The sequence below is a fragment of the Rhodoferax sp. ZS1R25 genome, from assembly GCF_056521335.1.
This window is the reverse complement of sequence record NZ_JBWMAZ010000001.1, coordinates 898,966-1,012,425: the sequence shown is the minus strand read 5'-3', so window position 1 is coordinate 1,012,425 and position 113,460 is coordinate 898,966. Positions and strand designations below refer to the sequence as shown.

Annotated in this window: 111 protein-coding genes and 1 pseudogene (1 of these 112 only partly in view); 40 read left to right on the top strand and 72 right to left on the bottom strand. The window is 60.2% G+C overall.

Annotated elements, in window-relative coordinates:
• Nucleotides 1-1,561, bottom strand: the 5' portion of a protein-coding gene (locus AC097R_RS04785; protein ID WP_479596468.1) for an ABCB family ABC transporter ATP-binding protein/permease. The gene continues 275 nt to the left of window position 1, outside the view; only the first 1,561 of its 1,836 coding nucleotides appear in the window; it begins with the start codon at nt 1,559-1,561; its stop codon lies off the left edge, out of view.
• 40 nt (nt 1,562-1,601) lie between these two features.
• On the opposite strand from AC097R_RS04785, the gene AC097R_RS04780 reads away from it, so the two are divergent.
• The 8 genes from AC097R_RS04780 to AC097R_RS04745 all read left to right on the top strand — a co-directional run bounded on the left by AC097R_RS04780 (nt 1,602) and on the right by AC097R_RS04745 (nt 9,658).
• On the top strand, nt 1,602-2,018 hold the full coding sequence (locus AC097R_RS04780) for an acyl-CoA thioesterase (protein WP_310340463.1): 417 nt from the start codon (nt 1,602-1,604) through the stop codon (nt 2,016-2,018).
• 176 nt (nt 2,019-2,194) lie between these two features.
• A complete protein-coding gene (locus AC097R_RS04775; RefSeq protein ID WP_479596467.1) occupies nt 2,195-3,091 on the top strand; it encodes a branched-chain amino acid ABC transporter permease in 897 nt (298 codons plus the stop codon).
• Nucleotides 3,092-3,095: 4 nt separating this feature from the next.
• Complete coding sequence (locus tag AC097R_RS04770; RefSeq protein ID WP_479596466.1) at nt 3,096-4,172, top strand: branched-chain amino acid ABC transporter permease; 1,077 nt, start codon at nt 3,096-3,098, stop codon at nt 4,170-4,172.
• Complete coding sequence (locus AC097R_RS04765) at nt 4,169-4,993, top strand: ABC transporter ATP-binding protein (protein ID WP_479596465.1); 825 nt, start codon at nt 4,169-4,171, stop codon at nt 4,991-4,993. Before AC097R_RS04770 ends, AC097R_RS04765 begins: the two co-directional genes overlap by 4 nt.
• Nucleotides 4,990-5,787 (top strand): ABC transporter ATP-binding protein, encoded by a 798-nt coding sequence (locus tag AC097R_RS04760; protein ID WP_479596464.1) that lies wholly within the window; start codon nt 4,990-4,992, stop codon nt 5,785-5,787. The genes AC097R_RS04765 and AC097R_RS04760 overlap by 4 nt, the downstream gene beginning before the upstream one ends.
• 4 nt (nt 5,788-5,791) lie before the next feature.
• Nucleotides 5,792-7,645 carry an AMP-dependent synthetase/ligase gene (locus tag AC097R_RS04755; RefSeq protein ID WP_479596463.1) on the top strand — a complete coding sequence of 618 codons (1,854 nt, stop codon included), beginning with the start codon at nt 5,792-5,794 and terminating at the stop codon, nt 7,643-7,645.
• A gap of 50 nt (nt 7,646-7,695) precedes the next feature.
• Entirely contained in the window at nt 7,696-8,871 is a 1,176-nt protein-coding gene (locus AC097R_RS04750) for an ABC transporter substrate-binding protein (RefSeq protein ID WP_479598093.1), read from the top strand.
• Nucleotides 8,872-9,097: 226 nt separating this feature from the next.
• Nucleotides 9,098-9,658: a PEP-CTERM sorting domain-containing protein gene (locus tag AC097R_RS04745; protein WP_479596462.1), complete on the top strand. Its 561-nt coding sequence runs from the start codon at nt 9,098-9,100 to the stop codon at nt 9,656-9,658.
• A 64-nt stretch (nt 9,659-9,722) separates the two neighbouring features.
• Here the strand turns inward: AC097R_RS04745 and AC097R_RS04740 are convergent, their stop codons facing one another.
• The 48 genes and pseudogenes from AC097R_RS04740 to AC097R_RS04505 form a co-directional block, all read right to left on the bottom strand.
• Entirely contained in the window at nt 9,723-9,983 is a 261-nt protein-coding gene (locus tag AC097R_RS04740) for a hypothetical protein (protein ID WP_479596461.1), read from the bottom strand.
• Between the two features lie 72 nt (nt 9,984-10,055).
• Nucleotides 10,056-10,565 carry a thioesterase family protein gene (locus tag AC097R_RS04735; protein WP_479596460.1) on the bottom strand — a complete coding sequence of 170 codons (510 nt, stop codon included), beginning with the start codon at nt 10,563-10,565 and terminating at the stop codon, nt 10,056-10,058.
• Between the two features lie 9 nt (nt 10,566-10,574).
• Nucleotides 10,575-11,759 (bottom strand): acyl-CoA dehydrogenase family protein, encoded by a 1,185-nt coding sequence (locus AC097R_RS04730; protein ID WP_479596459.1) that lies wholly within the window; start codon nt 11,757-11,759, stop codon nt 10,575-10,577.
• Nucleotides 11,760-11,761: 2 nt separating this feature from the next.
• Nucleotides 11,762-12,649 (bottom strand): SDR family oxidoreductase, encoded by an 888-nt coding sequence (locus AC097R_RS04725; RefSeq protein WP_479596458.1) that lies wholly within the window; start codon nt 12,647-12,649, stop codon nt 11,762-11,764.
• Nucleotides 12,649-13,308 carry a TetR/AcrR family transcriptional regulator gene (locus tag AC097R_RS04720; RefSeq protein WP_479596457.1) on the bottom strand — a complete coding sequence of 220 codons (660 nt, stop codon included), beginning with the start codon at nt 13,306-13,308 and terminating at the stop codon, nt 12,649-12,651. The genes AC097R_RS04725 and AC097R_RS04720 overlap by 1 nt, the downstream gene beginning before the upstream one ends.
• Nucleotides 13,309-13,371: 63 nt before the next feature.
• Nucleotides 13,372-14,136 carry an enoyl-CoA hydratase gene (locus AC097R_RS04715; protein WP_479596456.1) on the bottom strand — a complete coding sequence of 255 codons (765 nt, stop codon included), beginning with the start codon at nt 14,134-14,136 and terminating at the stop codon, nt 13,372-13,374.
• A gap of 34 nt (nt 14,137-14,170) precedes the next feature.
• A complete protein-coding gene (locus AC097R_RS04710; protein ID WP_479596455.1) occupies nt 14,171-14,977 on the bottom strand; it encodes an acyl-CoA thioesterase in 807 nt (268 codons plus the stop codon).
• Nucleotides 14,974-15,867: an alpha/beta hydrolase family protein gene (locus AC097R_RS04705; RefSeq protein ID WP_479596454.1), complete on the bottom strand. Its 894-nt coding sequence runs from the start codon at nt 15,865-15,867 to the stop codon at nt 14,974-14,976. Before AC097R_RS04705 ends, AC097R_RS04710 begins: the two co-directional genes overlap by 4 nt.
• Before the next feature lie 57 nt (nt 15,868-15,924).
• Nucleotides 15,925-17,118, bottom strand: coding sequence for an acetyl-CoA C-acyltransferase (locus AC097R_RS04700; RefSeq protein WP_479596453.1), 1,194 nt, complete (start codon nt 17,116-17,118; stop codon nt 15,925-15,927).
• A 38-nt stretch (nt 17,119-17,156) separates the two neighbouring features.
• Nucleotides 17,157-17,681 (bottom strand): DUF4442 domain-containing protein, encoded by a 525-nt coding sequence (locus tag AC097R_RS04695; RefSeq protein ID WP_479596452.1) that lies wholly within the window; start codon nt 17,679-17,681, stop codon nt 17,157-17,159.
• Nucleotide 17,682: 1 nt separating this feature from the next.
• Complete coding sequence (locus tag AC097R_RS04690) at nt 17,683-20,082, bottom strand: 3-hydroxyacyl-CoA dehydrogenase/enoyl-CoA hydratase family protein (protein WP_479596451.1); 2,400 nt, start codon at nt 20,080-20,082, stop codon at nt 17,683-17,685.
• Between the two features lie 18 nt (nt 20,083-20,100).
• The gene (locus AC097R_RS04685) at nt 20,101-20,535 is read right to left on the bottom strand and encodes a DUF2147 domain-containing protein (RefSeq protein WP_479596450.1); all 435 of its coding nucleotides are present in this window, start codon (nt 20,533-20,535) and stop codon (nt 20,101-20,103) included.
• 47 nt (nt 20,536-20,582) lie between these two features.
• Nucleotides 20,583-22,379: an acyl-CoA dehydrogenase C-terminal domain-containing protein gene (locus AC097R_RS04680; protein ID WP_479596449.1), complete on the bottom strand. Its 1,797-nt coding sequence runs from the start codon at nt 22,377-22,379 to the stop codon at nt 20,583-20,585.
• A 38-nt stretch (nt 22,380-22,417) separates the two neighbouring features.
• A complete protein-coding gene (locus tag AC097R_RS04675) occupies nt 22,418-23,092 on the bottom strand; it encodes a TetR/AcrR family transcriptional regulator (RefSeq protein WP_479596448.1) in 675 nt (224 codons plus the stop codon).
• Between the two features lie 108 nt (nt 23,093-23,200).
• Nucleotides 23,201-23,863 carry a nucleoid occlusion factor SlmA gene (gene slmA, locus AC097R_RS04670; RefSeq protein WP_479596447.1) on the bottom strand — a complete coding sequence of 221 codons (663 nt, stop codon included), beginning with the start codon at nt 23,861-23,863 and terminating at the stop codon, nt 23,201-23,203.
• 56 nt (nt 23,864-23,919) lie between these two features.
• The gene (locus AC097R_RS04665) at nt 23,920-25,350 is read right to left on the bottom strand and encodes an ATP-binding protein (protein WP_479598092.1); all 1,431 of its coding nucleotides are present in this window, start codon (nt 25,348-25,350) and stop codon (nt 23,920-23,922) included.
• 19 nt (nt 25,351-25,369) lie between these two features.
• Nucleotides 25,370-26,056, bottom strand: a complete 687-nt coding sequence (locus AC097R_RS04660; RefSeq protein WP_479596446.1) for a response regulator — start codon at nt 26,054-26,056, stop codon at nt 25,370-25,372.
• 61 nt (nt 26,057-26,117) lie between these two features.
• Nucleotides 26,118-27,017, bottom strand: a complete 900-nt coding sequence (argB, locus tag AC097R_RS04655; protein WP_479596445.1) for an acetylglutamate kinase — start codon at nt 27,015-27,017, stop codon at nt 26,118-26,120.
• Nucleotides 27,018-27,104: 87 nt separating this feature from the next.
• Nucleotides 27,105-28,964, bottom strand: coding sequence for a polysaccharide biosynthesis protein (locus AC097R_RS04650; protein ID WP_479596444.1), 1,860 nt, complete (start codon nt 28,962-28,964; stop codon nt 27,105-27,107).
• Nucleotides 28,957-29,313 carry an H-NS histone family protein gene (locus tag AC097R_RS04645; RefSeq protein ID WP_479596443.1) on the bottom strand — a complete coding sequence of 119 codons (357 nt, stop codon included), beginning with the start codon at nt 29,311-29,313 and terminating at the stop codon, nt 28,957-28,959. The genes AC097R_RS04650 and AC097R_RS04645 overlap by 8 nt, the downstream gene beginning before the upstream one ends.
• Nucleotides 29,314-29,337: 24 nt before the next feature.
• A complete protein-coding gene (locus AC097R_RS04640; protein WP_479596442.1) occupies nt 29,338-29,901 on the bottom strand; it encodes a sugar transferase in 564 nt (187 codons plus the stop codon).
• Between the two features lie 12 nt (nt 29,902-29,913).
• The gene (locus AC097R_RS04635; RefSeq protein WP_479596441.1) at nt 29,914-31,035 is read right to left on the bottom strand and encodes a glycosyltransferase family 4 protein; all 1,122 of its coding nucleotides are present in this window, start codon (nt 31,033-31,035) and stop codon (nt 29,914-29,916) included.
• Between the two features lie 60 nt (nt 31,036-31,095).
• Nucleotides 31,096-31,800, bottom strand: a complete 705-nt coding sequence (locus tag AC097R_RS04630; RefSeq protein ID WP_479596440.1) for a glycosyltransferase — start codon at nt 31,798-31,800, stop codon at nt 31,096-31,098.
• A gap of 80 nt (nt 31,801-31,880) precedes the next feature.
• On the bottom strand, nt 31,881-32,924 hold the full coding sequence (locus AC097R_RS04625) for a glycosyltransferase family 2 protein (RefSeq protein ID WP_479596439.1): 1,044 nt from the start codon (nt 32,922-32,924) through the stop codon (nt 31,881-31,883).
• Nucleotides 32,917-34,497: a CDP-glycerol glycerophosphotransferase family protein gene (locus AC097R_RS04620; protein ID WP_479596438.1), complete on the bottom strand. Its 1,581-nt coding sequence runs from the start codon at nt 34,495-34,497 to the stop codon at nt 32,917-32,919. The genes AC097R_RS04625 and AC097R_RS04620 overlap by 8 nt, the downstream gene beginning before the upstream one ends.
• A pseudogene (locus AC097R_RS04615) lies at nt 34,484-35,335 on the bottom strand (GDP-mannose 4,6-dehydratase). The gene AC097R_RS04620 and the pseudogene AC097R_RS04615 overlap by 14 nt, the downstream one beginning before the upstream one ends.
• A 17-nt stretch (nt 35,336-35,352) precedes the next feature.
• A complete protein-coding gene (locus AC097R_RS04610) occupies nt 35,353-36,297 on the bottom strand; it encodes a class I SAM-dependent methyltransferase (RefSeq protein WP_479596437.1) in 945 nt (314 codons plus the stop codon).
• An 83-nt stretch (nt 36,298-36,380) separates the two neighbouring features.
• Complete coding sequence (locus tag AC097R_RS04605; protein WP_479596436.1) at nt 36,381-37,490, bottom strand: FAD-dependent oxidoreductase; 1,110 nt, start codon at nt 37,488-37,490, stop codon at nt 36,381-36,383.
• A 48-nt stretch (nt 37,491-37,538) separates the two neighbouring features.
• Nucleotides 37,539-38,300 (bottom strand): oxidoreductase, encoded by a 762-nt coding sequence (locus tag AC097R_RS04600; protein ID WP_479596435.1) that lies wholly within the window; start codon nt 38,298-38,300, stop codon nt 37,539-37,541.
• Nucleotides 38,301-38,306: 6 nt separating this feature from the next.
• Entirely contained in the window at nt 38,307-39,245 is a 939-nt protein-coding gene (locus AC097R_RS04595; RefSeq protein WP_479596434.1) for a UDP-glucuronic acid decarboxylase family protein, read from the bottom strand.
• A 57-nt stretch (nt 39,246-39,302) separates the two neighbouring features.
• Nucleotides 39,303-40,202 carry a glycosyltransferase family 2 protein gene (locus AC097R_RS04590; RefSeq protein ID WP_479596433.1) on the bottom strand — a complete coding sequence of 300 codons (900 nt, stop codon included), beginning with the start codon at nt 40,200-40,202 and terminating at the stop codon, nt 39,303-39,305.
• On the bottom strand, nt 40,192-40,908 hold the full coding sequence (locus AC097R_RS04585; protein WP_479596432.1) for an SDR family NAD(P)-dependent oxidoreductase: 717 nt from the start codon (nt 40,906-40,908) through the stop codon (nt 40,192-40,194). The genes AC097R_RS04590 and AC097R_RS04585 overlap by 11 nt, the downstream gene beginning before the upstream one ends.
• A complete protein-coding gene (locus tag AC097R_RS04580) occupies nt 40,905-42,104 on the bottom strand; it encodes a methyltransferase domain-containing protein (RefSeq protein ID WP_479596431.1) in 1,200 nt (399 codons plus the stop codon). The genes AC097R_RS04585 and AC097R_RS04580 overlap by 4 nt, the downstream gene beginning before the upstream one ends.
• Nucleotides 42,101-42,796 (bottom strand): acylneuraminate cytidylyltransferase family protein, encoded by a 696-nt coding sequence (locus tag AC097R_RS04575; protein WP_479596430.1) that lies wholly within the window; start codon nt 42,794-42,796, stop codon nt 42,101-42,103. The genes AC097R_RS04580 and AC097R_RS04575 overlap by 4 nt, the downstream gene beginning before the upstream one ends.
• Nucleotides 42,797-42,802: 6 nt before the next feature.
• Entirely contained in the window at nt 42,803-43,828 is a 1,026-nt protein-coding gene (locus AC097R_RS04570) for a Gfo/Idh/MocA family protein (protein ID WP_479596429.1), read from the bottom strand.
• A 14-nt stretch (nt 43,829-43,842) separates the two neighbouring features.
• Nucleotides 43,843-44,652, bottom strand: coding sequence for a HisA/HisF-related TIM barrel protein (locus tag AC097R_RS04565; RefSeq protein ID WP_479596428.1), 810 nt, complete (start codon nt 44,650-44,652; stop codon nt 43,843-43,845).
• 3 nt (nt 44,653-44,655) lie between these two features.
• Nucleotides 44,656-45,267: an imidazole glycerol phosphate synthase subunit HisH gene (hisH, locus tag AC097R_RS04560; RefSeq protein WP_479596427.1), complete on the bottom strand. Its 612-nt coding sequence runs from the start codon at nt 45,265-45,267 to the stop codon at nt 44,656-44,658.
• Nucleotides 45,268-45,281: 14 nt separating this feature from the next.
• Nucleotides 45,282-46,406, bottom strand: a complete 1,125-nt coding sequence (locus tag AC097R_RS04555; RefSeq protein ID WP_479596426.1) for an N-acetyl sugar amidotransferase — start codon at nt 46,404-46,406, stop codon at nt 45,282-45,284.
• Nucleotides 46,407-46,416: 10 nt separating this feature from the next.
• Nucleotides 46,417-47,466, bottom strand: a complete 1,050-nt coding sequence (locus tag AC097R_RS04550) for a nucleotidyltransferase family protein (RefSeq protein ID WP_479596425.1) — start codon at nt 47,464-47,466, stop codon at nt 46,417-46,419.
• The gene (gene neuC / locus AC097R_RS04545; RefSeq protein WP_479596424.1) at nt 47,463-48,644 is read right to left on the bottom strand and encodes a UDP-N-acetylglucosamine 2-epimerase; all 1,182 of its coding nucleotides are present in this window, start codon (nt 48,642-48,644) and stop codon (nt 47,463-47,465) included. The genes AC097R_RS04550 and neuC overlap by 4 nt, the downstream gene beginning before the upstream one ends.
• Nucleotides 48,641-49,648: an N-acetylneuraminate synthase gene (gene neuB, locus AC097R_RS04540; protein WP_479596423.1), complete on the bottom strand. Its 1,008-nt coding sequence runs from the start codon at nt 49,646-49,648 to the stop codon at nt 48,641-48,643. The genes neuC and neuB overlap by 4 nt, the downstream gene beginning before the upstream one ends.
• Nucleotides 49,645-50,268 (bottom strand): acetyltransferase, encoded by a 624-nt coding sequence (locus tag AC097R_RS04535; RefSeq protein ID WP_479596422.1) that lies wholly within the window; start codon nt 50,266-50,268, stop codon nt 49,645-49,647. The genes neuB and AC097R_RS04535 overlap by 4 nt, the downstream gene beginning before the upstream one ends.
• Nucleotides 50,265-51,425, bottom strand: a complete 1,161-nt coding sequence (locus tag AC097R_RS04530) for a LegC family aminotransferase (protein ID WP_479596421.1) — start codon at nt 51,423-51,425, stop codon at nt 50,265-50,267. Before AC097R_RS04530 ends, AC097R_RS04535 begins: the two co-directional genes overlap by 4 nt.
• The gene (locus AC097R_RS04525; protein ID WP_479596420.1) at nt 51,422-52,417 is read right to left on the bottom strand and encodes an NAD-dependent 4,6-dehydratase LegB; all 996 of its coding nucleotides are present in this window, start codon (nt 52,415-52,417) and stop codon (nt 51,422-51,424) included. Before AC097R_RS04525 ends, AC097R_RS04530 begins: the two co-directional genes overlap by 4 nt.
• A gap of 57 nt (nt 52,418-52,474) precedes the next feature.
• Nucleotides 52,475-54,235 (bottom strand): ABC transporter ATP-binding protein, encoded by a 1,761-nt coding sequence (locus AC097R_RS04520; protein WP_479596419.1) that lies wholly within the window; start codon nt 54,233-54,235, stop codon nt 52,475-52,477.
• Nucleotides 54,236-54,347: 112 nt separating this feature from the next.
• The gene (locus tag AC097R_RS04515) at nt 54,348-55,586 is read right to left on the bottom strand and encodes a class I SAM-dependent methyltransferase (protein ID WP_479596418.1); all 1,239 of its coding nucleotides are present in this window, start codon (nt 55,584-55,586) and stop codon (nt 54,348-54,350) included.
• 135 nt (nt 55,587-55,721) lie between these two features.
• Nucleotides 55,722-56,888 (bottom strand): nucleotide sugar dehydrogenase, encoded by a 1,167-nt coding sequence (locus AC097R_RS04510; RefSeq protein ID WP_479596417.1) that lies wholly within the window; start codon nt 56,886-56,888, stop codon nt 55,722-55,724.
• A 975-nt stretch (nt 56,889-57,863) separates the two neighbouring features.
• Complete coding sequence (locus AC097R_RS04505; RefSeq protein WP_479596416.1) at nt 57,864-59,864, bottom strand: SDR family oxidoreductase; 2,001 nt, start codon at nt 59,862-59,864, stop codon at nt 57,864-57,866.
• A gap of 225 nt (nt 59,865-60,089) precedes the next feature.
• Here AC097R_RS04505 and AC097R_RS04500 point away from each other — a divergent pair, with 225 nt between their 5' ends.
• From AC097R_RS04500 to AC097R_RS04485, 4 genes are all read left to right on the top strand, one after another.
• A complete protein-coding gene (locus AC097R_RS04500) occupies nt 60,090-60,704 on the top strand; it encodes a phasin family protein (protein WP_479596415.1) in 615 nt (204 codons plus the stop codon).
• Between the two features lie 117 nt (nt 60,705-60,821).
• Nucleotides 60,822-62,069, top strand: a complete 1,248-nt coding sequence (locus AC097R_RS04495; protein ID WP_479596414.1) for a patatin-like phospholipase family protein — start codon at nt 60,822-60,824, stop codon at nt 62,067-62,069.
• Nucleotides 62,070-62,077: 8 nt separating this feature from the next.
• Complete coding sequence (locus tag AC097R_RS04490) at nt 62,078-62,734, top strand: TetR/AcrR family transcriptional regulator (protein WP_310340622.1); 657 nt, start codon at nt 62,078-62,080, stop codon at nt 62,732-62,734.
• Between the two features lie 10 nt (nt 62,735-62,744).
• Nucleotides 62,745-63,518 carry a hypothetical protein gene (locus AC097R_RS04485; RefSeq protein WP_479596413.1) on the top strand — a complete coding sequence of 258 codons (774 nt, stop codon included), beginning with the start codon at nt 62,745-62,747 and terminating at the stop codon, nt 63,516-63,518.
• 24 nt (nt 63,519-63,542) lie between these two features.
• Here the strand turns inward: AC097R_RS04485 and AC097R_RS04480 are convergent, their stop codons facing one another.
• On the bottom strand, nt 63,543-64,967 hold the full coding sequence (locus AC097R_RS04480) for a wax ester/triacylglycerol synthase family O-acyltransferase (protein WP_479598091.1): 1,425 nt from the start codon (nt 64,965-64,967) through the stop codon (nt 63,543-63,545).
• A 328-nt stretch (nt 64,968-65,295) separates the two neighbouring features.
• On the opposite strand from AC097R_RS04480, the gene AC097R_RS04475 reads away from it, so the two are divergent.
• The gene (locus AC097R_RS04475) at nt 65,296-65,550 is read left to right on the top strand and encodes an acyl-CoA-binding protein (protein WP_310340629.1); all 255 of its coding nucleotides are present in this window, start codon (nt 65,296-65,298) and stop codon (nt 65,548-65,550) included.
• A gap of 60 nt (nt 65,551-65,610) precedes the next feature.
• Here AC097R_RS04475 and AC097R_RS04470 read toward each other — a convergent pair whose 3' ends face one another.
• Nucleotides 65,611-65,937, bottom strand: a complete 327-nt coding sequence (locus AC097R_RS04470) for a polyhydroxyalkanoic acid system family protein (RefSeq protein WP_479596412.1) — start codon at nt 65,935-65,937, stop codon at nt 65,611-65,613.
• A 75-nt stretch (nt 65,938-66,012) separates the two neighbouring features.
• Here AC097R_RS04470 and AC097R_RS04465 point away from each other — a divergent pair, with 75 nt between their 5' ends.
• Nucleotides 66,013-66,345: a DUF1840 domain-containing protein gene (locus AC097R_RS04465; protein ID WP_479596411.1), complete on the top strand. Its 333-nt coding sequence runs from the start codon at nt 66,013-66,015 to the stop codon at nt 66,343-66,345.
• A 9-nt stretch (nt 66,346-66,354) separates the two neighbouring features.
• Here the strand turns inward: AC097R_RS04465 and AC097R_RS04460 are convergent, their stop codons facing one another.
• The 8 genes from AC097R_RS04460 to AC097R_RS04425 form a co-directional block, all read right to left on the bottom strand.
• Complete coding sequence (locus AC097R_RS04460) at nt 66,355-67,326, bottom strand: tripartite tricarboxylate transporter substrate-binding protein (protein ID WP_479596410.1); 972 nt, start codon at nt 67,324-67,326, stop codon at nt 66,355-66,357.
• Between the two features lie 91 nt (nt 67,327-67,417).
• A complete protein-coding gene (locus tag AC097R_RS04455; RefSeq protein ID WP_479596409.1) occupies nt 67,418-68,671 on the bottom strand; it encodes a phenylacetate--CoA ligase family protein in 1,254 nt (417 codons plus the stop codon).
• Nucleotides 68,672-68,682: 11 nt separating this feature from the next.
• Nucleotides 68,683-69,492: an ABC transporter ATP-binding protein gene (locus AC097R_RS04450; protein ID WP_479596408.1), complete on the bottom strand. Its 810-nt coding sequence runs from the start codon at nt 69,490-69,492 to the stop codon at nt 68,683-68,685.
• Nucleotides 69,493-69,571: 79 nt separating this feature from the next.
• Nucleotides 69,572-70,900: an ABC transporter substrate-binding protein gene (locus tag AC097R_RS04445; RefSeq protein WP_479596407.1), complete on the bottom strand. Its 1,329-nt coding sequence runs from the start codon at nt 70,898-70,900 to the stop codon at nt 69,572-69,574.
• A gap of 62 nt (nt 70,901-70,962) precedes the next feature.
• Nucleotides 70,963-72,039 (bottom strand): branched-chain amino acid ABC transporter permease, encoded by a 1,077-nt coding sequence (locus AC097R_RS04440; RefSeq protein WP_477888714.1) that lies wholly within the window; start codon nt 72,037-72,039, stop codon nt 70,963-70,965.
• A gap of 26 nt (nt 72,040-72,065) precedes the next feature.
• Nucleotides 72,066-72,995 (bottom strand): branched-chain amino acid ABC transporter permease, encoded by a 930-nt coding sequence (locus AC097R_RS04435; protein WP_479596406.1) that lies wholly within the window; start codon nt 72,993-72,995, stop codon nt 72,066-72,068.
• A gap of 12 nt (nt 72,996-73,007) precedes the next feature.
• Nucleotides 73,008-73,790, bottom strand: a complete 783-nt coding sequence (locus AC097R_RS04430) for an ABC transporter ATP-binding protein (protein WP_477888710.1) — start codon at nt 73,788-73,790, stop codon at nt 73,008-73,010.
• Entirely contained in the window at nt 73,787-75,739 is a 1,953-nt protein-coding gene (locus AC097R_RS04425) for an AMP-dependent synthetase/ligase (RefSeq protein ID WP_479596405.1), read from the bottom strand. Before AC097R_RS04425 ends, AC097R_RS04430 begins: the two co-directional genes overlap by 4 nt.
• A gap of 161 nt (nt 75,740-75,900) precedes the next feature.
• On the opposite strand from AC097R_RS04425, the gene AC097R_RS04420 reads away from it, so the two are divergent.
• The gene (locus AC097R_RS04420; protein WP_479596404.1) at nt 75,901-76,626 is read left to right on the top strand and encodes a Crp/Fnr family transcriptional regulator; all 726 of its coding nucleotides are present in this window, start codon (nt 75,901-75,903) and stop codon (nt 76,624-76,626) included.
• A 366-nt stretch (nt 76,627-76,992) separates the two neighbouring features.
• On the opposite strand, the gene AC097R_RS04415 is transcribed toward AC097R_RS04420, so the two are convergent.
• Complete coding sequence (locus AC097R_RS04415; RefSeq protein ID WP_479596403.1) at nt 76,993-77,514, bottom strand: DUF6988 family protein; 522 nt, start codon at nt 77,512-77,514, stop codon at nt 76,993-76,995.
• A 150-nt stretch (nt 77,515-77,664) separates the two neighbouring features.
• Entirely contained in the window at nt 77,665-78,927 is a 1,263-nt protein-coding gene (locus tag AC097R_RS04410) for a protein kinase domain-containing protein (RefSeq protein WP_479596402.1), read from the bottom strand.
• Nucleotides 78,928-79,089: 162 nt separating this feature from the next.
• On the opposite strand from AC097R_RS04410, the gene AC097R_RS04405 reads away from it, so the two are divergent.
• Entirely contained in the window at nt 79,090-80,661 is a 1,572-nt protein-coding gene (locus AC097R_RS04405; protein WP_479596401.1) for an EAL domain-containing protein, read from the top strand.
• A gap of 13 nt (nt 80,662-80,674) precedes the next feature.
• Here AC097R_RS04405 and AC097R_RS04400 read toward each other — a convergent pair whose 3' ends face one another.
• Nucleotides 80,675-82,018, bottom strand: a complete 1,344-nt coding sequence (locus AC097R_RS04400) for a dicarboxylate/amino acid:cation symporter (RefSeq protein ID WP_479596400.1) — start codon at nt 82,016-82,018, stop codon at nt 80,675-80,677.
• A 165-nt stretch (nt 82,019-82,183) separates the two neighbouring features.
• Between AC097R_RS04400 and AC097R_RS04395 the strand changes: the two genes are divergently transcribed.
• Nucleotides 82,184-82,813: an SPOR domain-containing protein gene (locus tag AC097R_RS04395; RefSeq protein ID WP_479596399.1), complete on the top strand. Its 630-nt coding sequence runs from the start codon at nt 82,184-82,186 to the stop codon at nt 82,811-82,813.
• Nucleotides 82,814-82,823: 10 nt separating this feature from the next.
• Here the strand turns inward: AC097R_RS04395 and AC097R_RS04390 are convergent, their stop codons facing one another.
• From AC097R_RS04390 to AC097R_RS04380, 3 genes are read right to left on the bottom strand one after another with little or no spacing between them, the layout of a single operon-like run.
• Nucleotides 82,824-83,165: a J domain-containing protein gene (locus AC097R_RS04390; protein WP_479596398.1), complete on the bottom strand. Its 342-nt coding sequence runs from the start codon at nt 83,163-83,165 to the stop codon at nt 82,824-82,826.
• Nucleotides 83,162-84,076 (bottom strand): transglutaminase-like domain-containing protein, encoded by a 915-nt coding sequence (locus tag AC097R_RS04385; RefSeq protein WP_479596397.1) that lies wholly within the window; start codon nt 84,074-84,076, stop codon nt 83,162-83,164. Before AC097R_RS04385 ends, AC097R_RS04390 begins: the two co-directional genes overlap by 4 nt.
• 45 nt (nt 84,077-84,121) lie before the next feature.
• Entirely contained in the window at nt 84,122-84,694 is a 573-nt protein-coding gene (locus tag AC097R_RS04380) for an NADPH-dependent FMN reductase (protein WP_479596396.1), read from the bottom strand.
• Between the two features lie 171 nt (nt 84,695-84,865).
• On the opposite strand from AC097R_RS04380, the gene AC097R_RS04375 reads away from it, so the two are divergent.
• Together AC097R_RS04375 and AC097R_RS04370 are read left to right on the top strand one after the other, a co-directional pair.
• On the top strand, nt 84,866-85,813 hold the full coding sequence (locus AC097R_RS04375; protein WP_479596395.1) for a pseudouridine synthase: 948 nt from the start codon (nt 84,866-84,868) through the stop codon (nt 85,811-85,813).
• Complete coding sequence (locus tag AC097R_RS04370; protein ID WP_479596394.1) at nt 85,813-87,081, top strand: esterase/lipase family protein; 1,269 nt, start codon at nt 85,813-85,815, stop codon at nt 87,079-87,081. Before AC097R_RS04375 ends, AC097R_RS04370 begins: the two co-directional genes overlap by 1 nt.
• Here the strand turns inward: AC097R_RS04370 and AC097R_RS04365 are convergent.
• Nucleotides 87,078-87,341, bottom strand: a complete 264-nt coding sequence (locus AC097R_RS04365) for a hypothetical protein (protein ID WP_479596393.1) — start codon at nt 87,339-87,341, stop codon at nt 87,078-87,080. The two genes, AC097R_RS04370 and AC097R_RS04365, sit on opposite strands and share 4 nt — an antisense overlap.
• 173 nt (nt 87,342-87,514) lie before the next feature.
• Here AC097R_RS04365 and htpG point away from each other — a divergent pair, with 173 nt between their 5' ends.
• From htpG to AC097R_RS04335, 6 genes are all read left to right on the top strand, one after another.
• Nucleotides 87,515-89,497 (top strand): molecular chaperone HtpG, encoded by a 1,983-nt coding sequence (htpG, locus tag AC097R_RS04360; protein ID WP_479596392.1) that lies wholly within the window; start codon nt 87,515-87,517, stop codon nt 89,495-89,497.
• 139 nt (nt 89,498-89,636) lie between these two features.
• Entirely contained in the window at nt 89,637-90,071 is a 435-nt protein-coding gene (locus AC097R_RS04355) for a hypothetical protein (RefSeq protein WP_479596391.1), read from the top strand.
• Between the two features lie 140 nt (nt 90,072-90,211).
• Nucleotides 90,212-91,237, top strand: coding sequence for an extracellular catalytic domain type 1 short-chain-length polyhydroxyalkanoate depolymerase (locus AC097R_RS04350; RefSeq protein WP_479596390.1), 1,026 nt, complete (start codon nt 90,212-90,214; stop codon nt 91,235-91,237).
• 109 nt (nt 91,238-91,346) lie between these two features.
• Nucleotides 91,347-92,501 carry an ABC transporter substrate-binding protein gene (locus tag AC097R_RS04345; RefSeq protein ID WP_479596389.1) on the top strand — a complete coding sequence of 385 codons (1,155 nt, stop codon included), beginning with the start codon at nt 91,347-91,349 and terminating at the stop codon, nt 92,499-92,501.
• A gap of 52 nt (nt 92,502-92,553) precedes the next feature.
• A complete protein-coding gene (locus tag AC097R_RS04340) occupies nt 92,554-92,997 on the top strand; it encodes an FKBP-type peptidyl-prolyl cis-trans isomerase (protein ID WP_479596388.1) in 444 nt (147 codons plus the stop codon).
• 119 nt (nt 92,998-93,116) lie between these two features.
• Nucleotides 93,117-93,644: a hypothetical protein gene (locus tag AC097R_RS04335; RefSeq protein WP_479596387.1), complete on the top strand. Its 528-nt coding sequence runs from the start codon at nt 93,117-93,119 to the stop codon at nt 93,642-93,644.
• Nucleotides 93,645-93,653: 9 nt separating this feature from the next.
• Here AC097R_RS04335 and AC097R_RS04330 read toward each other — a convergent pair whose 3' ends face one another.
• From AC097R_RS04330 to AC097R_RS04320, 3 genes are all read right to left on the bottom strand, one after another.
• Nucleotides 93,654-94,973, bottom strand: a complete 1,320-nt coding sequence (locus AC097R_RS04330; protein ID WP_479596386.1) for a PQQ-dependent sugar dehydrogenase — start codon at nt 94,971-94,973, stop codon at nt 93,654-93,656.
• Between the two features lie 23 nt (nt 94,974-94,996).
• Entirely contained in the window at nt 94,997-95,578 is a 582-nt protein-coding gene (locus tag AC097R_RS04325; protein ID WP_479596385.1) for a ferritin-like domain-containing protein, read from the bottom strand.
• A 97-nt stretch (nt 95,579-95,675) separates the two neighbouring features.
• The gene (locus AC097R_RS04320; protein ID WP_479596384.1) at nt 95,676-96,818 is read right to left on the bottom strand and encodes a M14 family metallopeptidase; all 1,143 of its coding nucleotides are present in this window, start codon (nt 96,816-96,818) and stop codon (nt 95,676-95,678) included.
• Between the two features lie 110 nt (nt 96,819-96,928).
• Here AC097R_RS04320 and AC097R_RS04315 point away from each other — a divergent pair, with 110 nt between their 5' ends.
• On the top strand, nt 96,929-97,132 hold the full coding sequence (locus AC097R_RS04315) for a putative motility protein (RefSeq protein WP_479596383.1): 204 nt from the start codon (nt 96,929-96,931) through the stop codon (nt 97,130-97,132).
• Nucleotides 97,133-97,138: 6 nt separating this feature from the next.
• Here AC097R_RS04315 and AC097R_RS04310 read toward each other — a convergent pair whose 3' ends face one another.
• Complete coding sequence (locus AC097R_RS04310) at nt 97,139-98,635, bottom strand: M48 family metalloprotease (RefSeq protein ID WP_479596382.1); 1,497 nt, start codon at nt 98,633-98,635, stop codon at nt 97,139-97,141.
• An 80-nt stretch (nt 98,636-98,715) separates the two neighbouring features.
• A complete protein-coding gene (locus tag AC097R_RS04305) occupies nt 98,716-99,606 on the bottom strand; it encodes a LysR family transcriptional regulator (RefSeq protein ID WP_479596381.1) in 891 nt (296 codons plus the stop codon).
• Nucleotides 99,607-99,715: 109 nt separating this feature from the next.
• Between AC097R_RS04305 and AC097R_RS04300 the strand changes: the two genes are divergently transcribed.
• The 14 genes from AC097R_RS04300 to AC097R_RS04235 all read left to right on the top strand — a co-directional run bounded on the left by AC097R_RS04300 (nt 99,716) and on the right by AC097R_RS04235 (nt 113,014).
• Nucleotides 99,716-100,360 (top strand): glutathione S-transferase family protein, encoded by a 645-nt coding sequence (locus AC097R_RS04300; RefSeq protein WP_479596380.1) that lies wholly within the window; start codon nt 99,716-99,718, stop codon nt 100,358-100,360.
• Nucleotide 100,361: 1 nt separating this feature from the next.
• A complete protein-coding gene (locus AC097R_RS04295) occupies nt 100,362-101,324 on the top strand; it encodes a pyridoxamine 5'-phosphate oxidase family protein (RefSeq protein ID WP_479596379.1) in 963 nt (320 codons plus the stop codon).
• A 298-nt stretch (nt 101,325-101,622) separates the two neighbouring features.
• Nucleotides 101,623-101,976, top strand: a complete 354-nt coding sequence (locus tag AC097R_RS04290; RefSeq protein ID WP_479596378.1) for a hypothetical protein — start codon at nt 101,623-101,625, stop codon at nt 101,974-101,976.
• Between the two features lie 87 nt (nt 101,977-102,063).
• Entirely contained in the window at nt 102,064-102,474 is a 411-nt protein-coding gene (locus AC097R_RS04285) for a DUF4288 domain-containing protein (protein ID WP_479596377.1), read from the top strand.
• A 398-nt stretch (nt 102,475-102,872) separates the two neighbouring features.
• Nucleotides 102,873-104,255 (top strand): ATP-dependent RNA helicase DbpA, encoded by a 1,383-nt coding sequence (gene dbpA / locus AC097R_RS04280; RefSeq protein WP_479596376.1) that lies wholly within the window; start codon nt 102,873-102,875, stop codon nt 104,253-104,255.
• Nucleotides 104,256-104,373: 118 nt separating this feature from the next.
• Nucleotides 104,374-104,610 (top strand): hypothetical protein, encoded by a 237-nt coding sequence (locus AC097R_RS04275; RefSeq protein ID WP_310340801.1) that lies wholly within the window; start codon nt 104,374-104,376, stop codon nt 104,608-104,610.
• Nucleotides 104,611-104,731: 121 nt separating this feature from the next.
• A complete protein-coding gene (locus AC097R_RS04270) occupies nt 104,732-105,928 on the top strand; it encodes an ABC transporter substrate-binding protein (RefSeq protein ID WP_479596375.1) in 1,197 nt (398 codons plus the stop codon).
• Nucleotides 105,929-105,950: 22 nt separating this feature from the next.
• Nucleotides 105,951-106,868, top strand: a complete 918-nt coding sequence (locus AC097R_RS04265; protein ID WP_479596374.1) for a branched-chain amino acid ABC transporter permease — start codon at nt 105,951-105,953, stop codon at nt 106,866-106,868.
• Nucleotides 106,861-107,832 (top strand): branched-chain amino acid ABC transporter permease, encoded by a 972-nt coding sequence (locus AC097R_RS04260; RefSeq protein ID WP_479596373.1) that lies wholly within the window; start codon nt 106,861-106,863, stop codon nt 107,830-107,832. The genes AC097R_RS04265 and AC097R_RS04260 overlap by 8 nt, the downstream gene beginning before the upstream one ends.
• The gene (locus AC097R_RS04255) at nt 107,829-108,593 is read left to right on the top strand and encodes an ABC transporter ATP-binding protein (RefSeq protein ID WP_479596372.1); all 765 of its coding nucleotides are present in this window, start codon (nt 107,829-107,831) and stop codon (nt 108,591-108,593) included. Before AC097R_RS04260 ends, AC097R_RS04255 begins: the two co-directional genes overlap by 4 nt.
• 10 nt (nt 108,594-108,603) lie before the next feature.
• Nucleotides 108,604-109,314, top strand: a complete 711-nt coding sequence (locus AC097R_RS04250; RefSeq protein WP_479596371.1) for an ABC transporter ATP-binding protein — start codon at nt 108,604-108,606, stop codon at nt 109,312-109,314.
• A gap of 15 nt (nt 109,315-109,329) precedes the next feature.
• Nucleotides 109,330-110,193: an alpha/beta hydrolase gene (locus tag AC097R_RS04245; RefSeq protein ID WP_479596370.1), complete on the top strand. Its 864-nt coding sequence runs from the start codon at nt 109,330-109,332 to the stop codon at nt 110,191-110,193.
• A gap of 70 nt (nt 110,194-110,263) precedes the next feature.
• Nucleotides 110,264-111,670 carry an MBL fold metallo-hydrolase gene (locus tag AC097R_RS04240; protein ID WP_479596369.1) on the top strand — a complete coding sequence of 469 codons (1,407 nt, stop codon included), beginning with the start codon at nt 110,264-110,266 and terminating at the stop codon, nt 111,668-111,670.
• Between the two features lie 147 nt (nt 111,671-111,817).
• Nucleotides 111,818-113,014 (top strand): glycerophosphodiester phosphodiesterase, encoded by a 1,197-nt coding sequence (locus tag AC097R_RS04235; protein WP_479596368.1) that lies wholly within the window; start codon nt 111,818-111,820, stop codon nt 113,012-113,014.
• A gap of 21 nt (nt 113,015-113,035) precedes the next feature.
• Here AC097R_RS04235 and AC097R_RS04230 read toward each other — a convergent pair.
• A partial coding sequence (locus tag AC097R_RS04230) for an EAL domain-containing protein (RefSeq protein WP_479596367.1) occupies nt 113,036-113,460 on the bottom strand: 425 nt, incomplete at its 5' end.

Sequence of the window (113,460 nt, the reverse complement as noted above, 5' to 3'; positions counted from 1 at the left end):
GGGCAATCGCCACGCGCTGTTTTTCGCCACCACTGAGCTTTAACCCGCGCTCGCCCACCATGGTGTCGTAGCCCTTCGCGGCGGCGTGGATGAAGCTGTGGATGTGGGCCGCCTTGGCCGCAGCTTCCACCTCGGTGCGCGTGGCACCGGGGCGGCCGTAGGCGATGTTGTACTCCACCGTGTCGTTGAACAGCACGGTGTCTTGCGGGACGATGCCCATGGCCTGACGCACGCTGCTTTGTGTCACCTGCTTGATGTCCTGCCCGGCGATGGTGATGCGGCCTTGCTGCACGTCGTAGAAGCGAAACAACAGGCGTGCCAGCGTGGACTTGCCCGAGCCGCTGGGGCCGACCACGGCCACGGTCTTGCCCGCAGGAATTTCGAAGCTGATGTGGTGCAGGATGGTGCGAGCGGGATCGTAGGCGAAGGTCACGTCCTCAAAACGCACCGTGGCATCGGCCCCATTGGCGGCCAGCTGCAAAGGTTGGGCGCCGGGCACGTCGGCAATCTCGCGCTCGCGCTCCATCAGCGTGAACATCTTTTCCAGGTCGGTCAGGCTCTGCTTGATCTCGCGGTAGATCACGCCCAAGAAGTTCAGCGGGATGTAGAGCTGGATCATGAAGGCGTTGACCATGACCAGGTCGCCCAGCGTCATGCGGCCGTCCACCACGCCCTGCGTGGCGCGCCACAGCATGGTGACCAGCGCGCTGGCGATAATGAGCTGCTGCCCGGTGTTGAGCAGGCTGAGCGTGGTCTGGCTCTTCACTGCGGCGCGGCGGTAGCGCTCCAGGTTTTCGTCGTAGCGCTGGGCCTCGAACTCTTCGTTGTTGAAGTACTTCACCGTTTCGTAGTTCAGCAGCGAGTCGATGGCGCGGCTGTGGGCCGTGCTGTCCATCTCGTTCATCTTTTTGCGGAACTGGGTGCGCCACTCGGTCACGGTGATGGTGAAAGCGATATAGACCACCAGCGCCACGATGGTGATCCAGGCAAACCACACGTCAAACTTGACGGCTAAAAGCGTCAGCACCAGCGTCACTTCGATCAGCGTGGGGATGATGCTGTACAGCGAATAGCTGATGAGCGAGTGCACGCCGCGGGTGCCGCGCTCGATGTCACGCGTCATGCCACCGGTCTGGCGCTCCAGGTGGAAGCGCAGGCTCATGGCATGCAGGTGGCGGAACACCTCCAAAGAGATGCTGCGCGCCGCGCCCTCGGTGGCCTTGGCGAACACCAGTTCGCGCAGTTCGGTGAACAGCGAGGTGGACAGGCGCAGCGCACCATAGCCCAGCAGCAGCGCCGCCGGTACCACCAGCAGCGCGGCGGGGTCGCCGGGCTTCAGCGTCATGGCGTCCACCAGGTTTTTCAGCAGCAACGGCACGCCCACGTTGGCCATCTTGGCGCCCACCATGAAGACCAGTGCGGCGATCACGCGCCATTTGTAAATCCACAGGTAGGGGAACAGGCGGCGCAGCGTGTCCCAGTCAGATTTGGCGGGCGTGTTGGGCCCCGGGGTGGCAACGGCGGCAAGGGGGGCGTGGGCGGGGATGCCGGAGGGGCGCATGGGGGACAATCCAGAGAAGAACCAAACAAGGATTGTGCCCATGTCTACCAATTCAAGCCCCGTACTTGTGCAATTACCCTCCGACGAGGAGCTGGTGCTCAAGGTCATCCCCATGCCGGGCGACTGCAATGCCAACGGCGACATCTTTGGCGGCTGGGTCATGGCCCAGGTGGACCTGGCCGGCTCGGTGGTACCCGCCCGCTACACCCAGGGCCGCATGGCCACCGTGGCGGTGAACGAGTTCGTCTTCAAGCAGCCCGTGCGCGTGGGCGACATCCTGAGCTTTTTCAGCAAGGTCAGCCGCATTGGCCGCACCTCCATCACCGTGAAGGTGGAGGTGTATGCCGAGCGCTTTGGCAGCCAGGGCCAGTACATCAAAGTCACCGAGGCGTCACTCACGTACGTGGCCATAGACGACAAGGGCCAGCCCCGTGAGATCCCCAAACGCGACCTGTAGTTGCTACCATTTGTATAGCTACTCGCGCACATTCCACGGGGGCTAGAGGCCTATTTCCCTTAAAGAAGCAGGCATTAAAGTACGCTTCCTATAGGGGTCTACGAGAATAGTGACAACCCTATCGGTGAATCAGGGGAGCACAGCTATAACCGAACTGCACAACACAGGGAGGCAAGGTGCAGTTCCTTCAATTGCTGATCAGCGGCGTGGCACAAGGGTGCATCTACGGCCTGATCGCGCTCGGCTTTGTGCTCATCTACAAGGCCACCGAGACGGTCAGCTTCGCCCAGGGTGAGCTGATGATGCTGGGCGCCTTTGGCGGCCTGGTCGGCATGACGCTGCTGGGCATGCCCTACTGGGCGGCCATGCTGGTGGCGGTGCTGGGCATGGCCATGTTTGGCATGCTGGTGGAACGCCTGGTGATCCGCCCCATCCTCGGCCAACCAGCCTTCTCCATCGTGATGCTGACCATCGGTATTGGCTACGTGGCGCGCGGGCTGATCACCATGATCCCCGGCATGGGCACGGACACCCAGGCCCTGCCCGTGCCCTACAAGGACGAAATCATCAAGATCGGCGGCAACGCCATGGGCATCGGTGCGCTGGTGCTGAACGTGGAACACATGGTGGTGATTGGTGCCACCGGCGTACTGTGCCTGCTGTTGTTTGCACTGTTCCGCTATAGCAAGCTGGGCATTGCCATGCAGGCCGCCTCACAAAACCAGCTGGCCGCGTACTACATGGGCATTCCGGTGCAGCGCTTGAACGGCCTGGCCTGGGGCCTGGCCGCCGCGGTGGCGGCCATTGCGGGCCTGCTGCTGGCCCCCATCACCTTTGTGCACGCCAACATGGGCTTCATCGGGCTCAAGGCTTTTCCCGCTGCCGTAGTGGGCGGCTTTGGCAGCCTGCCCGGCGCCATCGTAGGCGGGTTGGTGATTGGGCTGGTGGAGTCGTTCTCCGGCTTCTATTTGCCCGATGGGTTCAAGGACACGGCGGCCTACATCGTGGTGCTGGTCATGCTGATGGTCAAACCCAACGGCCTGTTTGGCGACACGCTGCGCAAAAAAGTCTAAAACCATGCGCTTCATCTTCAAAACCGATTACGCGCAAGACATCCGCCTGGCCAAGCATGGCGGGCATCTGTTCTGGTACAGCGCGCTGATGTTGCTGCTGGTGGCCGCACCCTGGTTGTTTGCCGAGTACTGGTTGGCGCAGCTGACCTTTGTGCTGATCTACTCCATCGCCGGGTTGGGCATCATGCTGCTGGCCGGGTTTACTGGGCTGTTCTCGCTGGGCCATGCGGCTTTTTTGGGGGTGGGCGCCTATGCACAGGCGGTGCTCACACACCACGGTATGCCGTTTCCCTTGGCGCTGGCCTGCGCGGCGGGGTTGTCCGCCGCCGTGGGCCTGGTCGTGGGGCTGCCGGCGCTGCGCGTCAAGGGCATCTACCTGGGCATGGCAACGCTGTCGTTTGGTTTCATCGTCGAAGAAGTGTTAGCGCGCTGGGAGTCGGTCACCGGCGGAAACGCAGGCATCCATATCGACAAGCCCCAACTGTTTGGCTGGGTGCTGGAGACCGGTGAGCAGTTCTACTTTCTCTGCCTCATCGTCACCGTTATCGCCACGCTGGGCATCCTGAACCTGTTGCGCTCACCCACGGGCCGCGCGTTTGTGGCCATCCGCGATTCCGAAATCTCGGCGCAGAGCATGGGCATCCACCTGGCCTATTACAAGACGCTGTCGTTTTCCCTGTCGGCCGCGCTGGCAGGTGTGGCAGGCGCGCTGTATGCGCACAAGCTGCAGTTCATCTCGCCCGACCAGTTCAACATCCTGCAGTCGATCGACCTGCTACTGATGATTGTGATTGGCGGCGTGGGCTCGGTGCATGGGGCATTTTTGGGTGCCATCTTCCTGATCACCATGCCGCAGGCGATCTCGCTGGTGAAGGACTACCTGCCCGAGGCTGTGGGCCAGGCGCCAGGCCTGCAGGGCGTGGTGTACGGCGCGGTGTTGATCGCCTTTGTGCTGTTTGAGCCCATGGGGCTGTACGGCCGCTGGCTCAAGGTGCGCACCTACCTGCAGATGTTTCCGTTCTACCGCAAGGGCATGTTCAAGCGGCAGAAGTCCTTCCAAAAGTCTGATCGCCTGAAATGAGCAACATGCTGCTTTCCGCCCAAAACCTCAGCGTGCGCTTTGGCGGCGTGCTGGCGGTGAACAACGTGAGTTTTGACGTGAAGCAGGGTGAGGTGTTCACGCTGATTGGCCCCAATGGCGCCGGCAAGACCACCGTGTTCAACCTGATCAGCCGCATCTACACGCCCACCACCGGCACCATTGACTATGCAGGCCCGCACGGCATGCTGACGCTGACCGAGCAGCCCCCGCAGGCCGTGGCCTCGCTGGGTATTGCACGCACCTTCCAGAACATCGAGCTGTTCGAGCACGCCAGTGTGCTGCACAACCTGCTGATTGGCCGCCACACCCACCGCAAGACCGGGCTTTGGCAAGACCTGTTCTTTACCCCCAAGGTGCGCGAGGCGGAGCTGCTGGCACGCGAGAAGGCCGAGGAGGTGATCGAGTTTCTGGACCTGCAGCACCACCGCGACTCGCTGGTGGCGGGCCTGCCCTACGGCGTGCGCAAGGTGGTGGAGATGGCGCGCGCGCTGTGCACCGAACCCAAGCTGCTGCTGCTGGACGAGCCCTCGAGCGGCCTGAATGTGGAAGAAACCGATGACATGGCGTTCTGGATCCAGGACATCAAGAACGAGCTGGGCATCACCGTGCTGATGGTGGAGCACGACATGAGCCTGGTGTCCAAAGTAAGCGACCGGGTGCTGGCGATGAACCAAGGCGAAGTGCTGGCCATGGGCACACCGCGCGAGGTGCAGGCCGACCCCGGTGTGATCGAGGCCTACCTGGGCTCGATCGACGATGTGTCATCACTGCGCCGCCAGACCACGCAGGAGGCCGCATGAGCACGCAGCCGCCGCCCATCAGCGACCAACCGGTGCTCAAACTGCTGAACGTGGAAAGCGCCTACGGCCCCATCAAGGCGATCCGCGGCGTGAGCCTGCAGGTGCGTCGCGGCGAGATTGCCACCGTGCTGGGCTCCAACGGCGCGGGCAAGACCACCATCCTCAAAACGATCTCCGGCATCATCGACCCGCGCAAGGGCTCGGTGGAGTTCAAGGGCGAAGACATCACGGCGCAAGACCCGTCCTACATCGTGCAAGAAGGCCTGAGCCATGTCCCCGAAGGGCGCGAGGTGTTCCCGCTGCTCAGCGTGCGCGACAACCTGTTGATGGGCGCCTTCACGCGCTCGGACCGCGACGGCGTGGCCAAGGACATGGAATCGGTCTACACCTACTTCCCCATCCTGAAAGAGCGTGCCACACAGGACGCCGGCTTGCTGTCGGGCGGGCAGCAGCAGATGCTGGCAATCAGCCGCGCACTCATGGCCAGCCCCGACCTGATTTTGCTGGACGAACCCAGCCTTGGCCTGAGCCCCAAGCTCACCAAAGAGATTTTCGAGATCGTGGTGCGCATCAACCGCGAGCGTGGCACCACCATCCTGCTGGTTGAGCAAAACGCCAACATGGCGCTCAACGCATCGGACTATGGCTATGTGCTGGAGAACGGCCGCATCGTCATGGAGGACACCTGCGCCCACCTGCGTGAGAAGGACGACATCAAGGAGTTCTACCTGGGCATGAAGGAAGACGGCGTGCGCGGCGAGCGACGCTGGAAAAAGAAAAAGACCTGGAGATAGCAGCATGGGACTCTGGGACACCTCACACATCCAACCGCGCAGTGACATCGTCATGGCGGGGGACACCATTCCCGCGATGTTCTGGAATGCAGTGGCGCAACGCGGCCCCAACGTCTGGATGCGCCAAAAGCACCTGGGCCTGTGGCGCAGCTGGACCTGGAACCAGACCGCGGACGCGGTGCGCGAAATTGCGGGCGGCCTGATCAGCCTGGGCTTTGCCAAGGGCGACACCGCCTCCATCCTGGCTAACACGGTGGTGGAGTGGGTGTGGGCCGACCTGGGCATTCTGTCGGCGGGCGGCGTGTCCAACGGCATCTACCCCACCGACGCGCCCAGCCAAGTGCAGTACCTGTGCGAAGACTCCTGCACCAGCGTGCTGTTTGTGGAAGACGATGAGCAACTGGACAAGGCGCTGGAAGTGCGCGAACACCTACCGCGGCTGCGCAAGATTGTGGTGTTTGACATGGAGGGCTTGCGGGGCCTGGACGACCCCGGCGTGATCAGCCTGGCGGCGCTGCGCGCGCTGGGCCGCGCGTACAACGCAGAATTTCCACAGGCGGTGCCACAGCGCGTGGCGGCCTGCCAACCGCAGGACCTGGCGATTCTGGTCTACACCTCAGGCACCACGGGCAAACCCAAGGGCGCCATGCACCTGCACCAGGGTCTGGTCTACACGGTGCGCGGCTTCAACACACTGATTGCGCAAACCGAGCAGGACGAGCGCATGTGTTTTCTGCCGCTGTGCCACATTGCCGAACGCATGGGCGGTGAGTACTTTGCGCTGTACACCGGCTCCAAGCTCAACTTTGTGGAAAACCCCGAGACCATCCCCGAGAACGTGCGCGAGATTGCACCGACGGTGTTCACCGCGGTGCCGCGCGTGTGGGAGAAGTTTTACTCCGGCGTGATGATCGCACTCAAGGAAGCGGGCTGGGTGCAGCAGGCCGCCTACGCCTGGGGCATTGGTGTGGGAACCAGCATTGCCAATCGCGTGCTGGCGGGTGAGCCGGTGAATGCCTGGCTCAAGTTCAAATTCAAGGTGGCCCAGGTACTGGCGCTGAACAATGTGCGCAAGCTCATCGGTATCCACCGCGCGCGCTACCTGGTCACCGGGGCCGCCCCCATCTCGCCCGACCTGGTGCGTTGGTACCTGGCATTGGGCGTTCCCATGCTGGAGGTGTGGGGCATGACGGAGACCGGTGGTGCCGCCACGGGCGTTCCGGCCCACAAGATCAAGCCTGGCACGATTGGGCCTGCGGCGGGCTTTAACGAGGTGAAGTTGGACCCGACCACCGGCGAGTTCCTGGTGCGCGGGAAAAACGTGTTTGCGGGTTACCTGAACCAGCCCGAGAAGACCACCGAGACCATTACCGCCGATGGCTGGCTGCACACGGGTGACGTGGGTGTGGTGGACGCCGACGGCTACTTCCGCATCACCGACCGCATGAAGGACATCATCATCACCGCGGGCGGCAAAAACATCACGCCCAGCGAGTTGGAGAACGACCTGAAGTTCTCACCCTACATCACCGACGCCGTGGTGATTGGCGACAGGCGCGCCTACCTCACGGTGATCGTGATGATCGACCAGGAGAACGTGGAGAAGTTTGCCCAGGATGCCGATGTTCCGTTCAGCAACTACACGTCGCTCACCCGCGCGCCCGAGGTGCAGGCATTGATCCAAGCCGAACTAGACCGGGTGAACCAGAAGTTCGCCCGCGTGGAACAGATCAAAAAATTCTTCTTGCTGGAAAACCAGTTGACCGCAGAAGATGAAGAACTCACGCCCACCATGAAGCTCAAACGCAAGCTGGTGGAGAAGAAATACGAAGCCCAGATAGAGGCCATGTACCTCTGAGCGGCGCACCGCCGCCCAGCATTTTTACCACCGAGGAGACTTTCACCATGATGACACTGCGCACCGCCGCCGCACTGGGCGCCCTGGCCCTGACGGCATCGCTGGCTTCGGCCCAGCAAGGCATCAGCAAAGACGAAATTTTGCTGGGCTCCATCCAGGATTTGTCCGGCCCCATCGCCGGCTTTGGCAAGCAGGCGCGCCTGGGCATGCTGCTGGCCGTGGACGAGATCAACGAGCAAGGCGGCATCAATGGCCGCAAGGTCAAGATCCTGGTCGAAGACTCGGCCTACGACCCCAAAAAGGCCGTGCTGGCCGCACAAAAACTGGTCAACCAGGACAAGATTTTCATGATGGTAGGCCACATCGGTACGGCGCAAAACATGGCCGCCATGCCCGTGCAGTTTGAGAAGAACGTGATCAACTTCTTCCCCATCACCGCCGCGCGCGAGATGTACGAGCCCTTCCACAAACTCAAGTACTCGTATGCCGCCCCTTACTACGACCAGATGCGCCTGGCGGTTCCGAAGCTGGTGAAAGAGAAAGGCGCCAAGAAGGTCTGCACCATGTACCAGGACGATGACTTTGGCCTGGAAGTGCTCAAGGGCGGCGAGGACGGCCTGAAGACCATCGGCATGGAGTTTGCCGAGAAGACCTCGTACAAGCGCGGCGCCACCGACTTCTCCTCGCAAGTGTCCAAGATGCAGGCCAGTGGCTGCGACTTCATTGTGCTGGGCACCATCATCCGCGAAACCATCGGCGCCATCGGCACGGCCCGCAAGCTGGGGTACAGCCCCACCTTCATCGGATCCAGCGCGGCCTACACCGACCTGATCCACAAGCTGGGCGGTCCCGCCATGAACGGCTTCTACGCCACCATGACGGTGCAAAACCCCTACACCGATGAACAGGCGCCGGCCATCCGCTTCTGGGCCAACAAGTACAAGACCAAGTTCAACGAAGACCCCACCGTGTTCTCGGTCTACGGCTACAACATCCTCAACACCTTTGCCACCGTGGCCGGCAAGGCCGGCAAGAACCTGAACACCGAGAGCTTCATCAAGGTGATGGACACACTGAGCATCCCGTCCGACATCTTCGGCAGCGCCCCCCAATCCTTCAGCGCCACCAAGCGCCTGGGCAGCAGCGCATCCCGCATCTCACAAATCACCGATGGCAAATGGAAGGTGGTGTCGGAGTACGTGGGTGACCCGGCATTGAAGAAGTAAGGCGCTTGCGCTTTCAAAAAAGCCACCGTGAGGTGGCTTTTTTTGTTGGGACGCTGAAAGTCAGGTGTGTGCCCGCGTGCGCCATGCCGTCAATTGTTACCACCTGTGTCCATGAAGGCTTTAAAGCTGCTTTTGAATCCAAACGGACTATTGCTCAGTTTTGGTGCGCAAAAACAGAATGCCCGCGAGGCAGGCATTCGCCGCCTCTCAACCAGTGGAGTCAACCATGAAACTAAAGAGACTTTTAACCGCAACCGGCATCGCCGCCGCCTTGCTGTTCGCATCGGCCGCACAGGCCAATACCAACACCTTTTCGGGTCTGACGGGCAGCATTACCGCTTTGGCCAGCTACACCGAAGACGGCATTACTGCGACACCAACCTCCGGAAGCTTTTGGGGCTGGCCTTCTGCGGGACAGTTGCACTTGGACCCCACCGGTTTTGCCGGCAACACGGTCAACTTCACCTTCGCGTCGGGCCTCTTTAACTTGAATAGCCTGGACATCAGCTACGCCAGCAGCGGCGCCGTGGGTGCACTGACCGCTTTCGACACGTCCAACAACGTTTTGTTCACAACCAACATCAATGCCAGCGCTACTGGCACTGTGAACTTTGGTACCTGGAACAACATTGCACGCCTGCAACTCGTCGACACCGGCAGCCACTTGAGTGTGGACAACCTGACGCTAACAGCGGCAGTACCTGAACCCGAAACCTACGCCCTGCTGCTGGCGGGTCTGGGTTGCATGGGTGCCATCGTGCGTCGACGCAAAGCCAAGCAAGCCTGATCGCTCATCGCGCACGCGAGCATGCGCAAGCAACCGGGGGCTTCGCCCCCCGTTTTCATGACTATCAGGGCTCGCGGTTCTGCGTGAAACCGGATACGGGCTTGCCGCCCGGGCCGGGAACCAGTTCTTCTCGTCGTTTGGCGTCCAACCCGGGCGTCACGTGCATATCGGTATCGACCTGTCCCGCATCCAGGTCGCGCTTGGCCTGGACTATGCGCGGATCGGGGGCTTGCCCTTGTTGGGATGCAGCTTCGTCGCGGTCGTGTGGCAACGCCAGACGCTTGCCATTGGGTGCCTTTGCACGCGGGCGCTTGGGGACGGTCATAGAAATCCTGACGTAGTGTGCCCTCTACCCTAGGCAAGCAGCCTCCCGCCGTATGTGCGGCGACACACCCAATCAGGAAACGATGTACGCCGCAGCCCCGCTGGACAGCAACTTGCCATCAGCACCCAGAAACTCCATGCGCGTGGAGGCCACGCGCGAGCCCAGGCGCATGACTTCAGCGCGCAGCTCAAAGCTCTCCCCAATGCCGGGGCGCAGGTAGTCCACCCGCAAGTCGATAGTGCCCAGCTTGGCAAAGCGGTGCAGGCGCTGCAGAGGCGCCTCGTCCATGTGGCGCGCACCGATGGCGGCCATCACGGCCAGACCGCCCATGGCGTCCAGCCCCGCGCTGATGACGCCCCCGTGGATGCGGTTGAAGCTGTAGTGGCCCACCAGCTCGGGTTTCATGGCGATGTGCGCCACCACGCACTGTGGCGTGATGCTGGCAATCTTCAGCCCCAGCACCTGGTTGAACGCGATGCTGTGCTCAAAGATGCGTCGCAGGCCCTCGATGAACTCGGCTTCAAACACTACCGCGGTATCTGGGCTGTCAACGGAAGTAACGGGCACAGGTGTTTTGGGCATGGGGCATTCTCACAGGCCGAGCTGACGGCTGGCCAACTCTTTCATGATCTCTTCGGCACCACCACCAATCATCATGACCTTGACCTCGCGGTAGATGCGTTCGCACGCAGTGCCACGCATAAAGCCCATGCCACCCAGAATCTGCACGCCCTGGTCGGCGCAAAACTGCATGGTTTGGGTAGCGTGGTTTTTCAGCAGGCACACCTGCGCAACCCACTCTGCGCCCTTGGCCGACTTGTCGCCGCGGTCACCGGCATCGGCACGCGCCGCCACGGCGTGCAGCCACGCGCGGGTGGATTCGATGCGCATCTTCATGTCCATGAGTTTGTGGCGAATCACCTGGTGGTCGATGAGTGCGGTACCAAAGGTCTTGCGCTGCTGCGCCCAGCCCAGTGCCTCGTCGTAACAACACTCTGCGAAACCCAGCGCCATGGCGGACATGGACAGGCGCTCGCCGTTGAAGTTGGTCAGGATGATCTTGAAGCCCGCGCCCTCCTCGCCCACCAGGTTGCTGGCAGGTACCCGCACGTTGTCAAAGCGCAGGTGCGCTGTGTCGGAGCACCACCAGCCCATCTTCTTCAAAGGGCTGCGCGACAACCCCACCGCATCGCCCGGAACCATGAGCATGGAGATGCCCATGGGGCCTTTGTTTTTCAGATCGGTGCGCACGGCCACCGTAAGCCAATCCGCGCGCATACCAGAGGTGATGAAGACTTTCTCGCCGTCCACCACGTAGTCGTTGCCGTCCAGCCGCGCCGTGGTTTTGAGGGCGGACACATCGGTGCCGCCGCCGGGCTCGGTAATGGCCAGTGCGGCAATCTTCTTACCGGCCAGCACGTCGGGCACCACCTGCTGCTGCAGGGCTGCAGAGCCATGGCGCAGCACCGGTGGCAGGCCAATGTTGTGGCTGAACAGGCTGGCCATGAGGCCACCGCTGCCACCCGTGCGGGCCAGGGCAATGGTCAGCGCGTTGCGCAGCGCCCAGGGCGCGGGCGTGCCCCCCAATGCCTCGGGGTAGCCCAGGCCCAGCCAGCCCATTTCGGCTGCGCGCTGGTACAGCGCACGCGGAAATTCACCTGCCTCTTCCCAGTCATTCAGGTGCGGCGCCACCTCACTGCGGATGAAACGGCGCGCGGTGTCTTCCACCGCGGAAATGTCTTCGGGCGCCATCACCGCAGGCGATTTGGCCTGCATCGTCAGCTACCGGAAAACACTTTGGGCGTGCTAGCCCGGTGAAACCCGTTGAAGGGCTTGATGGCGTCGCGCGTCTGGGCCTTCTCATCGGCCACACGCATGGGCCAGCCCATGCGCACCTGGGGCCGCGCGCCGTCGATGCGCAACGTGCTGCCGCTGATGAAGGCGGCTGCCGGGCTCAGCAAAAACACAATGCCGGCGGCCGTCTCGGCCTCGGTACCAAAGCGGCCCAGCGGCACGGTCTTGGCCATCTCGCGCAGCATGGGGCCCATCTCGGGCGGATAGTGGTCCATGCCGCTAGAGGCGATGTAGCCCGGGGCCACCGCATTCACGCGCACCCCACGGCCCGCCCATTCGGTGGCCGCGGTCTCGGTGAAGCTGACCATGCCCGCACGCGCCGCACCGCTGTGGCCCATTCCGGGCATGGAGCCCCACATGTCGGCCACGATGTTGACGATGGCCCCGCCATGCTTGGTCATGCTCTGGCTGAAACACTCGCGCGCCATCAAAAAGCCGCCGGTCAGGTTGGTGTTGATCACCGCCTCCCAGCCCTTGGCGCTGATCGCCTCCAGCGGGGTCATGTACTGGCCCCCTGCGTTGTTCACCAAGCCATCGATCTGGCCATGCTGCGCCACGATGGCGGCCACGGTCTGCTGCACCGCCTCTTCCTGGCGGATGTCACACACATGTTGGCTGGTCTTGCCACCGTCTTCAGCAATCTCAGCCGCCACCTTTTGAAGCTTTTCAGGTTTGCGGCCAATCAGCGCCACGGTGGCGCCCAGGGCCGCCAACTCATGCGCCACACAGCGGCCAATGCCCGAGCCGCCGCCTGTCACCACCACCACCTTGCCCGCGAACAAACCGGGCGCAAACACGGAACCGTAAGACATCAGGACTCCTTTAAAAACAAGGCCATGGCCGCGTCACCCAGCTCTTCGACGGACGCACCCTTCTTGGCATCAAACCACTGCACAGACCAGTTCAGCGCCCCCAGCATCAAGAGGCGCGCGAGCTTGACCGGCGCTTTGAGTTCGCCCCGGGCGTGCAGGGCTTCCAGCACAGGCATCCACAGGGCTTCGTAGTCGGCGATCAGCTGGGCCAGTAGCTTGCGCTGGCGGCTGTTGAGCGAGCGCCATTCGTACAACATGACCGGCACAAAGTCGTTGCCTGGCCCCAGCAGCACGGCAAAGTGCGCATGCACTAGCGCGGCCAGTTGCGCCGCCGGTGGCAGCTCGGCATAACCGGGCTGGCTGAAGGCCGCGTGCTGGTTGGCCAGCGCGTTGTGCATGCCCTCTTCCATCACGGCGAACAGCAGCGCATCCTTGCTTTTGAAGTGGTAGAACGGCGACCCGCTCTGCATGCCGGCGGCAGCGGCAATGTCACGCGTGGTGGTGGCCGCAAAGCCCTTTCGGCGAAACAGCTGGGCCGCGGCCTTGAGCAGTTCGTGGCGGCGATTGCCGTCATCGCGCTCGTCCACCGTCTTGCGTGGGCGGCCACGCGGGCGCTTGGGAACATCGATATCGTTGACAACAAGGTCGGGGGGCGTCATGCCCTCGACCTTACCAAGAGGTTATATTTTTAGCAAGCATTTGCTCGGCAAAAATAGCCCGCGTCACACCTTGCTGAAATCGGGCTTGCGCTTTTCCATGAAGGCGGAGAACGCTTCTTTGGCAGCGGGCGCCTGTAACAGGCGGCCGAAGCTCAGGGCCTCTTCGTCAATGCGTTCCAGCACCTGGGTCATCTGGCCCTTCTTGAGCAGACGCTTGGTCTCCACCAGCGAGGTCAGGGGTTTGGCGGCCAGCTTGCGCGCTTGCGCCTGGGCAATGCCATTGGCCTCGGTGGGCGGCACTATGCGGTTGGCCAGGCCCACTTCGAGCGCGGCCTCGGCCATAAAGGGTTCACCCATCAGCAGCGCTTCGGCAGCACGGTGGTAGCCCATCATCTGCGGCACCAGCAGGCTGGAAGCCGCCTCGGGGCACAGGCCCAGGTTCACAAAGGGCATGGAGAAAGCCGCGTTGTCACCGGCGTACACCAGGTCGCAGTGGAACAGCATGGTGGTGCCAATGCCCACCGCCGGGCCACACACGGCCGCCACGATGGGCTTGGGAAAGGCCGCCAGTGCGCGCAGAAAGCGGAACACGCGGGCGTCGTTGGACTTGGGCCCAGCGCTCAAAAAATCACCAATGTCATTGCCCGCGCTGAACACGGTCACATCGCCCTGGAACACCACCACGCGCACGGCCGCGTCGTCGCGCGCGGCTTCCAGCGCATCGGCGCAAGTGGCGTACATGGCCTGGGTGAAGGAGTTTTTCTTTTCCACCCGGTTCAGGGTGATGGTGGTGATGCCGTCGGCGGTGTCGATCAGGATGTCTTGCATGGTCGGTCTCTGTGGAAAGGAATACGCGATTGGATCACTGTTTGTAGTAAACGATCTGGTGCGTGGTCACCAGCAGCACACCGGCTTGGTTCCACAGCTGGCTGCTCTGGTCAAAAAAGCCGTTGCGAAACGCCTGCGCCCGCGCCTGACCCAGCAGGTAGCCGCTGCCGGTCTGCGCCAACTGCTCGGCGCTGGCATGGAAGTACACGGTCATGGACACCGTGCCCACCGGCACATGGGTGGAGCGGCGGATGAACACGCGCGGAAAAAAAATGTCGGAAATCGACGCCAGCGAGGCGAAGTCCAGTGGGCGGGGCGGTTGGTCGCGCACCCAGAGCTGCGACAGGCTGCTGTCACCGCTGCCATCCCACACCTCAGGCAGGCCGCCGGTAATGGGGCGTGACTCAAAGCGCCGCACAAACTCCATGGGCGCACGCACGGCGGGCAGCGGCACGTCTTCGGGCTCCGGGCAGGCGGGCATGGGCTCTTCGTCCAGGCTCCAGGTCTCGCGCCGCACGGCGGTCACGGCCGTGGCCGTGAGTACAGCCTGGCCATCCTGCTGCAGTTCGATCACCCAATGCTGGGTGGAGCGGTTGGTGCGCACCGCGCGTGCCTGCACCACGAAGTGGCCGTCGGCCACCGCCGCACAAAAGTTCACGGTGAGCGAAACCGGGTCGCCCAGGCGGTCCGGGTGGCGCAGCACGGCGCTCAAGGCCTGGGCTGCGGTAATGCCGCCGAACGGGCCCACCATGTTGGCGTAAGCCGGGTGGGTGTGGCCCAACCAGCTGCCGTCGGACTGGCGCTGCAGCGCCACGGCTTCGTCAAACGGGTGGATGTTCATACCGGTGTGGGAGTTGATGGGGTGGTGGCAAAGCCGCTGAGCCACTGTTCCAGACGCGGCCACAGCAGCGACTGGTGTTCGGCGCGGAACGGGCCAAAGTGGCCCAGGCGGCGCACGGACAGATCGGACGGCGCAATGCTGTGTACCTCGCGCGGCGCGTTGGCATACAAATCAATCAGGCTGTGGGTGCCGCGCAGGGTCATGAGCTCGTCGTCGGTGATGGACAACGCCACCACCGGAAAACTCACCTGGGCATAACTCTGCTGCGCAGCAGCGCCTTCGGCGCCCACGCTGTAACGCGGGTTCAGGCACCACTTGCGCCACTGCAAGATCACGCCCTTGGGCAGGTCACCCACTTTGCGCAAGCGCTTGCCGGGGAAGTAGCCAAACAGTTGGGTGGCCAGCGGCACCAGAAGGAACCAGAAGTACGGAACGATGCGCTTGAGCTGGGGCGCGTTCTCACGCCAGTAGCCACTGCCCGCGGCCACGCTGAGCAAGCCACTCACCTGGTGCGCGTTGCGCAGCAAGCCCGGCAGTTGCGCGCCCAGGCTATGGCCCAGCAGGTACAAGGGCAGCGTGGGCACGGCGGCCTTGGCGTGGGCGATGACGGCTTCGTAGTCGCGCGCCCAGTCATGCAGGTCGGCCTGAAAACCCTTGAGCCCGCCGGGCGGGAGCGAATCGCCCATGCCCCGGTAATCAAAGCTGGTGACTTGCCAGCCCTGGGCCGCCAGCCACTGGGCGAAGGGCGAGTAATAGTCTTGCCGCACGCCCATGGCACCACCAATGACCACGCTGCCGCGCAGCGTGCCCTCGGCCGCATAGGTGCGCAGGGACAGCGGGGTGCCATCGGCTGCCAACAGGGTTTGCGTTACAGAAGAAGTCGTGGCCATCGTGGTCTCCTGAAAGATTAAAAAAGGCCACCCGCGGTGGCCTTGTGGAGCAGCGTGTCAGACGCGTTCAAAAATCCCGGCAGCCCCTTGCCCGGTGCCCACGCACATCGTGACCATGCCGTACTTCAGGTTGTGGCGGTGCAGTGCGTGGATGACGGTCGCCGCACGGATGGCACCGGTGGCGCCCAGTGGGTGGCCCAGCGCAATGGCGCCGCCCATGGGGTTGACCTTGGACGCGTCCAGGCCCAGCGTGTTGATGACCGCAAGCGATTGAGCCGCGAAGGCTTCATTCAACTCGAACCAATCGATGTCCTGATGCTTCAAGCCAGCGTAGCGCAGTGCAGCGGGAATGGCTTCGATGGGGCCGATGCCCATGATCTCGGGTGGCACGCCGCGTGCGGCGAAGCTCACAAAGCGCGCCAGCGGCGTCAAGCCAAATTGCTTGACGGCCTTTTCGCTGGCCAGGATCAGTGCGCCGGCGCCATCGCTGGTCTGCGAGCTGTTGCCGGCAGTGACGCTACCGCGCGCGGCGAACACGGGCTTGAGCTTGGCCAGGCCTTCGAGCGAGGTGTCGGGGCGGGGGCCCTCGTCCAGGCTCACGGTGCGGGTCTTGGTGGAGACCTCGCCCGTGGCCAGGTTGGGCGTGCGCTCGATCACGTCGATGGGCGTGATCTCGTTGGAGAATTCACCGGCCTGCTGGGCCTTGATGGCGCGCAGGTGGGATTCGAGTGCGAACGCGTCCTGCATCTCGCGGCTGACCTTCCACTGCTGCGCCACCTTCTCGGCGGTCAGGCCCATGCCGTAGGCGATGCCGACGTTCTCGTCGCGCGCAAAGACTTCCGGGTTGAAGGAGGGCTTGTTGCCGCCCATGGGCACCATGCTCATGGACTCGGCGCCGCCAGCGATCAGCACATCGGCTTCGCCCACGCGGATGCGGTCGGCCGCCATCTGGATGGCGGAGATGCCGGAAGCGCAAAAGCGGTTGACGGTAATGCCGCCCACGGGGTGGTCAAAGGCCAGGCCCACGGCCACGCGGGCCATGTTCATGCCCTGCTCGCCTTCGGGGAAGGAGCAGCCAATGATGGCGTCTTCAATCGCCTTGGGGTCCAGCGTGGGGACCTGCAGCATGGCGCTGCGCAGAGCGGCGACCAGCAGTTCGTCGGGGCGGGTGTTGCGGAAGTAGCCGCGGCCGGAGCGCCCGATGGGCGTGCGCGTGGCGGCAACGATGTAGGCGTCTTGGACTTGTTTCATAAAAACTCCTGGTAGTCAGTTGGGGACAGAGCTTGCGGCTACGCCGCTGCGGTCTGTCCCGCAATGTCTTTTGGTTTCGGGGTGGGTATCCACGCCCAGATGAATTCACACTGGATGGGCTGTTCGCCCGATTCGTCGCTGACATGCACGGGCACGCTGACTTCGCCCTTGTCGCTTTGCTGCATCTGCAGGCGCTGCGCGTCGGACAGCGTGGCCACGGCGCGCAAGGCACCCTGGGCACGGCGTTTGAAGTCGATGCGCATGGTCTTGGCCAGCGGCAGGCAGTCATCACGCACGTTCATGCCCACCACCATGCCGGTGGCCGTTTCGGCCAGCAGCGCCATGGCAGCGGCATGCACACCCTGGATGTGGTTCTGCACGCGGCGCACATTGGCCACGGCAATCTCCACACGCTCGGGCGCCATGCGCGCAAAGTCCAGCCCGGCCGTGCCCGTGAAAGGCACAGCGCGGCCCATGACCTTGTTGCGTGCCCAGGGGCGCAGCAACGCAGGTACGCGGTCCAGCTTGGCGACCGAACGGGCAAGGCGGTTGGGCTGGGCCATCTTAGTTGCGCACCGGCTTGCCGGTGGACATCATGCCCATGATGCGTTCTTGCGTCTTGGGGTGGGTCAGCAGGCCGCAGAAGGCCTTGCGTTCCATGGCCATGAGGTATTCCTCGGTCACCAGGGTGCCCGCGTCGACCTGGCCGCCGCACACCACTTCGGCAATCAGTAGGCCGATATGGAAATCGTGCGCGCTGATGAAGCCGCCGTCACGCATGTTGACAAGTTGCGCACGGATGGTGGCGATGCCACTGCGGCCCGCCACGGGGAAGCTGCGCTTGTGCGGCGCGCGGTAGCCGCCGGTGAACAGGGCCTTGGCTTCGTTGATGGCGACGAACAACAGCTCGTCCTTGTGGGGCACCACGATGTCGCTGTCCAGCAGGTAGCCCAGCTTGCGGCTTTCCAGCGCGCTGGTGCCGACCTTGGCCATGGCCGCGGCGGTGAAGCCTTCCGTGAGGAAAGGCAGCACATCTTTAGAGGTGCTGAGTGCCATGTTTTCCGCCGCTCGGCGGGCGATGTAGGTCAGGCCGCCAGCGCCAGGCACCAGGCCCACCCCCACTTCGACCAGTCCGATATAGCTTTCCATGGCCGCCACGCGCTTGCTGGAGTACACGGCCAGCTCGCAGCCACCGCCCAGTGCCAAGCCACGAATGGCGGAGATCACCGGCACGTTGGAGTAGCGCAGCTTGAGCATGGCGTTTTGCAGCTCGGCCTCTGCACCTTCAATGGCCTTGGCACCGCCCATGATGAAGGCGGGCATCATGCCTTGCAGATCGGCACCGGCGGAGAACATCTCGTCGGGCGACCAGATCACCAGGCCTTTGTAATCCTTCTCGGCCAGCTCTTGCGCCTGCAGCAGGCCTTCGATGACACCGCCACCAATGGCGTGCATCTTGGTCTTGATGCTGGCGATCAGTACCTCGTCATCCAGCGTCCAGAGGCGGATGGATTCATCTTCGAACACGGTCTTGCCCGCAGTCTCGGCCTTGGGTGCGTTGGCCCCCAGCACGCTCTCGGGGAAGTGCTGGCGTTCGTACACGGGCAGCTCGCGCACAGGCGCAAACGTACCCGCCGTTGGGTTCCACGAACCTGCGGCTGTGTGCACGCCACCAGCATCGGCCACAGGGCCTTTGAACACCCAGTCAGGCAGCGGTGCTTTGCACAGCGCCTTGCCAGCATCGATGTCTTCCTGGATCATCTTGGCCACGTCGAGCCAGCCGGCTTCTTGCCACAGCTCGAACGGGCCCTGCTTCATGCCAAAACCCCAGCGCATGCAGAAGTCCACATCGCGGGCGTTGTCGGCAATGGACGCCAGATGCACGGCCGCGTAGTGGAAGCTGTTGCGCAGAATGGCCCAGAGGAATTGGCCTTGCTTGCCTTCGGCATTGCGCAACAGTTTCAGGCGCTCGGGGGCGGGCTTTTTGAGCATGCGGCCATAGACTTCGTCGGCCTTTTCGCCACCGGGCACGTACTCTTTGCTCTCACCGTCAAAACGCAGCACATCGCGGCCCACCTTTTTGAAGAAACCAGCCTTGGTCTTTTGGCCCAGGTTACCCATCTCCAGCAGCGTCTTCAGCACCGCGGGGGTGGCAAAGCTTTCGTAGAACGGGTCGGTCTCGATGCTCAGCGTGTCTTGCAACGTCTTGATCACGTGGCCCATGGTGTCCAGGCCCACCACATCCGCCGTGCGGAAGGTGCCGCTGGACGCACGGCCCAGCTTCTTGCCAGTCAGGTCATCGACCACGTCGTAGGTCAGACCGAAGTTTTCCACTTCCTTCATGGTGGCCAGCATGCCGGCGATGCCGACGCGGTTGGCGATGAAGTTCGGGGAGTCTTTGGCACGCACCACGCCCTTGCCCAGGTTGCTGGTGACAAAGCCTTCCAGCGCATCCAGGTACGACGCCTGGGTGGTGGGGGTGTTGATCAACTCCACCAACGCCATGTAGCGTGGGGGGTTGAAGAAGTGGATGCCGCAGAAACGGGGCTTGATCTCTTCGGGCAGCGCCTCGGACAGCTTGGTGATCGACAGGCCGGAGGTGTTGGACGCCACAATCGTGTTGGGGCCAATGAACGGGGCGATCTTCTTGTAGAGATCCAGCTTCCAATCCATGCGCTCGGCAATAGCCTCGATGATCAGGTCGCAGTCACGCAGTTGTTCCAGATGCTCTTCGTAGTTGGCCTGTCCAATCAGCGCGGCATCGTCAGCCACACCCAGCGGTGCGGGCTTGAGTTTCTTGAGGTTCTCGATGGCGCGGGTGACGATGCCGTTCTTGGGACCTTCCTTGGCAGGCAGGTCAAACAGCACCACAGGCACTTTGACATTGACGAGGTGGGCCGCGATTTGCGCACCCATCACGCCTGCGCCGAGCACGGCGACTTTTTTCACTTGAAAGCGGGACATAGAAATTCCTGAAAGGGGTTACTGGACGCGAATCCAGGTTTGGGTGCGGTAGAAGAAGGCGATGTAGCCGCGCATCTCGATCTTCTTGCCGCCTTCGATGGGCGTCATCGTCATGCGGTAGACCTTGCCGGTGGAGGGTTCCACAATCGTGCCGCCCTCCCACAGGTCTTTGCCTTCTGCCTTCTTCAAGCCGCGGATCAGCTCCAGACCGATGATGGGCTGGTCTTTGCGGTCATCTTTGCACTCGTTGCACGTGTCATCCGGCTTGGCCTTCGGGTTCAGGTCACGCTCGATCTTGCCGGAAATCACGCCATTGTTTTCGACGATGCGGATCTCGGACTTGGCCGTTCCGTCCTTGTCGTCAATCGTTCTCCACAAACCCACGGGGGTCATCTGGGCCATGGCCGATAAAGCGCTCAGTCCCAGAGCTGCCACCACGATTGTTCGAATCATTGTTGTCTCCTTGGTTTGCGGGCGGGGTGTTGCGAAGCGGATGCGGCTCAGGCGAACACAGCGTCGGTATCCATCAACACCTTGGAGCCGGCGCGCGCGGTGCGCATCAGCGTTGCGGTCTCGGGAAACAGTTTGGCGAAGTAGAAGCGCGCGGTTTGCAGCTTGGCCACGTAGAAGGGATCGGTGTTGCCAGCGGCGATTTCACGCAACGCTACTTGCGCCATGCGGGCGAAGAAATAGCCGAACACCAGGTGACCTGCCACACGCAGGTAGTCCACCGCAGCAGCGCCCACTTCGTCGGGGTTCTGGAAGCCCTTGAAACCGATTTCGGTGGTGAACTTGGTCATCTGCTCGCCCAGCACGGCGATGGGGGTGATGAACTCGGCCATCTTTTCGTTGACGCCCTCTTCTTCCACCAGCTTGCCGATCAGCTTGCCGAATTTCTTCAGCGTGGCGCCGTTGTTGCCCAGGATCTTGCGGCCCAGCAGGTCCAGCGACTGGATGGTGTTGGTGCCTTCGTAGATCATGTTGATGCGGTTGTCGCGCACAAACTGCTCCATGCCCCATTCCTTGATGAAGCCGTGGCCGCCGAACACCTGCATGCAGGCATTGGTGGAGATATGGCCGTTGTCCGTCAGGAAGGCCTTGGCGATGGGGGTCAGCATGGCCAGCAGTTCGCCGGAATCCTTGCGCACTTTCTCGTCGGGGTGGCCGTGCTCTTTCTCGAGCAGCATGCCGCAATAGGCTTGCAGCATGCGGCCGCCTTCGGCGTAGGCCTTGGCAGTCAGCAGCATCTTGCGCACGTCGGGGTGCACGATGATCGGATCGGCCGGCTTGTCCTTGGCTTTGGGTCCGGTCAAGGAGCGCATCTGGATGCGGTCTTTGGCGTAAGCCAGCGCGTTCTGGAAGGCCACTTCGGTCAGACCCAGGGACTGGTTGCCCACGCCCAGGCGGGCGGAGTTCATCATCACGAACATGCCTTGCATGCCCTTGTTGGGCTGGCCGATCATGGTGCCGATGGCGTCTTCCATGACGATCTGGGCGGTCGCGTTGGACTTGATGCCCATCTTATGTTCCAGGCCGCCGCAGTAGATACCGTTGCGCGAACCCAAGGACCCGTCCTTGTTCACATTGAACTTGGGCACCACAAACAGGCTGACACCCTTGATGCCGGGAGGCGCATCGGGCAGGCGGGCCAGCACCAAATGGATGATGTTGTCGGCCATGTCGTGTTCACCGGCGCTGATGAAGATCTTGTTGCCGGTGATCTTGTAGGTGCCGTCGGCTTGCGGTTCGGCCTTGGTGCGCATGAGACCCAGGTCCGTACCGCAATGGGGTTCGGTCAGGCACATGGTGCCGGTCCACTCACCGCTGGTCATCTTGTGCAGGTAGGTCTGCTGTTGCTCGGGCGTGCCGTAGGTGTGCAGTGCGTGGTAGGCGCCGTGTGTCAGGCCGGGGTACATGGTCCAGGCCTGGTTGGCGCTGTTGAGCATTTCGTAGAACATGCCGTTGACCACCAGGGGCAGGCCCTGGCCGCCAAACTCGGGGTCGCAACCCAGCGCCGCCCAGCCGCCTTCGATGTAGGTCTTGTAGGCTTCCTTGAAGCCCTTGGGGGTGGTGACCGCGTGGGTCTTGGTGTCCAGCGTGCAGCCTTCTGCGTCGCCCGAAATGTTCAACGGGAAAATGACTTCAGAGGCGAACTTGCCGCCCTCTTCGAGCACCGCATTGATGGTGTCGGCGTCCATGTCCGCATGCTTGGGGATCTGCTTCAGGTCGTCCACGACTTTGAGCACTTCGTGCATCACAAATTGCATGTCGCGCAGCGGGGGGGTGTAAGTTGGCATGGTGCGTTCTCCTGGGGTAACTGAAAGAAAGGGTGGGGTTAAACAGCGGGCGCGCCGTAGCGCGCGAGGATGTTGGCGAAGCCTTGGTTGGCGCGCTCAATGGAACCGGGGTTTTTCAGAAAACGGGCTTCGTAGTGCAGGGCCAAAATCAGGCCGTGGATCTCGAAGGCCATCTGGTGCTCGTCGGCGTTGGCGTGCAGGTGGCCGCATTGCTTGGCCAGCACCACGGCGCGGTACAAGGCACTGAGCCAGGTTTGCACCGAGGTAGCCAGCGCGTCGCGCACGGGGCCGGGCCGGTCGTCAAACTCGACCGCACCGCTGATGAAGATGCAGCCCGACTGGATTTCCACGGCCACGCGCTTCATCCAGTTGTGGAACAGGGCCTCTACCCGGGGCAGACCGCGTTCGGCATGCAGCGCGGGGTAGAACACTTCCTGCTCGAAGCGGCCAAAGTATTCGCGGATGACGGAAATCTGCAGTTCTTCACGCGAACCGAAGTGGGCGAACACGCCCGACTTGCTCATCTGCGTGACCTCGGCGAGCACACCGATGCTCAGGCCCTCCAGGCCGATTTGCGTGGACAGGCCCAGGGCCGCCTCGACGATGGCGGCTTTGGTTTGCTGCCCTTTTTGCATGGCACGTTTGGAGGGCGCACGCTTGGCTGGCGCGTCAGAGGCGCTGCGGGGCTTGCTGGAAACCGACACGGGAGACATGGATAAGCAGACCACAAAATAGAACGATCGTGCTATTTTGCAGCATTTCTACCATCGCCTCCCAGAACCCCCGTGTTCTAGAGGGCTTCTCCTAGCAAGACTACGGGTTTACCCCAGCATGACCTGCAGCGCGGGCTCCAGGTGCTCGGAGGGCAGGCGCTTGAAACCTGAGCGCGTATAGCGCTGCAGGCGACCCGCCACAAAGGCAGTGACGGCGGCGGCGCGCACCTGCGCGTCCACCGTGGGGGTGGCCGAGGCCTGGGCGGTGGCGCTATCGCGCAGGCACTGTTTGAGCGCGGCCTCTACCTTGTCAAACAACTGGTTCATGCGCTGTTGCAGGCGTTCGTTTTCCAGCACCAGCGCATCACCCACCATGACGCGGGCCATGCCGGGGTTCTTTTCGGCAAATTGCACCAGCATGGTGGCAATGCGCGCAGCCTGGCGTGCGCCAGGGTTGCCAGCATCCGAGGCCAGCGGTTCGCGCTCCACAATCTGGGTGATCAGTGAGAACACGGTGCTTTCAATGAAATCAATGAGCCCTTCGAACATCTGCGCCTTGCTGGCGAAGTGGCGGTACAGCGCTGCTTCGCTCACTTCCAGCCGCGCAGCCAGCGCAGCGGTGGTGATACGTTCGCCACCGGGTTGCTCCAGCATGGTGGCCAGGGTTTGCAAAATTTGCACCCGGCGTTCGCCCGGTTTGGGGCGTTTGCGGCCCGCGCTCTGGTGCTCGGAATCGGCAGCGTCGGCAGAGGGGGCGAATGCGTCGGGCATGGTGGGTCAGGGGGTTGGGTCGAATGATTCTCGCACAGGGCAAGCACGCCATGCGGCTAGGCTGGCAAGCTCAGCCAGACCCGCAAACCGCGCCCCCCGGCCCCACTGCCCAGCTGCAGTGGGCTGCGGTGCACGCGGGCAATTTCGTCGGCAATCGCCAGGCCCAGGCCATTGCCCTCCACGGCGGTGCCGGGCACGCGGTAGAAGCGCTCCAGCACGCGGCGCAGCTCGGCCGGCGGAATACCGGGACCGTCGTCCTCCACCTCCAGAAAGGGCCGGGGCGTGGCACCGGGCACCAGCGCGCGCAGGCCGCAGCGCAGCGTAACGCGGCCACCCTGCGGCGTGTACTTCAAGGCGTTGTCCACCAGGTTCACCAGCAGTTCACGCAGCAGCCATTCTTGGCCTGTGACGTGGGCAGGAGCCACGTCCAGCCCGAAGTCAATGTCCTTGCGCGTGGCGGCTTCGAGCTGGGCTTCCAGCACCACCTCGCACAGTTGCTTCAGGTCCACGCGCTGCATGGGCTGGCCCTGGGCACTGCGCGAGTCTGCGCGCGACAGGGCCAACAACTGGTTCGCCAGTTGCGAGGTGCGGCGTGCAGCCTGGCGCAGACGCAGCACCTGGTCCGCTCCTAAAGTGATAGTGGCTGGTGCAGTGTGGACGGGGGCTAACGGGCCATTCTTTACATTTTTTCCGCCGCTGACGGCTTGCGCCCAGGCTTCTACCTGCGCCTGCAGCCCGGCCAGCGGCGTGCGCAACTGGTGGGCCGCATCGGCCACAAAGCGGGCCTGGCTTTCGGCCTGGGCGTTGACCAGGCCGAACAGGCGGTTCAGCGACAGAACCAGGGGCCGCACCTCGTCGGGCGAGGCATCGGGGTCCAGGGCCGAGAGGTCGCGCGGGGAGCGGCGCTCCACCGCGTCCTTGAGCTCCAGCAGCGGCCGCAGCGCGGTGCGCACCGCCCAGTTGACGGCGAAGAAGCCGGCCACGGCCAGCACCAGGTTGGGCAGCAGTACCTTCAGCGCAAGCAGGCGCAGCCACTGCTGGCGCGGGTCAGAGCCATCCGCCAAGCGCACCACCAGCTCCCCGGCCACGGTTTGCACGCGCTGGCTGACGATGCGGTAGGTGATGCCCTGGTACTCCTCGCTGGAGAACTCAGGCTCTTTGGTGGTGGGGGGCAGGCCGGTAAGCCAGTCGTCGCCCACCTTCACGCGGCCGTCCAGGCCCACCACAGCAAACGCTGCCAAGCCTGGGCGGGTGCTCAGAAACTCGTCCACGGGGGGTGCGGTTAGCAGCACTGGCGGCGCCGACTCGGTCTCGCCACGTGCGACCACCGAGTCGGCCAGCAGCGGCACGAGGTTGAGCAACTGCCGGTCCTGTTGCAGCGCAGCGCCGTCGGCCGAGCGGAAATCAAACCAGGTGTTGAGGGCGGCCAGCAGCAGTAGGGGTAGCAGCAGCAAGAGCAGCAGGCGCCGCTGCAAGCCGGAGGACATGCCGCTGGTCATCACAGGCTCAGGTGGCCAGCAGTTCCAGGCGATAGCCAAAGCCGCGGATGGAGCGCAGCGCAATGCCATGCGGCTCCAGCTTGCCGCGCAGGCGCGAGATATAGACCTCCACTGCGTTGGGCGTGATTTCCTTGTCCCAGCCGGTGAGGGCCTGCAGCAGCTTGTCCTTGTTGGCGGGCTTGGGGGACTGCAGCAGCAGGTACTCCATCACGGTCCATTCGCGCGGGCCCAGCTCGATGGGCTGGGCCACGCCACCCGCCCCGCGGATGCAGGCCTGGCGCTGGGCCGTGTCCAGCTCCAGTGGTCCAAAGCTCAGTGTGGCGGAGGTGGCGGCCTGCGAGCGGCGCAGCAGCGCGCGCAGGCGGGCCAGCAACTCGGGCAGTTCAAAGGGCTTGACCATATAGTCGTCAGCCCCCATGTCCAGGCCCTGTACACGGTCTTGCAGCGCGTCGCGTGCAGTGAGAATCAGCACCGGCATGCTGTGGCCGTTCTTGCGCAACGCCTGCGTGAGGGCCAGGCCGTTCATCAGCGGCAGGCCGATGTCAACTACGGCCACATCAAACGTTTCGGCCTGGGTGACTTCCAGTGCGCGCTCGGCGCTGCCCACCCAGTCCACCGCATAGCCAGCGTCCGACAGGCCCAGCTTGATACCGCTGGCCACCATCACATCGTCTTCCACCAGCAGCAGTCTCATAGCGATTCAGGCCTCTAGCCTCCGTAGATATTGCGCAAGCAGCTATACATTCAATAGCATGCTAGTGGGAACGGATCATGGTACCAAAGGCTTGGTCAGTCAGGATCTCCAGCAACAGCACGTGCGGCACGCGGCCATCGATGATGTGCACTGAGTTCACGCCACTCTTGGCCGCGTCGAGCGCGCCAGCGATCTTGGGCAGCATGCCGCCGCTGATGGTGCCGTCGGCAAACAGCTCGTCAATGCGCTTGGCGGTCAGGTCGGTCATCAACGCTCCCGACTTGTCGAGGACGCCGCTGATATTGGTAAGCATCATGAGCTTCTCGGCCTGCAGCACGGTAGCCAGCTTCGCCGCCACCACGTCGGCGTTGATGTTGTAGCTCTCGTTGTGCTCGCCAAAGCCGATCGGGCTGATGACGGGGATGAAGGCATCGTCCTGCAATGCCTTGACCACGCTGGGGTCCACACTGACGATGTCGCCGACCTGGCCCACATCGTGTTCCTTGCTGGGGTCGCTGTTGTCCAGCATCTTGAGCTTGCGCGCGCGGATCATGGCGCCATCGCGCCCGGTCAGGCCCACGGCCTTGCCGCCGGCCTGGTTGATCAGCCCCACGATGTCCTGCTGTACCTCTCCACCCAGCACCCACTCCACCACTTCCATCGTGGGGCCGTCAGTCACGCGCATGCCCTGGATGAACTGGCCCTGCATGCCCAGGCGCTTGAGCGCGTTCTCGATCTGCGGCCCGCCGCCATGCACCACCACGGGGTTGATGCCCACCAGCTTCAGCAGCACCACGTCTTCGGCAAAGGCCTTTTGCAAGGCCGGGTCAGTCATGGCGTTGCCGCCGTACTTGATGACCATGGTCTTGCCATGGAACTTGCGGATATAGGGCAAGGCTTGGGCCAGGATCTGCGCCTTGTCAAAAGGGGCAATGGGAGACGGTGCGCTGGTGTCAGACATGGTCAGTATCCGTAGTCAATAGGGGGACGAAGTGCAAATTGTGCCGCATGGCCGGGGGCAATTCCTTGCGGCATCCCTACGGCAAGGCTAGGCGGGCTGGTAGCCCTGCACGTGCTGAGACATAAAGGCCTTGATGGCGGTGGCGTCATTGGCATTTGCCGCTTTCTCCAGCACCTGCAACTCTTGCTGCAGCACGGCCCAGGGCATGAAGGGCTCGTGCGCTTTCATGATGCGCGGGTGAGCAGTCGGTTGCGGGTCGTCACCGATCAGCAGTTCTTCATACAACTTCTCTCCCACGCGCAGGCCAGTGACCGCGATCTCAATATCGCCCGTGGGATGCGCCGCATCGCGCACCGACAGGCCCGAGAGCTGCACCATACGCCGCGCCAAGTCTATGATCTTGACCGGCTCGCCCATGTCCAGCACAAACACATCGCCGCCCTGCCCCATGGCTCCGGCCTGCAGCACCAGCTGTGCGGCCTCGGGAATCGTCATGAAATAGCGGGTAACTTCTTCGTGGGTCACCGTCAACGGACCACCCGCAGCGAGCTGCTTGCGGAACAAGGGCACCACGCTGCCGCTGGACCCCAGCACATTGCCGAAGCGGACCATCGAAAAGCAGGTGCCTGAATGCTCTTGCGCCAGTGCCTGCAGCACCAGCTCCGCCACGCGCTTGGTGGCACCCATGACGTTGGTAGGGCGGACAGCCTTATCGGTGCTGATCAGCACAAAACGCCTGGCGCCACTGGCCGCCGCGGCCTGTGCCATGTTCAGCGTACCAAACACGTTGTTGCGTACACCTTCGTCCGGGTTGCCTTCCACCATGGGCACATGCTTGTACGCCGCTGCGTGGTACACCGTGGCTGGACAGTAGGCCTCGCACAGGACGCGCAGGCGCTCCGGGTTGCTCACACTGCCCAGCAAAGGCAACAGCTCCACCGACAGCTTGTCCGCTACACAGATGGCTTGCAACTCCTGGTGGATCCCATAGAGGCCAAACTCGTTGTGGTCCAGCAGCAGCAGCAGACGCGGCTGTTGTTGCACGATCTGGCGCGTAAGCTCGGCACCGATACTGCCACCGGCACCCGACACCAGAACCACCTGTCCAGCCAGGTCGCGCGCCAGCAAGGCATGGTTGGGCGGCACCGGATCGCGGCCCAGCAAGTCCTCAATGTCCAGTTCGTGAATGTCCTGCACCGTCACCTTGCCGCTGGCCAGGTCAGCCATGCTGGGCAGGGTGCGCACATGCACCGGCTGGCCTTGCAGGGACTGGATGATCTGGTTGCGCCGCTCGCGTGTGGCATTCGGCATGGCGAGAAGAACATCCGTAATGGACTGGGACTGCACCAATGCAAATAGCTTTGATGCGGCAAAGACTGGTACACCATTGATACTTCGCCCGTCTTTGCTCGCGTCATCATCAATGAACCCGACAAGCTGGTATTGCCGAGACACGCCAAGTGCTGCCGCAGTCTGCGCTCCAGCCGTACCTGCACCGAATATCAGCAAGCGCCCAGCAGCAGGCGTACCCGATGTATGCAGCCCAGCCAACCAAAATCGGGCAAACGCACGACTAGCGCCGACAAGCAGCAAGAAAACAATGGGTTGCAGCAATCCTAAGCTACGTGGCACGCCAGGCCACTGCTGCCACAGCAAAATGGCACAGAACAGCAAGGCATAAAGTCCGATTGCCTTGCCAGTAGCCACCAAAGCGGCCTGGCCCGTGTACCGGAAGATTGCCCGGTACAATCCGAATCGCACAAAAATAGGGAGCGCCAAGACGGGCGTAACTCCATAGACCCACCATTGCGCTGCGACTGGGTAGTACGTATTGTCAAGCCTAAGCGCATATGCAATCCAAGTGGCGAGAAGCGCCAGCATGACATCCAGCGCCATTACCGCCAAGCGCTTGACCACACGAGGCCAAGCCAGAATCCTGCTATGCATTAATTGCGAAGGATTCCTTGGGCTGTCCCTGAGCGATCAAGGCCGACAACCATTTGGGCGTAAGACCGCGCCCAGACCAAGTTTCGCCATTCGGTCCACGATACTTGGCCGCGACAACCCCACGCCTTTTCTCCACGAGGCCGGAAGAAGCTCTGGTTTGCTTTGCAGGTTTATTTGCTTTACCTTTCTTCCGGATTTGAGGCTGTTGTAAATCCTTGACTGTGATACCAAAGGCATGCATTTGAGCCAAAATTTCCTTCACAGTCTTGTCAAATTCACGCGCCTTGACCTCATTGGCCTGCTTCTGCAATTTTTCAATTTGGACTTGAATATCAATGAGATTATTCATCTTCGCTCCAGAACAGTGTTTTCATCAATGGGATATACCATCTCGCCACAGAACCTTCAGGGCCGTCAGCAGAATGATTCTAATGTCAAAAAGTATGGATTTACGCTGCAAGTACTCATAATCCAATGCCACTTTTTGAGGAATTGGCAACTCATCTCGCCCATTGACTTGGGCCCAACCTGTCAACCCCGGGTTGATTCGATTCACTCCACATTTGGTGCGCGCTGCGATCAAATCATGCTGATTGAACAATGCAGGCCGCGGCCCCACAAAACTCATATCACCTTTCATAATGCTCCACAACTGAGGCAACTCATCCAAGCTGCTCTTCCTTAAGAACCCCCCAATCGGCGTGAGGTATCTGTCGGGATTACTCAAAAGATGTGTGGCAACGGCTGGGGTATCGACATGCATGCTGCGGAACTTTGCCATCCAAAAAACTGAGTTATTCTTCCCTATGCGACTGGACCAATACAAAACAGGACCCTGGGAAGTAAGTTTCACGGCCCAGGCTATGAGCAGCATAGGGAAAATGAGCACCATCGATGCAAGCACCGAGAGAAGGAGGTCGAGGATCCGCTTTGACATGGATACGCTCCGCTAGTTAAAAGGCGCTTCTAGACGCTCGTATTCAGCAATAACCAACGCGTTAACCGTGCGAGCATCAAAATCCCGCAACACTCTTACCCTCGCCTGCTGACCCAGCTTGTCGCGCAGCACATGCTCCTCCAGTAAATAAACCAGCGAGTCCCGCAGTGCCTCCACATCTTTGGGCGGAATCAACAGTCCCGTCTCACCGGCAACAATAGCATCACGGACACCCACAATATCTGTTCCAATCGCTGGAAGTCCCATTGCCGCGGCCTCCAGAATTACCGAGCCAAAACCCTCTCGATAACTTGGAAGACACAACACATCGGAGACAGCAAGATACTTCTCAGGTTCGCTAGAATAGCCTATGCAGTGAATAGACGTATTGGTCTGCATGGCGAGCAACGTATCTGCAGGCAATGGATCACGCTCTGGCTCCTGAGGACCAACAAGCAATAACTGATAGTCAAAACCCATGGCCTTCAGATCGACAAATGCAGCAACCAACTCAGCAATGCCTTTGTCACGCGTCAATCGTCCAACAAATACAATGACTTTTGATTGGTGGGGCAGTCGCAGTTCCCGCCGAATATCAGTCCGCCGTTCTGTAAATTTCTGAGGGCTGAATCGATGAACATCAATCCCGGCTAACGATCCGGAACCAAGTGTTCTTGTCTTTGAGCGATTAACGACGCCTTCATCAATCAAAAACTCCATTTGGGAATAACTGTCCGCGTAGTTAGTGGTACTCAAATAGGCGGTGAATTTGTCAGCCGCTTTCACGAGATGACGCCTTATACCCCTTAGCTCCACCCAAGGTTGCCCTGTAAAGGTATGCATGCGCATCGGAACACGGACCAACCAAGCAGCAAGCATGCTTAGCAAACCGCCCTTTGGAGTTGTTGAATGCACCACATCAAATTGTTCTTTTTGGAAGTACCGAATCAAGCGAAAGAGCGCAACCAAATCGCGCCCCGCTGAAATGGCACGGGGAATATCCATCAGCACAATGGATACCCCCGGTATTTGACCGAGTGCCTGCACTTCAGGCCCGTCCGAGCAAACCAGAGTCATATGGTGCCCCGCTGCACATGTGTCGGCAATCTGTACACGCAAATGGTGATACAGCATGAAAGGGACCGTGGCAGTGCGACATATCTTCATGACGTACTCAGAATGCAATCGCGCTCGTTATCGAGAAAACCGTCGACTCAAACAATGAGGCATCTTCCGAAGAATTTCGTAGATCAAGGCAATCCTGTCGGGAATGATTTCCAGATAACTTCTGGTTCTCATGGTCGATACATTTTCCGCATGCCTTCTATAAACCATCAACGGTCGCCGTAACATTGACACCTTAAATCCGAGGCACCCCGCTATGATTCCAAGCCACGCATCGTGAAAAATACCACGACGGATTGGAATGGGAAGAATATCGCTCAATATCTGCCTTCTAAAGGCCATGCAGCAACCAGTGTAGGTATTGCTGGCAATATTTTTCAAAACACCTACTGAAGTATTGCACACTTGGAACAAGGACTCACTGACCATGGCGCCCTCTATTCGTGCATCATGCAGAAGTAAATCAACAGCTTCTTTGGCAAAAAAATTCCGCACAACCTCAACCTTATTGCTCTCCCATCTATCGTCCTGATCGCTCAAAAAAATTAAATCACCCCGTGCGAGAAGAAGCGCTTTTTCAAAGGTCCGCACCACGCCTAGGTTATTGTCATTCAGATGCAATTTTATTCTTGGGTCATTCAGATTTCGAATAAGAAGAACTGTTTCATCGGTTGAAGCATCATCTACGATGATCAACTCATCCTGAGAGCCCAGTTGGTCCAGAATGGATGAAAGCTGGACAGACAGGTATTTCGACCCATTGAAGGTCGCCATGCAGACCGATACTACAAGACTTCGGTCGGGCGATACATTGAACATATGAAACTGGCTTTCCGGAATTCGACTCCAGTCGATTATTTTTTTTGACTAAGAAACTTGTACAGGATACGTCCGTAGAAAAACCGACTGGACTCAAGATCAATCATGTGAAGACGTGCATTTTTGTGAATAGGCTGAAGAAGAAAGAAAAATGTCCACAAAAACAAATTGGTTGCACCACCGGGAAGAACCGCTATAAGTTGTGCCGCCATTTTCAGAAAAAAACCATCCATCCGTTTCTGCAAGAACTGTACATATTGTTCGCGACCATACGCGCCGCGTGCACGAAAAATGAGCAACCTAGCGACGCTGCGCCATGGGTCTCTGACGCTGACTTGCTGCCGGACTCTTTCGCTGATTGTCGTAAAGGACCATATCAAGTCTGGCCATTTGAAAAGAGAGATTGAAAAGCTGCTGGATGACCACAGCGCGTTGCCATATCGAATGACAATGGAGGGCGCCGCCAAGACCAGGATCTCGCAAGTCATGGGCCGTTGGAAAATCACGCCCATATGAACGAACAAAGAGCCAAAGTATCTTTTTTTGTCTCTGGCATCCCACATTTTCTTCTGAATCACCACACAACCAATGAAAGACAGGTAGCTGGCAACATTGGCAAAAAAAACCTCCGCATCCTTAGGGCCATATACCCTGTCATTCACCTCATTCAGGGCATGCGACTTCAATACCTCTCTCAAGTCCAGCGATCTCACTTCCGAGTTGACAATTACCAAACCGTAATTCCTGCCTATGGCATCAATTACAGAAGCCACCGCGCCTGGCAACAGGATATCGTCGTCAGAGAACAACCAGCAGTAATCCCCCCTCGCCCAATCGACAGCCCGGGAATAGTCCTGATCAACACCGCCTTTCACCTCCAACCGGAAATAGCGGATACATGGATACATTCTCTGATAGCCACGCACAATCTCCTGCGTATTGTCTGTGGAAGCCCCATCAACAATGACAACCTCGACAGCATCCGTCAACTGAGAAACGATGCTGCTCAGGGTTTCGCCAATGAACGCCGCACGATTTAACGTCGCTATGCAAATGGAAAGTTTGATGTTTTCACTCATTTGATAGTTTTATTCCGGCAATACTGAGTGCTGCAGCCCCAATACGAGAAGAGGCTAGGCCATCAGTTTTGTATGCAATATGATTTAGCCATTCCAGCCGCGCCGTCGCCAAGGCAGCAGACAACTGTTGCTGCCCACCTTCAGCAATTTGCATAAAGATGTCCATGATTTGATCTGGGGTCTGTGGGGTAAGGACAGCTCCCGATTTTCTGAATTCTTCGCTAAACGGCCAGCCAGGAAATATAGGGCAGATGGGGAGTTTGCCGGCGATCATCGCATCGATCGTTGCCGTTGATCCGAAGGAGATGAAGGCATCGCAGACGGCAATGAGTTCGCGGATATCTAAGCCTTGGTCGGCAAAAATGATGTTCTGCGCCGAACTCGCCAACGAACGGGTCTCCTCCACGTTTTCATGAGGATGCGGCTTCACTACCAGAATGACTTTCTGTATTTTTTCTGCCACATCAAATATGGCGCGTTTCATGCCTCGCAACACCTCAGGTCTGGCGTACTCGGTGTGCGTGCTATCGGTATAAGTGGACGCAAGCAAAATGACGGCACGCCCATCCGCTAATCCCAAACTCCTGCGCGATGCTTTCACAAGTGAGCGCGGCGGCCGTACCAGAACGTCATGTCTAGGAGAGCCAGTTAACAGTATTCTCTCTTCCGGCACGTTCTGCTTGAGCAGCGCCACTTTTGAGGCTTCGCCCCATACAGCCACACGATAGGCTGAAAAGAATCGCCACTCGACCGATTCGTCTCCCGCCAACCCGAACTGAACTTCCAGACATGGCATGCCCATCCCTCTAGCTATCAAGGCATACATCCGGGTTCTCGCATCGGATGTGTCGGGCGAAAGCACCAAGGAAGGCCGATGCTCGCCGAGAATGTGTCTGGCCAATGCCGCATGCGGCAGCATAAGCGGCAAGTAACATCTGAAGAAGAGGTACAGGACTGTCCGCGCGGCCTGCGACAAATACTGATACTCGGGTGGTAAGAGTTTGATGACCGTCTCTGGCTTGAGCTCAGACTCAACTTGGCGGAGAGACGTCTTTAGCATCTTGACTCGATGACGCGCCTCAGCCCCCCAATGCTGCCATATCGACTGATGAAGAACATGCGGTGGGTTTGCTGATGGCGCACTACCGCATCCCTCATTCAAAACCACAGTGCACCAGTTGCCATCTACAGGCAAGCCTTCAACCACGGGCTGGAGCACATCCCGATACATTCGGGGCGTAAATCCCAAACACAAAAACACAGAGCCGGAAGGCCAGTTCGAACACCCACACTGATCAGGCGGACGGTGGCGCAGTGCATTTTTGAGCCTCAACACAAAAGGCTTCACAAGCAGCTTCAAATGCGCCTTATATGTTGTCGCCGCAACCGCAGTCGTTAAATGCCGCCATGCCAACTCAGGCGCGAAAACATCCCAAAATGGGATTCCATCAATCGTCAGAATTTCTGACAAGGTCTTGCCGCTTGAGTGCCTGGCTTTCCCGATGTGTTCAATCAGGCTCGCATAATCATTTTGCACATGGGCAAAACTGGCAGATCCCTTACTGTTGCTCATGAAGGGGCAACGCAGGGTCGCGGTCAACCATTTGGTAAATCAATTCCTTGAAACCAAGCCTTGGCTGCCAGCCGAGTTGCTCTCTTGCTTTCGTAATATCGCTTACAAGCGGAAAGGGCTCGTTCGGTCGAAGCATGGATGCATCTCCACGAACGCACTCTCTGTAGTTCAGACCGACAGGCTCAAAGGCGATCCGACAAACATCAAGGACCGAGTGAAAAATACCCGTTGCGATCACATAGTCGCCTGGTTGAGACTGCTGCAACATGAGCCACATTGCCTCAACGCAATCACCAGCAAAGCTCCAATCCCGCCACGCGTCCAGGCTCCCCAGTTTCAATTCGCCTTCCATCCCGATCTTGATCATTGCGTCCCCATAGAGTTTTGCCGCTCAGTACGGACTGCGTGGATTCACGGGGGTCCGCTCTGTCTGCGGACTTTTCGTTGCTTCACCAAATATTTCGCGACTGGACGCTTGGCAAAACCGGATGCTTGCATCCACTCGCCGTATCGCCTCCAGTATTCTCACTGCGACCAATCCGTTCACATCCCCTAATCCCAAAGAGTCGCCATACATGGCCGCCCAGGTTGAGAAGCCGGCAAAGTTATAGACCTCTGACGGCCTATATTTGGCGATCGTCGCCTCAATCGACTCTTGGCTACGCAAATCCCAATCGACCAGCTCAACGTCATCGGGTGAAATGGAAGTACCACCAAAACCGGCCGATGCCCTCGGTGAGGCTCCGACAAGTCGGCAACCCTTCTGAAGCAGGCTCTCGGCCAAATAAGAGCCATCTTGACCGGTTACGCCGGTTACTAGTGCTGTCCGATCAAGCATGCGAAATCCGGCAGCCCTCACCCGTTCTTACGGGCCACCATCACGCGATCGAATCCCTTGACGATGCCAAGTTTGCACAAGAGCTTGTCCACGCCCAATACCATGCGCGCCAAGGCATAACGCAAACCATCGGGGCCGGAAATTCGCATCAATGGCGTTCCCGCAAAAGCGTTGCGCTGCACGCTATAAATAACCTCGAATTTTTCATTGAAAACTTGAGCGATTTCATCCACACTGGAATGCTTTGCCTCTTCCATCGGGCTGAATATCTCCTCGCGGTATTTACTCTTCCCACTCAAAAGCTTGAAAACCGTGACCACTTTTTGGGGATATGACAAGTTGTATGTCGGCAATATGAATTCACAGAAGTATTCAAGCGCTTGTTCAAGCTTGCCCCGAGGCATATCATCCATTGTCGCCACGATTCCACCCGGCTTCATTGCACGATACACTTTGTCCATAAAGGCGGGGACATCAGGCATGTGGTGAAATGCAGACCACCCCGAAACCGCGTCGTATGTCTCAACACCCAAGTCCAGTGCGCTGACATCCTCGAGGTGGTAAGTGACAGACCCAAAGCCTTCTTTGTAGGGGTTTTCCTCCAGCGTCTTTTTGGCGAGTGCAATTGCCTTGGGCGAAATGTCATAGGCATCCACATGGCACCCATTTCTGGCCAACTCCAGCGCTAGCCAACCGGAGCCGCAGCCAATATCCAAAACACGGGCACCAGGTCGCTGAGAAACCAATTTTATATATGTATCACGCGCCTCACCATCCAAAAGTGCGGTCATCTTCGGATCAATGAGGAAGCGTTTCTCACCACGTTTGGGAATAAATTTAGTCGCTCGACGGATATCGACTTCCATGGCGATATGCTCAGCGCGTTCGGTACGGATATCGGCAATACCGTCGAAAAATTTTGCCTCAGCCTGCTTGAGCTCTTTGAAATTATCTTGTGTCATATACACGACTCCTTTGTTTATTCAAAACCAAACGATTTCAATCAATTCATCCACATGGCTGCAACACTGTATAAAAAGAGTGATCACAGCCGCAAATTACGTTGCAAGAGAATTTCGACCTCTTCCGCCACCCAGATGCTGTGATCAATTTTACCGGCAAAAACAGAGAAATATCCGCCGCCATAGTCCGTAACAATTGACGGGCGAGCGTCAGAATGCTCTCTGCGAGCCAGAACCATCCGCGGCCCCTCCAAAAACCCCACCAACTCTGATTCCGCCAGCGCCGGCACGTAAGTCGAACAGGTGTCTCTCATATTTTCAAAAAAAGAGGTTTTCTCAACGCTTGCGAATGGCGCAGTTTCCGGTGAAAGCCAGTCGGAATTCATCTTTGTCGAAACATCCGATGCCACTACGCTGCCTGTAACGTTGTAGAGCAGAAAGTTATCTGACTTGCCGTGCGGAAGAACAGTCATGAATGGCCCGTCCATGATCGTTATACCGACCTTGGGTATATCCATCTTGATGATGGGCACGGCCGTATATTCATAGAGATTATCTTTAACCTCAAACCCGAGTTGCTCGGTAAGCCTGTTTATATCGCTATAGCAGGCATTGACGACCAGATCCGCAGCAAAACTCCGCCCATCCTGCGTTGTCAACAGGTATCCACTTAAAGATCTTTTCAGCCGCATCACTCTCTGATTCAAAGCGATACTTATTTTTTCCTCTCTGATTCTGTCCCACACCAATTGCCGAAGAATATTGCAGTCATAAACTACCTCCTCGCAGAGAATACCTGTATTTACCCCGGAAATCGACACAGGAAAATCACTTGCCTCAATCTCCTTAAAGGGTAGGCCTAGTTGCCTACAAAAATCAAGGTACGCAAGTGGGGCTGTCAGCGAGTTTTGGTTGGAAATGAAGTATGCATTCAGGAAATTATCCAGAATGCATTCCTCATATTTGAGACGAAAACTCTGAAAGCCGCGGATTGACTGCCTTCCCGTTTCCAAATCCCTAGGGTAATGAAAACCCAAGTGAAGACGATTTTGGTTGTTGCTTGAAGCGCCTGCGAGCAAATCACTCTTAGCCTCAAAAATCTGGACAGTCAGTCCCAATGAGGCTGCCTTCAAGGCGATCTCTGCACCAAAAATCCCGCCGCCAATTACGGCAACATTCGCGCTACTCAGCATCGAAAAGGCCCTTCACGTCCCTCTGCACGCCAATCTAGGTGGAGACGATTAAACCGAGAATCCATCATCAACCACTATATTTTGACCTGTCATATGACGGGACGCATCCGAAAGCAAGAACAACAGGGGCTCTGCGATATCAACAGGATTCAGCATGCCTTTTTCTTTGCAATACTCACCATAGGCCTGAAGAAAATCCTCGGGCTGCCGATCCAATACGCCACCAGGCGAAAGGCAATTTACGCGAATATGATCTGTCTTAAAGTATTGAGCAAAATACCGCGTGAGGTGAATGACTGCCGATTTGATTGCAGCATATTCAACCGGCATTGTCATGGAGGTATTTCGGTAGATCTCGAAGCGAGGCGCCATTACCCCATAAATGGACCCCATGTTGACAATATTGCCATGCCCTTGTTGCCTGAAGAAAAGGCCGAATTGCTGGGCAACAAGAAAGTATCCGCCTAAATGCAAATTGGTATTTGCGCAAAAATCGGCATATGTCACTTGCTCCAGTTTTCGCCCGTAGTTTGGGTTACGTGGATACGCGTTGTTGACTACCGCATCAATTTCCCCGTGTCGCGTGCTGACGCGCTCAATCAGGCTGCATACCGAATTCGTATCGGTAATATCCAGCACTTCTGCATAGGCTTTGCCGCTAGAGGAAATTTCATGGACCACTGCGTTGGCGGCATCGATATTAATATCTGCCACGATTGCTGTGGCACCTTGTCTTGCAATTGCCTTGGCAAAGGCACGCCCCAAAAGGCCTGCACCGCCGGTGATCACGATAGTCTTTGCTTTCAGCATATGCGCTCAGCCCAGAACTCTTTTGAAATAAGCAATTGTCTCTTTCAGCCCCGCCTCCAGTTGCACGGTCGGTTGCCAAGCCAGCTTCTCATTCGCCAAGGATATATCCGGTCGACGCACACGAGGGTCATCTTGCGGTAGCGGCATGAATACCAATTGCGACTTTGACTGTGTCAGTTGCAATACCTTTTCTGCCAATGCCAGCATCGTGAACTCTCCGGGGTTCCCAAGATTCAGTGGCCCCGTCAACTCTGCAGGCGCATTCATCATCCGCACAAAACCCTCTATCAGGTCATCCACGTAGCAGAAACTTCTGGTTTGCTGCCCGCTGCCATAGATGGTGATGTTCTCACCTTGCAGCGCCTGAACAATAAAGTTGCTGACCACCCGACCATCCTGCGGGTGCATGTGCGGTCCGTATGTATTGAAAATCCGCACCACCTTGACTTCGACACCATGTTGTCGGTGGTAATCCAGAAAAAGAGTTTCCGCGCAGCGCTTGCCCTCGTCATAACAACTGCGGATTCCTACGGGATTGACCCGCCCCCAATAGTCCTCCGGTTGCGGGTGCACTTCCGGATCACCATACACCTCAGAAGTAGACGCCTGCAAAATTCTTGCTTGATTTCGCTTAGCCAGTTCCAACAGGTTTATGGCGCCATATATGCAGGTTTTCGTGGTTTGGATCGGGTCATACTGGTAGTGCACCGGACTCGCCGGACAGGCTAGGTTGTATATCTGATCAACCTTCAGATCAATGGGAGACGCAACGTCATGGCGTAAAGCCGTAAATCGCGCATTCTTCAGCAGATGTGCAATGTTGGTTGGATTTCCAGAGGAATAGTTGTCAACGCACACGACATCATGCCCCTCATTGAGCAGCCGGGCACACAAATGGGAGCCCAGAAACCCGCTCCCTCCAGTGACAAGAATACGTTTAAGCAATCTGCTTCCTTATCAAAAACCTGAACACGTCAAGCAGATCAGCACAAGTAGTGCGTGCTACACATCAAACTTGTATTGCTCCAACTTTTCACTTTCCGTCAGCTTGTAAGCATCCAATCCAATCGTACTCTCGCCCGGTCTTGGCAAGACGTACGCCACGACTTCGTCCAAAAAACCCATCCGTGCGCCAGAGCCATAAATACGCATCTGCAAATCCAGATCCCATACTCGATTCCACTCCTTGCGCCAGCATTCGACGTTGTAATGCATGAATCGCAAGTACGACCGGTACAGCCAGGTTGCAACCCCCCCGATTTTGGGACTGTTGTCATTGGGCCTGACAGGTCCGCGAGTGAGGTATGGATCTAGTGCACGAACACCGTCCACCACTTTACGCTCACCGAATCGCTCCGCCTCATACAGCCCAGACACAAACTCGTACTGTCCTTGCTGCGCAAATCGAAGTAATTTCTCTATGTGATCGGGTGACCAAGTGTCGTCGTCGTCAACACGAGCTATCCACTGCCCACGCGCAAGCTCCATCGCCTTGTTTGCCGGCACAGCGCCGCCCACAAACCAGTGGTTTTCGACGGTTTGACGGTACTTTCTACTACGTGTTGGGAGGTTGTAGAAACGCAATCGCGGATCACGGATCTGAGCGAGCAACTCCGCAGTATTGTCAGTGCAATGATCTCCCACGATCATTAACTCAAGGTTGGTGTATGACTGCGCCAGCACCGAGGTAACCGCACGCTCAATCAACAATGGTCCGCGGTTATATGTCGGAACACAAACGGTTACCAGTGGCGTCTGATTTTCGTCGCGATAATCATGCGCGTGTAGCAGGCGAGCCACTCGCAACTGTAAAGGTTCTGTGAGAGCGAATCGCAAGCTGTTGGCGCTAGCAATGAAACGGTCTTCCAGCGTGCGCCGCGGGACATTTGACTTATCGGACATACTGTCCTCCATTGAGATCAATACACGCTCCATTCAAATGACTCCAGTGAGTCTGGCAGAGATCAAACACGATATCTGCCAGATTCTCGTTGCGCAGCAAATGCCCTGATGGAATTTGCGATCGATGAAAATCCCGCCTGGATTCGGCCATATCGCGGAACATCGTGCTCTCTTCGATCAGCCCGGGAGCAACAGCATTGATTCGGGCGCCCTGCGGCAGTCGCGCAGTCATGGACTTCACAAACGAAAGCAATGCCCCTTTTGAAGCGGCATAAATCGGGTCAAAACTCCCACGCTGCGCAGAGATAGACGAAAACATCAACACGCACGAACGCTCCGTCAAGAATGGCAACATTCTCGAAAGCACTTTGACCTGACCGTTGAAATTGACTGACATCACCTCGTCAACTTCCGAAAACGCATATGCATCCAAACTCTTCCCGGGCAACACCCCCGCCAGAAAAATGACCACATCAATACGCGGCGCAGCAGTTTCCAGATGACAGGAAAAAGCCTCAATGCTCGCGTTGTCTCGCAAGTCGAGGTGGACCATATCCGCCCGCCCCTCCTGCACAACCGGAGCATGTGCAGCATAAGTCCCCAGCACACGCTTTGCAGAGTCTCCAAAGCGCGCCATTATCGCGCCGCCGATGCTAGATGAAGCACCCACCACCACCACAGCATCCAAGGCTGGATGACCGCTCATGTCAACGATTCACCCGATGGGCCACTACCCAACACGATCAACGCTCCCGATCCAAAACTCTTACCTGCTTCGCGTGCAACCCACTCCAGGATTTCCGATCTGTATCGGGGAGCGCAAATAACCAGCAATTCACTCTGAGCAATGTGCGCAACGCAATTGATGGGCTCCGATACAAGGACGCCCTCGCTTTCGAGATGGCTCTTGCGCCTGGGATCTGAGTCGACCACTCTTACGGACTCCGGCAAATCCATGCCATCGATCAGACGGCGCAAAAGATCCGTAACAGCCCATAAGGTAACTTTCCCATCAGCTTTACTTATTTCCATGATCTGCTGCCGCAACTGCTGGATTTGCAGTTCATTTCGACGGATTTGCTGCAGCCCGCCATGGACACATGCCAAGGCATCAATGAATTCGCATTGCGTATCCGCCTCCAACACCATCGGGACAGCTTCCTTACGAAATACGCCAAGAATTCCGTATGGCCGGCTACACATATGTCCGAGCTCAACCAGATTCAGCCCCACGCTTCGAGCAACTGCAGTCAGCGTCACGGCTGAGAAGTGGTTGACATGCTCAAACTCAAGCAGCAATAGATTGCGGGGATACAGCCGTAAATCCGGGACTTCGCAGACCATGACACCGCCCGGTTTGAGTGCCCGGTGACACGCAGCAAGAAAATCTTTGACCTGAACAACATGCTCTAGAACGTCGTAGTGCGCCAGCACATCAACCGAGTTCTCGACCAAATCATGAACACTTCGAAGTTCAGCCGGCACATCACTTGCAACATCCACGACAAGCTGACGCCCAAAAAGCGAAGCGCACCGTCGATGGAACTCACCTGGTTGATCTCCACCGACCTCTGCAAATACACCATCCGGAACACTGTACCGCTCAAGTACGCTAAGTCGCGCATCTACCGAATATGGCAGTCCGATTTCCTTATAACCAGTCAATCCATCTGCGTAATAACGTGCCAAATCATCTTGCCGCGGGCCTGGAGAGGCGAAGCAAAACCCACATGAACGACAAACGGCCACATTAAACGGAAACTTCCAAGTGTTGTGGGCACGCACAACAACACTCTGGCTGGACCAGAGTGACTCCGCATCCACAGCGCCACAACATTCGCAGGTTCGCGCTTCGAGGGCTATTTCAAGAAAAAAGGAATTGTGAATAGATGGAGACATCATTGGCGTTGGCCCATTAGGCATTCTGCGATTTTAAAATCCATAAGCGTATCAATATCTATAGAGCGCTCTATTGGAACATGTACCGATCGCACCCGCCCTTCAAAAACTGCGTTATGCGTCATGACAAATGAGGGGCGCACGACGTAGGCCACTGTTGCCATGTCAAACACTGCCGGCGCATCTTGGCGGCGTGCTATTGCAGATGCTGGCGGAATAACTAGGCCAACGGTGCCATCCGCATTGATTTTCACCATGTTGAAGTACGGGCTGCGATGGGCATCGGTAACGGTAACAACAATGTCTGCGTCGCCTTTCTCGAATTGATCGAGGCAATTGTCGATGTCCACAGGCTCTCGCAGCGGAGCTGTTGCAGGAATAGAAACCATGGCATCAGGCAAGCCACTTTCGCTCTCCTGAAGGTATTCAATCGCATGTCTCCATGCCAACCATTCTGGACTGTTGTCCATCGCAAGCTCCTTGGGCCGCATAAATGGCACCTCCGCGCCATACTGCCTCGCCACTTCGGCGATGTCATCGGAGTCAGTTGATACGATGACTCGGTCAATGCGTGAAATCGCTCGCGCGTGCTCTATCGACCATGCAATGAGCGGTTTACCGGCCAATTGTCTGATATTTTTTCCAGGCAATCCTTTTGATCCGCCACGCGCGAAAATAAATGCAACCGCTTTCATGTCCTCTCACGCTCCTGTGCGCTCATGTCTTTGAACCTCGACTCGCCGCCCCTCTGCCGCCGCCTGCCGTGCAGCGTCTATGACTTCTAATACCTTCAAACCGTCCTCTCCGCTGATGATGGACTGTGCACGGTGTTCCGCGCACGCGATCAGATGTTGCCACTGCGCAAGATAACTTTCATCGCGCCCAGCCTGATGTCGATACATTTCCTGCCATGTCGACTGACCAGAGGCCATCATTTCAACCGTTCCTTCGACTCCATTCCAACGCAGGCTTCCGAACTTTCCAATCGCGATACATGTGCGTGTAGTATCCTGGCGAATGAAATCCAGATTGGCCGTAGCTACAATGGGTCTTTCATCACGCTTGGGGAGAAAACTCAGGATCAGATGCACCGAATCCTCGACGTCGATCTCAAGATCGCTTTGCCTTGACAGGGAAGCCTGGACCCAGTTCACCTCACCGAAGATCCAGATCAGATAGTCCAATTCGTGACTCAGCTCAAGCAAAGCACCGCCCCCCAGCGCCAGCTGTGCTGATACGCCCTGTCGATAATCCGAGTCTGGTCGCCACGACGGAAGATACTGGCCAATCTCAGTCCTCACCGACCACACCGGACCGATCGCCTCACCATCCAGCATGGCCTTGAATTTTTGCAACGAGGGCAAGTACCGGAGGTTGTAGCCAGTAATCAATTGTGCCTCGGTTTCCCTGCAAGCAGCTAGCAACTCCGGTACACCGTCAACTGATACAGACAACGGCTTTTCAATTAGGAGGTGCACTCCCGCTTTCGCAAAAGGCATAGCGGCAGATATATGCAAAGTTGCCGGATTCGCGATCACGGCAATCTGGGGGCTAAAGGCCAGCGCCTCATGCTCAGTTGAAAAAGAATAGTCAGCAAACTCAGGAATGACTGGGTCGAGCTTGTGTCTCAGCACTGCAATCTCAGCTTGCGGAAAAAGCCCTCTTGCCAAACGGAGGTGACGTTTCCCAATACTTCCAAGACCTACCGTCAGAATGCGTTCAATCATCTCATCAGTCTCGGTCAAGCGGAGCCGCCAACATCAAACACTGCGCCAATCGTCGGCCAATTGGCAAGCTCCACCCCGGCAGCTAACAGAGAGCTCCGTGCCTGCTTCAGACCATCGCCTACAAAATTAAACAAATGTGCCGTGGCCACCGCATCCACCCGCGGGTCAGCGAGACCAGCGGCAAGATGTGACGCATTCCCTGCCCCACCCGCCAAAATGACCGGCGCAGACCAACCACTCGGCAATTGATCTAGAAGCGCGATGTCATATCCTTGACCAGTACCGTCCCGATCAATCGAGTTCACATACCATTCACCAACCGAACTGGCACTGATCTCACACAATACATCTGAAGCACAGCCGCTCAGGGCGCAAGTACCTGAATCGGTCCAGATTTCACACTTTCCGCCCGCAGCGCGCTTGAGGTCCAGCGAACCGACAACACACTGCTGACCAAACTCTTGCGCCAATTCCTTCAAGAATTGAGGCTGACTAAAGAGAGGGCTATTGATCACCACTTTGTCCGCACCGGATCGAAGCAAGCGCCGTGCGTAGTCGACGGAACGTACGCCACCGCCAGCAGCGATCGGAATAAAGCACCCCTGCGTCAAGGCTTCCAGTGTTTCGCAGAATGCAGCCTGATTGCGCACTCCACGAGAAACATCTAAAACAATCAACTCATCAATAAAAAAAGAAGTTTGGGAAAATTTGTAGTTCTTCTGCAACCAAGCCAGATTGCCGACTTTTTGAAGCCGAAAGTTACGGCTCAGCATGAACTGCCCGTTGTCATAGAGCAGAGTAAAAAGGATGCGCTTTTTCAACATAGGTCACAAAGACAGGAAGTTGCGCAGCAGCCGCAGTCCATTAGTTTGGCTTTTCTCGGGATGAAATTGAGTTGCAAAAATATTCTCATGCTCGTACGCGGCAAGGAAATCTTGCCCGTAATGGCATATCCCATGGCGCCCTGGCAACCCATCGGCCGACAATCGGTAGGCATGCACGAAGTAAAAATCTGCCGCTGAGGCTACCCCCTGGAACAAAAGGCTTGAATCCTCACTGACCACTCGATTGAAACCAATGTGAGGAATTTTCAATGCGCCCACGGTCTTGGGATCAAATCGATCCACCGTCGCAGGAATGAGCCCCAGACCGACAGTTTCACCATCTTCAGTTCCATGGGAAGCCAAGAGCTGCATTCCCAGACAAATTCCCAATATTTTTCGCCTCTTGCCAACTGAAGCCTCAAGAACGGCCTCATCCATATGGCTACTACGAAGCGCTTCCATGGCTTTTCGAAAGGAGCCGACCCCAGGAAGAATCAGCGCCTCAGCTTGTGCTACCTCGCTAGGCGCATTGCTGACTATCGCATCATGGCCCAAGTAGCGCAAAGCACTGCAGACCGACCACAGATTCCCCATTCCATAGTCAATGACCGTCACTCGCATGTCTGTAATCACGCGACAAGAAAGCGCGGAGTCCAATAGCCGTCAATTTTCTCGAACAACTCCAGATTCGCCCAACGATCCAAAGCGGCATCAAACTCACCACGACTCAATTGATAGTAATTGAGATAGGTTTCCAAATACTCATGAGGATAGTGGCCATCGTACAGACGGACCAAATTCACTGCCTGCTGACGATCCATGGCCCCTCGACGTACTTCAATGCATGCATCCTGATTCGCACGTCCAAAGCCAAACTTTAGATACATCAAATACGTATGCAACGCATACAAGGCCTGATCGTTCTGGGAGAAATTAGTGAATGTACCGGAGTTTGTGCTCTCAGCCTCCTTCAGGCCACAATATTCTTTGGCAACCAGATAGTTCCTATACGGATCCCAGTTCTCAAAATATGACCAGTGGGTAATATCGATAGGCGTGCGTTGCAAGGCAGAATCATCGGGAAAACGAAAAAAATAGAGATCCTTTTCCGGCAAGTGCGATTCCTTGAGCACTTTGTCGTAACCACCCTCCAAGTAAACCTTTTTCATATAGTGAACGTCATAAATCGGATTTTTGTCCGTCTCCGTAGTTCCGCCATACTCCACCTCACCATCTTCTCCATAGAAGATCAAGCCAATCCCCATCTCCGTGGCCATACGCACAACACCCGCCTGAATGGCGATCAACCAGCCATAGTAGGGGAACCCCATTTCAAGCAGTCCAACCCGATTGAGTGCACGCATGGCCTCATGAGCTGGATTTACTGAAATATGGTTGTAGCCGCTTGCAACAAATGCCTTTAGGTTCTCTTCGCCAAGCGTCAAGGGAAGCGCAGGCGTAACCGTCAAAGCAAGTGGATTCATGCCGTACTTATGCTTCAGGTTGTACGCTACGTATGAACCGTCCTTGCCACCACTCACCGGCACCAGACAATCAAAGCCCCCGTCGCTGCGACGATGCTTGGCAAGCAACGTCTCAAGCTCCTTGCCGCGCGATGTCCAATCGAGTGTTTTCTTTTTCTCCATCCAGACGCAGGCATTGCACCAGCCTCTTGGGTCAAAGCTGATGCGCGGACGCGTTGACATAGACAGACAATTCGAACACCAACGCAAATTTTCAAGACTTGTTTTCATATAGCAGACCTTATTTTTGATACTTATTGGCTTCAGCTAGGTCATCTGGCCTACCGACATCCAGCCACGGTTCATGCATGGGATAAGCCACGGTACGTCCATTCTTAGCCTTCAGACGTTCAAACAGTGTGGGCATATCACAGGGACTGTTGGACTCCAGCTCGGTCAATACACTAGGCGATAGAACATAGACACCCGCATTGATGTGAGTTCTAGCCACCGGCTTTTCCTCAAAGCCGACAATTTCCACACCCTTGGTCTGAACCACGCCAAAAGGGTGCTGCCATTCATGTACGCGCACAGCCATCGTCGCCGCGGCATTGTGGCGCATATGAAAATCAAGCAACTCACCATAGCGAATGTCAGTGAGAACATCACCGTTAGTCACCACAAATGATGCGTGGGGCAACGGGTCCAGCAAACCAAGGGCGCCAGCGGTACCCAAAGGGGCTTGCTCTCGCAAATAGTCTATCTGCACTCCCAGACGGACACCATTCCCGAAATACTCTTCAATCATGTGCCCCAGATAGTGGATGGCAAGCACGAAGTGTTTGAAGCCTTCCAGCTTACCTCTCTCAATGATGTGTTCGAGCATGGGTTTGCCCGCCACAGTCACCATTGGCTTAGGACAATTCTCCGTAAACGGACGCAGCCGGACACCTTTTCCTCCAGCCATAATAACCATCAGGTTAGCGCGAGACGGTGTTGTCGAGATTTCATCCCAAAGATGCAATCCCACCACCTTGCGCCACTCATCAACGACTGGAATTTGCTGAATCTTGTTGACTCGCATCACCTGCATGACCATCTCTCGACCTAGGGCCGGGGGGACAACCAATGCATTGCGATGGATGACACTTTCAATAGAACTATTGAAGTTCAAGCCTTTCAGCAAACCTCGCCGTATATCGCCGTCAGAAATCGTCCCCTCCAACTCACCGTGGACATTCACCACAATAATGATCCTCAGCGAGGATTCATTGAGATTGCGCACAGCGTCCTGAACATTCGAATCAATAGGCAATATGGCCTGCCGCCATAGCACTTCAGGAGTGCTCATGTGGTACTCCGTCCAACAGACGTCGGCAGATCATGAAATTTTTTTCTGACGATTTCATTCAGGTCATGGTTTTTCAAAACTGCAACGACTTTCTCACTCGCACCGCCATCACCATAGGGATTGCGAACACCGAGCACCGCCGACTGGAAGTCGGCCGAGTAAAGCTTCTCCAGTGCCGCTGCAATGCTTTCTCGCTCCGGTTCGCATTGGATGACGCTGTCCGCCTGTAAACGCCCCCTTTGACGATCACCAATGTTAATGGTCCCTTTCTTCAAACTTGGAACTTCCAACAACCCACTGGATGAGTTGCCCACCACTCCATCAACTTGCGCAATGCATGACAAGTAACGCAGCTGACCAAGCGAACTGTAGGCTCGCGCATTGCTGTGCTGCCAGACGAATTGCTCCACCATCCGGACCAACCGTCTACCGTCTGCATCCGCATTCGGCATGGTGAAGATAAGGTTGGTATCTGTCAGGGCACCCAAAGCTTCCAGAAGCTCTGCCATTTGATCGGTGGCACTTGCGGACTCCAGCGTAGCGGGATGAAATGTAACGAGTAGGTTTTTCAGCCCAAACTTGAAATCCAGAGAAGTTTCCAGCTCAGCACGATCAAGCAGCTTCAAACGTTTGATGCTGTCAATACCCAGCCCCCCCACGAGAAACACATGATCCGGCTGCTCGCCCAGTTGGATTACACGTTGGCTGTACTCTGATGTGGCAACAAAATGCAGATGCGACATCTTGGTTATCGAATGGCGAAACGCCTCGTCAACTGCTCCTTCTGTAACTTCTCCACCGTGCAAGTGTGCAACGGGTATTCGTGCAATCAAAGCAGCAGTCACTGCAACAAAGATCTCAAACCGATCGCCCAAAACCACTATCAGATCCGGCTGCAATTCACTTAACGCATCGGCAAAGCCAATCAGGCCAAGCCCCATGGATTTGGTTATGCCAACGGCGGTGTCTGAGCTCACCAACATTTCAATCTTGCGATCAATCACGAAACAATCATTAACAATGGCTTCATAGGTCAATCCAAATTCTGGCGACAGGTGCATACCCGTTGCAATGATCTGAAGCGCCAGAGCCGGGTCGTCTTTTATGCGCTGCATGACCCAGCGCAACAGGCCGTAGTCAGCTCTTGTCCCGGTGATGACGCAAATCTTGCGCGTCATAGTTCGATTAACTCGTCTTCCGCGAAATCCCGCCGCGCGATACGCCCAATAACGTCGTCCCACCGCATCGGGGATATGCCGGTGCCAGGTCGCTTCACAGAGATATTCTGCGCACCGAGAGCTTCGCCCTTCTTGATGGCTCGACTCGCCACGATCGACTTCCGGGCAACAGGTTTGTTTTTCGCCTCGCTAGGCGTCACGCGCTTAACTCCATCGCCCAAAGCTACCTCTATATTACGAATGGCGGCGACCATCGCCTTCAACTCAACAGGTTCCAGGCTCGCCTTGTGGTCAGGTCCCGGCAAATTCCGGTCAACCGTGAAGTGCTTTTCTATGACTGACGCACCCATGGTGACCGCTGCAATAGCGACCTCAATACCAGAAGTGTGATCGGAGTACCCCACCGCCACCCCAAGGGCCGCCCCCATGTACTGCATGGCGCGTAGATTCACCTCGCCCATTGGCGTAGGGTATTCGGTAGTGCAATGAAGCACGGTAATGTTGGCACGCGAAGTCCCCGCCTGCTCCAGCACGTGAATTGCATCCTCAATTTCACCCAAGGTCGCCATTCCTGTCGACAGGATGACAGTACTCCTCAAATGACCGATATGGCGCAAATACGGCAGATTGGTGATCTCCCCGGAAGGGATCTTGAAAAGGTTATGACCGAGATGGCGCAATAACTCGATACTTTCGATATCAAAACCAGTCGACAGAAACCCGATTTCACGCGCAGCACAGTGCGCGATCAAATCTTCGTGCATCCCTTCACTGAGCTCCAGACGGCGTAGCATCTCATGCTGAGACTCTGTACCTCCTGTGGATTGAAGCTGATAGTCCGCTTTTTTTGCGACACGCGTAACTTGACGATCGGCCTTAAAGGTCTGAAACTTCACGAAATCAGCCCCAGCTTCAGCCGCCACGTCAATAAGACGTTTAGCGATCCCGAGGTCTCCATTATGGTTAACTCCAGCTTCCGCAATGATGAGGGTTCGATCTGTCACGCTCCATTGCCTCCTATGTATCGCGCGTGATCCACCTGTCCGTGCCGCACAGAAATCCCCATACCTATAAGGCATCCGCGCCCAATGGAAACACCTTCCCTAATGGTTGCGCCACTTCCCACAAAACTCCCTTCCCCGACATGAACGCCTCCATTGAGGATCGCTCCGGTGGAGATATGGCAATGGTCTTCAACGACCACATCGTGCTCAACAAGTGCACGAGTATTGATAATACAGTTGTCTCCGACCCTTGCCCCAGCGTTGACAATCGCGCCATGCATCACGATGCTGCCGCCACCTACCGTTGCATGGCGAGAAACCATTGCAGACGGCGAAATCACTACCGGCAATTGAAACCCAAGCGCAAGAAGCTTGCAGTGCAATTGACTGCGTTTATTCGGTGACTGAATTTGACCTATGGCAATGAAAGCATATCGATAAATTTCGGCCAATTTTGGCAAATTGTCATCAGTACCGATGACAGGGTAGCCGAGATACCCGCCCCCCTCCTGCATACCGATCAAGCCAGCGATTTGGTATTGACCAGACTGCTCGATGATATCGACACAAGCATGAGCATGCCCTCCCGCGCCAATGAGTATCAACTCGGGCTTACTCATTGAACCAGTCCAGAACTGCTCGGGATGTTGATCAGGCAATCCGACAACAACTGTGCGACTGAAAGATCCATGCGCGGACATTCCTTGAACGGCGTCAATTCATGCATCAGGCTCCATGCAGGGCGTGTCATGCATCCAGCATCATTGGTGGCCTGCAAGATGGTATCGCGCTGGGAACACACGTTGGCATCCAAAAGCAGCGCCTGCAGCCAGTAGTTACTTTGACAGCGGTCAGGCTCCTCCATCAGCGTGACACCGGGCACTGATGCAAAGGACTCTTTGTAGGATCGAAACAGCTTCCGCTTCGAGGCCAGCATCGCAGGCAGTTGCTCCAATTGGGCACAACCTACGGCGGCATTGAGATTTGGTAACCTGTAGTTATAGCCAACTTCATCGTGCCCATACTTCCAAGGATGCGGCAACTTGGCCGTTGTGGTCAGGTGTTTGGCACGACGCGCCAGCTCAGAGTCGTTGGTCAGAATAGCTCCACCACCTCCGGTTGTGATAGTCTTGTTCCCATTGAAGCTCAAAGTACCCATCCGACCAAAGGTGCCCGTATGCTGGCCATCATAGTAGCTACCCAGCGACTCGGCAGCATCTTCCACCAGTACCAAATTGAAGTCATGGGCAATCGCCAACAATTGATCAAGGTCAACAGGGTGGCCGAAGGTATGCATAGGCACAATTGCGCGAATGACACGTCCAGTAAGCCGATTGATGCACTGACCGGATCGCTGCTCAGTATGGCTGACAAGATAAGCGCGCAACTTTCGCGCATCCATACCCAACGTTCGCTTGCTGCTGTCAACAAAATGCGGCCATGCGCCACAGTAAGCAACGGCATTCGCGGTGGCAACAAAGGTTAGCGCGGGGACCAGCACCTCATCATCCGATCTGACCCCAGCTAGCTTCAAGGCGATGTGCAAGGCAGCGGTGCCGTTGACCACCGCGATCGCATGTTTTGCCCCAGTGTATGCAGCCAGTTCAACTTCAAAACGATCGACAAACTTGCCCACTGAAGATACGAAAGTGGAGTCAAGACATTCCTTGAGATAAAGCCATTCATTGCCCACGAAACTGGGCGCGTGCAACGCAACCGCTTGCTCCCCAACCACACGGCGAATGGCGGCTAGGACTGATGAAGTCAAGGCGCTCATAAGTTGTAGATATCTGCCTTGTAGCCAGTCAAATTTCCAGGCTGTGAAAACCAAGCAGCGGTCTCTGCCAACCCACGTTTGAATCCGTCGCGACCGCCGTAATTGGGCCGCCAGTCGAACAGCTGTTGGGCCTTGGCATTGCAGGCCCACAAACGCTCAACCTCCGAGTTCCCTGGCCTTAAACGCACCTCATCAGTGATGATTTCAATCTCGACGTTCATGGCCTCGGCAATCAACAACGCGGTGTCCCCGACAGATATTTCGAAGTTGCTTCCCAAGTTGACCACTTCACCCAGCCCCAGATCAGAGTGCATCACAGCCATGAAGCCCGCCACCGTGTCTTGAACAAAGTTGAAGTCTCGCGTCGGCGACACAGCCCCTAGTTTGATTTTCCGCTGACCATTCGCGATTTGCGTGATGATGGTGGGAATGACAGCTCGCGCCGACTGGCGCGGTCCATAGGTATTAAAAGGGCGGGCAATAACGATGGGAAGACCAAAAGAGGCATAGAAAGAATAGGCCAACTGGTCAGCCGCGATCTTGGTGGCGGAGTACGGAGATTGCCCCTGCAACGGATGCTCCTCGGTAATCGGTACAAAGCGAGCCGACCCATAGACTTCGCTTGTCGACGTATGCACCACTCTCTTGATGCCCAACTCACGCGCTGCCTGCAAAACATTCAGCGTGCCATTGACATTCGTATCAACATAGGTGCCGGGGGAATGGTAAGAGTATGGAATAGCAATCAGCGCAGCGAGATGCAGCACCACATCACAACCCCGCATGGACTCTTTAACACCATGCGGGTCACGAATGTCCCCACAAAACACTTCAAAAGCACCTTTTACATCAGGGCCACAATGGTCAAGCCAGCCCCAGGAATTGAAAGAGTTGTAAAGGACAAAAGCTCTGACCTCATGCCCTGCGCGTACAAGCGCCTCAACCAGATGCGAGCCGATAAAACCATCGGCACCTGTAACTAGAATTTTCATGCTTTCAGTTTCCGCGCATTTTTACATCATCACTGCAATAAAGACAAACAAGGCATATCAAGCGGCTGTGCCGATGATTTCTTGATATGTACCACTCCGCTTAATGAACCCATCCGCCAACTCAATGACCTGCGTGCATTTCTTCAGAGTGCTGAGCCGATGAGCAACGATGATGATCGTCAATTCGTCGCCCAGACTTTCGATGGCCTCCATCACGGCTCCTTCGGTATCACTGTCCAGAGCACTCGTAGCCTCGTCAAACACAATGACATCAGCTTGCTTGTATAGTGCACGCGCAATACCAATGCGTTGGCGCTGCCCCCCGGATAGACGTACCCCACGCTCCCCGACCGGGGTGTTGTATTGATCCACCCACGACTCTATTGTTTGGGCGATTTGCGCTTTCTGTGCGGCGACACGAACACGACTGTAGTCGATCTGATCTCGCGGAATGCCAAAGGCTATGTTCTCGGCAATGGTGGTGTCCGCCAAGAAGATGGCCTGCGGTACGTGGGCAATATGCGCCTGCCAAGCCCGCTGATTTTGCGGGGAAATGAGAACATCATCAATTGTGAGGGCTCCCTGCGTAGGATGGAGAAGCCCCATAAGCAGGTCGAGCAAGGTACTTTTCCCACTTCCGGTGGTGCCGATGAAGCCGATGCGACCCCCCTTCGGAATTGTGAAGCACATGCCTCGCAAGACCCAAGGCGCATGGGGTGCATAGCGGAAGGTCAGATGCTTGAACGCAATTTCCCGCAGAAACTCAATGGGCTGCGGCATGGGCAGATCCACATCTGCAGGCAATGGCTGGTCCAGCAAGTCCAATGCATCACGCAGAGTTTGCTCACCACTGCGCATGGAGGCCCAACTGGAATATGTTTGCTGCAGCACGGGCAGCAAACGTTGCGCCCCTAGCGCCAACGCCCCCAAAACCGGTATGGCGCCCGCAACCCCATCTGGTCGCCCCGACAGGGAGTATGCAAGTGCAGCAATAAAAACCATACCCAATGCCTCGATGCCATAACGCGGGCTGTTGCCAATGATCTGACTACCTGCCTGAGCGCGCCTGAGTGGCAAATCTGCATCACTATAATGCCGACAATACGTCGATTGCGTACCATCAATCAATACATCGCGAATACCGTTCAGCCCCTCTTGCAGAGCCTTGAAAACCTTTCCTTGGTCGCGGCTGATGCTTTGACTGTAGCGTTCTAGGCGCTTTCTTGTTAACGCAATCACCATCGCATAGATAGCACCGAATCCAGCAAAAGCCGTCACCGCAACAACCGGCTCGATCACGATCAGTGCCAGGAGAATGGTGGCCAGGATCATGATTGAACTCACGATGATGAGGAACGGCCACAGTATCTGATATACAACCACAGTCGTTTTGTTAGCGATGGCCGCGATGATTTCACTACTGTTGCGCGCAACATGTACTGCATAGGGCTGGTACAACGTGCGACGAAAAATGCTAATACTGAAATCTGCACCGATTGCATGGCTGAGCCGGGTCTGCACCCAAAGCAAAATCAGCCGCGTTGCGCCAGAGAGAAGCGCAGCTCCGGCAAAGATAACGGTGAGCGGCAAAAGCAATTGCCGAGGCTGTGTAATGCCAAGGGCATGGATGAGCGGTTGTGCAAGCGGGTGCCCCCAACCCCATTCGGGAGCCGTGAGCACTCCCAGAAAAGGAAGCACCGCCCCAATACTCAAAACCTCCGCAAAGGAGGCCAGCACCATCAATACAAATAGCCCTCCAAATTGCATGCGGCGCCTCGGACTCATATGGCCCCACAAGCGAGACAGCAATTCAGCCATGGACTGAGATTCAGGCAAGTTCAAGATGAATGGCGGAAATAACAAAGAACGAAACAGGAACTCCCCTCATATGATATGAGTGAGCACGGGAAGGACGAATATTACCAATGCATCAAACTTTAACAATTTCAAACTTCGGTAGCGGAAAAACCAGATTCCGACCCTTCATTGAAGGCAGAGACTCAAAGAAAGTCCTGAAATGCCATGGCAATACCAAAAGATAGTCCGGATTTGAGGCCAGAAGTTTGCCTTCAGCAGTCAGAGGAATCAGTGTTCCCGGCGTAAATCCACCAAACTTTTCCTCATTGACTTCGCCGATCTCACTCAGCAACGACTCATCAATTCCACAATACTGTAAAAGTACATTGCCTTTTGTAGAGGCACCGAGCCCGCAAACAGTCTTCCCGGAACGCTTGGCCTCAACCAGAAAATTCATCAGCGCGGCCCGAGCCTCGTCGACACCGCGTTTGAATTCTGCATATACCTCGACACCATCCAGTCCCAGCATATCCTCATCTGCAAGGATTTGATTCAACTTCTCGGCGTCAGGCACTCTTTTTGAACCCACCTTAGCCGCAACGACTGAGAAGCTTCCGCCATTGACCTCATTGAACTCAACATCCAGAACCGTCAATCCGGCCTTGCCAACAATCCAGTTGATCTGTTTCAACGCATAGAACTCAAGATGCTCATGGCAAATAGTATCAAATGAGTTGGTGCGCAGCATTGCTGGCAAATAACTCTGCTCAAAAACCCAAACACCGTCATCATCCAGCGTTTGCTCGATCTCCCGCGCAAAGGCTACAGGATCCTCCAAGTCATAGAACATCGAGAAAGAAGTAATAACCTTGGCTTTTTTTCCTGCCATAACTTCAGCCACCTTATTTGCCGAGAAGAAATCAGCAATAAGCGTCACAGCCTCCGGATAACAAGAAGAAAATTTCACCCCCGTCGGGTCAATACCAACGAGTTGATATTTATTTTCAGGATAAGCACGCAACGTAGTTGCATCATTACTTCCAATGTCAATAACCATATCACCTGCCTCAAGCAGACTCATGGCTAGGATTTTGGCAATCTTTGAATGGAGATGTTGCACCATACTGGAATTCAAACCAGAACGGTAGCCGTAATTCATCCCGTACATCTCAGCCAGCGCATAGCTGTGCTTTAACTGAACAAGGCCACACCCACCTTCGGTCGAACATTTCACCAACTCCACAGGGCCCACCGTTACATTTTGTGTTTTCGAGCGCGGAAAAATCCCTGTCAAAGCCTGACGCCCAAGATCAATCAAAACATCCAAACGATCACCGCCACACACTCGACAATTTGAAACTGCCTTGAACATCAAACGCTCTCCTTATATGCAGTCATAGACTAGCAGCGAACCACAGGCAAAGCCTCAAAAACATTATACGCGCGCACCTTCGAGCTTCGAATACAGAAAACCACATCCCAACACACACCCCTCACGGCACGCAATTCAATTTAATCCGAATTGATCTCTGGTAAACACTTTGGCTTCAACATCAATTAGAGAGGGGGTCATTCTGTTTGCAATAATTAAATCGGCAATCGATTTGAACTCATCCAAATCCCCCACAACACGACATCCATCAAAAAACTCTACCCGCAACTCTGGCTCATAAATAATAACGCTCAAACCTTTTTCACGAATTAGCCTGACAACCTCGAGAACACTCGACTCCCTGAAATTATCAGAATCCGATTTCATCAACAGTCGATGCACTCCAACTATCGTCGGTTTCTTTTTGGCAACAGCATCCGCAATGTAACCAATTCGTGTTTGATTGGACTTGACGATAGCCTCTATAATATTTTGCGGAACACCCTCATAATTGGCGAGCAACTGCTTCGTATCCTTGGGAAGACAATAACCGCCATAACCAAAGGACGGATTGTTATAGTGAGTTCCGATGCGAGAATCCAATCCCACCCCACTGATAATCTGGTTCGAATCCAGACTATGCATTTCTGCATATGTATCCAACTCGTTGAAGTAAGCCACACGCAATGCCAAGTAAGCGTTTGAAAAAAGCTTGATGGCCTCTGCTTCTGTCGAACCCGTTAAAAGTATGACGACATCATCCTTTAACGCACCTTCTTTAAGCAAGTTAGCAAAGATGCGCCCCCGTTCAGAGCACTCCCCCACCACTATTCGAGATGGGTACAGATTGTCATACAACGCCTTTCCTTCCCGTAAAAATTCTGGAGAAAAGATGATGCGATCGCAACCCAATACATCTCTGATTCGTTGCGTATACCCCACGGGAACGGTAGATTTAATAACCATTACTGCCGAGTCGTTGACAGACAAGACATCGCGAATAACATTTTCTACCGAACTGGTATCAAACTGATTAGTGTCAGTCGCATAGTTTGTCGGCGTGGCAATCACGACATAATCGGCATCTTGGTAAGCCTCTTTCTTGTCCAACACCGCACGCAAACGCAATATTTTGTTGGATAAAAAATAGTCAATCTCACTATCAACAATTGGGCTCTGGCGTGCATTGATCATTGCCAGTCGCTCTGGAATCACATCAAGAGCAACAACATCATGATTCTGAGCGAGCAAAACAGCATTAGAAAGTCCAACATACCCCATGCCAACAACGGCAATTTTCATGCATTTACCTTTTATTTCAAATAAGTATTTGAATATCACCAATGAATTCTGAGTCTTAATGAATTGGACTCGGACACAAAGTCAATAAATCCTTGGGTTCACTGAGAAAATGAAAACAAAGTGGTGTTATTACAAGCGAGGACCATTACGAAATATGGCCAGAGCACTCATCCACAGAACAGTTTTCAGCTCCACTGCTCTCAGAATTCTAAACTCCTTATCTTGGACCCATGTCTAATGGTGCAAGATAAGTCTCCCCTCATTTCATTTTCGATGTTGGTTGACAGAAGTAATCTAGATTCTATGCGGTGCTACGGGCAACGCACTTCAAGCAAAAAAGACGGCCCATGGAGCAACTTTCTGGACACACCTTAGTCCGGCTAAGCCGCAAGCATGCAACATCTTATCGTTACGATTTGATTTGCAACAAATGCAAAAAATCTCAAAAAAGTGATGCTCTGCGTCCGCGGGAATGCATAACAACACCATAGAATGAGAAAATCACGGCCTCTGAAATCATTGTTGGCTTCATATTCATGCCCCCTTGTGTCTCTAAGGTCGATGGATGGTCTATGGAGGCGAAGCACTCCCAGTTCCTTGCAAGCAAGGCGGAAGCGGGTTTTGTAAGCCGCGCCCTTATCTATCATGATGCTAGGTTGCCCCCCCCCCGACGTGGGCATCGGAGTCATGATCTGACGTAGGAAGACAACACAGGTTGCGACTCGCCTAGCACTAGTGACGCATCACGGGTGCCGCAGCGCGATCAGCAGCCGCGCGACACACAAGGCAACTTAGGTAGCTAGGCCGCGGTCTGATGCCGTAGGAATCAGTGCCGACGACGCAGTTGCTCGAGCTCTCCATGTTGGATAGCTGAGGCTAGAGCGTGCTTCGGTCAAGCTGCCCTCTTTCCCAGATCGAAACCTTGCCCGCCACCTTCATCGTAGGCAGCAATACGAGTTGGTTAATGCATAAACTTCAGAAATGAATCCCCCGCATCATCTGCTGCATCGCAATTGCCTCCGGCGAAAGCTTCTGCTTCTCCCCAGGCTTCGCCCCCTTGGCGGCCGATGAGTCGGGGAACATGCGGAAGCTGGTGTTCATGGCGATCTGGGCGATGCGCGGCACCAATGCGTGCAGCACCTGGCCGGTGATGCCTAGGCGGGTAGCGATGCGCACGGGCTTGCTGATGCAGGCGTCGGCCACCATGTCGGCGGCTTGCTCGGGAGACAACGTAGGCACATTGTTGTAGATGCCAGTGGGCGCAATCATGGGGGTACGCACCAGTGGCATGTTGATGGTGGTGAACGAAATGCCTTGGTCGGCGAACTCACTGGACGCGCAGCGGGTCCAGGCATCCAGTGCGGCTTTGGACGCCACATAGGCGCTAAAACGCGGTGCATTGGTCAGCACGCCGATGGAGCTGATGTTGACCACATGGCCCTTCTTCTTGGCCACCATGCCGGGCAACAAGCCCATCGTCACGCGCAAGCAACCAAAGTAATTCAGCTGCATGGTGCGTTCGTAGTCGTGAAAACGGTCATAGCTGGACTCGATGGCACGGCGGATTGAGCGGCCAGCATTGTTGATCAGGAAGTCCACACCGCCGTGGTTGTCGATCAGCACCTGCACAAAGCGGTCGCAATCGGTCATATCCGCAATGTCGGCCGGGTAAGCGACGAAGCTGTAGCCCTTGGCTTTCGCCTCCTTGCAAGCCTCTTCGAGCTTGTCCACATCGCGGCCACAAATGATTGTGGTGGCACCCGCTTCCGCAAACTTGTGGGCTGCAGCCAGGCCAATGCCGGACGAGCCGCCGGTGATGAGCACGACTTTCCCACCCACGGTGCCGCGCAGGCTTCGGTCGATGTGCAAGTCGGGATCTAGGTGGCGCTCCCAGTAATCCCACAGGCGCCAAGCGTAATCCTTGAGGTTGGGGCACTCCACGCCACTGCCCTTGAGCATGGCCAGGGTGTCGCGGCAATCAAAACGCGTGGGGTAGTTCACAAAGGTGAGCATGTCTTCGGGCAGGCTCAAGTCTTTTAGGATCGCATTGCGCACGCGGCGCACGGGCGCCAGCGCCATCAGGCTCTTGGTCACGCTGCGCGGAATGAAGCCCAGTAAGGCCGCATTCACGAACACATTCATCTTGGGCGCGTGCGCCGCCTTGCTAAAGATATCCAGCACATCCCCGACGCGGTAACCCACGGGGTCCACCAAGTGGTAGCACTTCTTGGCGATGCCAGCCTTGTGGCTGATAACGTCCAACGCATCCACCACAAAGTCCACGGGCACGATGTTGATGCGTCCGCCCTCCAAGCCAATGGCCGGCATCCAGGGCGGCAGCAATTGGCGCATGCGCTGGATCAGCTTGAAGAAATAGTAGGGGCCGTCGATCTTGTCCATCTCGCCGGTCTGGCTGTCACCCACCACCATCGCGGGGCGGTACACCGACCAAGGCACCTTGCAGTCCTTGCGCACGATCTTTTCGCTCTCGTGCTTGGTCATGAAGTAGGGGTGGTCGTAGTTCTCGGCCTCTTCAAACATGTCCTCGCGGAACACACCTTCGTACAGACCCGCCGCGGCAATCGACGACACATGGTGAAAATGCCCTGCGTCAATCACTTTGGCAAAGTCGATGGTGTTGCGCGTGCCTTCGATGTTGACGGCGATCTGGCTTTCCTCGTCAGCGCCCAGGTCGTACACCGCGGCCAGGTGGTAGAAATGGTCGACTTGACCCTTGAGCACCTTGACTGCATCTCCGGCGACGCCCAACTTCTTGGAGGTCAGGTCGCCAAAAACCGGCACGGCACGGGCTGCGCTCTTGGCGTCTTTCAGACCCCAAAACTGTCGCAGATCGTCGACCTTGTTTTCGCTCTCTTTGCGAATCAGAAAATGCACTACAGCGCCTTTGCGCTCCAGCAGTTTCTTGACAAGGCGCTTGCCGATAAAGCCCGTGGCTCCGGTAACAAAGTACTGCATACACACTCCAAAGAATCAAGGCATTCTGACCGACTTTGCGGGGCGTCCCATTCATCGTAAACCCGCAACAAAATCTGCGAATGGCGATTGTGATTGCAGCCCGCGCACGCCGTTAGTAGCGCCCATCTACAAACCAAGGCCAACTGGCCTTAGAGTCGGGATTGCATCGCTTGCTCTGTTTATCGGAGCAAGCGCCCCCACCCACCACCCCTTCAGGAGCCCCTCATGGTCAAAAAACTGCAAAAGAAACAACCCACCAAAGCCGCAGGCATCCACCTGTCTGGTTCGGTCAAAGACTCTGCCCAGCAAATCTGGCAGGCTGGCCTGGGTGCCTTCACCCGTGCCCAAGCCGAAGGCAGCAAGGCCTTTGAGTCCCTGGTCAAGGAAGGCGTGAGCATCCAGCGCAAGACCCAGGCCGCCGCCGAAGAGAAGATTTCCGAAGCCACCGCCAAGATGTCCACCATGGCCACCGACATCTCCACCAAGGCCTCCGGCCAGTGGGACAAGCTGGAAAACATCTTTGAAGAGCGCGTAGCCAAGGCGCTGAACAAACTGGGCGTGCCCTCTGCCAAAGACGTGAGCGCCCTGATCGCTCGCATTGACGACCTGAACAAGGCCGTGCAAAAGCTGTCTACCAAGGCCCCAGCCGCTGCCAAAGCCCCCATTGCCAAGGCTGTGAAAAAGCCAGCTGCAAAAAAAGCAGCACCGGCCCCTGCCAAGAAGGCCGTGAAAGCTCCGGCGAAGAAAGCCGCTGCCCCCGCCAAAAAGGCCGCCGTCAAGCGCGATGCACCTGCCAGCAAGGCTATCGAACTGCCCGTGGTGGACGCACCTGCAGCCTAAGCTGGATGCGGCTTTTCCACTCTTGAAAAAGGGCGCCCCGGCGCCCTTTTTTGCGCCCGCGACACCCTGCTGCAATGCAACAAAAAGCGGGCACCCCGGCATCTACACTTTGAGACTATGACCGTTCGAAAAAAGACCCCTCCCAAAATTGCGCTGGCATTGGCGGGTGGGGGCCCACTGGGGGCGATTTACGAAGTCGGCGCCATGTGCGCACTGGAAGAATCACTGGACGGTCTGGACTTCAACCAGCTCGACCACTATGTGGGTGTGTCGGCCGGCGGCTTCATCGTGGCAGCTTTGGCCAATGGCATGACACCGCGCGAAATGTGCGCCTCATTCATCGAGAACGACGGCACTCCTTCTGAGACCTTCGACCCCTCCTGGCTCATGGAGCCAGCCTACAGTGAGTTTGTGCGCCGCGGCATCATGCTGCCGGGCCTGGCGCTGCAGGTGGCTTGGCGGGTGCTCAGCGGCCGGTCATCCCTGCTGCGGGCACTGGAAGATTTGGGCCCCAGCCTGCCCACCGGCATCTTCTCGAACAGGCAGGTAGACACCCAACTGGCCCGCCTGTTCAGCCAGCCGGGGCGCACCAACGATTTCCGCGAACTCAAAACCAAGCTCACACTGGTCGCCACGAACCTGGACAGCGCCGAAGCCGCCCCGTTTGGCCGCCCCGGCTTTGACCATGTACCCATCTCGCGCGCCGTGCAAGCCAGTTCGGCACTGCCTGGGCTGTTTCCGCCGGTGGAGATTGACGACCAGTACTACGTGGACGGTGCGCTGAAGAAAACCATGCACGCCTCAGTGGCACTGGATGATGGCGTGGACCTGATGATCTGCCTGAACCCGCTGGTTCCGTTTGACGCCACGGCACCGCAGTTTGACAAACTCATGCAGCGCGGCATGCCGCCAGAGAAGCGCAAGATCCCGCGCATCGTAGACGGCGGCCTGCCCGCCGTGCTCAGCCAGACCTTCCGGTCCATGATCCACTCGCGCATGGAGCTGGGCATGAAGCATTACGCGCACGCCTACCCCGATACCGACATTGTGTGGATCGAGCCCGACCACCGCGACCCCGAGCTCTACTTGGCCAACACCTTCAGCTACGCGCAGCGCCGCCACCTGGCCGAACACGCCTACCAACAGACCCGCCAGATGCTGCGCTCGCGCAAGACCGGCCTGTCGGCCAAGCTGGCGCGCCACGGTATCACGCTGAAGCACGATGTGCTGGACGACCCCAAACGCCACCTCTGCCTCCCGCAAAAACCGCCCACCGAGCTGGGCCGGGCCATTGCCAGCCTGCAGGAAATCATGAATGACTTGGGCGCCTTCGTGGCCCAACCCGCAACCCAAGCCCTGCACTGAAGGCGCCCATGGTCAAAAAAGCCCCCCGCCGCACCGCCGAACGCATTCTGGAAGTCACGCTGGAACTGTTCAACCGTTTTGGCGAACCCAATGTCTCGACCACGCTGATCTCCGCCGAACTGGGCATCAGCCCCGGCAATCTGTATTACCACTACCCGGCCAAGGACGAGCTGATCAACTCGCTGTTCGACCGCTATGAGCGCTCACTCAACGAAGTGCTCAACGCCAGCGACAACGCACGGGATGTGGAAGACGCCTGGTTCTTCATGCACACACTGTTCGAGTTGATCTGGCAGTACCGCTTTTTGTACCGCGACCTGAACGATTTGCTGAGTAAAAACCGCCGTCTGGAAACGCATTTCCAGAGCGTGCTGAAGAACAAGACCCGCTCCATCCGCGCCCTGCTGGAGAGCATGGCCCGCTCTGGCGCGCTGCGCATGGATTCGCGTGAGATGGAGCCCACTGCCACCAGCATGGTGGTGGTGCTGACCTACTGGCTAAGCTTTGAATACGTGCGCGACCCGCGTAACGCGCTGGAGCCCGCCAGCGCCCAGGCGGCACTCATGCGCGGGGCCCACCATGTGCTCAACCTGCTGGTGCCCTACCTGGAAACGCAGCAGCGCACCCACTTGCTCCACTTGGCCGGTGCCTACACCAGCCCCTGAAGGCCCCACCATGCCCGCCTGGACGCCCTTTCCCCACACGGCCAGCTACCCGTTCGACGCCGCCACCGTGACGGCGCAGTGGAGCCGCCTGCATGCGGGGAACCTGGAGCCTCTGCCCGAAGACCCCCGAGTGCTGGCCGCTTGGGTGCTGTTCCACCGGGGGGAGTTTGAGGCTGCGGCATTGGCCGGTGAGCAACTGGGCACCGACGGCCTGACCGTGGCCAACAAGGCACGGCTGATCCACGCCGACTACCTGGAGCCGCGCGAGAAAGTACGGCAAGAGTTGTTTTGGGACATTGCCCAACGCACCGCGGCCCATGCCGCGGCCCATCCGCTGCACCCCAACGCCCACTACCTGCATGGCTATGCGTTGGGCCGCTACACCCAGGGTGTCAGCGTGGCCAAGGCGCTGGCCCAGGGCCTGGGCGGCAAGGTCAAGGCATCGCTGGAAACCGCCATTGCTCTGCAACCCGCGCACGCCGATGCCTGCATTGCGCTGGGCACTTTTCATGCGGAGGTGATTGACAAGGTGGGCCCGCTGATCGGCAGCATGACCTATGGTGCCAAGAAAGACACCAGCCTCGCCCTGTTTGCCCAAGGGCTGGAGCGCCTGCCCCACTCCGCCATCGCGCTCACGGAATATGCCAAGGCGCTGGTGATGCTGGACGGCGACGCCAAGCACGAAGAAGCGCAGCGCCTCTACGAAAAAGCCGCCGCCCTTGCGCCACTGGATGCGATGGGCCACCTGGGTGTGGCCCTGGTCAAGGCCGAACTCACGGCCTGAGCGGCCGACCGCATCGACCGGGGCTTACTCGCCCCAGGGCAGCATCAAGGTCAGCATCGACAGCTTGGCGAATTCAGGCTCAAACTGGTCAATGATTTTTTGCGGGTCCGGGCACAGCTTGGAATCGGACACCACGCCAAACTGCACACCGCCGCCGTAGCTCAGGATGGAGACGCCCAGCCCCACCGAGCCGCTTTGCGGTACCCAGAACAGCGTTTCTTCGATGGTGGAGCCACAGATTTTGAGCTTATCGCGTGGCCCCGGCACATTGGTCATCACGGCCGTGGTCTTTTTGGAGAACAGGTTCAGCAGCGCATCCTGCGCGGGCTTGATCAACAGGCCCGCCACCGCCAGCAGGCCAAACGCCAACAGCGGCTGCATGCTGCCCTTGAGCCCACGCATGCGGGTGCGCACTTCGTAAACGCGCTCCACCGGGTTGTCCATGCCCACCGGCAGCACCAGCGGCGCCAGGCCGAACTGGTTGCCCAGCTTGTAGGCGTTTTCCATGGGCCGCAGGTTCACCGGCACCATGGCGCGTATCTCTTTGCCCGTCACTACGTCGCCATGCGCCTTGAGGTACTCACCCAGCGCACCGGCCACACAGCTCAGCAGCACATCGTTGATCGAGCAGTTCAGCGCCTTGCCCACCGCCTTCACTTCTTCCAGCGGAATCGGTGGGCACCAGGCTACGCGCTTGGAACTGCCGGGTGTGCCTTTCAGGCGGGTGGGGGAGTCATCGGGCATCAGCGCCAGCGAGGCCAGATCGCTGACGACCTGGTAAGCCATCTTGGCCGCGTCCACCGACGAGTGCATGCCCTGCTCCATGCCCTTTTGCGGCTCCATCAGCAGGCCCATGGAGCGCGCAGCGCCCTCGCCCGCCGCGCCCAGCGCCTTCACGGTCATGTTGGTCAGTGGCTTTAGCAGCGCATCGGCAATCCAGGCCTCCGCGCCCTCCATGCCGTCGGCATGGGCCTCGCGCGGCTTGCGAACAGGCGGCGGTGCGCCGCCGTCCACCAGCGACTGGGTGACGGAGATCAGCGCAATGCCATCGGCAATGCAGTGGTGGATACGCACCATCAGGGCCGAGCCGCCCTTGTAGTCCTCCACCAGGTGGAACTGCCACAGCGGGCGGTGCCGGCTCAGCGGCTCCATGGTCAGTTGGGCCAGGCGGTCTTGCAGGGCTTCCTGCTCGCGGCCTGCGGGCTTCTTGGGCAGGGTCTCACGCACCAGGTGGTTGCGCAGGTCAAACGCGGTGTCTTTCACCCAGGTGGCACCAGCCGCGTCTTCCACCGCGCACTGCACAAAGCGCGGGTACTTCAGCAGCCGCTCTTCAATGCGCTGGGCCAGGTCATCGTATTTCAGCTTGGGGTGGATCACCCACACACCCAGAATCATCATCAGGTTGGAGGCCGAATCCATACGCAGCCAGGCGGTGTCCACCTTGCTCATGCGCTCGCCCTGCAGGCCCAGCGAGCCGATCACGGCGTCGGTCACATTCTTTTGCACCACGCGCGCCGCGCGCTGGGCGTGCAGGGTGGCTTTTTTGGCGGCGGGCGCCACCGGGGCCACGGTGGCAGCAACACGGCGCTTGGCCTTCTGGGCAACGTTCTTGGCAAGGACTCGGGTGACCATGGAATCTCCGGCTGGGCGTGGATGGACGGGGGTTGGGGACGCGCGCCTATTCTGCAGTCAAATCGCACCGTAAGATATGGGACAAGCACCCGGATCACTCGGGTGTGCACCCTAGACCTGATAGCCCCCTTCACCGGAGAACACCATGGCCGACCTGCAAGCCACTTTCGAAGCCGCTGTAGCCAATTCCAAAAACCTCAGCGAGCGCCCCGACAACGGCACCCTGCTGAAGATCTACGCGCTCTACAAGCAAGCCACCACTGGCGACAACACAGAGAAGAAGCCTGGCTTTGCCGACATGGTGGGCCGCGCCAAGTGGGACGCCTGGAACGGGTTCAAGGGCACGGCCAATGCCGACGCGATGCAGCAGTACATCGACCTGATCGAATCTTTGAGCTAAATCGGCCTCTAGCCCCCGTCAACGCTGCGCAAGCAGCTATCAAAAAAGTAGCGTTTTACGCTACTTTTTTTTCGCCGGTGCTTTGGCTTTGGCGGCTGTGGGGGCCAGCAGCTGGTCCAGGTTCTTGACGATCTCGGCCTCGATCTTGTCCTTGAATGCGCCCAGCAAAAAGCCAAGCTTGGCGTTCAGTTCAAAGCGGTCAGCCGTCACCTGCAGCGTGCCCTTGACGCCCGAGCGCGTGAACTCCACCTCGTCTGCGGTCTTGCCCTCGGCGTAGGTGCACTCCATGCCGAATTCCTCCTCGACCTGCTCGGCCCAGGTGAAGGCAATCTTGCGGGCTGCGGCCAGGCCCAGCGCGTGTTCACGAACAATATGAAGGTCTGCCACGGTGGTGCTCCTGGTGGGTGGGTATGCTGTTGGGGTTCGCTGCACATTGCACCATAAAACCACGGCACCCACACCATGCTCTACAAGTTCAAATCCAACGCCACCAGCGACGTGATCATGCTGGAACCCAATGGCCGCCAGATTCTGCAGATCTGGGGCAAGTTCGAGGAAGGCGCGCCGGCCAAGGGCATCTTGTTGCCCGAAGAGATGCCCGCCGCCAAAGCCGCATTGGAAGCGGCCATCGCCACCGAAGAAGCCCAACGCGCCCAGACCGCGCTGGAGGCCCAGGACCGTGGCGAAGACACCCACGCCCCGGCCGGCGTGTCACTGCGCCAACGCGCCACGCCGCTGCTGGACATGCTGCAGCGCAGCCAGAAGGCCCAAAAAGAAATCGTCTGGGGGGCTTAGAAAGCCGGATCAGTCCGCGTAGACGCCCGCAGCCTTGATGATGGGGCTCCACTTGGCGATTTCCGCGGCCACAAACTTCTTGTGTTCGGCCGGTTCCACACGCTTGTCGGTGACAACTACCGCGCCCAAGCCCTCTTCCTTCTTCAAAAAGTCGGCATCCTTCAGCGCCACCTTCAGAGCCGCATTCACCTTGGCCAGCACATCGGCCGGTGTGCCGTGTGGGGCGTACAGGCCGTGCCAGATGGTGACCTCAAAGCCCTTTAGGCCTGCCTCTTGCAGCGTGGGCAGGTCTTTGAGTGCTGGGGTGGTCAGCCGCTTGGGCGTGGTCACTGCATAGGCGATGACCTTTTTGCCCTCGATCTGCTGGGTGGTGTTGGTGGTCTGGTCGCACATCAGGTCGATCTGGCCACCGATCAAATCGGTCATGGCGGGCGCCGTACCTTTGTAGGGCACCGTGGTCATGTCGGTCGCCACCGCGTTCTGGAACAGCAGGCCGCACAGGTGGGACGCAGAGCCGACGCCGGCATTGCCCAGGTTGATCTTGCCCTTGTTCTGGGCAATCCAGCCTGTCAGGTCTTTGTAGGTCTTGGCCGGGTGGTCGGGCTTGCCGATCAGGGTCATGGGCACTTCGTTGATCAGACCAAGGTACTCAAAATCGCTGTCCACCTTGAATGGCATGTTGCGCACCAGCGTGGGCATGGTGGCCATGGCGATGTGGTTGAGCAGCAGGGTGTAGCCGTCTGGAGCTGCCTTGGCCACCTTGTTGGAACCAATGGAGCTGCCAGCACCCGCCGAGTTGTCGATGATGATGCTCACGCCGCCCAGGGGCTTGCGCAGCGCCTCGGCTAGGTCGCGGGCCACGCGGTCGGTAGGGCCACCGGCGGCAAAGGGAACCACGATGGTGATGGGCTTGGAGGGATAGGTGTCCGCATGGGCGCACACGGCCAAGGCGGCCGCGGCAACGACAAGTAGTTTTTTCATGGAATGTCTCCGTTGTTTTGTGAACAAAGTCTAGCGCTGGTGCGCGCCAGCGGTATAGCGGAAACTACTTAGCCCCCACACTTTTAACGCCTTAACGGTAGCTGCGCGCGTCCTCGATCACCTTGCCATCGTTGGGCAGTGCGCCCGGCGCCACCAGCTGCACATCGCCGCGCAGCTTGGTCACATCGCGGATGGCCTCACCCACGCGACCGGCCAAGCCATCGGGCTGGCCCGCCACTTCCACCAGCAGGGTCATGGCGTCATTGGCCATCTCGCCGCTCACCACCAGGCGCACGCGGCCCACCTCGGGGAAGCGCTTGGCAATCTCGTTCACCTGCTTGGGGTGCACAAACATGCCGCGCACCTTGGTAGTCTGGTCGGCCCGGCCCATCCAGCCCTTGATGCGGGTGTTGGTGCGGCCCGTGGGGCAAGGCCCGGCCAGCACGGCTGACAAGTCGCCCGTGCCAAAGCGCACCAGCGGGTAACCCGCGCTCAGCGTGGTCACCACCACCTCACCCACTTCGCCTTCCGCTACCGGGTCACCCGTACCCGGCCGCACGATTTCGACAATCACACCCTCGTCCAGCACCAAGCCTTCGCGAGCCTCGGTCTCGTAGGCAATCAGTCCCAAGTCGGCGGTGGCGTAGCACTGGTAGCCGTCTACCCCCCGCGCCAGAAACCAGTCGCGCAGACTCGGCGGAAACGCCTCGCCGCCAAACATGGCCTTGGTCACGCTGGGAATGGTCACGCCCATCTCGGCGGCCTTTTCCAGAATGATTTTCAAAAAGCTGGGCGTGCCGATATACCCCGCGGGCTGCAGCTCGCGCATGGCCTGCACCTGCTGCTCGGTCTGGCCCGTGCCGCCGGGAAACACGGTGCAGCCCATCGCGTGGGCACCGGTTTCCATCAACGAGCCGGCGGGCACAAAGTGGTAGCTGAAGCTGTTGTGGATCAGCTCACCAGGCCGAAAACCCGCTGCATAAATGGCACGCGCCATGCGCCAGTAGTCCTTGCCCGTGCCCTCGGGCTCGTAGATCGGGCCCGGGCTGGCAAACACGCGTGGCATGGCCGCACCAAAGGCCAGCGCGCTAAAGCCACCAAACACGCTGCCGCCCTCGGCGCGCGCGGCCTGCTGCAGCGCCTGCAGCTCGGACTTGCGCGTCACCGGCAGCTTGGCCAGCGCGGCGCGGTCCACCACCTGGGTGGCGTCCACGCCTTCCAGAATGCGGGCAAAGGCCGGGGCCTGGCGCTGGGCGTAGGCTACCTGGCCCGGTAGGGCCGCCATGAGTGCAGCCTCGCGCTCGGCGGGGCTTCGGGTTTCCAGGGCGTCGTAGGTTGTGGTCATGGTGGTCTTCCTTACGCCAACCAACGCTTGCGGCGCTTGTAGCTCTTCACGTCCTTGAAGCTCTTGCGCTCGCCACCGCCCACGCCCAGGTAGAACTCCTTCACGTCCTCGTTGGTGCGCAGGTCTTCGGCGGCGCCGTCCATCACCACACGGCCGCTTTCCATGATGTAGCCGTAGTCCGCGTACTTGAGCGCCATGTTGGTGTTCTGCTCGGCCAGCAAAAAGGTCACGCGTTCCTTGGTGTTCAGGTCTTTCACGATCTCAAACACCTCTTCCACAATCTGCGGCGCCAGGCCCATCGACGGCTCATCCAGCAGAACCATGCTGGGGTTGGCCATCAGCGCGCGGCCAATGGCGCACATCTGCTGCTCGCCACCGGATGTGTAGGCCGCCTGGCTGGTGCGTCGGGTTTTCAGGCGGGGGAAGTAGGCATACACCTTCTCCAGGTTCGCGGCCACCTCTGCCTTGCTCTTGCGCGTGTAGCCGCCGGTCAGCAGGTTTTCTTCGATGGTCAGGTGGGCAAAGCAGTGCCGCCCTTCCATCACCTGCACCACGCCGCGCCGCACCAGGTCGGCGGGGCTCAGGTTTTCAATGCGCTCACCACGCAACTCAATGCTGCCCTTGGTCACCGCTCCGCGCTCACCGGCCAGCAGGTTGGACACGGCGCGCAAGGTCGTCGTCTTGCCCGCGCCGTTGCCGCCCAGGATGGCGACGATGCCGCCCTCCGGCACCTGCAGCGACACGCCCTTCAGCACCAAGATGACGTGGTTGTAAATGACCTCGATGCCATTCACGTTGAGAACAATGTTTTTGGGTTCCATCAGCGATTCCCTTGTGACCAATTGAAAGACCCGCACAGCGCGCCTTTCAATTGGCGGCTCTTGCGAGCCGCCAAAGGGGTTACGACTGGCAGTCGGCGGGGGTCCGCGGTGTCAGTTTCTTCTCGGTGGCGTACTTGGCGGCTGTGCTCTTGACCAGGGGCTTGATGATTTGCTCATCGCCCTGCAGCCAGTCGGAGGTGAACTGCCACTTGCTGCCGTCCCAGGTGTGGATGCGGGCCCACGAGGCGCCCATGTGGTCGGCACAGGAGGTGCTGATGGGGCGCATCACCCCAGCAAAGCCCAAGGCATCCAGTTTGGGTTGGGTCAGGTTCAGGTTTTCCAGGCCCCAACGCACTTGCTCGCCCGACATGACCTTGCCCTTGCCATAGCGCTCTTGGGCTGCACGAATACCTTCCACGCCCAGCATGGCGCTCATGGCACCGCGCATGTACAGCACCTGGCCCAGCTCTTCCTTGGGTCCTGTGCCCTGGCCCTTGTCGTGCACCAACGCGATCACGTCTTTGACCAGCTTGGACTGCGGCTCGGCGCCGTGCTGCATGGTCACGGCGTTGTAGCCCTTGGCGCCTTCGGCCACGTCTTTCACATCGGGCTCCGCACCGGCCCACCACACGCCATACATCTTCTCGCGGGGGTAGCCGGTGGCTTGCGCTTCCTTGATGGCCGTGCTGTTCATGATGCCCCAGCCCCACAACACCACGTAGTCAGGCCGGTTCTGGCGCACCTGCAACCAGGTGGCTTTTTGCTCCACGCCGGGTGCCGTCACAGGCAGCAGCGTGAGCGTGAATCCGTGCATGGCGGCGCGCTCTTGCAGCAGCGGAATGGGCTCTTTGCCAAATGGGCTGTCGTGGTAGACCAGCGAAATTTTCTTGCCCTTGAGCTTGTCAAAGCCGCCTTCCTTCTTGGCGATGGCCTGCATGATGGCGTCCGCCGCCACCCAGTAGGTGCCAGCGATGGGGAAGTTCCACTTGAACACCGAACCGTCCGCGCTCTCGCTGCGACCATAGCCCACGGTCACCACCGAGATTTTGTCGGCCGGGGCCTTCTCGGTAATGGCAAAGGTGGCGCCAGTAGACAAGGGCTGCACAAACGATGCGCCCTTGCTCTTCAGGCGCTCGTAGCACTCCACGCTGCGGGCCGTGTCGTAGCCGGTTTCGCATTCTTCAAAGGACAGCTTCACGCCGTTGATGCCGCCGCGGGCGTTCACCAGCTTCAGGTAGTCCACATAGCCGTTGGCCCATGGCACGCCATTGGGCGCGTAAGGCCCGGTGCGGTAGGACAGCACCGGGATGAACTGCTCTTTGGACTGGGCCTGGGCATGGCCCGCCAGCAAGACAGAGGCACTGGCGGCCACGATGGCGCTTGCAAGTACAAGTTTAGAAAGCTTCATTTGTCTCTCCTGTAATTAAGTTGTTGAAGCACGGGGAAAACACGGAACCTGGCCCGCCCCTCTCAATGGGGGAAGGGCCACAAACGCAATTTCTGTTTGCCGATGGACCAGAGCTTGGCCAGGCCATGCGGCTCCACGATGAGGAACCAGACGATGAGTCCACCAAACACCATGAGCTCGGCGTGCGAGACACCGGCGGTGGAAATGTTGATGCCCACGCTGCCTGCCAGCGCAGGCAGGAACTGGCTCAGAAAGATGGGCAGCACCACGATGAAGGCCGCGCCAAAGAAGCTGCCCATGATGGAGCCCATGCCGCCGATGATGACCATGAACAGCAGCTTGAACGACTGGTCTACCGAGAAGGCCGCGGGCTCCCAGGCGCCCAGGTAGATAAAGCCCCACAAAGCCCCGGCCACGCCCACGATGAAGGAGCTGACCGCAAACGCGCTGAGCTTGGCGTACATCGGGCGAATGCCGATGACGGCGGCGGCCACGTCCATGTCACGAATCGCCATCCACTCCCGGCCCACGGCGCCGCGCACCAGGTTTTTGGCCAACAGCGCTATGACGGCCAGCAGGCTCAGACAAAACAGGTACTTAGCCACCGGGCTCTCCAGCGAGAAGCCAAACACCTGCAAGTTGGACACCGACACCGAGCCCGAGGGCGAGTTGTTGGTGAACCACTGGATGCGCAGAAACATCCAATCTGCAAAAAACTGCGCGGCCAGCGTGGCCACGGCCAGGTACAGGCCCTTGACCCGCAAACTGGGCAGGCCAAACACCATGCCAAACAGCATGGAACTGACGCCACCCAGCAGCAGCGCCACCAAGAGCGGCATGCCCTCAATGCGCACAAAGAAGTTGTAGGCCGCATAGGCCCCCACCGCCATGAAGGCGCCCGAACCCAGCGAGATTTGCCCGCAGAAGCCCACCAAAATATTCACCCCCACCGCGGCCAGCGAGAAGATCAGGAAGGGAATCAGGATGGCGCGAAACAGGTAGTCGCTGGCCCCCATGGGCACCGCGACAAACGCGACCAGCAGCAGCGCCAGCATGAACCAGCGGTCTTGCGCGATGGGCAGGATCTGCTGGTCCGCGCGGTAGGTCGTTTTGAATTGGCCGTTTTCTCTGTAGAACATGGTTGTCTCTTATCGTTGTAACGGTCTCAAACGCGGTCGATGATTTTTTCGCCAAACAGGCCCTGCGGCCGGATCAGCAGAAAGCCCAGCGCCAGCACATAGGCAAACCAGATCTCGATGCCGCCGCCCACAAATGGGCCCAGGTAGACCTCGGACAGCTTCTCGCCCACCCCAATAATCAGCCCGCCCACAATGGCGCCGGGCACGGAGGTGAGGCCGCCCAGGATGACGACCGGCAGCGCACGCAGCGCCACCGTGGTCAGCGAGAACTGCACGCCCAGCTTGCTGCCCCAGATCATTCCGGCCACCAGCGCCACCACCCCAGCCACGCACCAGACGATGACCCAGATGCGGTTGAGGGGAATGCCGATGGACTGGGCGGCCTGGTGGTCGTCGGCCACCGCACGCAGGGCCCGGCCCGTGGCGGTCTTCTGGAAGAACACGCTGAGCAGCGCCACCAGTGCGGCGGCAATCAGCGCGGCGTACAGGTCTTCCTTGTTGATGAGGATGCCGCCCTCGAACGTGCTCTCCAAAATCATCACCGGGTCTTTGGGCATGCCGATGTCGATCTTGTAGATGCTGCTGCCAAAAAGGGTCTGGCCCAGGCCTTCCATGAAGTAGGTGATGCCCAGGGTGGCCATCAGCAGCGTGGTGCCTTCCTGGTTCACCAGGTGGCGCAGCACCAGGCGTTCAATCACCCAAGCCACCACGAACATGACCACGCCCGCACCGCCAAAGGCCAGCACATTGGCGGCGATGGGGTTGGCAATGCCAAGGTACAGCGGAATCCATTCCGCAAAGCGCGCCATGGCCAGTGCCGCAAACAGCACCATGGCGCCCTGCGCAAAGTTGAACACGCCCGAGGCCTTGAAGATCAGCACAAAGCCCAGCGCGACCAGGGAATACAGCATGCCCGCCATGAGGCCGCCGAGAAGGGTTTCGAGGAAGAAAGCCATGGTGAGAAGTCCTTAGTGGCTGGTGCCGAGGTAGGCGCTGATGACGTCGGGGTTGTTGCGCACCTCGTCGGGCGTGCCGTCGCCAATCTTCTTGCCGTAGTCCAGCACCACCACGCGGTCGCTGATGTCCATCACCACACCCATGTCGTGCTCGATCAACACCACTGTGGTGCCAAACTCGTCATTCACGTCCAGCACAAAGCGGCACATGTCCTGCTTTTCTTCGACGTTCATGCCGGCCATGGGTTCGTCCAGCAGCAACACCTGCGGCTCCATGGCCAGGGCGCGGCCCAGGTCCACCCGTTTTTGCAGACCGTAAGGAAGCTGGCCCACCGGTGTTTTGCGAAAGGCCTGGATTTCCAGGAAGTCGATGATGCGTTCCACCGCTTCGCGGTGTTGTATCTCTTCGCGCTCCGCCGGCCCAATGCGCAGGGCCTGCAGCAGGATGTTGCTTTTGATCTTCAGGTTGCGCCCGGACATGATGTTGTCCAGCACGCTCATGCCCTTGAACAGCGCCAGGTTCTGGAAAGTGCGGGCCACACCCATGCTGGCCACCTGGTGGCTGTTCATGTGCTTGAAGGTCTGGCCGCGGAAGGTGATGGCACCGTCTTGCGGCGCGTACACGCCGTTGATGCAGTTCAGCATCGAACTCTTGCCCGCTCCGTTGGGGCCAATGATGGCGCGGATCTCATGCTCGCGCACATTGAAGCTGATGTCGGTCAGCGCCTTCACGCCGCCAAAGCGCAGCGAGATGTTGTTCACGTCCAGGATGACGTCACCTATTTTCTTGCTCATGCCGCTGCCTTCACGGGTGCGAATGTCTTTGCGTCGTCGATGCGCAGCGTGGCGCTTACGCTGCCGGTGCGCCCGTCTTCAAACTTGACCTGGGTTTCAATGAACTGGCTGGTCTTGCCACTGTAGAGCGCGTCTACCAGCACGTCGTATTTGTCGGCAATGAAACCGCGGCGCACCTTGTTGGTCCGCGTGAGTTCGCCATCGTCGGCGTCCAGCTCTTTGTGCAGCACCAGAAAGCGGCTCACCTGGCTGCCGGCCAAGAGCGCATCGGCGCTCAGGTCGGCGTTGACCTTCTCCACGCATTCCTTGATGAGCTGGTAGACCTCGGGCTTCTGCGCCAGGTCGGTGTAGCCCGCATAGGGCAGGTTGCGGCGCTCGGCCCAATTGCCCACCGCGTCAAAGTCGATGTTGATGAGCACGCACACCTGGTCGCGACCGTCGCCATAGGCCACCACCTCTTTGATATGCTGGAAGAACTTCAGCTTGTTCTCAACGTACTTGGGCGCAAACATGGCGGCGTCAAACGCCCCGCCTTGGATGCGGCCCACATCTTTCACGCGATCAATGATCTTCAGGTGGCCCTGCGCGTCGATAAAGCCCGCATCGCTGGAGTGGTACCAGCCGTCGGCCGTCAGCACCTCGGCCGTGGCGGCGGGGTTTTTGTAGTACGCGGTGAACAGGCCGGGCGACTTGATCAGGATCTCGCCGTTGTCCGCCACCTTGATCTCCACGCCCTCGCAGGGCACGCCCACGGTGTCGGCGCGGGCCTGGTTGTCGGGCTGCAGGCACACAAACACCGCGGTCTCGGTAGAGCCGTAGAGCTGCTTGAGGTTGATGCCGATGGAGCGGTAGAAGGTGAACAGGTCCGGGCCAATGGCCTCACCCGCGGTGTAGGCCACGCGCACCCGGCTAAAGCCCAGCGTATTGCGCAGCGGGCCGTACACCAGCACATTGCCCAGCGCATACAGCGCGCGGTCGGCGGCCGACACGGGCAGGCCGTCCATCAGCGCGGGGCCCACTTTTTTGGCCACACCCATGAAGTAATGGAACATATGGCGCTTGATGGCGCCTGCGTCTTCCATGCGGATCATCACGCTGGTCAGCAGGCCTTCAAAAATGCGCGGCGGTGCAAAGTAGTAGGTGGGGCCAATCTCTTTCAGGTCGATGGTGGCGGTGGCGCTGCTCTCGGGGCAGTTCACCACATAGCCGCACGACAGCCACTGCGCGTAGCTAAAGATGTTTTGCCCAATCCAGGCGGGAGGCAAATAGGCCAGCACCTCTTCGTCGCCCGTCAGCCGATCGAACTCGGCACCGGCGCGGGCGCGGTTCAGCAGTGAGTCATGCGTGTGCACCACGCCCTTGGGGTTGCCCGTGGTGCCAGAGGTGAAGAACATCGCTGCCACATCGGTGTGCGCGATCTTGGCAATCTCGCCCTTGAAGAAATTGGGTTGCGCGGCGGCAAACGCGCGGCCGCTGGCCTGCAGTGCGTCCAGCGCCTCCAAGCCAGGCTCGTCGTAGTGGCGCAGGCCACGCGGGTCGTCAAAGTAAATGTGGGCCAACTGCGGGCACTGGGTGCGCACTTCCAGCAGCTTGTCCACCTGCTCCTGGTCTTCGGCAAAGGCAAAGCGCACGTCGGCGTTGTTGATGGGGAACACGCATTCGGGCGCAGCCGCGTCCTGGTACAGCGGAATAGGCACGGCGCCCAGGCTTTGCGCGGCCAGCATGGTGGCGTACAGCCGGGGGCGGTTCGCGCCCACCACCACCATATGGTCATCGCGGCGCAGCCCGGCCTGGTGCAGGCCCGCGGCAATCTGCTCCACCATCTGTGCCAGGTCGACCCAGGTCAGCGCCTGCCAGATGCCGTATTCCTTTTCACGCATGGCCGGCGCCTGCGGGCGCTGGCTGGCGTGCTGCAGCAGCAGCTGCGGAAATGTCGTGTGCGTACCCATTGCGTGTCACCTCGTTATGGCCGGTCACCTGTGTGACGCGGGCTTGGTATGGGCGGAATGGTAGGACCGGGTTTGACGCCAAGTTGTCGTTTGGACGACAATTTGTGCTTTTCTCGGTAGGTGTTTTCCCTTCACTTATTCGCAACTTACAAGGCCTGTCCATGACTGCCGACGCAACCCTGCACCAGCGCCGCCGCCCCCTCACCGAGGGGGAGCTGGCGGCCATTCCGTGGCTGCAAGTGCTGCTGCCCGATGAACGCCAGCGCGCGGTGGACGACCTGCGCATTGCCGAGGCCGCACCCGGCGAATACCTGTGCCGCATGGGCCGCCCGGTGACGTATTGGTTTGGCGTGGTGGACGGCCTGTTGAAGATGAGCACCGACAACGCCGAGGGCCAGACCATGACCTTCACCGGCGTGCCGCCAGGCGGCTGGTTTGGCGAAGGCACGGCCCTGAAGCGCGAGACCTACCGCTACAACATCCAGGCGCTGCGCAAGAGCCTGGTGGCGGGCCTGCATGTAGACACCTTCCACTGGCTGCTGGACCACTCCATCGGCTTCAACCGCTTTGTGATGAACCAGTTGAACGAGCGTCTGGGCCAGTTTATCGCCGCGCGCGAGATCGACCGCATGACCAACCCCGACATCCGCGTGGCGCGCAGCCTGGCGTCGCTGTTTAACCCAGTGCTGTATCCCGGCGTGGGCGAGGTGCTGCGCATCACCCAGCAGGAGCTGGCCTACCTGGTGGGCCTGTCCCGCCAGCGGGTCAACGAGGCGCTGAATGCGCTGGAGGCGCAGAACTTTATTCGGGTGGAATATGGGGGCCTGCGGGTGCTGGATTTGCAGGCGCTGCGGTCGCGGGTGTTTACGCGTCAAATCACTGCCTAGCCCGCGTATACATTGCGCTAGCAGCTATTGTTTTTGTAGTGGCTTGGTTTTGGGTGAGTGTGGGTTTCACGCTGCCGGGTGGGCGGGGCAGGCGGCCCGGGTATCCGTTCTCCGGCCTTGCTCGCGGGTGGCTGTTTTGGGTTTGCCTGCTTTGTGTCGTGAAGGAGTGGGTTGGTGCGCTGGCTCTGTGGCAACCGCGAATGAGGGCCTGCGAACGGACACCCGAACCACCTACCTCAAATCAATAAACAGTACGCAACCTAGCTCAGCCAACCAACCTCGCGTCTATCTCTGCCTCTAAGGTTTTGTCATTGGAAAGTCTTGCTATTTGGCGAAGCGCGATCAACGCAAACAATCCAGCTGCCTTCAGCACTCTCCAATTTCTTCATCGCCAAAATTGGGCTCAATAACTCCGCCATCTTTTACTCGTCGACTAAGTTGAAGCATTCCTCCATGTGTGTAGCTGTTCATAGCCTTCCATGATGAATGTTTAAGTTGGGAAAGTAGTTTGTCCGTGAAGTCCGGTTGCGCCTCAATTTCACCAATCAAATCACCAAAATGAAGCTTCTCCGGAAGCCTGTCTTTTTCATAGAAAGTCTTAATCTGCTCTTCAGTTGCGCAGAGTTGAAGCCAGACACCTCTTACAAATGCCTCCATCGCCGCCCTCAACAACGCGAAAGCAGAGCCATTCACATGATGATCGACCAGCCCAACAATTCCAACATGGTGTTCGATCACAAGATCGAACAAAAGCCCAGGGATAAGACTTATTTGCCGATTCGGAATTTCTTGACTGTCATAACGTTGAGCTATCCAGTTGCTCAATTCTTTAGCTTTCCCAAGAAGCGTTTTCAATTCATCTGAATAGGGTGGTGGGCCAGCTAGCATTGAAACTCCTCACAAATACATGCAAATAAAGTGTCGCCGAACAGCCGCTTCTTGAGATGCACGAGCTAGTCGCTAACCAAGGGTAGTTAAGAGAAAAACAAGCCCCTAGCCCCCGTATCCATTGCGCCAGCAGCTACCAATTCAATAGCATTAAGCCGGCTTGGCCCCATGCGACAAAGACTTGGCCTCCATCAGCCGGATGACTGTGGGCCAGCCGCTGGCGATGAAATCGGCCAGGGCCTGGGCGGTGGGGAAGCGCTGGGCGGGGTCCTTGTGCATCATCTTGTCCAGCAGCAGCTGGAACTCTGCAAACTTGGGCTCAAAGCGCGGGATGGGGGCGTGCACATGCTGGTACAGCAGCGCCTCCATGTGGTCGGCCACATAGGGGCGCTTGCCGGTCACCATCTCAAAAAAGATGGCGCCCAGGCTGTAAATGTCGCTGGCCGGGCTGACCGGGCGGCCGCTGGCTTGCTCGGGGCTTAGGTAATAGGGCGAGCCGACGATGTCGCCCTGCTGCGTTTTCTCCAGCTCGTCACCCATGTGCTTGGCCACGCCAAAGTCGATCAGCGCCACGCTGCCGTCGGCGCGCAGCATCAGGTTGTCGGGCTTCACGTCGCGGTGGACGATGCCCAGCGCGTGGATTTGCGACAGCGCAAACGCCACCTGCAGCGCGATGGAGAGCGATTCGAACGGCGACAGCCCGGCCGCAATGCGGCGCTTGATGTCGCCATGGGCGAAATACTCCATGGTGATGAAGGCGTGCTCGTCGGTAAAGCCGTGGTCAAAAATGCGCGCCACGTTGGGGTGGTTGATCTGCTCCAGCAGCGCGTATTCCTGAATGAATCGCTGCAGCAGCATGGCATCTTGGTGCTGGCGCGTGTCCAGCAGCTTCAGCGCCACCTCCAGGCCATCGGCCTCACGCACGGCCAGCAGTACCTCTGACATACCGCCCGCGCCCAGCGTGCGCAGCACCTTGTAACCCTTGATGGGTGCTGGCCCCGCCGAATGGGTGGTGTCGGGTGCATTGGGGTTGGTTTTTTCCAGCGCCTGCACGCGCTTGATGCGGGCGTGCACGGCCTCCAGCACCTCGTCGCGCGTGAAGGGCTTGCCCAGGTAGTCGTCGGCGCCCAGGTTCATGCCGCGGCGGCGGTCGGCGCGGTCAGAGCGCGCGGTGAGAAAGATAAAGGGAATGGCCGCGGTTTGCGGGTCAGCGCGCAGGGCTTCCAGAAAGCCATAGCCGTCCAGCTCGGGCATCATCACATCGGACAGGATCAGGTCGGGCATCTCCTGGCGCGCCAGGGCCAGGCCCATTTCGCCATTGGCGGCCTCGACCAGCTCAAAGCCTTCCATGCGCAGCAGCATGACCAGATTGCCACGGATGCCGGCCTCGTCTTCCACCACAAGGATCTTCAAACCTGCACCTCATAAACGGGAATGGGTTAACTATATCGCTTGCACATTCCATGCGCATGTCCGGTTGTAACGAGACATGCGGCGATATCAACCCCAGGGTGCATGGGGAACTTAGAATCTGGCATCTTTGAAACCACTCCGGGACGGCACCGCATGCGATCCATGAAGCTGAGACTCGCAGCCTTGTACGGTGCCGGCCTGGTGGCGGTGATGCTGCCAATCGTGGTTGCCATCGTGCTGGCCGAGCACAAGAGCCTGGAGCATCAGCGGGAGCGGGCCAGCACAATTGCGGCCGATATTCTGAGCCGCGCGCACAAGGTCAGCGACCAGCTCAAAGTGGTGTTCACAGAACTCGACGCTGCCCCGGCAGGCCCGCCCTGCTCTGAACACAACCTGAATCTGATGCGCAAGCTGGTGATCCAGTCGAATTTGCTGCTGGACGTGGGCTATGTTGAGAACGAACACATGGTGTGCTCGTCGTTTGGGCGGGACGGGTACGTCATCGGCCCGCGAAGCTACATCAGCAGCGGTGGTTACAACATCTGGGCACAGGTGGAACACCCCCTGCTCCCCGGTTCACGCCTGGTCATCACATCGGACCCCAAAACCGGCTTTGCCGCCTTGATTCATGAGGGCACGGTGGTGGACGCAGTCCCCGACCATGGCAATCTGACTTACGGTTTGCTGGGTGTAGCGCGCAAGAAAGAGCTTTTCCACAGAGGGATGTTCAACCCGGATTGGTTCCCTCGCATCGGCAACTCGTACGAGACTACCTTCTTCGATGGATCCCGCGTGGTTGCCTGGAAACGTTCCGATCGGTTCGACTACGCCGCGTATGTGGCCATCCCTGGCAGTGAGATTGACGACGGCTGGAAGCGCGTGCTGTGGTTCATGTTGCCTATTGGCATTGGGACCGCCATCATTTTGGCGGTGGTGGTGGCCCAACTGGTTCGCTTGCAAGGCGCCATACCTGCCGCGCTACGCCACGCCTTGAAGCACAAGGAATTGTTTCTGGTGTACCAGCCCATCGTGGACCTCCGCTCAGGCGCATGGATAGGGGTGGAGGCGCTGCTGCGCTGGCAAAAGTCCAGCGGGGAATTTGTGAGCCCTGATATCTTCATCCCAGTGGCAGAGCGCTACCACTTTATCGAGCGGGTGACCGAACGCGTGATCGAGCTGGTGGAAGCAGACGCTGGCGAATTGCTGCGCACCTACCCCGATTTCCATGTGGCCCTGAATTTTTCAGCCCAGGATTTTTGCAATCCTGCGATGGTGGAGCGCCTGCGTGCGGCGGCCGCAAAAATGCAAGTGCACCCTCGCAGCCTGCATGTAGAGGCAACCGAGCGCGTATTCCTGCATGTGGAGCAAACGCGCAAGGCCGTCGAAGCCCTGCGTGCGCAGGGGCATTCCCTGTCCATCGACGACTTCGGCACGGGCTACTCCAGTCTGTCCTACCTGACCGAGCTGGAGCTGGACTGCCTGAAGATCGACAAATGCTTTGTTGGCACCATTGGCCAACAGGCGGTGACCAGCCATGTGATCGCCCACATCATCGAAATGGCCAAGTCGCTCGGGTTGCAGATGATTGCCGAGGGCATTGAGACCCAGGAGCAGGCCGACTATCTGCAAGCCCATGGCGTGCAGTTTGGCCAGGGCTGGCTGTACGCCAAGCCCATGGGCATGGCACAACTAGCCCAGGAACTCGCGCGCCAAAGGCAGCCTGCGGCAGGCTAGCGCCCCTGGCAGATCAGCCTTTGGTGGACACGGCCATGTGGTCCACGCGCTGGTCCAGGATGGCTTCGGGGTCTTGGGCTTCCTGGACGGTGGGGTGGTTCAGGCCAGCGTGCAGGCGTTGCATGTCCAGATCCCCCGTCCACTTGGCCACCACCAGCGTGGCCACGCCGTTGCCCACCAGGTTGGTCAGCGCGCGGGCTTCGGACATAAAGCGGTCAATCCCCAGAATCAGCGCCAGGCCCGCCACGGGCACATGGCCCACGGCCGACAGCGTCGCCGCCAGCACAATGAAGCCGCTGCCGGTAATGCCAGCCGCACCTTTGGAAGTCAACAGTAGCACGGCCAACAAGGTAATTTGTTGCATCAGGTCCAGCGGCGTGTCGGTGGCCTGGGCGATGAATATCGCGGCCATGGTCAGGTAAATGGAGGTGCCGTCCAGGTTGAACGAATAGCCGGTGGGAATAACCAGGCCCACCACCGATTTGCGGGCGCCCAGGTTCTCCAGCTTTTCCATCATGCGGGGCAGCACCGATTCGCTGGACGAGGTGCCCAGCACGATGAGCAGCTCTTCCTTGATGTAGCGCACAAACTTGAACACACTGAAGCCATGCAGCTTGGCCACGATGCCCAGCACGCCGAAGATGAAGAACAGGCAGGTCAGGTAGAACGCCCCCATGAGCTTGCCAAGCGAGAACAGCGAGTCCACGCCGTACTTGCCGATGGTGAAGGCCATGGCACCAAAGGCGCCGATGGGGGCTACCTTCATGATGATGCCGACGATGTCGAACAACACGTGCGAGGTCTTCTCGATCAGGTCAAACACCACGGTACCGCGCCCGCCGAACTTGTGCAGCGCAAAGCCAAACAGCACCGAGAACAGCAGCACCTGCAGGATCTCGCCCTTGGCAAACGCATCCACCACCGAGGTGGGAATGACGTTGAGCAAAAAGTCCACCGTGCCCTGCATCTTGCCGGGGCCGGTGTAGGCGGCGATGCCCTTGGTGTCCAGCGAGGCCACGTCCACATGCATGCCCGCGCCAGGCTGCAACAGGTTCACCACGACCAGGCCGATGATCAGCGCCACGGAGGACACCACTTCAAAGTACAGCAGCGCCAAGCCGCCGGTCTTTCCCACCTTCTTCATGTCTTCCATGCCGGCAATGCCAACCACCACGGTGCAGAAGATGATGGGCGCAATGATCATCTTGATGAGCTTGATAAAGCCATCGCCCAGCGGCTTCATGTCGGCGCCCACCTGCGGGTAAAAATGGCCCAGCAGCACCCCCACGGTGACGGCAAACAGCACCTGGGCATAGAGGGATTTGTAGATGGGCTTGCGCGCAGCAGTCTTGGACATGGCCGGGGCCTTTCGAAGAGGTGGAGGGGACGATCAGAGCAGGCCCGAACGATACGGCTTGGCGCCCGCGCAGCCAACTGTGGCGTTCATCAGTAGGGTTAACCCTAGACGCTCCAGGCTTGCGCTACATTTTGCGTATCCGCCTTATCCAGAAAGCAGTTGTCCATGCACCCTCTGTTGACCTCTTTGCACAGCACCCCGCGCGTGCGCAACGGCCTGCTGGCCCTGGCCTGTGCGGCGCTGCTGTCGGGTTGCTCGATCTGGCCCAAATCGTGGACGCTCTCATCCGACCCTACCCCGGCTAGCGCAGCGGCCGAGCCCGACACCAAAACGCAAGTAGCACCGCCCCAGTTTGTAGAGACCGCGCCGCAGGAAGCGCGACAAGAGGTCGTGGTGAACCCGGTGGTGGTGCCCGCCGCCAGCGAAACCGCCCCCGTGGCGGCCATGGCGCCCGCATCGCCCCCACCCGCGCTCGCCCCCACCACCATGCCTGCCAAGGGCGCTAAGGGAGCCAAAGGCAGCAAGAGTGCCAAAGCCGTGAAGACCGCCCCCGCTGGCGGTCTGGAGCATGCGTTCTATATCAATGTGGGCCTGTTTGCCGTGCCCAGCAATGCCAGCAATGCATCGCAAAAGCTGGCGGACGCGCAACTGCCCGTGTTCACCCAAGACCTGCAGACCAAAAAGGGTAAGCTGACCCGCGTGCGCGTGGGCCCGTTCAGCAACCGCGCCCTGGCCGAGACCGCGGCCACCAAGATCCACGCCATGCAGCTGGACGCCATCGTCTTCGAACACTGAGCGGGCCAGATCAGCCCAGGGGGCGAAAGCCGAAGGGTCTGGAGGTCTGGTGGTCGGAGCCGCGCAGCTCAAAGTTGTCGGTGGCAGGCACGCCCAGACCGCGGCGCTCGTTCACGCCGCTGACGATGCCCAGTGTGCGGTCATAGCGCTGGCGCCGCCCTGGGTCTGACAACACCGCATAGGCCTGGTTGATATAGGCCAACCTGCCACCAGCGCCCACCACATCAGGATTTTTATCGGGATGGTGCTGCTGCGCCAGGCACCGGTAGGCGGCCCGGATTACCAAGGTGCTGGCCCGTGGGCTCACCTCCAACAGGTCATACAAGGTTTCGCTACGCTCGGCGTCAGTCATAGACTGGGCGCCACTTCTTCGGCCCAGACGGAAAAGCGCCGCAACGTGTTGGGGCCAAAGGTGTTGGTCAGAGCCACGTCGCAGGCGTCGCGGCCGCGCGCCATCAGCATCCGCCCGATGCGGGGCGTGTTGTTGCGCGCATCGAAGGTGTACCAGCGGCCACCCAGATAGGCTTCAAACCAGGCGGCAAAGTCCATCGGCCCAGGCAAGGCCGGGCTGCGAATGTCGCCCAGATAGCCGGTGCAGTAGCGGGCCGGAATGTTCATGCAGCGGCACAACGCTATGGCCAGGTGCGCGTAGTCGCGGCACACGCCCTGGCCCTCGCGGTAGGCCTCTAGCGCGGTGCGGGTGCAGCGCGCGTGGTGGTAGCCAAACTCGATGTGCCGGTGCACAAAATCGCAGATGGCCTGCACCCGCGCCCAGCCCGTGGGCCCGCTGCCAAAGCGCAGCCAGGCCATGTCGGAGAGCTGGTCGGTCTCGCAGTAGCGGCTGCCCATCAGGTACATCAGCACCGCCTCGGGCAGCTGCTCCACCGGCAACTGCTGCAGGCTGGGCACCACGGCGTCGGGCAGGCCGGTGTCGTGCACGAGCGCATCGGTGCGCAGCACCAGCCGCCCCTCGGGCGCGACGATGCGGCTGCACAAGTTGCCAAACGTGTCGCGGTAGGTGTCCACCGCCACCGGGGGCTCGGTCTGCAGCAAGTCGGGCACGATCAGGTCGCCAGCGCGCGTGTAGTGGATGCTGAGGGCCAGCAGCATCGGCGTGGGCGCCGGGCACAGGTACTCCATCTCAAAGCCCACGCGAACCTGCAGTCCCGTGCCCGTCGGGATGGGCTGGGGTGGCGGGGGAGGCGCGACGGCCGGCGCTTCGTCCGCCGGGGCGTAGGTGTCAATGTCCAGAGACAGCAGCATGTGGAACCTCCTGCAGCGGTTGAAGTTCGGCGGTCCGTGGAGGGCTTAGCCGTTGGCGGGGGATTCTTCGCCCACCTGCTTTTTCACCCACGCGACGTAGCTATCCATCCAGTCCTGCATGAACTCCAGGCTGGCGTGGCCGATCTTGCCGTCGGCGTCAAAGAAGTCGTCTTTGGCGTGCAAAAAGGCCTCGGGCTGGCCCATGGTGGGCGCATCCAGGTAGGCCAGAATGTTGCGCAGGTGCTGCTGGGCCAGTGCCGTGCCAATAGCCCCAACCGACACGCCCAAAATGCCGGCCGGCTTGCCCTCCCACGAGTTCTGGCCATAGGGGCGCGAGGCGTGGTCAATAGCGTTTTTCAGCACGCCGGGGATGGAGCGGTTGTACTCGGGCGTGACAAACAGCAGGGCGTTGGCGTTGGCAAGGTCGTCCTTCAGCCGCTTGACCGCATCGGCCTGGTGGGCGTCGTCGTCCTGGTTGTAGAGCGGCAGGTCGTCCAGAGCCAGCTGCTGGAACGTAAATTCAGGGGGCGCCAGCAAGGCCACGGCGCTGGCCAGCTTGCGGTTGAAAGAGTCCCGGCGAAGGCTGCCCACCAACACGGCGATCCGGTAAAGGCTCATGCGTTTTCTCCCAAAAGAGCCCATGCTGCCCGTGTAGCCGCCCATCCACCGTTCGCAAGCGCACAGAGCGGCAGCGAAGTCCGCCAAGCGGCCGGCCCGGCAATTTGTGCAACAAACTGGCACCCAGCCCCCGTAAAATATGCGCAAGCAGCTCCTAAAAACATAGCACCCATGACCGACTCCAAACCGCCCGCTCCCACCTTCCGCCGCGCCGCGCCACCACCTGCGCGTGCCGCCATTCCCGCGGGCCAAGCCAACACCGCCGCCCAGGGCGCGAATGGCACGGTGCGCCTGAACAAGCGCATGGCCGAGTTGGGCATGGCCTCGCGCCGCGAGGCCGACGAGTGGATTGGCAAAGGCTGGGTAAAAGTGGACGGCAAGGTGGCCGAGATGGGCATGCAGGTGCTGCCGGGCGTGCGCATCGAGATCGACAAACAAGCCCAGGGCCAGCAGGCCAACCAGGTCACCATCCTGCTGAACAAGCCCATCGGCGTGGTCAGCGGCCAAGCCGAAGACGGGCACGAGCCCGCCATCACCCTGATCCAGCCGCAAAACCGCTGGGCCGAGGACAACGCCCGCTTTTTCTTCCACGGCAGCCAGCTCAAGAGCCTGGTGCCCGCTGGCCGGCTGGACATCGATTCCACGGGCCTCTTGGTGCTGACGCAGGACGGCCGCGTGGCGCGCCAGCTGATTGGCGAAGACTCGGTGATGGAAAAGGAATACCTGGTGCGCGTGGTCTACACCGGTGTGGCCAACAGCGCAGCAGCCAACTCGCCCGCCGCCACCTATGGCGGCAAGGTGCAGCAGCTCAGCCGCATTGACGATGACGACCCCGTGAGCAGCGATGTGCAAAGCGTGTTCCCGCCCGAAAAACTCAAGCTGCTACGCCACGGCCTGCGCCTGGACGACCAGGCCCTCAAGCCCGCCAAGGTGGAGTGGCAAAACCCCGAGCAGCTGCGCTTTGTGCTGACCGAGGGCAAGAAGCGCCAGATCCGCCGCATGTGCGAGCTGGTGGGCCTGCGCGTGGTGGGCCTCAAGCGCGTGCGCGTGGGCCGGGTCATGCTGGGCAACCTGCCGGTGGGCCAGTGGCGCTACCTGCAGCCACACGAAAAGTTCTGATGGCACTGCCCCCCCGGCCCAAGGCCCTGCAGCACTTTCGCGCGTCTGACCTGCGCGGCGTGGTGCAACTGGCCACCCAGGCCACCCGCGGTGTGGCCCGCATGGCCGAGGGCGTGCACCAGTCCGTCTGGGGCAGCATGGGCGTACCGGGCGGCAAAACCGTCGGCACCACGCGCGGCCTGACCGGCCTGGTTTACCAAACCGTGCAGGGCGTGACCCAGCTGGTGGGCAGTGGCGCCGAAGCCATTTTGGGCAAGCTGCAGCCTCTGCTGGACGCGGCCGATGCCGAAGCGCCAGACACCCCACAACGCGAGGCCGTGCTGGCCGCCCTGAACGGCGTGCTTGGCGACCGCCTGGCCGCCAGCGGCAACCCGCTGGCCACCCGCATGCAACTACGCCACGCGGGCCAAGTGCTGGACTGGGCCCGGCCCGACACACTGCCTGCGAAGACCACCGTGGGCGGCAAGCTGCTCGTCATCCTCCACGGCCTGTGCATGAACGACCTGCAGTGGACCCACACCACGGCGAGTGGCGAGGTGCGCAGCCACGCCACGGCCCTGGCCGCGCTGGGCTACACCCCGGTCTACGTGCGCTACAACAGCGGCCTGCACACCTCGGACAACGGCGCGGCGCTGGCCGCAGAGCTGGCGCAGCTGGTGGCCCAGTGGCCCGTGCCGGTGAGCGATATCACCGTGCTGGCGCACAGCATGGGCGGGCTGGTCACCCGCAGCGCGGTGCAGCAGGCGCGGGACAGCCAACCCGCGTGGCTGCAGGTGTTGAAGAACATCGTTTTTCTGGGCACGCCGCACCACGGCGCGCCGCTGGAGCGTGCGGGCAATTGGGTGGATGTGATTCTGGGCGCCACGCCCTACTCGCGCCCCTTTGCCAAGCTGGGCCAGCTGCGCAGCGCCGGCATCACCGATCTGCGCTATGGCTGTGTCAGCCCGCAGGACTGGCAGGGCCGCAACCGGTTTCAAAAGGGACCGGACCGCCGTGTGCCCGTGCCGCTGCCGGAGGGCGTGGCCTGCTACACCCTGGCCGCCACCACCGCCACCAAGCGCGGCGCGTTGGCCGACCGGCTGCTGGGCGACGGCCTGGTGCCGCTGCGCAGCGCGCTGGGCCTGCATGACGAGGCGAAACGCAATCTGGTGTTTGCCAAGCCCAACCAGTGCATTGCCTACCAAATGAACCACATGGAGCTGCTGCACCGCCCGGAGGTAACCGCGCAGCTACTGGCCTGGCTGACGCCGGGCGCGGGGCCAACTTAGCGTTTGTCGGGCGGCGGTTCGCCGTCCAGGCCCGCCGGCTGGGTGGGCTCGTAGCCATGGGGCGGGGGCGTCCCCGCAGGCTGGCCCTCATCCAGCAAGCCGCCCACACTGGCCTCCCACAGACCCCAGGCGGTGTCGGTATCGCTCTCACTCACTTCGGGCACGGGCAAGGGGTCCAGCAAGCCGTCAAAAGGCTTGGGGGCCGCGGAGGGTGTGGCCGCCCGCTTGTCAGGGGGCGGCGTGGTCTGGTCCGGTTTCATGGTCTTTGTTTCTTCCCTGAATGCTTTTTTTGGCAATGTAGCGCTAACGCCCGCGCGGGGGAAGGGGCCCGGCTTGAAAAAGTCCGGCCTCGCCCATAATTGAGGGTTGCTCGCGCCGCAGGCACCGCCTGACAGGCGCGTAAACCGTTTTATTGAGACTCAGAGACCTATCTATGACCAAGCAAACCATGAATTTCCAGGCCGAAGTGGCACAACTGCTGCACCTGGTGACCCACTCGCTGTACTCCAACAAGGAGATTTTCCTGCGCGAGCTGATCTCCAACGCATCGGACGCCTGCGACAAGCTGCGCTTTGAGGCCATCAACAACAGCGGCCTGTACGAGAACGACCCCGAGCTGAAGGTGAAAGTCACCTTCGACAAGGACGCCAAGACGCTGACCATCACCGACAACGGCATTGGTCTGAGCCAACAGGAAGCCATCGACAACCTGGGCACCATCGCAAAAAGCGGCACCAAAGACTTCGTGAGCAAGCTCACCGGCGACCAGAAGGCCGACAGCAACCTCATCGGCCAGTTCGGCGTGGGCTTTTACTCTGGCTTCATCGTGGCCGACAAGATCACTGTCGAATCGCGCCGTGCCGGTTTGCCCGCCGACCAGGCCGTGCGCTGGGTCAGCGACGGCGGCGCCAGCGGTGGTGGTGCGTTTGAGGTGGAAAGCATCACCCGCGAAGCCCGCGGCACCAGCGTCATCCTGCACCTGCGCGACGACGCCCAGGACTACGCCCAGGCCTGGAAGGTCAAGGGCATCATCAACAAGTACTCCGACCACATCAGCCTGCCCATCCAGATGGAAAAGGAAGAGTGGAAAGACGGCGAACTGATCAACCCGTCGGATGAAAACGGTGGCCGCCAGCCCGGCGCCATGGTCAAAACCGGCGAGTGGGAAACCGTCAACAAGGCCAACGCCATCTGGGCGCGCGCCAAGAAGGACATCACCCAAGAGCAGTACGACGACTTCTACAAGCAGATCAGCCACGACTTCGAGGCGCCGCTAGCCCACACGCACAACCGCGTGGAAGGCAGCACCGAATACACCCAGCTGCTGTACATCCCCGGCAAGGCGCCGATGGACCTGTACAACCGCGAGAAGTCGGCCGGTGTGAAGCTGTACGTCAAACGCGTGTTCATCATGGACGACGCCGAAGCCTTGCTGCCCACCTACCTGCGCTTTGTGAAGGGCGTGGTCGATAGCGCCGACCTGCCACTGAACGTATCGCGCGAACTCCTGCAAGAAAGCCGCGACGTGAAGGCGATCCGCGAAGGCTGCACCAAGCGCGTCTTGGGCATGTTGGAAGACCTGGCCAAACACGACAAGCTGCCCGAAGCCGGCGCGGATGGCGTAACCGATGTGGTGTCGGAAGAAGACAAGGCCCAGGTGGGCAAGTACAGCAAGTTCTACGCAGAGTTTGGTGCCGTCTTGAAAGAAGGTCTGGGCGAAGACTTTGCCAACAAGGAACGTCTGTCCAAGCTGCTGCGTTTTGCATCCAGCACCACCGACAGCGTCAGCGTGTCGCTGGCCGACTACAAGGCCCGCATGAAGGAAGGCCAGGAGGCCATCTACTACATCACCGCCGACAACGCAGCCGCCGCCAAAAACAGCCCACAGTTGGAAGTGTTCAAGAAGAAGGGCATCGAAGTGCTCTTGATGACCGACCGCGTGGACGAATGGGCGCTGAACTACCTGCACGACTTCGACGGCACGCCCATGCAGTCCGTCGCCAAGGGCGCGGTCGATCTGGGCAGCCTGCAAGACGAGGCCGAGAAGAAAGCCGCCGAGGAAGCCGCGGAAGCCTTCAAGCCCCTGCTGGCCAAGCTGAAAGAGGCGCTGAAGGACAAGGCCGAAGACGTGCGCGTCACCACCCGCCTGGTCGACAGCCCCGCCTGCCTGGTGGTGCAAGACCACGGCATGAGCACCCAACTGGCCCGCATGCTCAAGCAAGCTGGCCAGCAAGCACCCGAAGTGAAGCCGGTGCTGGAAGTCAACGCCGAACATGCGCTGGTGAAAAAGCTGGACGGCTCGGTGCATTTCAACGACCTGGCCCACATCCTGTTTGACCAGGCGCTGCTGGCTGAAGGCGGATTGCCTGCGGACCCGGCGGCGTACGTGAAGCGGGTGAATGCCTTGCTGGTGTGATGCAAGAGGGGGTTAGAAGCAAAACTGGCCTCTAGCCCCCGTGGAATATGCGCAAGCAGCTACTGAATTGGTAGCAAATCAAGCCTCAGAGTCGCAAGACTGCTGAGGCTTTTTCGTCGAACCCCACGCGAGAGACATCATGCCCCTACCCCTCACCGCCCCACACCTCCCTAAACCCGTCTGGCTGCTGCTGGCCATGTACTTCATCGCCAGCCTCACGCACTTTGCACACAACGCGGAATTCATTGCCATCTACCCCAACATGCCCGCCTTCATCACGCGGGAGACGGTGTACTGGGCGTGGCTGGCCGTCAGCTGCCTGGGGGTGGCGGGACTCATCGTGAGCCGCATGGGGCTGCATGCGCTGGGCGCAATGCTGCTCATGGCGTATGGTGCCTGCGGGCTCGATGGGCTGCTGCACTACACACTGGCCCTGTGCGCCGAACATACCCTGGCGACCAACCTGACGATCTGGTTTGAGGTGCTGGCGGGGTCTGCGCTGGCACTGGGTACCGCAGGCACGCTGTGGCGCAGTGCAGCCCTGAAGCAGCGTCCGACCAAAGCTCACACTTAGTCCGTTCGGCCACCCGCCTGTGTGTGGCAACACACCCAGAAAAGTAACGGCCTCGCCTACCGTGAAGGCCATGGGGGTGATGCTGCGTGGCCGCATTGTCCTGGGGTCTTTTCCTGCACGGGCTGCGACGCACACCACCTATGGCCAAACGATGGATGAAGAGCTTTTTTACCAAGGCCATGCAGCGCCAGGTGGGCGCGTTGACCCGCAGTGCGCTGCGGGCGGGTAAGAAAGCGAGCAAGCTGGCCACCAAGGCAGTACCCAGAAAGCGCAAGACCGCGGCGCCGACAACGAACCACTGGCGTACCGGGATTGCGGCAAGCCCTGGCGGGCTGCGGCGCTACCACCTCTTTCACCCGACCGGAAAACTGCCGTCCAGCCAAATCCCCTTGGTGGTGATGCTGCACGGTTGCGGGCAGGATGCCCGCAGCTTCGCCAGCAGCACCCACATGAACCGCTTGGCGGCGTCGGCGGGCTTTATGGTTCTGTACCCTGAGCAAGACCGGGTTGCCAATGTCCAGGGCTGCTGGAACTGGTTTGACACCCGCTCTGGCCGCGCGCTCCGAGAAGCCACCAGCATCCTGTCGGCAATCGATCACATCCGCGCCACCTACCCCGTTGATGCGCGTCGCATTGTGGTCGCCGGCATGTCGGCCGGGGCCAGCATGGCTGCGCTGATGGCGTTGCACCACCCCGAGCGCTTTCTTGCGGTGGCCATGCACTCCGGCGTGGGCCCGGGCATGGCAGAGTCCACCGCAACGGCGCTGGCAGCGATGCGCGGCCGGATCCCCAAAAGCGCCACCTCACTGCACGCCCCTGCAATCCCTCTGCCCGCGCTCCTGGTGATTCAGGGCAACCGGGACACCGTGGTCGCACCGTCCAACGGTGCACTGGTGGTACAGCGTTGGGCGGCGACTGCGGGCGCCAAAGCTGCGCCCCCAAGAACGGTACAGCGTGGCACACGCTATGCGGTCGCGCTGCGTGAATGGAAAGTTGGTCGACGCGTCTTTGCCACCTTGGCGGAGGTGGCGGGCCTGGGCCATGCGTGGAGCGGCGGTGCTGCAACGCAGGCCTTCGCAGACCCTGCGGGGCCCGATGCGTCGCGCATGGTGTGGGCGTTTGCACAACGTGAACACACGCTGCGTGGTGCAACGCGCAATGCCTGAGCGCCGGAGCGGGCCACAGATGGGGGTTTTCCTTAGGTTGTCCGGCGTGTGACAGACCACGGCGCACCCGTGCCCGCACACTGCCGCACGTTTTCAACTTGAGGCCCCGATGCACTCTTCCTCTCCCGCATTCACCCGGCGCCAAGCGCTGGGCACCTTGGTCGCCGGCGCATTGCCTGTGCAAGCGGCGTTGGCCCAAAGCACGGTGTCTGCCGACAGCGGCGACATCGTGATTGGCCAGAGCGCGCACCTGAGCGGACCACTCGCCTCCACGTTGGCCGCGGTGCTCAAGGGGCAAGACCTTGCGCTCGCCGAATTCAACGACAAGGGCGGCGTGAATGGCCGGCGCGTGAAGCTGGTGACGCTGGACGACGCTTACGACACTAAGCTGTGCATGGACAACGTGAGCAAGCTGGTGGACGAGCACAAGGCCATTGCGCTGTTCGGCTTTGCCAACACCGCGGGCGTGGCCGCTGCCATGCCCGTGCTGATGGAGAAGAAGGTGCCGTTGATTGGCGTGTACTCCGGCTCGCCCAGCCTGCGCGCCAAGCAGCACCCCTACTTCTTCACCACCACCGCCAGCTACCGCGACGAGGTGGTGCAGATGATGCGCAACCAGGGCGCGCTGGGCCGCTCGCGCGTGGGCCTGGTTTACAACAACAGTGCGTTCGGCAAGCTCATGCTGCCCGTGGTGGAAGAGGTGGCCAAGGAGCAGGGCATCACCATCGTGGCCAAGGCCTCGCTGGAGATGACCGGCAGCGACGCCAATGCGGCCGCGCAGGCCATGGCCGCCGAGCGCCCGCAGGCCGTCATCATGATGGCGTTTGGCCCCTCGCTGTTTCCCTTCATCAAGGCAGCGCGCGCGCAGGTTGGCGCGCCACTGTACTGCCCGGGCATTGCCAATTCGCGCCAGCTGATGGATGCGCTGGGCGATGAGGCGCGTGGCCTGGCGTACACCGTGGTCATCCCCTACCCCTTCACCGCCACGCAAAACCTCACGCGCGATTTCCGCAAGACCATGGCCGCCGCCGGCCTGCCCGTGGACTACGACCATTTCTTTGGCTACCTGAACATGCGCACACTGCTGGCCGTGCTGGTGCGTGCGGGCAAGAGCATCACGCCGCAAACCATGGTGAGCACCTTGGAGCGCATGAAGAACGTGGACATTGGCGGCTACACGCTGGACTTCAGCCCCACCAACCACCATGGCTCCAAGTTTGTGGAAACCGTGGTGGTGGGCCCGGGCGGACGTTACATGCGCTAACACCCTGGGCTGACACAATGCAGGCTGGATGAACTCTTCAACACTGCCTGACATGAACACCTTTTTGCGACACACCGGCTTGGCTTTGGCTCTGGCTGCCAGCTCCCTCACCTGGGCCCAAAACGCCACCACGGCTGCGGCCGCCAAAGAAGACGGCGCCGTGGTCAGCAGCACTGGGCTGGTGTACCGCTCGCTCAAGGACGGCAGCGGTGCCAGCCCTAGCGCCACAGACAAGGTGAAAGTGCACTACCGCGGCACCTTCCCCGATGGCCGCGAGTTCGACAGCTCGTACAAGCGCGGCGAGCCGATCGAGTTTCCACTGAACGGCGTGATCAAGTGCTGGACCGAGGGCGTGCAGCGCATGAAGATAGGTGGCAAGGCCAAGCTGACCTGCCCACCGCAGATCGCCTATGGCGAGCGTGGCGCGGGTGGCGTGGTGCCCCCGAATGCAACGCTGGTGTTTGAGGTGGAACTGCTGGGCATCAACGGCAAGTAAGCCGCGCGCTGTGCGTGGTGCGGCGCACCGACACACAGCCTTCACCCCTTCCACAATGGGTCGGACTCCACGGGCAAGCGCCTGCTGGGGCCGGCCCATTTTTTGATTGGAGTGCCCGCATGACCACAACTGCCCACCCTGGCACGGACCACCGGGTGTCCGCCCTCTACACCACCCGGGAAGAAGCGACGCGCGTGCAAGCCCGCCTGGTCGACCTGGGGTTTTCTGCGGACCGCATCGAGATACTGCAGGACATGCCCACCCACTCGCCGACCGAGGGCAGCGACGAAATTCTCAAGCATATGGTGGTGGACGGCGCCATCGGCACAGCCGTAGGAACCGGCGTGGGTGCCGTGGGCACCGCCCTGCTGTGGGCGGCCAATATCACCCTGTTTGTAGCCAGCCCGCTGGTTGCACCGCTGGCCATGCTGGGCTGGTTTGCCAGCGTGGGCGGCATTGTGGGGGCGGTGGCCGGCACTGCCAGCAAAGAGGGGCGCTTTTCTGAACTGGTGATGGACGCCATCAAGTCCGGCAGCGTAGTGCTGGTGGTACACACCCAAGGCGAAACGGAGCGGGCGAAGGCCGCCGACGAAATCAGCAAATCACTACTGGGCCAAGGCCAGGCCGCCCTGTCGCAGTCGGCATGAGCGGCCGGTTCAGTGGGGCCCCGCGGCCCGGCTGACCCGCCACACCACATTGCCCACATCGTCGGCCACCAGCAAGGCGCCGCGGGTGTCCAGCGCCACGCCCACCGGACGTCCGCGCGCATGGCCGTCATCGGTAAGGAAACCCGTCAACACATCCTGCGGCGGGCCGGATGGCAAGCCCTTGTCAAAGGGCACAAAGATCACCTTGTAGCCGCTGCGCGGGCGGCGGTTCCAAGAGCCGTGCTGACCAATGAACATGCCCTGCACAAACCCCGCTGCCAACTGGTTGCCCTGGGCAGATGCCAAGCCCAGGGATGCGGTGTGGGGGCCCAGCGCGTAGTCTGGCTGGCGGGCACTGGCCACCAGGTCGGGGCGCGGCGGCGTCACCCGGCTGTCCACCCGGCCGTAATAGCTATAGGGCCAGCCATAAAAGGCGCCGTCGTCCACCTGCGTCAGGTAGTCGGGCACCAGGTCGCTGCCAATTTCATCGCGCTCATTCACCACCGTCCACAGCGCTCCGGACGTAGGCTCCCAGGCCATTCCGTTGGGGTTGCGCAGCCCCGAGGCAAACACGCGGTGCGCACCGCCAGGCAGGTCCACCACCCAGATGGCCGCGCGCTCGGCCTCCACCTCCAGGCCACTTTCGGCCACATTGCTGTTGGAGCCCACCGTCACGTACAGCTGCTGGCCGTTGGCGCTGGGGATGAGATTTTTGGTCCAGTGGTGGTTGATGGGGCCGGCGGGCAGGTCCACCAGCGTCTCGCCCGGCACGGTGATCTGCAGATCGCCGGGCGCATAGGGAAAGCGCAGCACGGCATCGGTGTTGGCCACATACAGGGTGTTGCCCACCAGCGCCATGCCAAACGGGGAGCGCAGCGCATCAATGAAGACAGTGCGGGTATCGGCCACGCCATCGCCATCGGTATCGCGCAACAGGGTGATGCGGTTGGCACTGGGCACGCCGGCCCCGGCACGGCGCATCACCAGCCCCATGATCCTCTCGCGCAGCGAGGGGTGGGCATCGGGCTTGGCGGGCGCATTGCTCTCGGCGACCAGCACATCGCCGTTGGGCAGCACATACAGCCAGCGCGGATGGTCCAGGCCGCTGGCAAACGCCTGCACCTGGGTTCCTGCCACGGACTCGGGCATTTGCCCCGGCGCCCAGCCCACCGCCAATGCGGTGTTCACGGTCGGTATCAGCGTGGGGGCGGGTGGCGGCAGTGTGGGGTGGGGCCCGGTCCCCGCGGACACCGGTAACGTGGCGGTCTCACCGCACGCAACCAGTGCGGCCCCCACCACACACGCCAAAGCAACCAGGGCGCAGCGCATGGACACTAGGCCTAGTGATAGGACTAAATGATGGCGTGCAGGCCCAACGTCTGCTGGGCCGGAGGTGGCACGGACGGCACATGCTGCAGTAGGTCCGACAGGTCATCGGCGTGTTCTTCTTCCACCGCCAAAATGGCTTCCAGCAGGCGCCGTGTGGTGGGGTCCTGGTCGCCCAGGTAGCCAATGAAGTGGCGGTAGCTGTCGATGGCGATGCGCTCGGCCACCAGGTTTTCCCGAATCATGTCTGACAGCGTGGGCCCCTCCCGGTACTCGGCGTGGCTGCGCTCCAGCAGCGTGTCGGGGGCAAAGTCGGGCTCGCCGCCCAATTGCACAATGCGCTCGGCCAATTGGTCCGCATGGACCAGCTCTTCGTTGGAATGGGCCAGAAACTCAGTGGCCACGGCCTGGGAATGGATGCCGCGCGCCATGAAGTGGTGGCGCCGGTAACGCAGCACGCACACCAGCTCGGTGGCCAGCGCGCTGTTAAGCATTTTCAGCACCGCAGGACGGTCGGCGGTGTAGCCCTCGGTCACCGCACCCTGCTCCATGTGACGGCGCGCGCGCTCACGCAGTGCACCTACATCAATCTCATCAGACTTTCTCATTTGCAGCACCTCCAAGACATGGTCCTAGCGTTTCCAGGAATGTCCTCAGCATGGGGCCAGCGCCCCATTTGAACTGTGCGGTGCCGCACACGCGGCGCTAGAAACCCACCTGCAACAGCGGCTGCAGCACGCTGGCGCCCAGTTTGCGGGAGCGCTCGCCGCTCCAGCCGTTCAGCACGTCGGGCAGATTGGCGTTGTCCTTGAAAGGCATCTCGATGGTGAAGGCTAGGCAGCCGAACTGCTGGGCGATCCAGTTGGTGGCCAGCGTCATATTGGCCTGGCCTGCGGCCGTGCGGCCGTAGTTCACTGTGTCCTGAAAATCCGGGCAACTGGCCAGCCAGACAGCCTTGAAGGCGTCTTCCAGCTCGGCCACGCGCGGGCTGTAGCCCGGCGTACCCTCGGAGCCCACCACAAAGTTGTAGGGCAGGCCTTCGTCGCCATGCACGTCCAGGCACAGGTCTACCCCCGTGTCCAGCATGGCTTGGCGCACCAGCAGCACCTCGGGCGATTTATCGGCACTGGGGGCGGCCCACTCGCGGTTCAGGTTGGCACCGGCGGCGTTGGTGCGCAGGTTGCCCAGCACGGCGCCATCGGGGTTCATGTTGGGCACCACGTAAAACACGCAGCGGTCCAGCAGCACGCGTGCCGCCGCGTCGTCACCGTCCAGCAAGCGCTCCAACATGCCTTCCACAAACCACTCGGCCATGGATTCGCCGGGGTGCTGGCGGGCGATCACCCAGACCTTCTTTTTGTCTTCCAGCGGCGTGGTGCCCGCCTCGTCGGTGATGCGCAAGAGCGTCATGTCGCGCCCCTGCACAGTGCTGCCCAGGCGCTGCAGCTGCACCCAGGGGGAAGCGCCGACCGAGCCCAATAGGTCCAAGTGCTGCTCGTACGAATAGGGCTCGAAATAGGCGAAGCACACGGCCTGCGCCATGGGGGTCAAGCGCGCGGTCATCTCCTTGCCGTCGTACTGGGTGTCGATGCGGCTCCAGTGCTGGCGGTCGTGGCTGGCCAGCACTTGGTAGCCCTCCCAGCCCTTGGGGTAGGCGCATTCCGATGCGTTCAGAAACCGCAGCGTGACGGGCTGGTAGGCCGCGCCATGCAGGCAAAAGTGAAACCACTGGGCAAAGTCGGCGGCGCTGTCCTTGCGGATGCGCAGCTGGATGTCCTGCGGGCTGTCCAGGCGCACCACATCGATGGCGCCGGAGTCAAACTGGGTGGAGATATGGAGGGATGGCATGGGGCAGTGCGGTTGGGTCCAGGGGGCCGGGCCATTGTAGAAGTCGCCCTCAAGTTCGGGCCACTGGTGGCCGATAACCCCCTACCGCCCTTTGCATTTCCGGAGTTCCCATGAACATTGCCAGCACCCCCGCCGTGCAAGCCGCCAGCGCTGCCGCCCAAGGCAGCACGGCCGATGCCGTGAACATCCTGGTGCTGAAAAAGGCGCTGGATATGCAAGCTGTGTCGGCGGCCACCCTGCTACAGGCCCTGCCCCAAATGCCGCCCCTGGCCACCAGCGGCACCGTGGGCACCAAGCTCAACACCTTCGCCTGAGCCTTCTTACTGGCTTTCCACCACCTTCACCAGCTGCCCCACTGGCGGCTCACCACCACCGTAGAAGCCGTTGATCAGGCGCAGCTGTTGTTCGGGCCGCGCAATAGGAGAGCTTTTGGCTAGCTCCACAAAACCGCCTTTGGGGTAGGGTACGGTTTTGAGCCCCCAGGGCCGGGCCGCGGCCCGGTCTTGCGCCGTTAGCGCCCTAAAGCTACTCTCCACCTCACGCACCTGGGCGCGAGCGCGCTGCAGGGCGTTGGCGTCTTTTGCGCTGGTTTGCAGCAGGTAAATCTTGTCGCCCGGGCCGGTGACCACGGTGGCCTCTAGCGCCTGGGTCTGACCATTGCTGTCGGCGCGGGCGCCGGCAAAGCGTGTGGCTGGCAGGCCGTTGAAGGTGGTGGTTTCTACCCGGCCCTGGGTGGGCTTGAGCACATTGCGGATGACGTCGGTATGCGTCTTGCCAGCCTGCGGCGGTACCAGGCGCACCACCACGGCGGCGTCGCGCGCGGTGTTCAGCAGCGCCAGCTGTTCGTTGTCGTTCTGGATGTACCAGCCCACAGGCGCGGTGATCGCAAAGTTCAGCGGCTCGTGGTAGAAATTGCGCCCCCGCGTCAGGCCCTGGGCAGCGCTGTCACCAAAGGTCACGCCCGACATCACCTTGAGGTAGCGCGTGCGGCCCTCGTCGCCATAGGCGCCCTGGGTTTTGTACTGGGCTGCCAGCGCCGTAATGGCCTGCAGGCGCTGGTCGTTGCTGGGGTGGGAGGCCAGCCAGTCGCTCTGCGCCGGCACCGGGCGGCCTTCGGCCTTGGCCTGGTCGGCGGCAAAGCGCTCCTGGTTTTTCAGCACGGTGATCACGTCCACCATGTTGTGCGGGTCGTAGTGGGTGCGCGACAGGTATTCGGCGCCCAGGCCATCGGCCTGTAGCTCCTGGTCACGCCCGTAAGACGCGATGTAACCCGCCGCCACGGTTTGCGAGGCCTGGCTGGCCAGTTGCCCGGCGCCGCCAAAACCCTGCCCCTCCAACACGGCACCCAGCACCGTGGCCGCAAACACCCCCAGCCCTGCCGTCTGCTGGCGCGTGGCGCGCTGGGCGCCGTGGCGTGCGGTCACATGGCCAATCTCATGGCCCATCACGCCGGCCAGGTCGGCCTCGCTGTCCAGGTAGGCCATGATGCCGCGCGTCACATACACATAGCCGCCGGGCAGCGCAAAGGCGTTGATCTCGGGGCTGTCCAGCACCGTGAAGTGCCACTGCAATTGGCTGCGGTGGCTTTGCGCGGCCAACTTCTGGCCCAGCGCATTCACATAGCTTTGCACCGCAGGGTTGGCGTAGACGCCATATTCCTTGAGTACCTCCGCATGGCCCTTGGCACCCTCGGCCACTTCGTCTTCCTCGCTCATCACCGAACGCTCGGTCTGGCCAGTGACGGGGTTGACGGTGGCGGTGCCGCAGCTGGTGAGCATGAGCGCCGCAAGCACGGCGCTGGAGATTTTTTGTTTCATGGCATTCCCTTTCTAACAAGAGGAGATCTTAGGGGCCTGACGGGGCTGCTCCGTGCGATGCAATACGGTGGGCCGTGCATTTAGGGCGCCAGCCCTTTCAGGTCCTGCTTGATGAAATCGATGAAGGCCCGCGTGCGGGCCGGCAGCAGCCGGGCATGCGGGTACACCACGTGGATCGGACGGGGTGGCGGCTCGAAATCTTCCAGCACCAGCTGTAGCGTGCCCTGCGCCAGATGCGGCGCCACCTGGTACGAGATGAACATGCCAAAGCCCATGCCGGCCAGGCAGGCATCCAGCACCGGGGCGTTGTGGTTGAAGGTGAGGTTGCCGGTGATGGGTACCGTGAAGGCCTTGCCCTGCGCATGGAAGGTCCACCACGGGCCGCTGGCCCCCAGAAAACGAATGCAGTTGGCCTGCAGCAGGTCGCGCGGGTGCGCGGGCACACCGTGGCGCGCCAGGTACTCCGGACTGGCCACCACCAGGCGGCGCAAGCTCCCCAACGGCTGCGCCACCAGCGAGGAGTCTTCCAGCGCGCCAATGCGAATGCCCAGGTCCAGCCCCTCTTCCAGCAAATTCACCACGCGGTCGGCCAGCATCACACTGCACTGCACGCGGGTGTGGCGCTGCACAAAACGCATGACCACGGGGGTGACATGCATCTGCCCGAACATCACCGGCGCGGTGATGTGGAGCTGGCCCGCGGGTTCGCTGGCGTCAGCGCTCAGTGCGGCCTCGGCCTCGCCCACGGCGCTCAGCACCTGGCGGCAGCTCTCCAGGTAATGCTTGCCTTCTTCGGTGAGCGACAAACGCCGCGTGGTGCGGTGCATCAGGCGTACGCCCAGGTGCGCCTCCAGCGCGGCCAGCGTGCGCACCACCGCCGGCAGCGACGAATCCATGGCGCGAGCCGCTGCCGTCAGGCTGCCCTGGTCGGCAATGTGGGTGAACGCCTGCATGGCTTTGAGCTTGTCCATGCGGCATATTAGACCGATATATGGATGAGTTAAATGTGTTTCTCACCATTTATCAATTTCAAAGCAATAAACACAATGGGCGCATCGTCACTTTGCTGGAAAGCCCGCCATGAGCCCCTTGCGCCCCGCCACTCCCATTCGCCTGCACCGCATGCCCCTCTCGGGCCACTGCCACCGGGTGGAGCTGTTTCTCTCGCTGCTGGGCCTGCCGGTGGAGCTGGTGGAGGTGAACATGGCAGCCGGCGCCCACAAGGCACCAGCGTTTTTGCAGCTGAACCCGTTTGGGCAGTTGCCCGTCATTCAGGACGGAGACGTGACGCTGACCGATTCCAACGCCATCCTGGTCTACCTGGCCAGCCGCTACGCGTCCGATGCCAATAGCTGGTTGCCACGCGACCCGCTGCAGGCGGCTGCGGTGCAGCGCTGGCTGTCGGTGGCCGCCGGCCCCTTGGCGTTTGGTGCGGCAGTGGCCCGGGCCATCGTCGTTTTCAAGCGCACCACGCAGCCAGACGAAGCCATCCAGCGCGCCCACAGCCTGCTGGCGGTGATGGAGGCGACGCTGCAGCACACCGACTATCTGGCGGGCAACCACCCCACGCTGGCCGACATCGCCAACTACAGCTACACCGCGCACGCCCCCGAAGGCCGCGTGGCGCTGGACGCCTACCCGCACGTGCGCGCCTGGCTGGCGCGCATCGAGGCGCTGCCCGGTTTTGTGCCCATGGTGAAGACGCCGCTGCAACAGGCTGCCTGAGATGACTGGCCACCTGCCCGAGCGCGCCTTCCACACTGGCGAACAGGCCTTGCAAGCCCGCGTGGGCGTGCGCGAGCGCATGGCCGAAGTGGGCAACATCGTCATGCGCGACCACATGCCCGACCAGCATCGCGGCTTCTTTGCCCAGTTGCCGTTCATCGTGGTGGGCTCGGTGGATGCCGATGGCCAGCCCTGGGCCTCGGTACTGGCCGCGCCACCCGGCTTTGTGGCCTCGCCCGACGACCAGACCCTGACGGTGGAGGCGCTGCCACTCGCAGCCGACCCACTGCACACCAACCTGCACCCTGGTGCACCCATCGGCCTGTTGGGCATAGAACCGCACACGCGCCGGCGCAACCGCATGAACGGCGTGGTGAGCGCGCTGCACGACCAGGGCTTTGCTGTGCAAGTTCAGCAGAGCTTTGGCAACTGCCCCAAGTACATCCAGGCCCGCAAGCCGGTGTACCTGGCGCCCGATGCCAACGCGCAGCCAGTGGTACACCGCGCTACCGAGCTGGACGCGGCCGCACGCCAGATGCTGGCGCAGACCGACACCTTCTTCATTGCCACCGCCTACACCGGCACCGACCTTGAACAGCGCGGCCCGGCCCATGGCGTGGACGTATCCCACCGCGGTGGCAAACCCGGCTTTGTGCGGGTGGAGGGCAACACCCTGATCGTGCCCGACTTCATCGGCAACTTCTTCTTCAACACGCTGGGCAACCTGGCCGTGAACCCGCGCGCAGGTCTGCTGGTGGTGGACTACACCACGGGCGACCTGCTGTACCTGGCGGTGGATGCGGAGATCATCTGGGACGGCCCGCTGCTGGATAGCTTTGTGGGGGCGCAGCGGTTGCTGCGTCTGCAGGTGCGCAGCATGGTGCGCATTCATGGGGCCTTGCCACTGCGTTGGGGTGCGGCGCAGTTGTCGCCGGTGTTGGGGGCTACGGGGAGTTGGAATTAAGGCTGGCAGAATTTGTTGCAATTCTTTGGTCGACGTAACAGCGACCTTCAAACTACGACTTCCGCTATGCGGCGGAAGCGGACGTCCGCAGATTCACCCGAACGGGGGATATTCAGGACCGAGGTAGGTCTTCAAAATCGGAGACTGTCACGATTTTAATGAGAGCAGTTTGCACAAGCTGCATGTGAAATATGCCATTTTTTGCAACCCACACCTTCACTTTATCCCGCAGTGCATTGCGGCATGAATTTCGATAAGTCCGGCAATGCATCGGCTATCTGCACGCGCTCGAGTTGCAATGCGCCCCCTCTCAGGCGTTGTCATTCGCAAGCTCATGGGGAGCATCTTTCCGCGTCGAAATGACTACGGAAATGGCTCATTTGAAGAGCTGGTCCCCGAGCTTGCTCGATTTGGAATAACTACGATTGGAAAGTTTCGTCGCTTGATGACCAAGCATCGGAAGATGCTGCTACGGATAGACCGCGATCGACTGGCTCCCTGGGAGGAGAGGCATTTTTCCGATGACTTCGGGGAGGAATTTGTGAAAGATGCGGTGCGAAGACAATACTGGTTTGCTTATCCTGGTCTGGTCCGCACGGCGGCAGAACTTGAATTTGGTGAGGCGGCTGCGATTCATGTCGATAAACCTTAAGTTTCCAATCGATACGGCCCCTCAACAGCGGAAGGCGGCTTCGCCGCAAGAGTTGGCGTCGCGGTCATCTTCACGTTAGGTGCCCCAATGCAAGATCGCCAGATTATTCACAGCAGTATCTCCCCGGTTGGCTGGTATGTAGCTTCGTACATCCATCGTTTTGTCGCGCTCAACCAAGACAACGAACGCGACTCAAAGCGATTTGAGGTTTGGGAAAACACGATCTTGATTGCCGCCCAATCACCAGAAGAGGCTTACGAAAAAGCAATTGCAATTGGCAGGAAGGGGTGCGAGCCCTACGAAAACAATCTCGGTCAGTGCGTACAGTTTCTATTTGAAGGACTCACCTCGCTGTTGCCGATCTATGAAGAGCTTACCGACGGCGCAGAGATTATCTGGGCCAGAAGGTCGCAATCACTCAAGGCAATGCGCAAGCGAATCAAACCCAAAAGTGAGTTGGAGGTGTTTCAAGATGCCGATGCCTCACCCCTTCTTTGAGCGGACCCGCCTACCGCGGCATGTTTGAGTCAACCAGTAAAGACGGCTTTAGAGCGATGCGAAAGTCGGCTATCAGTCTGAAGTAGCCCTCCAAACCAACTCACCAAGGCGGGTGGTGGGGCCCATGGGCGCAGGCCGCACTCGCGGTTGCCACAGAGCAAGCGTGCCAAGCACAACGTTAGCGCAGCAATCCAAGCCAACCAGAAACAGCCGCCCGCGACGCGAGCCGGAGAACGCGGGCCACGCCGCCCGCCTTGTGCGAGGCGGCTCCCAGCAAGGCTGTTTACACACAAAACAAGCTTCTAGCCCCCGTCAATATTGCGCTAGCAGCTACAAAAACCGTAGCACCTAGAGCCGCCAACCAACCGCCCACACCCCCCACCACCGATAATCGGGGGATGACCGCTTTCTCCTCTCTCCCCCTCTCCCCCGCCACCCTTGCCAACCTGCAGCAACTGGGCTACGAGTCCATGACGCCCATCCAGGCGGCCAGCCTGCCGATTGCGCTGGCGGGGCAAGACCTGATTGCCCAGGCCAAGACCGGCAGCGGCAAGACCGCGGCCTTTGCGTTGGCGCTGCTGGCCAAGTTGAACCCACGCTGGTTTGCCGTGCAGGCCATGGTGCTGTGCCCCACGCGCGAGCTGGCCGACCAGGTGACGGTGGAAATCCGCCGCCTGGCCCGCGCCGAAGAAAACATCAAGGTGGTGACGCTGTGCGGTGGTGTGGCCACACGCGGCCAGCGTGCCAGCCTGGAAAACGGCGCACACATCGTGGTCGGCACGCCGGGCCGCATCATGGACCTGCTGGAGCGTGAATACCTGTCGCTGGAAAACCTGAACACTCTGGTGCTGGACGAAGCCGACCGCATGCTGGACATGGGCTTCTTCGACGACATTGCCACTGTGGTCAAGCAAACGCCCAAGGAACGCCAGACCCTGCTGTTCTCAGCCACCTACCCCGAAGGCATCGCCAAGCTGGCCCAACAGTTCATGCGCGATCCGCAGCAGATCACCATCAAAGCGCCCTTGGCCGAGAGCACGATCGAACAACGCTTTTACGAGGTGGAGCGCAGCAACCGGCTGGACACCGTGGCCCTGCTGCTCAACCACTTCCGCCCCACCGGCACCATCGCCTTTTGCAACACGCGCCAGCAGTGCAACGAGCTGGTGACGCTGCTGCAAGGCCAGGGCTTTGTAGCGCAGGCCCTGCATGGCGACCTGGAGCAGCGCGAGCGCGACCAGGTGCTGGCACAGTTTGCCAACCGCAGCTGCTCGGTGCTGGTGGCCACCGACGTGGCCTCACGCGGGCTGGATGTAAAAGAGCTGGACTTGGTCATCAACGTGGACATTACGCCCGACGCCGAGGTGCATGTGCACCGCGTGGGCCGCACCGGCCGCGCAGGCCAATCCGGCCTGGCGGTCAGCCTGGTGTCCATGAACGAGATGGGGTCGGTCGGCAAGATCGAGCAGTACCAGAACGCGCCCTCGGTCTGGTTCAAACGCGACGAGCTCACCCCCACAGGCAAGGGCCGTTTGCTGCCCCCCATGGTGACCCTGCAGATTGCTGGAGGCCGCAAAGAGAAGATTCGCCCCGGCGACGTGCTGGGCGCGCTGACCAGCGCCGAGGGCGGCCTCGCCTACACCCGTGAGCAGATCGGCAAGATCGCCGTCACCGAGTACTGCACCTTTGTGGGCGTGGAACGCAGCATTGCCCATGACGCCTGCGCCAAACTCAACGCCGGCAAGGTCAAGGGCAAGAGCGTGCGGGCCCGTCTGCTGTAAGGCAAATTCCTACAAGGTTTACAGCCGTTGTCGGACTCCAGTTCAGAGGGACTGTGACTACAGTTCATCCAAGCGCCAGTGTCACTGGACAGCGCATGGAACCCACTGGAGAACTGCCATGAACGACACCACCACCGCCCTCAACCCCTTCAGCCTGATGATGGAGCCTGAACTGGTTTTGCAGACCATGGAGCGCTCCCAGCAGCTGCGCGGCCTGCGCCGCCACAAGCTGCGCCCGCTGGACAAGCCCCTGATCCCCTACACCAAGGAAGCGCTGGCCAACCGCGCGGCCTATGACGCCGCCATCGACGCCGAAGACCTGGAAGCCCAGGCCGACGCCTACCTGCTGAACTAAACCAGCCCCTGTTCCCGCCCCGGGCAGGCGGGAATATGAAACCGGCCCTCTGGGGCCGGGAGCGAAGCCGGATGGGCCGATAATGTTTCGGTCCCTCTCGTCCCACAAAGGAAGCTTCGCAATGTCCCTCGCCCGTCTTGCCTCCCCGCGCCTTGTCGCCGCTGCCGCCCTGGCCGTTTGCTCTGTAGCCGCCGTGGCCCAGTCCACCGAACCCGTGCGGGTTGGCCTGTTGAGCACACTCTCCGGCCCCGGTGCGGGTTTGGGCGTAGACATCCGCGATGGCTTTCAGCTCGCAGTCAAACTGAATGCAGGCAAGCTCGGTGGCCGTACCGCCGAAGTGATCGTGGCCGACGACCAGGCCACCCCCGACGTGGGCCGCCAGACCGCCGACCGCTTGGTCAAGCGTGACAAGGTGGACTTCCTCACCGGCATCGTCTTCTCCAACGTCATGCTGGCCGTGGGCACCCCCACATTCCAGTCCAAGACCTTCTACATCAGCGCCAACGCCGGCCCCTCGCAGTACGCGGGCGAGCAGTGCAACCCGTATTTCTTCAGTGCCTCGTACCAGAACGACAACATGCACGAGGCCGTGGGCAAGACGGTGACCGACAAGGGCTTCAAACGTGTGGCGCTGATCGCCCCCAACTACCCGGCCGGCAAGGACGCGCTCACCGGCTTCAAGCGCTTCTACCAGGGTGAAGTGGCCTCCGAGACCTACACCGCGCTGAACCAGCTGGACTACAGCGCCGAGCTGTCCAAGCTGCGCGCCACCAAGCCCGATGCGGTCTACATCTTCCTGCCCGGTGGCCTGGGTATCAACTTCATCAAGCAGTTTGTGGGCGCCGGCCTGTCCAAGGACATGACGCTGTTTGGCCCCGGTTTCTCGGGCGACGAGGATGTGATCAAAGCCGTGGGCGACCCCATGCTGGGCATGTTCAACACCTCGCAGTGGGGCCACGACATGGACAACGCGGCCAACAAGAAGTTTGTCGCCGAGTTTGAAAAGGAATACGGCCGCCTGCCCACGCTGTACGCCGCGCAGGGCTACGACGCCGCCCGCCTGATCGACGCCGGCGTACGCGACAGCAAGGGCAAGCTGGACGACAAGGCTGCCGTGAAAAAGGCACTGGAAGCCGCCAAGTTTGACTCGGTGCGCGGCGCCTTCAAGTTCAACAGCAACCATTTCCCCATCCAGGACTACTACCTGCGTGTGATCACCCGCGACAGCAAGGGCCGCGTGACCAACCGCACGCTGGGCGCGGTGTTCAAGAACCACGCCGACGCCTACGTGGGCAACTGCAAGATGCCGGGCCTGTAAGCCACGCACCTGGTTTCGCACGATGGGGATTTTGTTGCTGGAGCAGGCCCTGAACGGCCTGCAGCTGGGGCTTATGCTGTTTTTGCTGGCAGCGGGCCTCACGCTGGTGTTTGGCATCATGGACATGGTGAACCTGGCCCACGGCTCGCTCTACATGGTGGGCGCCTACCTTATCGCCACCGTGTCGACCGCCAGCGGCTCCTTCTGGATCGGTCTGGGTGCTGGCGTGGTCGCCACGGCCGCACTGGGCATGTTGCTGGAAGTGACCGTGCTGCGCCGCCTGTACCGCCGTGACCACGTCACGCAGGTGCTGGGCACCTTTGCCATCCTGCTCATGTGCAACGAGGGCGTGCGCATGGTCTGGGGCTCACAGCCCCTGTCGCTGAACCCGCCCACGGCACTGGCCGGCCCGGTGGAGCTGCTGCCCGGTTTTTACTACCCCGCGTTTCGCCTGCTCATCATCGGTGTGGGCCTGGCCACGGCGCTGCTGCTCTACCTGCTGGTCACGCGCACGCGCATGGGCATGCAGGTGCGCGCCGGCGCGTCGAACCGCGACATGGCGCTCGCCATGGGCACCAACGTGCAGCGCCTGTTTACCGCCGTATTTGGTCTGGGTGCCGCGCTATGTGCGCTGGCGGGCGGCATGCTGGGGCCGCTACTGGCGGTGCAGGTGGGCATGGGCGAGAGCATTCTCATCCTGGCCTTTGTGGTCATCGTCATCGGCGGCATTGGCTCCATCCGCGGTGCGCTGGTCGGTGCGCTGCTGGTGGGCCTGGTGGACTCGGGCGGGCGCACGCTGCTGCCCATGCTGTTCGAGGCCGTGTTCAGCCCGCAGGTGGCCGCCGATGCGGCACCTGCGGTGGCCTCCATCCTTATCTATGTGCTGATGGCCACCGTGCTGGCCTTCAAGCCGCGCGGCCTCTTCCCTGCCCATGGCTGATCCGCGCTCCACTCCACCGTCCACTCCCAGCCTGCTGCAGCACCGCCTGAACCTGCGCTGGACGCTGCCGCTGCTGGCCGTGTTGTGCTCCCTGCCCTGGGTGGCGGCCGCGCTGGGCGACAGTTTTTACGTGACGCTGGCCACGCGCATTCTTGTCTTTGCGCTGGCCGCCACCAGCCTGAATTTGATCCTCGGTTTTGGTGGCATGGTGAGCTTTGGTCACGCGGCCTTTGTGGGTGCGGGCGCCTACACCGTGGGAATCCTCATGCAGCATGGCATTAGCAGCGCCTGGCTGGCCTGGCCGCTGGCCATGCTGGTGAGCGCGCTGCTGGCGCTGCTCATTGGCGCCATCAGCCTGCGCACGCAGGGCGTGTACTTCATCATGATCACGCTGGCCTTTGCGCAGATGCTGTACTACCTGGCCGTGTCGCTCAAGGCCTATGGCGGGGACGATGGGCTCTCGCTGCCCGGCCGCTCCACCCTCGGGTTCGAACTCACCGATACCGCGCTCTATTACGTGACGCTGGCCCTGCTGGTCACCACCGTTGTTTTCATCACGCGCCTGCTCAACGCCCGCTTTGGCCAGGCCCTGCAGGCCATCCGCGAGAACGAGGTACGCATGGCCGCACTCGGCTACGCGGTGCTGCGCTACAAGCTGATGGCCTTCACGCTGGCCGGTGCGCTGGCTGGCCTGGCAGGGGCACTGCTGGCCAACCAAGGCAGCTTTGTGAGCCCGTCGCTCATGCAATGGAGCCAGTCCGGCATGCTCATGGTGATGGTGATTCTGGGCGGTGTGGGCCATGTGCTGGGCGGCCTGGTGGGGGCTGCGGCCTTTCTGCTCATGGAAGAATTTTTGGGCCACATGACCGAACACTGGCAACTGGGCCTGGGCGCCCTGCTGCTGTTGGTGGTGCTGGTCGCGCCGCAAGGCCTCATGAGCCTGTTCAAGCGGAGGGCACCATGAGCACCACGCCACTGCTGCAGGTCACCGGTTTGGTCAAGCGCTTTGGCGCACTGGCCGCCACCGACCAAGCGAATCTAACGGTGCAACCGGGCCAGATCCACGCGCTGATTGGCCCCAACGGCGCGGGCAAGACCACGCTGATCCACCAGATCTCCGGTGCACTCAAGCCCGATGCCGGGCACATCGTGTTTGATGGCCACGACGTGACCACCCGGCCCATCCATCGCCGGGTGCACCGCGGCTTGGCGCGCAGCTACCAGATCACGAATGTGTTCTTGCGCCTGAGCGTGCTGGACAACCTGGCGCTGGCACTGCAGGCCGTGGACGGCAGCAGCCTGCGTTTCTGGAAAGCCGCGCATGCGGAGGCGCAGCGCATGGACCGCGCCGCTGCGGTGGCACGCCGCGTGGGCCTGGGCAGCCGGCTGGACGCCTTGGCCGGCGCACTCTCGCACGCCGAGCAGCGCCAGCTGGAAGTCGGCCTGGCGCTGGCCAGTGGCCCGAAGCTGCTGTTGTTGGACGAGCCGCTGGCCGGCATGGGGCCTGACGAATCACAGCGCATGGTAGCGCTGCTGCACGGCCTGCGGACCGAGACCACACTGCTGTTGGTGGAGCACGACATGGACGCGGTGTTCCAGCTGGCCGACGCCATCTCGGTGCTGGTGTTTGGCCGGGTGATTGCCAGCGGCGCGCCAGCGGCCATCCGCGAAGATGCCGAGGTGCGCCGCGCCTACCTGGGCGACGATGCCGTGCCACAGGCTTGAAGACACGCCCATGGAAACCCTGCTCGACATCACCGACCTGGACACCGCCTATGGCAGCAGCCAGGTGCTGTTTGGCCTGAACCTGCACATTCCCTCCGGCGGCGTGGCCACGCTGCTGGGCCGCAACGGCATGGGCAAGACCACCACGGTGCGCAGCATCCTCGGCCTCACTCCGGCGCGCAGCGGCAGCATCCGTTTTCGGGGTGAGCGCATTGACCAGCTCAGCCCCGACCGCATTGCGCGCATGGGCGTGGCCCTGGTGCCCGAGGGGCGGCAGATTTTCCCCAACCTCACGGTGCTGGAAAACCTCAAGGCCTTTGCCGCACAGCGCAACGCCAGCCCCACGCCATGGACGCTGGAGCGCATCTACCACCTGTTCCCCGTGCTGGAGAAGCGCGCCCGCAACATGGGCAACCAGCTCTCGGGGGGCGAGCAGCAGATGTTGGCCATAGGCCGCGCGCTGATGACCAACCCGCACCTCTTGATATTGGACGAGGCCACCGAAGGCCTGGCACCATTGATCCGCGAAGACATCTGGGCCTGCCTGGCCACACTGCGCGCACAAGGCCAAAGCATTCTGGTCATCGACAAGTACGTGCAACGCCTGCTGCCACTGGCCCAGCAGCACACCCTGATTGAGCGCGGCCGTGTGGTCTGGAGCGGCGACTCCGCCGCGCTGGCCGCTCAGCCCGACCTGTGGCACCAGTACGTTGGCATTTAACTGTAGGAACCCGACATGCCCAAGCTTTACCGCGACTTTGACACCCAGGCGCAAATCGACGCCCAGTACAACCCATCCATTGGCTTGGCCGACCAGGCCGCACCCGGCAGGCACTTTGTGGCGCAGGCCACCAAGGCGCGCAGCACGCTGAAGAACCACCTGGACATTCCGTTTGGCCCCACCGTGCATGAGACGCTGGACGTCTTTCCGGCCGACCAACCCAACGCGCCCGTGTTTGTCTTCATCCACGGTGGCTACTGGCGCGCCATGTCGTCCAAAGAGTTCAGCGGCGTAGCGCTGGGCCTGCAGCCGCTGGGCATCACGACCGTGGTGGTGAACTACGCGCTGTGCCCGTTTGTCACCATTGCCGAAATCACGCGCCAGTGCCGCGCCGCCGTGGCCTGGACGCTGCGCAACATCGCGCAGTACGGCGGCGACTCTGCCCGCGTGGCCGTGGGCGGCCACTCGGCCGGCGGCCACCTGAGCGCCATGTGCTTGGAAACCGCGTGGGACACCGACTACGGCCTGCCGCGCGACCCGCTCAAGGCGGCAGTGCTGATTAGCGGCCTGCACGACCTGCAGCCGCTGCGCTACAGCTATCTGCAGCCCATGATCCAGTTGGACGAATACACCGTGCGCCACTACTCCCCGGCGGTGAATGTGCGCGCCTGCCCCACGCCCACCTGGGTGACTTGGGGGGGCGCCGAGAGCAGCGAATTTGCCCACCAGTCGGCGCTGTACCACGCGGCTGCGCAGGCGCTGGGCAACCCGACCGAGCTGCGCGCGGTGCCGGGTGCCGACCACTTCACCATCGTGCACGAGCTGGAGCGCAGCGACAGCCCCATGGCGCAGTGGCTGGCCACGCAGCTGCGCGCCTGACCACCGCGGGCCGCGCGGGCGCGGGTGCGCCCTCTTGTGGGGCCGCTGCGCTTCCCCAACAATGGCCTGCATGCCCCGCTTGACCACCCTGTTTCTCCGGTGCGCCCTGCTGCTGTGCCTGCTGCCCGGCGCCGGCCACACCGCCCCTGCGGCGCTGGACCTGCTGGCCCGGGCCGAAAAGGCCATGGGCAGCGAAGGGGTGCACCGCATTCAGTACCTGGGCCAGGGCAGCAGCGTGGCGCCCGGCCAGGGGCTAGACCCCACCCAGCCCGGCCCGCGTGTGGCACTGCGCGGCTACGCACTGCTGGCCGACTACGACAACGCGGCCCTGCGCGAAGAAAGCCTGAGCGGCCCCGAGCAGCGCACCACCAGCTTTGTGCGCGGCCAGGCCGCCTGGAACATGCGCGGCCCGGTGCCCTTGCCCGCACCGTGGGCGGTGGACGAACGCCTGGTGCAGCTGTGGACCACACCGCACGGTGCGCTACGGGCAGCGCGGCGCAACGCCGCCACGCTGCGGCAAACGGCGACACGCACGCTGGCTTTCAGCGAGCCCGGCCTCATGGAGGCCAGCATCACGCTGAATGCCAACGACCAGGTGCAGGAGGTTCGCGCCACTGTGACGCACCCGGTGTGGGGCGATAGCAGCGTGGTGGCCAGTTATACCGACTACCCGGCCCACAGCACCCCCGCCGCGCCGCGCCAATGGCGCCAGAGCTGGAACGGCACGCTGGTACGCGAGCTCCGTGTGGAGCAGGTGGTGCTGAACCCGGCGTTCGTGATCAGCACGCCAGCGATCGTGGATACGCGCGAAGAACGCGTGACCACCGAGCTGCTGGCACCCGGCGTGTGGCTGCTGGGCGGCAGCGCGCACCACAGCGTGGCCATTGCCATGCAAGACCATGTGCTGCTGGTGGATGCGCCGCTGTCCGAAGCGCGTGGCCTGGCTCTGCTGCAGGCCGTGAAAGCGCTGGTGCCGGACAAGCCCGTGTCGTATGTGCTGAGCACCCACCCGCACCTGGACACGGCTGGCGGCGTACGGGCAGCCCTGTCCGAAGGCGCCACGCTGATGGCCGCCGAGGCCCAGCGCGCCTGGTGGGGCCGGGTGCTAGCCAGCCCGCACCGCCTGCAGCCCGATGCGCTGGCGCGTGCGCGCAAGGCGCCCCGCCTGCTGGGCCTGGGTGCCAAGACCGTGCTGAGCGATGGCGCGCGGACGGTGGAGGTGCACGCGCTGCGTGGCAGCCCACACGCCCGCGACCTGCTGGTGGCGTACCTGCCCGCGGACAAGCTGTTGATTGAGGTGGACGCCTACACGCCAGGCGCCCCGTTCAGCGCGGCCCCTGTGGCGGCGCAACCCGGCGCGGTGAACCTGCTGGAGAACCTGCAGCGCCTGCAACTGGATGTAGAGCGCATCGTGCCCCTGCATGGCCGCGTAGAGCCACTGGCTGAGCTGCAACGCGCTGCAGGCAGGGTCAATTAGCCTTCCAGCCCCCGTGGAATATGCGCAAGCAGCTCCTAAAAGAGGAGCAAGCCAGCGCGACCACGGTGCCCGCCTCGTCAAAGGATTGACACAAAACTTTCACAATCAATGAATAGCATCAGCCGCTTCTTTACCTAGGAGTAGTGCATGCCTTCGATTCCGTTCCGCCTTCACCCCGCCGCCAGCGCCGCGCTGCTCTTGGCACTGGGCCTGTCCGCCTGTGGCACCGCGCCCGGCCTGCGCAGCAGCCTGCCCACGCTGGACGGTCAGCTGCCTTTGGTGATTGCACACCGCGGTGCTTCTGGCTACCTGCCCGAAGAAACGCTGGAGGCCTACACCCGCGCGATTGAGCTGGGTGCGGACGTGATCGAGATGGACATTGTGGTCACCAAAGACCGTCAGCTCATCACCCGCCACGACCCCAACCTGGCCATCAGCACTGATGTGGCCAAGCACCCCGAATTTGCCGCGCGAAAGAAGACCATCCAGGTGGACGGCGAAACGCAGACCGGCTGGTTCAGCGACGACTTCACGCTGGCCGAGATCAAGACCCTGGGCGCCATTTCCACCGATGTGGAACGCCCCCAGCAGTTCAATGGCCAGTTCAAGGTGCCCACGCTGCAAGAGGTGATCGACCTGGCCAAGGCCCAGTCCACCAAGACCGGCCGCACCATCGCCATCTACCCCGAAACCAAGAACCCCAGCTACTTTGCCGCCCTGGGCCTGCCCATGGAAGACCAGCTGATCGCGCTGATCACCAAGGCCGGCTGGAACAGCAAGAGCGCGCCCGTGTTCGTGCAGTCGTTTGAACCCAGCAGCCTGAAGTACATGAAGAGCAAGGGCCTGCAGACCAAGCTGGTGCAGCTGATTGATGGCGACGACGTGGACCTGCGCACCGGCAAGGTCACCTACGCACTGCCCAGCGACCGGCCGTACGACTGGACCATCATGGGTGACAAGCGCAACTTTGATGTGATGGTGACGCCCGAAGGCCTGGCCGAGATCAAGACCTATGCCGACGGCATCGGCCCCTGGAAGCGCTACATCATCAGCACCAAGGGCACGATCGGCGCTGATGGCAAACCCACCGATGTGAACGGCGACGGCAAGATCAACGACGCCGACACCACCAGCCAGCCCGCCACCCGCCTGGTGGCCGATGCGCACAAGGCCGGGCTGTTTGTGCACCCCTTCACCTTCCGCAACGAGTCGCGCCGCCTGGCTTCCGACTACCAGAAGAACCCTGCGGCCGAGTACACCGCGTTCTACCAAACCGGTGTGGACGGTGTGTTCACCGACTTCACCGACACGGCCCTGGCCGCGCGCAAGGCGCTGGCCCAATAAGCCTTCGCGGGCGGAGCGGCCCTAGCGGCCGCGCCGGCGGTTGGGTGGGTCGTCCTGGCCTTGTAGCCAGGCGACAAACTCGTCCATCGGCTGCGGTCGGCTGAAGCAGTAGCCCTGCAGCTCGTCGCAGCCCAGCGCGGTCAGCGTCTGGGCGGTCGGCAGGTTCTCCACGCCCTCGGCCACCACCTTCAGGCCCAGAGTGTGGCCCAGCGCAATGACGGCGTGCACGATGGCCGCATCGGCGCTGTCGTCCAGCATGCTCTGCACAAACGACTGGTCCACCTTCAGCTTGTCGATCTCAAAACGCTTGAGGTAGGCCAGGCTCGAATTCAACGACGCCGACACCACCAGCCAGCCCGCCACCCGCCTGGTGGCCGATGCGCACAAGGCCGGGCTGTTTGTGCACCCCTTCACCTTCCGCAACGAGTCGCGCCGCCTGGCTTCCG

Coding starts and splice junctions, on each gene's coding strand:
- AC097R_RS04690 (WP_479596451.1), bottom strand. CDS start 20,082: ATGTCCCGCTTTCAAGTGAAAAAAGTCGCCGTGCTCGGCGCAGGCGTG.
- AC097R_RS04320 (WP_479596384.1), bottom strand. CDS start 96,818: ATGCCATCCCTCCATATCTCCACCCAGTTTGACTCCGGCGCCATCGAT.
- AC097R_RS04730 (WP_479596459.1), bottom strand. CDS start 11,759: ATGCAGGCCAAATCGCCTGCGGTGATGGCGCCCGAAGACATTTCCGCG.
- AC097R_RS04625 (WP_479596439.1), bottom strand. CDS start 32,924: ATGAGTGAAAACATCAAACTTTCCATTTGCATAGCGACGTTAAATCGT.
- AC097R_RS04275 (WP_310340801.1), top strand. CDS start 104,374: ATGAACGACACCACCACCGCCCTCAACCCCTTCAGCCTGATGATGGAG.
- AC097R_RS04460 (WP_479596410.1), bottom strand. CDS start 67,326: ATGAAAAAACTACTTGTCGTTGCCGCGGCCGCCTTGGCCGTGTGCGCC.
- AC097R_RS04570 (WP_479596429.1), bottom strand. CDS start 43,828: ATGATTGAACGCATTCTGACGGTAGGTCTTGGAAGTATTGGGAAACGT.
- AC097R_RS04480 (WP_479598091.1), bottom strand. CDS start 64,967: ATGAGCAAGGTGGACACCGCCTGGCTGCGTATGGATTCGGCCTCCAAC.
- AC097R_RS04635 (WP_479596441.1), bottom strand. CDS start 31,035: ATGCTGTATCACCATTTGCGTGTACAGATTGCCGACACATGTGCAGCG.
- AC097R_RS04485 (WP_479596413.1), top strand. CDS start 62,745: ATGCCCGCCTGGACGCCCTTTCCCCACACGGCCAGCTACCCGTTCGAC.
- AC097R_RS04430 (WP_477888710.1), bottom strand. CDS start 73,790: ATGAGCAAGAAAATAGGTGACGTCATCCTGGACGTGAACAACATCTCG.
- AC097R_RS04745 (WP_479596462.1), top strand. CDS start 9,098: ATGAAACTAAAGAGACTTTTAACCGCAACCGGCATCGCCGCCGCCTTG.
- AC097R_RS04335 (WP_479596387.1), top strand. CDS start 93,117: ATGACCACAACTGCCCACCCTGGCACGGACCACCGGGTGTCCGCCCTC.
- AC097R_RS04550 (WP_479596425.1), bottom strand. CDS start 47,466: ATGAGCACTCCTGAAGTGCTATGGCGGCAGGCCATATTGCCTATTGAT.
- slmA (WP_479596447.1), bottom strand. CDS start 23,863: ATGCCCGACGCATTCGCCCCCTCTGCCGACGCTGCCGATTCCGAGCAC.
- AC097R_RS04565 (WP_479596428.1), bottom strand. CDS start 44,652: ATGTTGAAAAAGCGCATCCTTTTTACTCTGCTCTATGACAACGGGCAG.
- AC097R_RS04645 (WP_479596443.1), bottom strand. CDS start 29,313: ATGAATAATCTCATTGATATTCAAGTCCAAATTGAAAAATTGCAGAAG.
- AC097R_RS04445 (WP_479596407.1), bottom strand. CDS start 70,900: ATGAAGCTTTCTAAACTTGTACTTGCAAGCGCCATCGTGGCCGCCAGT.
- AC097R_RS04435 (WP_479596406.1), bottom strand. CDS start 72,995: ATGGCTTTCTTCCTCGAAACCCTTCTCGGCGGCCTCATGGCGGGCATG.
- AC097R_RS04465 (WP_479596411.1), top strand. CDS start 66,013: ATGCTCTACAAGTTCAAATCCAACGCCACCAGCGACGTGATCATGCTG.
- AC097R_RS04295 (WP_479596379.1), top strand. CDS start 100,362: ATGACTGGCCACCTGCCCGAGCGCGCCTTCCACACTGGCGAACAGGCC.
- AC097R_RS04695 (WP_479596452.1), bottom strand. CDS start 17,681: ATGGCCCAGCCCAACCGCCTTGCCCGTTCGGTCGCCAAGCTGGACCGC.
- AC097R_RS04365 (WP_479596393.1), bottom strand. CDS start 87,341: ATGAAACCGGACCAGACCACGCCGCCCCCTGACAAGCGGGCGGCCACA.
- AC097R_RS04375 (WP_479596395.1), top strand. CDS start 84,866: ATGACCGACTCCAAACCGCCCGCTCCCACCTTCCGCCGCGCCGCGCCA.
- AC097R_RS04715 (WP_479596456.1), bottom strand. CDS start 14,136: ATGCAAGACATCCTGATCGACACCGCCGACGGCATCACCACCATCACC.
- AC097R_RS04575 (WP_479596430.1), bottom strand. CDS start 42,796: ATGAAAGCGGTTGCATTTATTTTCGCGCGTGGCGGATCAAAAGGATTG.
- AC097R_RS04495 (WP_479596414.1), top strand. CDS start 60,822: ATGACCGTTCGAAAAAAGACCCCTCCCAAAATTGCGCTGGCATTGGCG.
- AC097R_RS04620 (WP_479596438.1), bottom strand. CDS start 34,497: ATGAGCAACAGTAAGGGATCTGCCAGTTTTGCCCATGTGCAAAATGAT.
- AC097R_RS04250 (WP_479596371.1), top strand. CDS start 108,604: ATGGAAACCCTGCTCGACATCACCGACCTGGACACCGCCTATGGCAGC.
- AC097R_RS04370 (WP_479596394.1), top strand. CDS start 85,813: ATGGCACTGCCCCCCCGGCCCAAGGCCCTGCAGCACTTTCGCGCGTCT.
- AC097R_RS04340 (WP_479596388.1), top strand. CDS start 92,554: ATGAACACCTTTTTGCGACACACCGGCTTGGCTTTGGCTCTGGCTGCC.
- AC097R_RS04750 (WP_479598093.1), top strand. CDS start 7,696: ATGACACTGCGCACCGCCGCCGCACTGGGCGCCCTGGCCCTGACGGCA.
- AC097R_RS04770 (WP_479596466.1), top strand. CDS start 3,096: ATGCGCTTCATCTTCAAAACCGATTACGCGCAAGACATCCGCCTGGCC.
- AC097R_RS04705 (WP_479596454.1), bottom strand. CDS start 15,867: ATGGCCACGACTTCTTCTGTAACGCAAACCCTGTTGGCAGCCGATGGC.
- AC097R_RS04505 (WP_479596416.1), bottom strand. CDS start 59,864: ATGCAGTACTTTGTTACCGGAGCCACGGGCTTTATCGGCAAGCGCCTT.
- AC097R_RS04630 (WP_479596440.1), bottom strand. CDS start 31,800: ATGGCGACCTTCAATGGGTCGAAATACCTGTCTGTCCAGCTTTCATCC.
- AC097R_RS04455 (WP_479596409.1), bottom strand. CDS start 68,671: ATGACCACAACCTACGACGCCCTGGAAACCCGAAGCCCCGCCGAGCGC.
- AC097R_RS04350 (WP_479596390.1), top strand. CDS start 90,212: ATGGCCAAACGATGGATGAAGAGCTTTTTTACCAAGGCCATGCAGCGC.
- AC097R_RS04405 (WP_479596401.1), top strand. CDS start 79,090: ATGAAGCTGAGACTCGCAGCCTTGTACGGTGCCGGCCTGGTGGCGGTG.
- AC097R_RS04235 (WP_479596368.1), top strand. CDS start 111,818: ATGCCTTCGATTCCGTTCCGCCTTCACCCCGCCGCCAGCGCCGCGCTG.
- AC097R_RS04240 (WP_479596369.1), top strand. CDS start 110,264: ATGCCCCGCTTGACCACCCTGTTTCTCCGGTGCGCCCTGCTGCTGTGC.
- AC097R_RS04390 (WP_479596398.1), bottom strand. CDS start 83,165: ATGACTGACGCCGAGCGTAGCGAAACCTTGTATGACCTGTTGGAGGTG.
- htpG (WP_479596392.1), top strand. CDS start 87,515: ATGACCAAGCAAACCATGAATTTCCAGGCCGAAGTGGCACAACTGCTG.
- AC097R_RS04355 (WP_479596391.1), top strand. CDS start 89,637: ATGCCCCTACCCCTCACCGCCCCACACCTCCCTAAACCCGTCTGGCTG.
- AC097R_RS04300 (WP_479596380.1), top strand. CDS start 99,716: ATGAGCCCCTTGCGCCCCGCCACTCCCATTCGCCTGCACCGCATGCCC.
- AC097R_RS04490 (WP_310340622.1), top strand. CDS start 62,078: ATGGTCAAAAAAGCCCCCCGCCGCACCGCCGAACGCATTCTGGAAGTC.
- AC097R_RS04665 (WP_479598092.1), bottom strand. CDS start 25,350: ATGTCCTCCGGCTTGCAGCGGCGCCTGCTGCTCTTGCTGCTGCTACCC.
- AC097R_RS04290 (WP_479596378.1), top strand. CDS start 101,623: ATGCGCCCCCTCTCAGGCGTTGTCATTCGCAAGCTCATGGGGAGCATC.
- AC097R_RS04610 (WP_479596437.1), bottom strand. CDS start 36,297: ATGACACAAGATAATTTCAAAGAGCTCAAGCAGGCTGAGGCAAAATTT.
- AC097R_RS04640 (WP_479596442.1), bottom strand. CDS start 29,901: ATGTCAAAGCGGATCCTCGACCTCCTTCTCTCGGTGCTTGCATCGATG.
- AC097R_RS04520 (WP_479596419.1), bottom strand. CDS start 54,235: ATGGCTGAATTGCTGTCTCGCTTGTGGGGCCATATGAGTCCGAGGCGC.
- AC097R_RS04720 (WP_479596457.1), bottom strand. CDS start 13,308: ATGACGCCCCCCGACCTTGTTGTCAACGATATCGATGTTCCCAAGCGC.
- AC097R_RS04400 (WP_479596400.1), bottom strand. CDS start 82,018: ATGTCCAAGACTGCTGCGCGCAAGCCCATCTACAAATCCCTCTATGCC.
- AC097R_RS04740 (WP_479596461.1), bottom strand. CDS start 9,983: ATGACCGTCCCCAAGCGCCCGCGTGCAAAGGCACCCAATGGCAAGCGT.
- AC097R_RS04345 (WP_479596389.1), top strand. CDS start 91,347: ATGCACTCTTCCTCTCCCGCATTCACCCGGCGCCAAGCGCTGGGCACC.
- AC097R_RS04580 (WP_479596431.1), bottom strand. CDS start 42,104: ATGATGTCTCCATCTATTCACAATTCCTTTTTTCTTGAAATAGCCCTC.
- AC097R_RS04675 (WP_479596448.1), bottom strand. CDS start 23,092: ATGTCTCCCGTGTCGGTTTCCAGCAAGCCCCGCAGCGCCTCTGACGCG.
- AC097R_RS04590 (WP_479596433.1), bottom strand. CDS start 40,202: ATGTCCGATAAGTCAAATGTCCCGCGGCGCACGCTGGAAGACCGTTTC.
- AC097R_RS04395 (WP_479596399.1), top strand. CDS start 82,184: ATGCACCCTCTGTTGACCTCTTTGCACAGCACCCCGCGCGTGCGCAAC.
- AC097R_RS04310 (WP_479596382.1), bottom strand. CDS start 98,635: ATGAAACAAAAAATCTCCAGCGCCGTGCTTGCGGCGCTCATGCTCACC.
- AC097R_RS04385 (WP_479596397.1), bottom strand. CDS start 84,076: ATGCTGCTGTCTCTGGACATTGACACCTACGCCCCGGCGGACGAAGCG.
- argB (WP_479596445.1), bottom strand. CDS start 27,017: ATGTCTGACACCAGCGCACCGTCTCCCATTGCCCCTTTTGACAAGGCG.
- AC097R_RS04260 (WP_479596373.1), top strand. CDS start 106,861: ATGGCTGATCCGCGCTCCACTCCACCGTCCACTCCCAGCCTGCTGCAG.
- AC097R_RS04415 (WP_479596403.1), bottom strand. CDS start 77,514: ATGCTAGCTGGCCCACCACCCTATTCAGATGAATTGAAAACGCTTCTT.
- AC097R_RS04245 (WP_479596370.1), top strand. CDS start 109,330: ATGCCCAAGCTTTACCGCGACTTTGACACCCAGGCGCAAATCGACGCC.
- neuC (WP_479596424.1), bottom strand. CDS start 48,644: ATGACGCGCAAGATTTGCGTCATCACCGGGACAAGAGCTGACTACGGC.
- AC097R_RS04605 (WP_479596436.1), bottom strand. CDS start 37,490: ATGCTGAGTAGCGCGAATGTTGCCGTAATTGGCGGCGGGATTTTTGGT.
- AC097R_RS04515 (WP_479596418.1), bottom strand. CDS start 55,586: ATGTTCAAGGCAGTTTCAAATTGTCGAGTGTGTGGCGGTGATCGTTTG.
- AC097R_RS04760 (WP_479596464.1), top strand. CDS start 4,990: ATGAGCACGCAGCCGCCGCCCATCAGCGACCAACCGGTGCTCAAACTG.
- AC097R_RS04440 (WP_477888714.1), bottom strand. CDS start 72,039: ATGTTCTACAGAGAAAACGGCCAATTCAAAACGACCTACCGCGCGGAC.
- AC097R_RS04680 (WP_479596449.1), bottom strand. CDS start 22,379: ATGCCAACTTACACCCCCCCGCTGCGCGACATGCAATTTGTGATGCAC.
- AC097R_RS04305 (WP_479596381.1), bottom strand. CDS start 99,606: ATGGACAAGCTCAAAGCCATGCAGGCGTTCACCCACATTGCCGACCAG.
- AC097R_RS04710 (WP_479596455.1), bottom strand. CDS start 14,977: ATGAACATCCACCCGTTTGACGAAGCCGTGGCGCTGCAGCGCCAGTCC.
- AC097R_RS04420 (WP_479596404.1), top strand. CDS start 75,901: ATGACTGCCGACGCAACCCTGCACCAGCGCCGCCGCCCCCTCACCGAG.
- AC097R_RS04325 (WP_479596385.1), bottom strand. CDS start 95,578: ATGAGAAAGTCTGATGAGATTGATGTAGGTGCACTGCGTGAGCGCGCG.
- AC097R_RS04555 (WP_479596426.1), bottom strand. CDS start 46,406: ATGAAAACAAGTCTTGAAAATTTGCGTTGGTGTTCGAATTGTCTGTCT.
- AC097R_RS04685 (WP_479596450.1), bottom strand. CDS start 20,535: ATGATTCGAACAATCGTGGTGGCAGCTCTGGGACTGAGCGCTTTATCG.
- AC097R_RS04585 (WP_479596432.1), bottom strand. CDS start 40,908: ATGAGCGGTCATCCAGCCTTGGATGCTGTGGTGGTGGTGGGTGCTTCA.
- AC097R_RS04600 (WP_479596435.1), bottom strand. CDS start 38,300: ATGCTGAAAGCAAAGACTATCGTGATCACCGGCGGTGCAGGCCTTTTG.
- AC097R_RS04255 (WP_479596372.1), top strand. CDS start 107,829: ATGAGCACCACGCCACTGCTGCAGGTCACCGGTTTGGTCAAGCGCTTT.
- AC097R_RS04510 (WP_479596417.1), bottom strand. CDS start 56,888: ATGAAAATTGCCGTTGTTGGCATGGGGTATGTTGGACTTTCTAATGCT.
- AC097R_RS04265 (WP_479596374.1), top strand. CDS start 105,951: ATGGGGATTTTGTTGCTGGAGCAGGCCCTGAACGGCCTGCAGCTGGGG.
- AC097R_RS04780 (WP_310340463.1), top strand. CDS start 1,602: ATGTCTACCAATTCAAGCCCCGTACTTGTGCAATTACCCTCCGACGAG.
- AC097R_RS04650 (WP_479596444.1), bottom strand. CDS start 28,964: ATGCATAGCAGGATTCTGGCTTGGCCTCGTGTGGTCAAGCGCTTGGCG.
- AC097R_RS04525 (WP_479596420.1), bottom strand. CDS start 52,417: ATGAAAATTCTAGTTACAGGTGCCGATGGTTTTATCGGCTCGCATCTG.
- AC097R_RS04530 (WP_479596421.1), bottom strand. CDS start 51,425: ATGAGCGCCTTGACTTCATCAGTCCTAGCCGCCATTCGCCGTGTGGTT.
- dbpA (WP_479596376.1), top strand. CDS start 102,873: ATGACCGCTTTCTCCTCTCTCCCCCTCTCCCCCGCCACCCTTGCCAAC.
- AC097R_RS04735 (WP_479596460.1), bottom strand. CDS start 10,565: ATGCCCAAAACACCTGTGCCCGTTACTTCCGTTGACAGCCCAGATACC.
- AC097R_RS04765 (WP_479596465.1), top strand. CDS start 4,169: ATGAGCAACATGCTGCTTTCCGCCCAAAACCTCAGCGTGCGCTTTGGC.
- AC097R_RS04475 (WP_310340629.1), top strand. CDS start 65,296: ATGGCCGACCTGCAAGCCACTTTCGAAGCCGCTGTAGCCAATTCCAAA.
- AC097R_RS04425 (WP_479596405.1), bottom strand. CDS start 75,739: ATGGGTACGCACACGACATTTCCGCAGCTGCTGCTGCAGCACGCCAGC.
- AC097R_RS04755 (WP_479596463.1), top strand. CDS start 5,792: ATGGGACTCTGGGACACCTCACACATCCAACCGCGCAGTGACATCGTC.
- AC097R_RS04285 (WP_479596377.1), top strand. CDS start 102,064: ATGCAAGATCGCCAGATTATTCACAGCAGTATCTCCCCGGTTGGCTGG.
- AC097R_RS04450 (WP_479596408.1), bottom strand. CDS start 69,492: ATGGAACCCAAAAACATTGTTCTCAACGTGAATGGCATCGAGGTCATT.
- AC097R_RS04500 (WP_479596415.1), top strand. CDS start 60,090: ATGGTCAAAAAACTGCAAAAGAAACAACCCACCAAAGCCGCAGGCATC.
- AC097R_RS04270 (WP_479596375.1), top strand. CDS start 104,732: ATGTCCCTCGCCCGTCTTGCCTCCCCGCGCCTTGTCGCCGCTGCCGCC.
- AC097R_RS04725 (WP_479596458.1), bottom strand. CDS start 12,649: ATGTCTTACGGTTCCGTGTTTGCGCCCGGTTTGTTCGCGGGCAAGGTG.
- AC097R_RS04535 (WP_479596422.1), bottom strand. CDS start 50,268: ATGAGTAAGCCCGAGTTGATACTCATTGGCGCGGGAGGGCATGCTCAT.
- AC097R_RS04330 (WP_479596386.1), bottom strand. CDS start 94,973: ATGCGCTGCGCCCTGGTTGCTTTGGCGTGTGTGGTGGGGGCCGCACTG.
- AC097R_RS04660 (WP_479596446.1), bottom strand. CDS start 26,056: ATGAGACTGCTGCTGGTGGAAGACGATGTGATGGTGGCCAGCGGTATC.
- AC097R_RS04380 (WP_479596396.1), bottom strand. CDS start 84,694: ATGAGCCTTTACCGGATCGCCGTGTTGGTGGGCAGCCTTCGCCGGGAC.
- AC097R_RS04700 (WP_479596453.1), bottom strand. CDS start 17,118: ATGAAACAAGTCCAAGACGCCTACATCGTTGCCGCCACGCGCACGCCC.
- AC097R_RS04315 (WP_479596383.1), top strand. CDS start 96,929: ATGAACATTGCCAGCACCCCCGCCGTGCAAGCCGCCAGCGCTGCCGCC.